The 114,857-nt window shown below is 70.9% G+C and carries 102 protein-coding genes, 1 tRNA gene and 1 pseudogene (2 of these 104 only partly in view); 64 read left to right on the top strand and 40 right to left on the bottom strand.

Annotation, left to right across the window (positions count from 1 at the left end):
• Positions 1–349, top strand: partial view of a cation diffusion facilitator family transporter gene (locus tag BLU20_RS05880; RefSeq protein ID WP_083371930.1) — the 3' end only. Its footprint begins 578 nt before the window's first position; only the last 349 of its 927 coding nucleotides appear in the window; its start codon lies off the left edge, out of view; its stop codon occupies positions 347–349.
• A gap of 92 nt (positions 350–441) precedes the next feature.
• Here BLU20_RS05880 and BLU20_RS05885 read toward each other — a convergent pair whose 3' ends face one another.
• From BLU20_RS05885 to BLU20_RS05895, 3 genes are all read right to left on the bottom strand, one after another.
• Positions 442–1,356, bottom strand: a complete 915-nt coding sequence (locus tag BLU20_RS05885; RefSeq protein ID WP_029253134.1) for a glycine betaine ABC transporter substrate-binding protein — start codon at positions 1,354–1,356, stop codon at positions 442–444.
• 68 nt (positions 1,357–1,424) lie between these two features.
• On the bottom strand, positions 1,425–2,309 hold the full coding sequence (locus tag BLU20_RS05890; protein ID WP_029253135.1) for an ABC transporter permease: 885 nt from the start codon (positions 2,307–2,309) through the stop codon (positions 1,425–1,427).
• The gene (locus tag BLU20_RS05895; RefSeq protein WP_083371931.1) at positions 2,306–3,568 is read right to left on the bottom strand and encodes a quaternary amine ABC transporter ATP-binding protein; all 1,263 of its coding nucleotides are present in this window, start codon (positions 3,566–3,568) and stop codon (positions 2,306–2,308) included. Before BLU20_RS05895 ends, BLU20_RS05890 begins: the two co-directional genes overlap by 4 nt.
• A 480-nt stretch (positions 3,569–4,048) precedes the next feature.
• On the opposite strand from BLU20_RS05895, the gene ahcY reads away from it, so the two are divergent.
• Positions 4,049–5,551: an adenosylhomocysteinase gene (gene ahcY, locus BLU20_RS05900; RefSeq protein WP_157270575.1), complete on the top strand. Its 1,503-nt coding sequence runs from the start codon at positions 4,049–4,051 to the stop codon at positions 5,549–5,551.
• Between the two features lie 18 nt (positions 5,552–5,569).
• Here the strand turns inward: ahcY and BLU20_RS05905 are convergent, their stop codons facing one another.
• Complete coding sequence (locus tag BLU20_RS05905) at positions 5,570–6,388, bottom strand: RDD family protein (protein WP_083371933.1); 819 nt, start codon at positions 6,386–6,388, stop codon at positions 5,570–5,572.
• A 76-nt stretch (positions 6,389–6,464) separates the two neighbouring features.
• Here BLU20_RS05905 and BLU20_RS05910 point away from each other — a divergent pair, with 76 nt between their 5' ends.
• Positions 6,465–7,454 (top strand): stage II sporulation protein M, encoded by a 990-nt coding sequence (locus BLU20_RS05910; protein ID WP_083371934.1) that lies wholly within the window; start codon positions 6,465–6,467, stop codon positions 7,452–7,454.
• A 54-nt stretch (positions 7,455–7,508) separates the two neighbouring features.
• Here BLU20_RS05910 and BLU20_RS14285 read toward each other — a convergent pair whose 3' ends face one another.
• The 6 genes from BLU20_RS14285 to BLU20_RS05935 all read right to left on the bottom strand — a co-directional run bounded on the left by BLU20_RS14285 (position 7,509) and on the right by BLU20_RS05935 (position 13,044).
• The gene (locus BLU20_RS14285) at positions 7,509–7,637 is read right to left on the bottom strand and encodes a hypothetical protein (RefSeq protein WP_269457229.1); all 129 of its coding nucleotides are present in this window, start codon (positions 7,635–7,637) and stop codon (positions 7,509–7,511) included.
• Positions 7,638–7,711: 74 nt separating this feature from the next.
• Positions 7,712–9,004, bottom strand: a complete 1,293-nt coding sequence (locus tag BLU20_RS05915; RefSeq protein ID WP_083371935.1) for a DUF58 domain-containing protein — start codon at positions 9,002–9,004, stop codon at positions 7,712–7,714.
• Positions 9,004–9,999: an AAA family ATPase gene (locus BLU20_RS05920; protein ID WP_456291052.1), complete on the bottom strand. Its 996-nt coding sequence runs from the start codon at positions 9,997–9,999 to the stop codon at positions 9,004–9,006. The genes BLU20_RS05915 and BLU20_RS05920 overlap by 1 nt, the downstream gene beginning before the upstream one ends.
• An 8-nt stretch (positions 10,000–10,007) precedes the next feature.
• Positions 10,008–11,189 (bottom strand): DUF4350 domain-containing protein, encoded by a 1,182-nt coding sequence (locus tag BLU20_RS05925; protein ID WP_083371937.1) that lies wholly within the window; start codon positions 11,187–11,189, stop codon positions 10,008–10,010.
• On the bottom strand, positions 11,186–11,851 hold the full coding sequence (locus BLU20_RS13925; protein WP_083371938.1) for a DUF4129 domain-containing protein: 666 nt from the start codon (positions 11,849–11,851) through the stop codon (positions 11,186–11,188). The genes BLU20_RS05925 and BLU20_RS13925 overlap by 4 nt, the downstream gene beginning before the upstream one ends.
• Entirely contained in the window at positions 11,848–13,044 is a 1,197-nt protein-coding gene (locus BLU20_RS05935; protein ID WP_083371939.1) for a glycerophosphoryl diester phosphodiesterase membrane domain-containing protein, read from the bottom strand. The genes BLU20_RS13925 and BLU20_RS05935 overlap by 4 nt, the downstream gene beginning before the upstream one ends.
• Before the next feature lie 170 nt (positions 13,045–13,214).
• On the opposite strand from BLU20_RS05935, the gene mtrA reads away from it, so the two are divergent.
• From mtrA to BLU20_RS14410, 8 genes and pseudogenes are all read left to right on the top strand, one after another.
• Positions 13,215–13,898, top strand: coding sequence for an MtrAB system response regulator MtrA (gene mtrA, locus BLU20_RS05940; RefSeq protein ID WP_029253145.1), 684 nt, complete (start codon positions 13,215–13,217; stop codon positions 13,896–13,898).
• Positions 13,895–15,649, top strand: a complete 1,755-nt coding sequence (gene mtrB, locus BLU20_RS05945; RefSeq protein ID WP_083371940.1) for an MtrAB system histidine kinase MtrB — start codon at positions 13,895–13,897, stop codon at positions 15,647–15,649. The genes mtrA and mtrB overlap by 4 nt, the downstream gene beginning before the upstream one ends.
• Positions 15,646–17,376: an LpqB family beta-propeller domain-containing protein gene (locus BLU20_RS05950; RefSeq protein WP_083371941.1), complete on the top strand. Its 1,731-nt coding sequence runs from the start codon at positions 15,646–15,648 to the stop codon at positions 17,374–17,376. The genes mtrB and BLU20_RS05950 overlap by 4 nt, the downstream gene beginning before the upstream one ends.
• Positions 17,373–18,131, top strand: coding sequence for a ComF family protein (locus BLU20_RS05955; RefSeq protein ID WP_083371942.1), 759 nt, complete (start codon positions 17,373–17,375; stop codon positions 18,129–18,131). Before BLU20_RS05950 ends, BLU20_RS05955 begins: the two co-directional genes overlap by 4 nt.
• A gap of 181 nt (positions 18,132–18,312) precedes the next feature.
• A complete protein-coding gene (hpf, locus tag BLU20_RS05960; protein WP_083371943.1) occupies positions 18,313–18,963 on the top strand; it encodes a ribosome hibernation-promoting factor, HPF/YfiA family in 651 nt (216 codons plus the stop codon).
• Between the two features lie 90 nt (positions 18,964–19,053).
• Entirely contained in the window at positions 19,054–20,325 is a 1,272-nt protein-coding gene (locus BLU20_RS05965) for a winged helix-turn-helix domain-containing protein (protein WP_083371944.1), read from the top strand.
• Between the two features lie 134 nt (positions 20,326–20,459).
• Positions 20,460–22,952, top strand: a pseudogene (gene secA / locus BLU20_RS05970) (preprotein translocase subunit SecA); the annotation flags it as partial.
• Positions 22,953–23,438 carry an SEC-C metal-binding domain-containing protein gene (locus BLU20_RS14410; protein WP_407946482.1) on the top strand — a complete coding sequence of 162 codons (486 nt, stop codon included), beginning with the start codon at positions 22,953–22,955 and terminating at the stop codon, positions 23,436–23,438.
• 21 nt (positions 23,439–23,459) lie between these two features.
• On the opposite strand, the gene BLU20_RS05975 is transcribed toward BLU20_RS14410, so the two are convergent.
• Positions 23,460–23,978: an Rv3235 family protein gene (locus tag BLU20_RS05975; protein ID WP_231959321.1), complete on the bottom strand. Its 519-nt coding sequence runs from the start codon at positions 23,976–23,978 to the stop codon at positions 23,460–23,462.
• A gap of 95 nt (positions 23,979–24,073) precedes the next feature.
• Positions 24,074–24,838, bottom strand: coding sequence for a LysM peptidoglycan-binding domain-containing protein (locus BLU20_RS05980; protein WP_083371947.1), 765 nt, complete (start codon positions 24,836–24,838; stop codon positions 24,074–24,076).
• A gap of 222 nt (positions 24,839–25,060) precedes the next feature.
• Here BLU20_RS05980 and BLU20_RS05985 point away from each other — a divergent pair, with 222 nt between their 5' ends.
• Entirely contained in the window at positions 25,061–25,603 is a 543-nt protein-coding gene (locus BLU20_RS05985) for a hypothetical protein (RefSeq protein ID WP_083371948.1), read from the top strand.
• Between the two features lie 22 nt (positions 25,604–25,625).
• Here the strand turns inward: BLU20_RS05985 and BLU20_RS05990 are convergent, their stop codons facing one another.
• Positions 25,626–25,841, bottom strand: a complete 216-nt coding sequence (locus BLU20_RS05990) for a helix-turn-helix domain-containing protein (protein ID WP_029253155.1) — start codon at positions 25,839–25,841, stop codon at positions 25,626–25,628.
• 118 nt (positions 25,842–25,959) lie between these two features.
• On the opposite strand from BLU20_RS05990, the gene BLU20_RS05995 reads away from it, so the two are divergent.
• Genes BLU20_RS05995 through BLU20_RS06005 form a run of 3 tightly spaced genes read left to right on the top strand, consistent with a single transcriptional unit; the run spans position 25,960 to position 28,470 of the window.
• Positions 25,960–26,607, top strand: coding sequence for a hypothetical protein (locus BLU20_RS05995; protein ID WP_083371949.1), 648 nt, complete (start codon positions 25,960–25,962; stop codon positions 26,605–26,607).
• Positions 26,604–27,947: an AAA family ATPase gene (locus tag BLU20_RS06000; RefSeq protein WP_197675423.1), complete on the top strand. Its 1,344-nt coding sequence runs from the start codon at positions 26,604–26,606 to the stop codon at positions 27,945–27,947. Before BLU20_RS05995 ends, BLU20_RS06000 begins: the two co-directional genes overlap by 4 nt.
• A gap of 4 nt (positions 27,948–27,951) precedes the next feature.
• Complete coding sequence (locus BLU20_RS06005) at positions 27,952–28,470, top strand: DUF6912 family protein (protein ID WP_083371951.1); 519 nt, start codon at positions 27,952–27,954, stop codon at positions 28,468–28,470.
• Positions 28,471–28,529: 59 nt separating this feature from the next.
• Here the strand turns inward: BLU20_RS06005 and hisN are convergent, their stop codons facing one another.
• The 5 genes from hisN to BLU20_RS06030 are packed head-to-tail and all read right to left on the bottom strand — an operon-like array spanning position 28,530 to position 32,833.
• Entirely contained in the window at positions 28,530–29,309 is a 780-nt protein-coding gene (gene hisN, locus BLU20_RS06010; protein ID WP_029253159.1) for a histidinol-phosphatase, read from the bottom strand.
• 3 nt (positions 29,310–29,312) lie between these two features.
• On the bottom strand, positions 29,313–30,347 hold the full coding sequence (gene rsgA / locus BLU20_RS06015) for a ribosome small subunit-dependent GTPase A (protein WP_083371952.1): 1,035 nt from the start codon (positions 30,345–30,347) through the stop codon (positions 29,313–29,315).
• The gene (gene aroA, locus BLU20_RS06020) at positions 30,347–31,660 is read right to left on the bottom strand and encodes a 3-phosphoshikimate 1-carboxyvinyltransferase (protein WP_083371953.1); all 1,314 of its coding nucleotides are present in this window, start codon (positions 31,658–31,660) and stop codon (positions 30,347–30,349) included. Before aroA ends, rsgA begins: the two co-directional genes overlap by 1 nt.
• A gap of 58 nt (positions 31,661–31,718) precedes the next feature.
• Positions 31,719–32,291: a DoxX family membrane protein gene (locus tag BLU20_RS06025; RefSeq protein ID WP_083371954.1), complete on the bottom strand. Its 573-nt coding sequence runs from the start codon at positions 32,289–32,291 to the stop codon at positions 31,719–31,721.
• Entirely contained in the window at positions 32,288–32,833 is a 546-nt protein-coding gene (locus BLU20_RS06030; RefSeq protein WP_029253163.1) for a ferritin, read from the bottom strand. The genes BLU20_RS06025 and BLU20_RS06030 overlap by 4 nt, the downstream gene beginning before the upstream one ends.
• A gap of 159 nt (positions 32,834–32,992) precedes the next feature.
• Between BLU20_RS06030 and BLU20_RS06035 the strand changes: the two genes are divergently transcribed.
• A complete protein-coding gene (locus BLU20_RS06035; RefSeq protein ID WP_052367061.1) occupies positions 32,993–33,724 on the top strand; it encodes a sigma-70 family RNA polymerase sigma factor in 732 nt (243 codons plus the stop codon).
• Positions 33,724–34,047: a mycothiol system anti-sigma-R factor gene (rsrA, locus tag BLU20_RS06040; RefSeq protein WP_029253165.1), complete on the top strand. Its 324-nt coding sequence runs from the start codon at positions 33,724–33,726 to the stop codon at positions 34,045–34,047. The genes BLU20_RS06035 and rsrA overlap by 1 nt, the downstream gene beginning before the upstream one ends.
• A 75-nt stretch (positions 34,048–34,122) precedes the next feature.
• On the opposite strand, the gene BLU20_RS14415 is transcribed toward rsrA, so the two are convergent.
• The 3 genes from BLU20_RS14415 to BLU20_RS06050 form a co-directional block, all read right to left on the bottom strand.
• Complete coding sequence (locus BLU20_RS14415) at positions 34,123–34,197, bottom strand: 50S ribosomal protein bL37 (RefSeq protein WP_407946483.1); 75 nt, start codon at positions 34,195–34,197, stop codon at positions 34,123–34,125.
• Positions 34,198–34,340: 143 nt separating this feature from the next.
• Positions 34,341–34,949, bottom strand: coding sequence for a GDSL-type esterase/lipase family protein (locus tag BLU20_RS06045; protein ID WP_029253166.1), 609 nt, complete (start codon positions 34,947–34,949; stop codon positions 34,341–34,343).
• A gap of 75 nt (positions 34,950–35,024) precedes the next feature.
• Entirely contained in the window at positions 35,025–35,936 is a 912-nt protein-coding gene (locus BLU20_RS06050; RefSeq protein WP_083371955.1) for an aldose 1-epimerase family protein, read from the bottom strand.
• A gap of 70 nt (positions 35,937–36,006) precedes the next feature.
• On the opposite strand from BLU20_RS06050, the gene BLU20_RS06055 reads away from it, so the two are divergent.
• The gene (locus BLU20_RS06055; protein ID WP_029253168.1) at positions 36,007–37,002 is read left to right on the top strand and encodes an aldo/keto reductase; all 996 of its coding nucleotides are present in this window, start codon (positions 36,007–36,009) and stop codon (positions 37,000–37,002) included.
• Positions 37,003–37,009: 7 nt separating this feature from the next.
• On the opposite strand, the gene BLU20_RS06060 is transcribed toward BLU20_RS06055, so the two are convergent.
• Positions 37,010–38,371: an arylsulfatase gene (locus tag BLU20_RS06060; protein ID WP_083371956.1), complete on the bottom strand. Its 1,362-nt coding sequence runs from the start codon at positions 38,369–38,371 to the stop codon at positions 37,010–37,012.
• A gap of 99 nt (positions 38,372–38,470) precedes the next feature.
• Between BLU20_RS06060 and BLU20_RS06065 the strand changes: the two genes are divergently transcribed.
• Entirely contained in the window at positions 38,471–39,349 is an 879-nt protein-coding gene (locus BLU20_RS06065; protein WP_083371957.1) for a bile acid:sodium symporter family protein, read from the top strand.
• Positions 39,350–39,465: 116 nt separating this feature from the next.
• Here the strand turns inward: BLU20_RS06065 and BLU20_RS06070 are convergent, their stop codons facing one another.
• From BLU20_RS06070 to BLU20_RS06080, 3 genes are all read right to left on the bottom strand, one after another.
• Positions 39,466–43,275 (bottom strand): multifunctional oxoglutarate decarboxylase/oxoglutarate dehydrogenase thiamine pyrophosphate-binding subunit/dihydrolipoyllysine-residue succinyltransferase subunit, encoded by a 3,810-nt coding sequence (locus BLU20_RS06070; RefSeq protein ID WP_083371958.1) that lies wholly within the window; start codon positions 43,273–43,275, stop codon positions 39,466–39,468.
• A gap of 257 nt (positions 43,276–43,532) precedes the next feature.
• Positions 43,533–44,660 carry a HAMP domain-containing sensor histidine kinase gene (locus tag BLU20_RS06075; RefSeq protein ID WP_083371959.1) on the bottom strand — a complete coding sequence of 376 codons (1,128 nt, stop codon included), beginning with the start codon at positions 44,658–44,660 and terminating at the stop codon, positions 43,533–43,535.
• Position 44,661: 1 nt separating this feature from the next.
• Positions 44,662–45,381 (bottom strand): response regulator transcription factor, encoded by a 720-nt coding sequence (locus tag BLU20_RS06080; RefSeq protein ID WP_029253173.1) that lies wholly within the window; start codon positions 45,379–45,381, stop codon positions 44,662–44,664.
• Between the two features lie 112 nt (positions 45,382–45,493).
• Here BLU20_RS06080 and BLU20_RS06085 point away from each other — a divergent pair, with 112 nt between their 5' ends.
• The 3 genes from BLU20_RS06085 (at position 45,494) to BLU20_RS06095 (ending at position 48,947) form a co-directional block, all read left to right on the top strand.
• Complete coding sequence (locus tag BLU20_RS06085; RefSeq protein ID WP_172829036.1) at positions 45,494–46,822, top strand: hemolysin family protein; 1,329 nt, start codon at positions 45,494–45,496, stop codon at positions 46,820–46,822.
• The gene (locus tag BLU20_RS06090) at positions 46,819–47,880 is read left to right on the top strand and encodes a hemolysin family protein (protein WP_083371960.1); all 1,062 of its coding nucleotides are present in this window, start codon (positions 46,819–46,821) and stop codon (positions 47,878–47,880) included. Before BLU20_RS06085 ends, BLU20_RS06090 begins: the two co-directional genes overlap by 4 nt.
• 203 nt (positions 47,881–48,083) lie before the next feature.
• Positions 48,084–48,947, top strand: coding sequence for a M15 family metallopeptidase (locus BLU20_RS06095; RefSeq protein ID WP_083371961.1), 864 nt, complete (start codon positions 48,084–48,086; stop codon positions 48,945–48,947).
• Here the strand turns inward: BLU20_RS06095 and BLU20_RS06100 are convergent.
• Complete coding sequence (locus BLU20_RS06100) at positions 48,944–49,588, bottom strand: CYTH domain-containing protein (RefSeq protein WP_083371962.1); 645 nt, start codon at positions 49,586–49,588, stop codon at positions 48,944–48,946. The genes BLU20_RS06095 and BLU20_RS06100 overlap by 4 nt on opposite strands.
• Before the next feature lie 79 nt (positions 49,589–49,667).
• A tRNA-Arg gene (locus BLU20_RS06105) sits at positions 49,668–49,740 on the bottom strand.
• Positions 49,741–49,826: 86 nt separating this feature from the next.
• Here BLU20_RS06105 and argS point away from each other — a divergent pair.
• From argS to nrdF, 28 genes are all read left to right on the top strand, one after another.
• On the top strand, positions 49,827–51,521 hold the full coding sequence (gene argS, locus BLU20_RS06110; RefSeq protein ID WP_083371963.1) for an arginine--tRNA ligase: 1,695 nt from the start codon (positions 49,827–49,829) through the stop codon (positions 51,519–51,521).
• A complete protein-coding gene (gene lysA, locus BLU20_RS06115; RefSeq protein ID WP_407946473.1) occupies positions 51,518–52,918 on the top strand; it encodes a diaminopimelate decarboxylase in 1,401 nt (466 codons plus the stop codon). Before argS ends, lysA begins: the two co-directional genes overlap by 4 nt.
• 121 nt (positions 52,919–53,039) lie before the next feature.
• Positions 53,040–54,362, top strand: a complete 1,323-nt coding sequence (locus tag BLU20_RS06120) for a homoserine dehydrogenase (protein ID WP_083372941.1) — start codon at positions 53,040–53,042, stop codon at positions 54,360–54,362.
• Positions 54,362–55,462 carry a threonine synthase gene (gene thrC, locus BLU20_RS06125; protein WP_083371964.1) on the top strand — a complete coding sequence of 367 codons (1,101 nt, stop codon included), beginning with the start codon at positions 54,362–54,364 and terminating at the stop codon, positions 55,460–55,462. Before BLU20_RS06120 ends, thrC begins: the two co-directional genes overlap by 1 nt.
• Before the next feature lie 11 nt (positions 55,463–55,473).
• Positions 55,474–56,418 (top strand): homoserine kinase, encoded by a 945-nt coding sequence (gene thrB, locus BLU20_RS06130; protein ID WP_083371965.1) that lies wholly within the window; start codon positions 55,474–55,476, stop codon positions 56,416–56,418.
• Positions 56,419–56,651: 233 nt separating this feature from the next.
• On the top strand, positions 56,652–58,655 hold the full coding sequence (rho, locus tag BLU20_RS06135) for a transcription termination factor Rho (protein WP_231959322.1): 2,004 nt from the start codon (positions 56,652–56,654) through the stop codon (positions 58,653–58,655).
• 124 nt (positions 58,656–58,779) lie between these two features.
• A complete protein-coding gene (gene rpmE, locus BLU20_RS06140; RefSeq protein WP_029253184.1) occupies positions 58,780–58,992 on the top strand; it encodes a 50S ribosomal protein L31 in 213 nt (70 codons plus the stop codon).
• A gap of 120 nt (positions 58,993–59,112) precedes the next feature.
• Positions 59,113–60,198, top strand: a complete 1,086-nt coding sequence (prfA, locus tag BLU20_RS06145; RefSeq protein ID WP_083371967.1) for a peptide chain release factor 1 — start codon at positions 59,113–59,115, stop codon at positions 60,196–60,198.
• On the top strand, positions 60,195–61,070 hold the full coding sequence (gene prmC, locus BLU20_RS06150) for a peptide chain release factor N(5)-glutamine methyltransferase (RefSeq protein WP_083371968.1): 876 nt from the start codon (positions 60,195–60,197) through the stop codon (positions 61,068–61,070). Before prfA ends, prmC begins: the two co-directional genes overlap by 4 nt.
• Before the next feature lie 5 nt (positions 61,071–61,075).
• Positions 61,076–61,732 carry an L-threonylcarbamoyladenylate synthase gene (locus tag BLU20_RS06155; protein ID WP_157270348.1) on the top strand — a complete coding sequence of 219 codons (657 nt, stop codon included), beginning with the start codon at positions 61,076–61,078 and terminating at the stop codon, positions 61,730–61,732.
• Positions 61,729–62,874, top strand: coding sequence for an MraY family glycosyltransferase (locus BLU20_RS06160; protein WP_052367029.1), 1,146 nt, complete (start codon positions 61,729–61,731; stop codon positions 62,872–62,874). Before BLU20_RS06155 ends, BLU20_RS06160 begins: the two co-directional genes overlap by 4 nt.
• Positions 62,871–63,350 (top strand): hypothetical protein, encoded by a 480-nt coding sequence (locus tag BLU20_RS06165; RefSeq protein ID WP_083371969.1) that lies wholly within the window; start codon positions 62,871–62,873, stop codon positions 63,348–63,350. The genes BLU20_RS06160 and BLU20_RS06165 overlap by 4 nt, the downstream gene beginning before the upstream one ends.
• Positions 63,351–63,472: 122 nt before the next feature.
• The gene (gene atpB / locus BLU20_RS06170) at positions 63,473–64,345 is read left to right on the top strand and encodes a F0F1 ATP synthase subunit A (RefSeq protein ID WP_231959323.1); all 873 of its coding nucleotides are present in this window, start codon (positions 63,473–63,475) and stop codon (positions 64,343–64,345) included.
• Between the two features lie 88 nt (positions 64,346–64,433).
• Positions 64,434–64,664: an ATP synthase F0 subunit C gene (locus tag BLU20_RS06175; protein ID WP_029253191.1), complete on the top strand. Its 231-nt coding sequence runs from the start codon at positions 64,434–64,436 to the stop codon at positions 64,662–64,664.
• On the top strand, positions 64,664–65,248 hold the full coding sequence (locus BLU20_RS06180; protein WP_043109811.1) for a F0F1 ATP synthase subunit B: 585 nt from the start codon (positions 64,664–64,666) through the stop codon (positions 65,246–65,248). Before BLU20_RS06175 ends, BLU20_RS06180 begins: the two co-directional genes overlap by 1 nt.
• A complete protein-coding gene (locus BLU20_RS06185) occupies positions 65,248–66,060 on the top strand; it encodes a F0F1 ATP synthase subunit delta (RefSeq protein WP_083371970.1) in 813 nt (270 codons plus the stop codon). The genes BLU20_RS06180 and BLU20_RS06185 overlap by 1 nt, the downstream gene beginning before the upstream one ends.
• A 74-nt stretch (positions 66,061–66,134) precedes the next feature.
• Positions 66,135–67,763, top strand: a complete 1,629-nt coding sequence (atpA, locus tag BLU20_RS06190) for a F0F1 ATP synthase subunit alpha (RefSeq protein ID WP_029253194.1) — start codon at positions 66,135–66,137, stop codon at positions 67,761–67,763.
• Positions 67,764–67,765: 2 nt separating this feature from the next.
• Entirely contained in the window at positions 67,766–68,659 is an 894-nt protein-coding gene (locus BLU20_RS06195; protein WP_029253195.1) for a F0F1 ATP synthase subunit gamma, read from the top strand.
• Between the two features lie 61 nt (positions 68,660–68,720).
• Positions 68,721–70,202 carry a F0F1 ATP synthase subunit beta gene (gene atpD, locus BLU20_RS06200; RefSeq protein ID WP_083371971.1) on the top strand — a complete coding sequence of 494 codons (1,482 nt, stop codon included), beginning with the start codon at positions 68,721–68,723 and terminating at the stop codon, positions 70,200–70,202.
• 76 nt (positions 70,203–70,278) lie between these two features.
• Complete coding sequence (locus BLU20_RS06205; protein ID WP_029253197.1) at positions 70,279–70,557, top strand: F0F1 ATP synthase subunit epsilon; 279 nt, start codon at positions 70,279–70,281, stop codon at positions 70,555–70,557.
• A 10-nt stretch (positions 70,558–70,567) separates the two neighbouring features.
• Positions 70,568–70,987, top strand: coding sequence for a DUF2550 domain-containing protein (locus BLU20_RS06210; RefSeq protein WP_083371972.1), 420 nt, complete (start codon positions 70,568–70,570; stop codon positions 70,985–70,987).
• 44 nt (positions 70,988–71,031) lie between these two features.
• On the top strand, positions 71,032–71,727 hold the full coding sequence (nucS, locus tag BLU20_RS06215) for an endonuclease NucS (protein WP_083371973.1): 696 nt from the start codon (positions 71,032–71,034) through the stop codon (positions 71,725–71,727).
• Positions 71,728–71,809: 82 nt separating this feature from the next.
• Positions 71,810–73,072 carry an N-acetylglucosamine-6-phosphate deacetylase gene (locus BLU20_RS06220; RefSeq protein WP_083371974.1) on the top strand — a complete coding sequence of 421 codons (1,263 nt, stop codon included), beginning with the start codon at positions 71,810–71,812 and terminating at the stop codon, positions 73,070–73,072.
• Between the two features lie 169 nt (positions 73,073–73,241).
• Positions 73,242–74,681, top strand: coding sequence for a GH1 family beta-glucosidase (locus BLU20_RS06225; protein ID WP_083371975.1), 1,440 nt, complete (start codon positions 73,242–73,244; stop codon positions 74,679–74,681).
• 467 nt (positions 74,682–75,148) lie between these two features.
• Positions 75,149–75,394: a glutaredoxin-like protein NrdH gene (nrdH, locus tag BLU20_RS06230; RefSeq protein ID WP_083371976.1), complete on the top strand. Its 246-nt coding sequence runs from the start codon at positions 75,149–75,151 to the stop codon at positions 75,392–75,394.
• Positions 75,395–75,429: 35 nt separating this feature from the next.
• Positions 75,430–75,861, top strand: a complete 432-nt coding sequence (gene nrdI, locus BLU20_RS06235) for a class Ib ribonucleoside-diphosphate reductase assembly flavoprotein NrdI (RefSeq protein ID WP_029253203.1) — start codon at positions 75,430–75,432, stop codon at positions 75,859–75,861.
• Positions 75,858–78,008, top strand: a complete 2,151-nt coding sequence (gene nrdE / locus BLU20_RS06240; RefSeq protein WP_083371977.1) for a class 1b ribonucleoside-diphosphate reductase subunit alpha — start codon at positions 75,858–75,860, stop codon at positions 78,006–78,008. Before nrdI ends, nrdE begins: the two co-directional genes overlap by 4 nt.
• Positions 78,009–78,069: 61 nt before the next feature.
• Positions 78,070–79,050 (top strand): class 1b ribonucleoside-diphosphate reductase subunit beta, encoded by a 981-nt coding sequence (nrdF, locus tag BLU20_RS06245; RefSeq protein WP_029253205.1) that lies wholly within the window; start codon positions 78,070–78,072, stop codon positions 79,048–79,050.
• 77 nt (positions 79,051–79,127) lie between these two features.
• Here nrdF and BLU20_RS06250 read toward each other — a convergent pair whose 3' ends face one another.
• From BLU20_RS06250 to BLU20_RS06260, 3 genes are all read right to left on the bottom strand, one after another.
• Entirely contained in the window at positions 79,128–79,634 is a 507-nt protein-coding gene (locus tag BLU20_RS06250; RefSeq protein ID WP_157270350.1) for a hypothetical protein, read from the bottom strand.
• A gap of 50 nt (positions 79,635–79,684) precedes the next feature.
• Entirely contained in the window at positions 79,685–80,179 is a 495-nt protein-coding gene (locus BLU20_RS06255; RefSeq protein ID WP_029253207.1) for a phosphoribosyltransferase, read from the bottom strand.
• A gap of 65 nt (positions 80,180–80,244) precedes the next feature.
• Positions 80,245–81,210: an FKBP-type peptidyl-prolyl cis-trans isomerase gene (locus BLU20_RS06260; protein WP_083371979.1), complete on the bottom strand. Its 966-nt coding sequence runs from the start codon at positions 81,208–81,210 to the stop codon at positions 80,245–80,247.
• A 114-nt stretch (positions 81,211–81,324) separates the two neighbouring features.
• Between BLU20_RS06260 and BLU20_RS06265 the strand changes: the two genes are divergently transcribed.
• The 3 genes from BLU20_RS06265 to BLU20_RS06275 are packed head-to-tail and all read left to right on the top strand — an operon-like array spanning position 81,325 to position 83,300.
• Positions 81,325–81,624 (top strand): hypothetical protein, encoded by a 300-nt coding sequence (locus tag BLU20_RS06265; RefSeq protein ID WP_083371980.1) that lies wholly within the window; start codon positions 81,325–81,327, stop codon positions 81,622–81,624.
• Positions 81,625–81,672: 48 nt separating this feature from the next.
• On the top strand, positions 81,673–82,473 hold the full coding sequence (locus BLU20_RS06270) for an alpha/beta hydrolase (RefSeq protein WP_083371981.1): 801 nt from the start codon (positions 81,673–81,675) through the stop codon (positions 82,471–82,473).
• Positions 82,474–82,490: 17 nt separating this feature from the next.
• Positions 82,491–83,300, top strand: a complete 810-nt coding sequence (locus tag BLU20_RS06275; RefSeq protein WP_083371982.1) for an alpha/beta fold hydrolase — start codon at positions 82,491–82,493, stop codon at positions 83,298–83,300.
• Here BLU20_RS06275 and BLU20_RS06280 read toward each other — a convergent pair.
• Positions 83,297–83,737, bottom strand: a complete 441-nt coding sequence (locus BLU20_RS06280) for a hypothetical protein (RefSeq protein WP_083371983.1) — start codon at positions 83,735–83,737, stop codon at positions 83,297–83,299. The genes BLU20_RS06275 and BLU20_RS06280 overlap by 4 nt on opposite strands.
• Positions 83,734–85,230, bottom strand: a complete 1,497-nt coding sequence (locus BLU20_RS06285; RefSeq protein WP_083371984.1) for a hypothetical protein — start codon at positions 85,228–85,230, stop codon at positions 83,734–83,736. The genes BLU20_RS06280 and BLU20_RS06285 overlap by 4 nt, the downstream gene beginning before the upstream one ends.
• A 238-nt stretch (positions 85,231–85,468) precedes the next feature.
• Between BLU20_RS06285 and BLU20_RS06290 the strand changes: the two genes are divergently transcribed.
• Genes BLU20_RS06290 through BLU20_RS06300 form a run of 3 tightly spaced genes read left to right on the top strand, consistent with a single transcriptional unit; the run spans position 85,469 to position 88,740 of the window.
• Entirely contained in the window at positions 85,469–86,752 is a 1,284-nt protein-coding gene (locus BLU20_RS06290) for a hypothetical protein (RefSeq protein WP_157270352.1), read from the top strand.
• Positions 86,749–87,753 (top strand): hypothetical protein, encoded by a 1,005-nt coding sequence (locus tag BLU20_RS06295; protein ID WP_083371986.1) that lies wholly within the window; start codon positions 86,749–86,751, stop codon positions 87,751–87,753. Before BLU20_RS06290 ends, BLU20_RS06295 begins: the two co-directional genes overlap by 4 nt.
• Positions 87,754–87,792: 39 nt before the next feature.
• A complete protein-coding gene (locus BLU20_RS06300; protein WP_083371987.1) occupies positions 87,793–88,740 on the top strand; it encodes a co-chaperone YbbN in 948 nt (315 codons plus the stop codon).
• 98 nt (positions 88,741–88,838) lie between these two features.
• Here BLU20_RS06300 and glgB read toward each other — a convergent pair whose 3' ends face one another.
• The 4 genes from glgB to BLU20_RS06320 are packed head-to-tail and all read right to left on the bottom strand — an operon-like array spanning position 88,839 to position 96,287.
• Positions 88,839–91,037, bottom strand: coding sequence for a 1,4-alpha-glucan branching protein GlgB (gene glgB, locus BLU20_RS06305; protein ID WP_083371988.1), 2,199 nt, complete (start codon positions 91,035–91,037; stop codon positions 88,839–88,841).
• 43 nt (positions 91,038–91,080) lie between these two features.
• The gene (locus BLU20_RS06310) at positions 91,081–92,502 is read right to left on the bottom strand and encodes a maltokinase N-terminal cap-like domain-containing protein (RefSeq protein ID WP_231959324.1); all 1,422 of its coding nucleotides are present in this window, start codon (positions 92,500–92,502) and stop codon (positions 91,081–91,083) included.
• A 30-nt stretch (positions 92,503–92,532) separates the two neighbouring features.
• Complete coding sequence (treS, locus tag BLU20_RS06315; RefSeq protein ID WP_083371989.1) at positions 92,533–94,269, bottom strand: maltose alpha-D-glucosyltransferase; 1,737 nt, start codon at positions 94,267–94,269, stop codon at positions 92,533–92,535.
• The gene (locus BLU20_RS06320; RefSeq protein WP_083371990.1) at positions 94,266–96,287 is read right to left on the bottom strand and encodes an alpha-1,4-glucan--maltose-1-phosphate maltosyltransferase; all 2,022 of its coding nucleotides are present in this window, start codon (positions 96,285–96,287) and stop codon (positions 94,266–94,268) included. The genes treS and BLU20_RS06320 overlap by 4 nt, the downstream gene beginning before the upstream one ends.
• A 136-nt stretch (positions 96,288–96,423) precedes the next feature.
• On the opposite strand from BLU20_RS06320, the gene glgP reads away from it, so the two are divergent.
• Positions 96,424–99,018: an alpha-glucan family phosphorylase gene (gene glgP / locus BLU20_RS06325; RefSeq protein ID WP_083371991.1), complete on the top strand. Its 2,595-nt coding sequence runs from the start codon at positions 96,424–96,426 to the stop codon at positions 99,016–99,018.
• 172 nt (positions 99,019–99,190) lie between these two features.
• On the top strand, positions 99,191–100,168 hold the full coding sequence (locus BLU20_RS06330; RefSeq protein WP_157270354.1) for a hypothetical protein: 978 nt from the start codon (positions 99,191–99,193) through the stop codon (positions 100,166–100,168).
• Between the two features lie 88 nt (positions 100,169–100,256).
• Here BLU20_RS06330 and BLU20_RS06335 read toward each other — a convergent pair whose 3' ends face one another.
• Positions 100,257–101,942, bottom strand: coding sequence for an FAD-binding dehydrogenase (locus BLU20_RS06335; RefSeq protein WP_083371993.1), 1,686 nt, complete (start codon positions 101,940–101,942; stop codon positions 100,257–100,259).
• Between the two features lie 33 nt (positions 101,943–101,975).
• Positions 101,976–104,237: a glycogen debranching protein GlgX gene (glgX, locus tag BLU20_RS06340; RefSeq protein ID WP_083371994.1), complete on the bottom strand. Its 2,262-nt coding sequence runs from the start codon at positions 104,235–104,237 to the stop codon at positions 101,976–101,978.
• A gap of 110 nt (positions 104,238–104,347) precedes the next feature.
• Between glgX and BLU20_RS06345 the strand changes: the two genes are divergently transcribed.
• Entirely contained in the window at positions 104,348–105,157 is an 810-nt protein-coding gene (locus BLU20_RS06345; RefSeq protein ID WP_083371995.1) for an electron transfer flavoprotein subunit beta/FixA family protein, read from the top strand.
• A gap of 9 nt (positions 105,158–105,166) precedes the next feature.
• A complete protein-coding gene (locus BLU20_RS06350) occupies positions 105,167–106,144 on the top strand; it encodes an electron transfer flavoprotein subunit alpha/FixB family protein (protein ID WP_083371996.1) in 978 nt (325 codons plus the stop codon).
• 48 nt (positions 106,145–106,192) lie between these two features.
• Here the strand turns inward: BLU20_RS06350 and BLU20_RS06355 are convergent, their stop codons facing one another.
• Complete coding sequence (locus BLU20_RS06355; RefSeq protein ID WP_083371997.1) at positions 106,193–107,308, bottom strand: phosphotransferase; 1,116 nt, start codon at positions 107,306–107,308, stop codon at positions 106,193–106,195.
• A gap of 112 nt (positions 107,309–107,420) precedes the next feature.
• On the opposite strand from BLU20_RS06355, the gene BLU20_RS06360 reads away from it, so the two are divergent.
• The 3 genes from BLU20_RS06360 to BLU20_RS06370 are packed head-to-tail and all read left to right on the top strand — an operon-like array spanning position 107,421 to position 110,862.
• The gene (locus BLU20_RS06360; protein WP_269457230.1) at positions 107,421–108,638 is read left to right on the top strand and encodes a cysteine desulfurase family protein; all 1,218 of its coding nucleotides are present in this window, start codon (positions 107,421–107,423) and stop codon (positions 108,636–108,638) included.
• Positions 108,638–109,840, top strand: coding sequence for a tRNA 2-thiouridine(34) synthase MnmA (gene mnmA, locus BLU20_RS06365; RefSeq protein WP_083371998.1), 1,203 nt, complete (start codon positions 108,638–108,640; stop codon positions 109,838–109,840). Before BLU20_RS06360 ends, mnmA begins: the two co-directional genes overlap by 1 nt.
• Positions 109,837–110,862: a uroporphyrinogen decarboxylase/cobalamine-independent methonine synthase family protein gene (locus BLU20_RS06370; protein WP_083371999.1), complete on the top strand. Its 1,026-nt coding sequence runs from the start codon at positions 109,837–109,839 to the stop codon at positions 110,860–110,862. Before mnmA ends, BLU20_RS06370 begins: the two co-directional genes overlap by 4 nt.
• 26 nt (positions 110,863–110,888) lie before the next feature.
• On the opposite strand, the gene BLU20_RS06375 is transcribed toward BLU20_RS06370, so the two are convergent.
• A complete protein-coding gene (locus BLU20_RS06375) occupies positions 110,889–112,970 on the bottom strand; it encodes a prolyl oligopeptidase family serine peptidase (protein WP_083372000.1) in 2,082 nt (693 codons plus the stop codon).
• Between the two features lie 156 nt (positions 112,971–113,126).
• Here BLU20_RS06375 and adhE point away from each other — a divergent pair, with 156 nt between their 5' ends.
• Positions 113,127–114,857, top strand: the 5' portion of a protein-coding gene (gene adhE / locus BLU20_RS06380) for a bifunctional acetaldehyde-CoA/alcohol dehydrogenase (protein WP_083372001.1). Its footprint extends 972 nt past the window's final position; the window shows 1,731 of its 2,703 coding nt (coding positions 1–1,731); the start codon lies at positions 113,127–113,129; its stop codon lies beyond the right edge, outside the window.

Raw genomic sequence — 114,857 nt, forward strand, 5'->3', positions numbered from 1 at the left:
CGCGGCCGGCACCGCGGGTATCGGTGTTCTCCTCGTCCTGATCGCGATCGTCCTCGCGATCGAGACCAAGTCGCTGCTCCTCGGAGAGTCCGCCACCAAGGCGCATGTCGCGGCCATCCGGGCCGCGCTCGTCGGACCGGGTGTGCCCTCGGTGATCCATCTCCGGACTCTTCATCTCGGTCCCGACGAGCTGCTTGTCGCCGCGAAGATCGAGATCGACACCCGGGAGAGTGCCACCGAGATCGCGGACGCCATCGACGAGGCCGAGGCGCGATGCCGAGCGGCCGTCCCGCTGACGCTCATGATCTACCTGGAGCCCGACCTGCGTGACGCACCCGCGACGTCGTAGGCGACGGGTACGACGACGGCCCGGCACCTCCGCGAGGGAGGTGCCGGGCCGTCGTGGTTGCTACGCCCGTACGGGGCGTGTCAACGGGAGGTTCAGCTGGTGACCGAGTCGACGAAGTCGGGGTTCTCCTCGAGCCATGCGTCGACGGCTGCCGCCTCGTCGCCCTCGTACGCCTCGTCGTTGAACATCATGTTCTCGAGGGAGAACAGCTGCTCGTCGGTGAGGGTGAAGTTCTCGAGCCAGCCCGAGAGCTCGGGGTAGCGGTCGGCGAAGTCCGTGGTGCCCCACATGTGGATCTCCTCGGCCTCGCCGAGCGCACCCTCCGGGTCCTCGAGGTCGCGGATCGGGAACTCGTCGTAGGCCCAGTGCGGGCGCCACAGCGTGACGGCGATGTTGTCGCCCTTCTCCGTCGCACCCTTGAGCTCTGCGAGCATCGCGGGGGTCGAGGAGATCGCGTAGTCCATGTCCTCCAGGCCGTAGGTCGGGATGACCTCGTCCTGGGTGATCGCGGTCAGGCCGGCGCCGGCCTCGATGCCCACGAGCTTGTTGTTGTACTCGTCGGCCATGCCGGCGAGGTCCTCGAGGGTCTGTGCGGGGGAGTCCTCGTTCACCGCGATGGTGAGCTTCGCCTGGTCGTACCAGACACCGAGGTCGGAGACGTCGTCGCCGTACTCCTCCAGGTAGGAGGCGTGGGTGTACGGCAGCCAGACGTCGAAGGTGACGTCGAAGTCGCCCCCGGCGAGGCCGGTGTAGACGACGCCGACGTCGGCGGTCTCGGTCTCGACGTCGTAGCCCTTCTCGTCCAGGATGCTGGCCCAGAGGTTCGAGACGGCGATGCCCTCGTCCCAGCCGGAGGGGATGCCGATCGAGATCTCGGTCTCGTCGCCCGACGTCGTCGAGTCGGCCGAGCTCTCGGAGTCGTCCGAGGCGCAGGCGCTCAGCGTCAGCGCGAGGGCTGCGGTGGTGCCGGCGATCGCCGTGGTGCGGCGGTGGGTACGGGTGAACATTGGTTGTCCTTCCTTTGGCGGAGAACCTCCGCCGGGGGTTGGGGGTCGTGCACAGTGAGGGGAGTCGCTCAGCGAGCTGCCTTGAGCGCCTTCGCCACGGGGGAGCGGTCCGCGAGACCGGAGGTCACGCGGTCGAGGAAGATCGCGAGGATCACCACGGAGAGGCCGGCCTCGAACCCGAGGGCGACGTCGACGCGCTGGAGGGCGGCGACGACGTCGTTCCCGAGCCCGCCGGCACCGACCATCCCAGAGATCACGACCATCGAGAGCGACAGCATGATCACCTGGTTGACGCCGGCCATGATGGTCGGCATCGCGAGCGGGATCTGGATCTGGCGGAGGATGCGGCCGTCCGTCGAGCCGAAGGCGCGGCCTGCCTCGACGACCTCGGAGTCGACCTGGCGGATTCCGAGCTCCGTGAAGCGGACGCCCGGTGCCAGGGCGAAGATGACGGTCGCCACGATGCCCGGCATGGGGCCGGTCAGGAAGATGACGACGGTCGGGATCAGGTAGACGAAGGCGGGCATCGTCTGCATGAAGTCGAGGATCGGTCGGAGGACCCGCGAGACGTGGTCGTTGCGTGCGGCCCAGATGCCGAGCGGGATGCCGATCAGGAGTGCGACCGCCGCGGAGAGCAGGACGAGCGCGAGGGAGTCCATCGCGTTCTCCCACTGGTCCATGCCGGCGATGATGATGAACCCGATCAGGACGCCGATCGCGAGCTTCGTGCCCTTCGCCCAGAAGGCGATCAGCGCGAGAACTACGGCGACGAGGATGAACGGCGGGCTGTTGAGCACGTAGTCCAGGCCGTCGTAGATACCCTCGAAGATCGTCTTGACGACGTCGAAGAAGGCGTCGAACGTGGCCGTGAGCCAGTCGATGAAGGACTCGATCCAGTCGCCGAAGGGCAGACGGGGGACGAACGTTCCGGTGTCAGATGCTGCGGCGATCATGCCGATGCCCCTTCCGTCGAGGTGTCGGTATCGACCGCGTCACCCGGGGCGACGGTGTCGGCGTCGGCCGTGAGCTCTTCGACGGCCTCGGACGGGGCCATGGCCTCGAGGAGCGTGACGCGGGGGATGACCCCCACGAGGCGGCCCTCGTCGTCCGTCACCGCCATCGGCAGCGCCGACTCGGTCGCGGGCGCGAAGAGCTCGGCGAGCGGCGTGTCCTGGTGGACCGAGGTGTAGTCGGCCTCCAGGTACTCGGCGACGGTCTCGGCGCCCTCCTTGACGGCGCGCACGGCGTTGTCGGAGGTGATGACGCCGCGCAGCACACGCTTGCGGTCGACGACGTACGACTTGGGGAGTGCGGCCTCGCGCAGCTCACGGGCGGCGACGCGCGGGCCCGCGCCGAGGGTGACCTTGATCTGCGGGGCCTGCATCATCGAGGCCGCGGTCAGCACACGGGTGCGGTCGACGTCGGCCACGAACTTGGCGACGTAGTCGTTGGCCGGGTCGGAGAGGATCTCCTCGGCCGAGCCGATCTGGACGATCTGGCCGTCGCGCATGACGGCGATCCGGTCGCCGAGGTGCATGGCCTCGTTGAGGTCGTGCGTGATGAAGATGATCGTCTTGCCGAGCTTGTCCTGGAGCTCGAGCAGCTGCTCCTGCATCTCGCGGCGGATCAGCGGGTCGAGGGCGGAGAACGCCTCGTCCATCAGGAGGATGTCCGTGTCGGCGGCGAGCGCGCGGGCGAGCCCGACGCGCTGGCGCATTCCGCCGGAGAGCTGCGACGGCAGCGAGTCCGCCCAGTCGGAGAGACCGACCATGTCGAGCGACTCCTGCGCGCGGCGCCGACGCTCCTCGCGCTCGACGCCCTGGATCTCCAGCGGGTAGGCCGCGTTGTCGATCACGGAGCGGTGGGGGAGCAGCGCGAAGTGCTGGAAGACCATGGAGACGCGCTCGCGTCGGATCTTGCGCAGCTTCGAGCCGTCGACGGCGGTGAGGTCGTCGTCGCCGAGGTAGACGTGCCCGGAGGTCGGCTCCCACAGGCCGTTGAGCATGCGGATCAGGGTGGACTTGCCCGAGCCCGACAGGCCCATGACGACGAAGATCTCGCCCTTGGCCACCTCGAAGGAGGCGTCGATGACGGCGGCCGTCCCGAGGCTCGCGACCTCGTCGCGGGTCTTGCCGGCCTTCAGGCGCTTCACGGCCTCGGCGGGCTTGCGGCCAAAGACCTTGTAGACGTTTTCGACGCGTACGGCTGTCATGTGGTGTTCTCCACGAGTCGTGCCACTGACGCACACTCCTCGTCGTCAGCACCGGGCTCGCGCACTGCGTCGTCCAGGACGAGATCCTGATGACGAGGAGTGCGGCGTCGACGCCGGCGTGGCCGAGGCAGGGCTCGTCGGGAGCCCGGCGGTCAAGCGATCGGCCTCTACCGTGCCTGAATCGGGACGATAGTTCCAGTGGCTACCCCCCATCTGGACGGGTGTCCGAGAGAATTTCGAGCGGCAGAAAGTGGCTCTGTCCTGCGAAGACACCCACATTCCGCATTGTTACTCGTTCGTAACTATCGCAGGGTCTGGCGGGCATGGAACTTGACGGTTCGACGGTCAGGACGTGACCTGGGCAACACCCGGGCCGAGCGGTGTGCCCCGAGTAGGCTGGAGCGAGAATCGACGTCGACCCACAACCCTCGGAGCAGCATGTCCACGACCACCCAGCACACCGCCCCCGAGTTCGCGGAGGTGGCGGGCCAGTACAAGGTCCGCGACCTCTCCCTCGCCGAGGCAGGACGGCATCAGATCCGTCTGGCGGAGCACGAGATGCCGGGCCTGATGTCCCTGCGCGAGGAGTACGGTGCGAGCCGACCTCTGTCCGGCGCACGGATCGCCGGCTCCCTGCACATGACCGTGCAGACGGCGGTGCTCATCGAGACCCTCGTCGCGCTCGGTGCCGAGGTGCGCTGGGCGAGCTGCAACATCTTCTCGACGCAGGACGAGGCGGCGGCCGCGGTCGTCGTCGGTCCGCACGGCACGCCCGAGGACCCTCAGGGTGTCCCCGTCTTCGCCTGGAAGGGCGAGTCGCTCACGGAGTACTGGGACTGCACCGAGCAGATCCTCGTCTGGCCCTCCGAGCAGGGGCCCAACCTGATTCTCGACGACGGCGGCGACGCGACGCTCCTCGTGCACCTCGGCCTGCAGTACGAGCGCCTCGGCGCCGTCCCCGCGGACACCCGGCCCGGTGAGCCCGAGCACGCGGAGGAGACGAACGTCGTCCGCGCCGTGCTGCGTCGCTCGCTCGACGCCGACCCGCTGCGGTGGACGACGATCGCGGAGCAGCTGCGCGGCGTGACGGAGGAGACGACGACGGGCGTGCACCGCCTGTACCAGCTCGCGGCCGAGGGGTCGCTCCTGTTCCCGGCCATCAACGTCAACGACTCGGTGACCAAGTCGAAGTTCGACAACAAGTACGGCATCCGACACTCGCTGCCGGACGGGATCAACCGTGCCACCGACGTCCTGATGGGCGGAAAGGTCGCGTTCGTCGCCGGGTACGGCGACGTCGGCAAGGGGGCCGCCGAGGCGTTCCGCGGCCAGGGTGCCCGGGTGGTCGTCTCCGAGGTCGACCCGATCTGCGCCCTGCAGGCGGCGATGGACGGCTTCCAGGTCGTCCGTATCGAGGACGTCCTCGACGAGGCCGACTTCTTCATCACCACCACGGGAAACCGCGACGTCGTCACGGCGGCGCACATGACGCGCATGAAGAACAAGGCCGTCGTCGGCAACATCGGGCACTTCGACAACGAGATCGACATGGCCGGTCTCGCCGAGGTCGGCGGCGTGCGCCGTACGGAGATCAAGCCGCAGGTGCACGAGTGGACGTTCCCGGCTGGCCCCGACGCCTCGGGCGCCGAGCGCGACGAGCGGTCGATCATCGTGCTGTCCGAGGGGCGCCTGCTGAACCTCGGGAACGCGACCGGACACCCCTCGTTCGTCATGAGCAACTCGTTCTCCAACCAGGTGATCGGGCAGATGGAGCTCTGGGAGGACGTGCAGCGCGTGGCCGACGGCGGCGAGGCTCGGTACGAGCGCGACGTGTACCGCCTTCCCAAGCACCTGGACGAGAAGGTCGCCCGTCTCCACCTCGACGCCCTGGGCGTTCGGCTCACCGAGCTGTCGACGTCGCAGGCCGAGTACCTCGGCGTGCCCGTGGACGGTCCGTACAAGCCGGAGCACTACCGCTACTGAGCGGAGCGGTCCCGGACGTCAGCCGACGTCCGGGACCTCGTGCGGCAGTCGGCGGACGCGGTCGACGCGGTGCTGCTGGAGCTCGCGGGCACGCGTGGACGCCTCGAGCTCGCGCTCGCGGCGGGTGGCGACGACGGCGGCGAGGAACTCCTCCGGCGGCGTGCCCGGCGGGGGGCCCGGTGCGACGAACGGCAGCGCGCGTCGTGCGAGGTCGTCCGCGAGACGGGCGCGGGAGAGCGGTGCGAGCCGTTCGGCGCGGCCCAGGAAGGTCCGCGCGGCGAGCGCGAGGTCGTCCGGAAGCTGGGCCACGTCCGCCGTCCGTGCCCACGGTGCGAGGAGCATCGGCATCGGAGCCGGCCCGTGATCCCGTGCGCCGGACCGGACGCGCACCACGTACGTACCGGCGAGGATGTCGCCGAGCCGCTTTCCCCGGTCGTTCGACAGCGATGCCACGATCGCGACCGACCCCGCCGTCAGCCAGAGCTCGCCGACACCCACGAGCGCGCGTGTGGCGGCATGGCGTGCACGGACCGGGCCCGCGTCGTCCCGGACCACCCGGATGCCGAGGAGCCACTTGCCCAGCGAGCGTCCGCGCGTCGCCGTCTCGACGATCACCGGGACGCCGACGGTGACAAGGGCGACGAGCGTCACCGCGAACGGGACCGCGTAGGCCGAGTCGAGCAGCGCAGCGAGGCTGTCGTCGGCGACGACCACGACGCCGATCAGCACGGCGACGACGACCGCGACGTCGATCAGTGTCGACATGGCCCGCACGACGAACGACGAGACGCGCATGTCCAGGACGACGCCCTCGCCGATGACCGTTCCGTCGCGCAAAGCTCCCCCTGACCGCGGCGTTGAACCGCTGTGGATGATCCGGTGAAAGCCTAGCGGTCTGTGGAACGATGCGGGCATGGATGTGGACGCCTACCGTGCGGTGCACGAGAGCGACTGGCAGCGGTTGTCGGTGCTCGTGCGACGCCGTCGGCTCGACGGGACCGAGGCCGACGAGCTGGTCCGCCTCTACCAGTCCACGGCGACCGACCTGTCCGTCCTGCGGACGCGCGCACCCGACCCCGTCCTGATCAGCGAGCTCTCGGTGCTGCTCGCCCGGTCGCGGTCGAAGCTCACGGGGTCGTCCGACAGTTCCTGGCGCGACGTGGTCCGACTCTTCGCCGTGACGATTCCCGCCGCGTTCTACCGCGTCCGCTGGTGGACGGTGGGCGTCATGGTCGTGTTCCTCGCCATCGCGGTCGCGGCCGGCTGGTGGATGGCCACGGCGCCCGGCGCCGTCGAGGTGATGGGTACGGCGTCACAGCGGGAGGACTACGTCCAGAACGCGTTCGCCGAGTACTACGACCCCGGGACGGACTTCGCGGTCACGGTCTGGACCAACAACGCCTGGATCGCCGCGCAGCTCGTGGGGCTCGGTATCACCGGGGTCTGGCCGGTCTTCGTCCTTGCCACGAACGCCGTGAGCGTGGGCGCGGCCGGAGGCCTCATGGCCTCGGAGGGCGAGCTGGACGTCTTCCTCGCCCTGATCCTCCCGCACGGGCTCATGGAGCTCACCGCGGTCTTCGTCGCCGGCGGCGCGGGCCTCCGCCTCTTCTGGACGGCCGTCGCTCCCGGGCCCAGGACGCGCGGTCGTGCCCTGGCGGAGGAGGGGCGGGCGACGATGATCGTCGCCCTCGGTCTCGTCTTCGTCCTCGGGATCTCGGGACTCGTCGAGGGGTTCGTCACCGGATCCGATCTCGCCTGGTGGCTCAAGATCGTCATCGGTGCGGTCGTCCTCGCCGCGTACTGGGTCTACACGCTCGTGCTCGGCGGCCGGGCCGCCGCTGCGGGCGAGACGGGCGACCTCAGTGCCGAGGAGGCCGGCGAGCTCGCGCCGACCGCGGGGTGAGACGTGCTGCGCGCGCCGTCCACGACGTCCGGGGCACCGACGCGGCGGAACCGCTCAGGTCAGGACGATCGCGATGAACGGGACGACGAACGTCAGGAGCATCGCACCGACGACGATCAGGGCGGTCCGGCGCTGACGATCGGCTCGGCGTTGCGCGTCGGGGCGGTGGTCGGGGTCGGTCAACGGTCCTCCAGGAGTCGGGGCCCCTATCGTCTCATCTGCGTCGCGGACGGCGGACGCCGACCGTGACTGAAGCGTCAGAGCCGCCCCGCCGCCTTTAGCGCGAGGTACCGGTCGCTCAGGGTCGGTGCGAGCGCGTCGGGGTCCGAGTCGACGACCTCCGCGCCCTGGAGTCGCAGCAGCTCGGCGATCCCGTCCCGCTCGAGTGTCACGCGCGCCGAGGCCGCTGCGTCGTACACGTCGTCCGACGTCCACGGTCGGCCGTCGTCGGGCCGTCCCAACGGCGGGTCGGCCACCGAGGCCACCACGACCTGGTGGCGTGCGGTCAGGCTCCCGACCACGGGCAGGAGCCCTGAGTGGGCGACGGCCGGGTCGATCGAGGTCAGGAGGACGACGAGCGAGCGCTGCGACACTCTGGCGCGGATCTCCGCGGCGATCGCCCGCCAGTCGGTCTCGACCAGTGCAGGTTCGATCGTCGACGTCGCCCGCGCGAGCGGTGAGAGGACGTCCTTGCCGGAGGCGCGGGTGACGGCGCTGCGCAGGTGCGTGTCGTAGGCGATGAAGTCGACCCGGTCCCCGGCCCGTCCCGCGAGAGTCCCGAGCAGGAGCGCGGCCTCGATCGACGCCTCGAGCCGGGGTCCCGCCCCGACGCGGGTGGCGGAGGACCTGCCGGTGTCGGCGACGACGACGACGCGTCGGTCGCGCTCGGGCCGCCACGTGCGCACGACGACGTCGGCTCGCCGCGCGGTCGCCCGCCAGTCGATCGACCGGACGTCGTCGCCCGGGACGTACTCGCGCAACGAGTCGAACTCGGTGCCCTGTCCGCGGACGTTGGTCGCCGTCCGGCCGTCGATCTCCCGCAGCCGCTGGACCCGGCTCGGCAGGTGGGTGCGTGCCGCGAACTCCGGGAGCACACGAACCTTCGCCGGGAGCTCGCGCGACTGCTGGCGCCCCGCAAGCCCGAGGGGGCCGAACGTCCGGACGGTGACGAGGTCGGCGATCCGCTCGCCCCGTCGGGTCGGGACCAGTGTCGTGGAGAACCGCCGCGTCTCGTGCGCGGGCAGGGCGAGCCGATGCCGGTCCTCGGTCGCGCCGGCCGACGGGGGCCACGCGTCCCGGACGACCCCGCGCACCCTGCGGTCGCCGGCGCTGACGGTCAGCGTGCAGCGAGTCGGTTCGCCGAGCCGCACCGCGCCGGGGACCGACCGGGAGACGGCAAGCGAACCGGGAGCCGCGGCAAGGAGTCCGTCCAGCGTGCAGAGCACCACCACGAGCAGCACCCACGCGAGGATCGTGAGGCCCGAAGGCGCGAGGACCAGCGGCACGACGCCCAGCGCCGTGAGCGCGGCCGCCCGGCCGGTGACCATCATCAGCGGGGGACGGGCACGGCGTTCAGCACCGTGTCGAGCACCGCCGAGGTCGTGACGCCCTCGAGCTCCGCCTCGGGACGCAGCTGGATGCGGTGCCGCAGGGTCGGGTGAGCGAGCGCCTTCACGTCGTCCGGCGTCACGAACGTGCGGCCGCACATCCACGCCCACGCACGCGCGGTGGCGAGCAGCGCCGTCGTGCCGCGGGGCGAGACCCCGAGAGCGACGGAGGGCGACTGGCGCGTCGCCGAGCAGACGTCGACGACATACCCGAGAACGGCCGGGTCGACGCTCACGGCGGCAACCTCGCCGCGTGCCCGCTCAAGGTCGGCGGGCGTCGCGACGGCGCGCACACCGGCCGCCGCGAGGTCGCGCGGGTCGAACCCCGCGGCGTGGCGGCCGAGCATCTCGACCTCGACCTCGCGCGACGGGAGCGGGAGGACGATCTTCAGCAGGAACCGGTCGAGCTGGGCCTCGGGGAGCGGGTACGTGCCCTCGTGCTCCACGGGGTTCTGCGTGGCGATCACGGCGAACGGCTCGGGCAGCGGACGGGGTGCGCCGTCCACCGAGACCTGGCGCTCCTCCATGGCCTCGAGGAGGGAGGCCTGCGTCTTCGGCGGCGTCCGGTTGATCTCGTCCGCGAGCATCAGGTTGGTGAAGACGGGACCCTCACGGAAGGAGAACTCGGCGGACCGCGTGTCGTAGACCAGGGAACCGGTGACGTCGCCCGGCATCAGGTCGGGCGTGAACTGGATCCGGGTGGTGCTCAGCTCCAGCGACGACGCCAGCGCCCGGACGAGGAGCGTCTTCGCCACACCCGGCACCCCCTCGACGAGGACGTGCCCGCGGCAGAGCAGGGCGATCAGCAGGGTGGTGACGGCGGAGTCGTTGCCGACGACCGCCTTGCCGACCTCGCCGCGGACGCGAGCGAGCGCCGCGTGCGCGTCTGCACCGACGTCGGACTTGGTCGTGGGAATCGGGCCGTTCGGGTCGGTCACGTCGTCGGTCACAGCGGGTGAACCTCGCTCTCCAGCGTGTCGAGGTGACGCGCGAGCTCAACGAGTCTCGCGTCGTCGGCGGGTGGGGGGCCGTACAGCAGGGCGGAGATCTCGTGGGTCGGGCGTCCACTGGCGGAGCTCACGGCGGCGACGACCGCCGCCGGGTCCGCCGACCGGGGCAGGCCGAGCCGGTCGGCAAGCCGTCGGGCCGTGGCAGCACGAAGTCCGGCGCCGGCATGGCCCCGAGCGCCGTGTCGGCGGTAGAGCCGCGCGCGCCCCCGCGTCGCCTCGGAGGACCGCACGACGACAGGGAGGGGCTCGGTCACGACCCGGCCGAGGTGTCGGCCCTGCCAGAGCCCGAGCACCACGACCGTCACCGCGCCCTGCAGGAGGACGAGGATCAGCCACGGTGGCAGGAGTCCGGGGCCGGGCTCGGCCTCGAGGGGGACGAGGGCGGGCACGAGCCACGTCACCTCGGGGCGCTCGCCGACGGCCCGGAGCGCGAGTGCCGCGTTGCCCGCCGTCGAGACGTGCTCGTTCGTGACGGCGCGAGCGTCCGCGAAGACGCGGACGGTCCGGTCCCCGTCGACCACCGCGTACGCCCCGGCACCGTCCTCGACGAAGCAGACGACGGCGCCGTCACCGGTCGAGGAGAGGTCGCCCGCCGAGCGCACCGAACCGGCGGCGACGGCGTCGGGGTCCTCGCAGCCGGGCGTCGTCCTGACCGAGGCGGGCGCACTGTAGTCCCGTGTGACGGCGCCGTCCGTCGCTGCGTCGAGGAGCGTCCGTGACGGGTCGAGCAGCACGAGGTCCGCCTCGGTGGAGACGAGCAGGTCGACCTGCTCCTCCTCCAGGTACGCCCCAGGAGCCACCACCAGGGTCGTCCCGGCCACGCCGGACTCTGCTGCGACGTCGACGGAACCGGTCTCGGTCACCGTCACGCCCTGGGCGCGAAGGACCTGGGCGAGCGCCCGTGTCCCGTCGGGCGTCGCGGTCTCCGTGGAGAACGGCGTCGTCGAGCTCGGGCGGGGGAGCAGGAGGAGGACGAGGACGAGACCGCCCACCAGACCGAGGGCAGTCAGCCAGGTCCGTGCCCGGCGCGCCCGGCGCGTACGCGAGGGCCGCGCACCCGGGGCCGTGTGGGGTGGTGCGTGGAGGGCCGACGGAAGCGTCGGCGTCGGCGTCGTCACGGAACGACCACCGTCTCGGGCGAGGAGGGCCGCACCGGTCGCGTGCGGGCGACCTCCTCGTCCAACGTCGACATCGCGGCGTAGTCCTCGGCGTCCGCGTACCGATGCCCGTAGAGGACGCCGTCGAATCGGTGGGCGCCCTCGACGAGCCCACGGCTGACGTCGGGGAGCGCAGGGGAGGCCTCGCGGGCGATCTCCTGAGCCGTGCGCCCGGCCCGTTCGTCGAGGATCGCCCGCTCCTCCAGGCTCCGGGCGATCGCGCGGAACCGTTCCGACGTGGCGAGGGCCCAGCGGCCGTCGTCCGCATGGCGCTGCGCGTCCGTGCGAATGTCCGCGGCGGTGCGCGGGTCGTCGTCGAGCACCGCGTCCGACGCATGGCGCTCCGCAGAGCCGAGGCGGATCCGGCCGCCCACGACGAACCCCACGATCAGGAGCAGGACGAGACCGACGGAGACGACGAGTGCGAGCGGGATACTGAACGTCGCGTCAGGGACGGTGAGCGAGCCGAGCCACAGGAGGAAGCGCTCCAGCAGGGACTCGCCGCCCTCCGAGTACTCGGACCGTGCCAGCTCGTCCGCGAGCCACTGCCGTGCGGTCTCGGCGTCCGGGTCGACCGGCACGTCCAGGACGGCGCCCAGGACGACGACGGACGAAACCGTCATCCCTCGCCCTTCGTCCGGCTCGCCGCCGCGGCGAGCTCGATGTCGAGCCCCTCGGTGCGCATGCGCACGTCGATGTAGAGCAGGGAGACGACGGCGGCCATGATCACGACGGTCAGGATGTTCGCGATCAACGAGCCGAACATGCTGGCCCCGACCATCAGGGTCAGCGACTCGGGAGCGACGAACGCGGCGATCAGCGAGAACGGCTGGACGACGAGGCTTGCGACGAGCCCGAGGATGATCTGCGTGAGCAGCGAGATGCCGAGCAGGCGCCAGAAGTGCCCGCGGGTCAGGCGCCAACCACGGGCGACGGCCTTGCCGAAGGTCTGTCCTTCGAGGACGATCGCCGCCGGGACGAGCAGCACCCGCGTCGAGAGCCACAGGAGTATGCCGACGTAGGCGACCAGCCCGACGATCCCGACGATCACGGCCAGCGCGATCGACACCTCGCTCGCGGCGATCGCGAGGGCCACGACCACGAAGACCAGCGTCCCGGCGACCACGATCGTCCCCGCCATGAGCGCGAGGGTCCACACCAGGAGCCGCCAGACACGCCCTCGGCTGCTCTCGCGCACCTCCTCGTAGGACGGCTTGCGGCCGAGGACCGCCTGGCTCACCGCCACGATCAGCAGGCCCGTCACCAGCGGGGTGACGAGCCAGATCACTGCTGACTGGGTGAGCTGGCCCACGAGGAGCAGCAGCGCGGACGCGTCGTCCGTCGCGGTGGCTCCCGCCTCGGCGAAGCCCGCGTCGAGATCCAACACCCAGCCGTTGACGTAGCCCGAGAGGTACCAGGTGACGAGGGCGGCGACGATCGTGGCCAGCGCCATGATCGCGCTGGAGACGCCGAGCATCACCTTGGGGTTCGCGCGCAGCGCCCCGAACGCGCCGTCGTAGATCTCGCCGAGCCGCAGCGGGCGCAGCGGGATGATGCCGGGCCTGGCGACGGCGGGCGGTGGGGTGTAGCCGGGAACCGGGGGGCCGTACTGCCCCTGGGGCTGTCCGTACCGGGGCGGCTGCTGGCCGTACTGCGGCACCTGGCCGGGGGTGGCGTACTGGCCGTACTGCGGGGCCGGACCCCATCCGGGCGGGGTTGGCGCGGCCGGCGGCACGGGCTGCGGCGTCGGGTCCGCGCTCTCCGGGGACGAGGTCTGGCCGTCGGCGGGGGGCGGGTTCTGGTCCGGCGTCGTCATGCGGTGGGTCTCCCGGGAAGGATGCTGATGGTGGCGGCGGCGTCACGTGCTGGTCGTGCGAGCCTAGTACGTCGGGGGCCGCCGCAGGCGTCGTGATCCACAGGCGACGCCGCCTCCACAGCGTGCCGCGCATCCCCCCGTCGCGAACCCTCGGATGGCAGTATGGACGCATGAAGCTTCGTGTGCTGGTCGTGGACGACGACACGGCCCTGTCAGAGATGATCGGGATCGTCCTGCGTTCCGAGGGGTTCGACCCGGTGTTCTGCGCCGACGGCGACCAGGCCCTCGAGACGTTCCGCAACAGCGAACCCGACCTCGTCCTGCTCGACCTGATGCTCCCCGGCAAGGACGGCACAGAGGTGTGCCGCCAGATCCGCGGCGAGTCCGGCGTGCCGATCATCATGCTGACGGCGAAGAGCGACACCGTCGACGTCGTCCTCGGGCTCGAGTCGGGAGCCGACGACTACGTCTCCAAGCCGTTCAAGCCGAAGGAGCTGGTCGCTCGCATCAAGGCACGACTGCGCCGCAGCGACGAGCCGGAGCCCGAGGTGCTCTCGATCGGCGACCTCGAGATCGACGTCCCCGGGCACCGGGTGAGCCGGGGCGGTGAGGCCATTGCCCTCACTCCGCTCGAGTTCGACCTCCTGGTCGCCCTGGCGCGCAAGCCCTGGCAGGTCTTCACCCGAGAGGTCCTTCTGGAGAAGGTCTGGGGCTACCGCCACGCCGCCGACACGCGACTCGTCAACGTCCACGTCCAGCGGCTGCGCTCGAAGATCGAGCACGACCCGGAGAACCCCGAGGTCGTGCAGACCGTTCGTGGCGTCGGCTACAAGGCCGGTGCGGCCCGCACGTGAGCACCGACGGCCCGTCGTCGTCGGGGCGGTCGTCACGGCGGCGGGCCTCGGACCTCGTCCGGTCCGTGGCGGAGCGGGCCCGTCTGGGCGGCGCCCGCGCGGTCTGGGTCTGGCGCTCGTCCCTCCAGCTGCGCGTCGTCAGCTCCGCGCTCGCGGTCGGCATCCTGACCGTCGCCGCGCTGGGCGCCTACATGTCGACCACGATTCGTGACGGGGTCTTCGACCAGCGCCTCGCCGAGGTCGACGACGAGTCGGCCCGCTCCACCGCACAGGCCCAGTCCCAGTTCGACGCCGCCCCGGCCACGTCCCCCGACAGCGTGCAGACGCTGCTCTACGACATGCTGTGGGTCATCCAGGCGTCGGGGTCGGGCAGCCGGCACGTGTTCCTCTGGAGCGAGGACGACCAGTCCGGGGTGATCGACGTCTCGACCGCGCCGCAGTACGACGACCTCGTCACCGAGGAGATGCGCGAGCGGACGGTCGAGACGGCCGACCCGGACTCGGCCGTCAACCAGGTCCTCCAGTCCGTCGCGATCCCTCTCGACCCCGCGGACCCGGACTCGGCGGTGGTGCCCGGCGTCGTCGTGGGGACCACGGTGAACGTGCCCGTGGAGGGGACGTTCGAGCTGTACTACCTGTACTCGTTCGAGCCCGAGCAGGAGACGCTCGACTTCATGCAGCGCTCCCTCTTCAGCGGCGCCGTCGTCCTCGTCGTCCTGCTGGGCGTGATCGCGTGGATGGTGACCCGACAGGCCGTCGACCCCGTGCGTCGGGCGGCGCGGGTGGCGGAAAGGCTCGCGGACGGGCTGCTCGACGAACGCCTGACCGTCCGGGGACACGACGAGATGGCGACGCTTGCGCGGTCGTTCAACGAGATGGCGCAGAGCCTCCAGGAGCAGATCAACCGGATGGAGGAGCTCTCGCTGCTGCAGCGGCGGTTCGTCTCGGACGTGTCCCACGAGCTGCGGACACCGCTGACCACGGTCCGGATGGCCAGCGAGGTCCTGTACGCGTCCCGTGACGACTTCGATCCCGCGGCCAAGCGGTCGGCCGAGCTGATGCAGACCCAGCTCGACCGGTTCGAGGAGCTTCTGGCGGACCTCCTGGAGATCAGCCGGTTCGACGCAGGGGCCGCGATGCTCGACGCCGAACGGCGCGACCTGCGCGACGTCGTCGACCGGGCGGTCGACAACGCCCAGACGCTCGCGGCGTCCAAGGGGGTGTGGCTCGCGGTCGACCTCGGCGACGAGCCGGCGTCCGCCGACATCGACCCGCGCCGGGTCGAGCGCGTCGTGCGCAACCTGCTGAACAACGCGATCGAGCACGCCGAGCAGGGACCGGTGGAGGTCCGGGTGGCCGCGGAGCCTCGCTCCGTGGCGGTGGTGGTGCGTGACTATGGTGTCGGGATGACGGTGCAGCAGGTCGACCGTGTCTTCGACCGCTTCTGGCGCGCCGACCCCGCGCGGGCCCGCACGACCGGGGGGACGGGGCTGGGCCTGGCGATCTCGCTGGAGGACGCACGCCTGCACGGCGGCTGGCTCGACGTCTGGGCGCGGCCGGACCAGGGCTCTGCGTTCCGCCTCACGCTGCCGCGTCGTGCCGGGATCGTGCTCGACGGGTCACCGCTGGAGCTCGTGCCGGCCACCGCGGACCGTCGTGACGACCCGCACCCGCCGTCCGGCGCGATCCGGATGGACGCCTCGGACCCCACCAGCCTGCCCGCGATGGCACCGGGACAGGAGGAGTCGTGACCGCCGGCATCCGCAGAGCCGTCGCCGCGATCGTGGCGGGGGCGCTCGCCGTCGTGCTCGCCGCCTGTGCCTCGATCCCGACGTCGGGCCCCGTGCTGGACGGCGACGCCGACGTCGCCTCCCCGAACCAGCTGTTCGTCAGTCCGGAGCGCGCGCGCGACGACGCGGACCCCGAACAGATCGTCCGCGGCTTCGTCAAGGCGCAGGCGGCCGGACCGGCCACGGGGACCTACGAGATCGCCCAGTCGTACCTGACCGACGACGCGACCGCCTGGGACCCGTCGACGCAGGTGCTCGTCTACACCGGGGAACCGCAGCTGACGGTCGAGATCGACGGTGACACGGCCACCGCCCGCGGGAGCCTCTCCGTCCTCGCGAGCGTCGACGACCGCGGCGTCTACACGGTGGAGCCGCCCGACGCGACGCGCGAGCTGAACTTCGACCTCACCCAGGACGCCGAGGGGCGGTGGCGCATCGACGCGCTCGAGAACGGGACGCTGATGGCCTCCATCAACTTCGAGCAGTCGTTCCAGGAGTCCGTCCTGTACTTCCCGACGCCGGACCGGACCTACTTCGTCCCCGACGTCCGGTGGCTGCCGAAGAGCTCGAGATGGCAGACCCTGGCCGTCACGGCGCTGCTCGCCGGTCCGGTCGAGTGGTTGCAGGACTCGGTCATCGACGTCGCCCCGCCCGGGACGGAGCTGGGAATCGCCTCGGTGCCGGTCGAGGACGGCGTGGCGACCGTCGACCTCACGAGCCCGATCAGCTCGGCATCGCCCGAGGACCGTGCCCTCCTGCTTGCCCAGATCGACGCCACGCTGGCGTCGTACCCGCGCACGCGCTCCTACGAGCCGATCCGGTCGGTCGAGCTCACCTCGGGGGGGACGCCGCTGCGGGTCGACCCGGAGCCGGCCCCGTCCGTGGCGAGCGTGATCGGGTCGCCCCTGGCCGTCGCCGAGGGCTCGCTCGTCGAGGTGTCGGGCACCAGGCTCGAGACGCTCGAGTCCGCGCCCTCGCTCGACGGCCTCGACCCGACCGCGTTCGCGCTCAGCGGTGACGTGTCGCGGGCCGCCGACGGGTCGGCCGTCGTCGTCCGCGACGGAGACGACCGGCTCGTGTCACTCCGGCAGGGTGCGGACGAGCGGACGGCGATCTGGACCGGCGACGACCTCGTCGCCCCGACCGTCGACCGGTTCTCCTGGGTGTGGACCGCCAACGGAAGCGGTCCGCCGTCCGTCGTCTCCCTCGACGGCGAGAGCACCGCAGACGTCACGGCGGGATGGCTGGACGACCGGACCGTCACCTCGATCGACGTCTCGGCCGACGGCGCCCGCGTCGTCGTCGTCTCGACGGGCAGCGGCGGCGTGCGGGTCCATGTCACCGGCGTGATCCGGGACGGCGACGGGGCCCCGACCGGGCTGGCCGAGCCGATCCGCGTGGGTGTCGCGCTCGTGGAGGCGACGGAGGCGGTCTGGTCCGACTCGTCGCAGCTCGCGGTGCTCGGGGCCTCCTCCGGTCAGGACAGCCCGGTCGTGCATCTCGTCGACGTCGGGGGAAACACCGAGTCGTTGTCCGAGGTCAGCGGTGCGGAGCACCTCGCGGCGGGCAACGGTGAGCAGAGCCTCCTCCTCGTCGACGCGGACGGCGACCTGTCCGGGCGCTCCACGCAGGGCACGAGCTGGCAGGCGCTCGCGGTCGACGTCGACCTGGTCGCCTACCCCGGATGACCCTGTCGGCGCTCGCTCGGCTCGTCGTCCCTGTCAGCTGTCCCGGGTGTGGACTCGAGGACGTCCGGTGGTGCGACCGGTGCCTGGCGCCGCTGCGTGCCGAGCTGAGTCCTCGTCACGACGTCGCGCGGATGGACCGCCTCGACGGTCGCCCGGTGCCCGTGTTGGCGGTGGCGGACTATGCGGGACCGGTCCGCGACGTCGTCGTCGCGTGGAAGGACCGGGCACGCGCAGACCTGAGCGATCCGCTGACCCGGTCGCTGCGCCGGGCGGTGGCGCTCGCGGCGGGCGAGCTCGCACCACCGGACCGGCCCCTCGTCGTCGTGCCGGTGCCGTCCTCTCGGGCGTCGACGCGCGCGCGTGGGTGGTCTCCCGTCGGGGACCTCGCCGACGCCGTGGCCGTCGGGCTCCGTCGGGCCGGGGTGCCGACGGCGACGTCGGACCTCTTGCACGTCGCAGGGCGGTCGACCGATCAGGTCGGCCTCGGTCTGCGCGCCCGCGCGACCAACCGGGCGACGTCGACGCGGGTGCGTGCCCACGCGGCGCGCCGGCTGCCGACCGGGCAGGAGTGTCTTCTCGTCGACGACGTCGTCACGACCGGAGCCACGCTCGCGACGTGCGTCGACGCGCTGCGCGAGCACGGGCTCCGGCCGCACGCGGCGATCGCCCTCGTCGCCACTCCTGCACCGGGGTTTCACGCGATCCCCTCGTCGCCGCGGAGCGTCGAGGTGTCGAGACACGACCCCGCGGGCTAGGGTGAGAACAGGACAGGGAGACCACCGGGTCGACCTGGCCGACGTTCCGATCGGACCGCCGTCGTGCGGATCGTGGGAGGTGATGAACGCGGCATCGGATGCCGTACGTTGACCAACCGGGCTACGGCCCGACATCGCTGCGGGACGCCAGGAGTGCTCCCGCGGAGTACCGGAGGTTCACATGGAAATCACCGTCGTCGGACGCCACACAGAGGTCCCCGAGCGCTTCCGCAGTCACGTCGAGGAGAAGCTGTCCAAGCTGGACGCCCTCGCCCCGACCGCGCAGCGCATCGACGTCGAGGTCACGCACGAGAGCAACCCCCGGATGGCAGAGATCAGCGAGCGGGTCGAGCTGACCGTCAGGGGCAAGGGCCCCGTGATCCGCGCCGAGGCATCCGCGGACGACCGGTTCGGCGCCCTGGACCTCGCCGTCGCGAAGTTGAGCGAGCGGCTCCGTCGAGCGCGGGACCGCCGCAAGGACCACCGGAAGAACGTCATCGACCCGCCCGTCGACGTGCGGCCGTTCGACCTTGAGCGCGACCTCCCGAAGCCCGAGGTCGAGCCGGTCCGCGCACCGAGCGAGCCCGGCGAGTCCGTCGAGACGACGCTCGGTGACTCGCCCGTCGTCATCCGGCAGAAGCTGCACACGGCCGAGGCGATGAGCGTCGACGACGCGTTGGACGAGATGGAGCTGGTCGGCCACGACTTCTTCCTCTTCATCGACGTCGAGACGTCCCGCCCGTCGGTCGCCTACCGGCGGCGCGGATGGAGCTACGGCGTCATCGCGCTGGACGCGACCTGCACCAGCAGCGAGTCGACCGTCACCGTCTGACCCTTCGCACCACCCCTCCCCGTCGGGTCCCGCACGTCGCGTGCGGGGCCCGACGTCGTTCTGTCGGGGGAGGGCGGCACCATGGAGGGCATGGACACGATGAGTCTCGCCCAGGCGCGCCGGACGGCGCTCGCGGCGCAAGGTCTGCACCGTCCGCGGCGCGTCCGTGCGGGGCAACCCACGATGCGGGACCTCCAGCGGGTCGTCGACACCGTCGGGCTGCTGCAGATCGACTCGGTCCAGGTTCTCGCCCGCGCGCACCTGATGCCGCTCTTCTCGCGCCTCGGGCCGTACGACACGGGCCTGCTCGAGCGGGCGAGCAGGCGCGCGCCACGGCGTGTCCTGGAGGCCTGGGCCCACGAGGCCTCGTACGTCACGCCCGAGGTGTACCGGCTGCTCGCGTGGCGTCGGGCACGGGTGGCCACCGACGCCTGGGGGTCCATCCGGAGCGTGGCGACGTCGCATCCCGAGGTCGTCCGGGTCGTCCGCGAGGTGATCGCCGCCCACGAGGGTCTGACAGCTGCCGAGGTGCACGAGCTGCTCCTCGCCGACGGCGTCGTGGAGGCCCGGCAGGGCGAGAACTGGGGATGGAACTGGTCGGTCGCCAAGCAGGCGCTCGAGTACCTCTTCTTCACCGGCGAGGTCGCTGCCGCGCGCAGGACCACGACGTTCGAGCGGGTCTACGACCTGGCGGACCGGGTCCTGCCGGCGAGCGCCCGCGGCGACGTCGACGACGACGAGGCCGTCCGCGGGCTGCTCGAGCTCGGTGCTCGCGCCCACGGGGTGGGGACCCTGCGGTGCTTCAAGGACTATGTCCGCCTGCGGGGGACGGTCGTGCGTACCGCGATGGAGGAGCTGGTCGACGGCGGCGTCCTGCGGCGGGTCGACGTGCACGGTTGGGACGAGGCGACCTACGTGCACGCGAGTGCGGTACGTCCGCGGTCCGCGGGCGCTGCCACGCTGCTCAGCCCGTTCGACCCGCTCGTCTTCGAGCGCACGCGCCTCGAACGGCTCTTCGGGCTCCGCTACCGACTCGAGATCTACGTGCCGGCCGCACAGCGGGTCCACGGCTACTACGTCCTGCCGTTCCTCGAGGGCGACCGCGTCACGGCTCGCGTCGACCTGAAGGCCGACCGGCGCGCAGGAGTTCTGCGTGTCGAGTCGGCGCACAGCGAGCCGTTCACCCGCACGACGACGGCTCTCGCCCTCGCCAGGGAGCTCCAGGTCCTCGCCGGCTGGCTCGGGCTGCCGGAGGTGCTGGTCTCCGGCCGGGGAGACCTCGCCGGGCCGCTGGGGAAGTCGCTCGAGGAGACGTTCGCGACCGGCGGAGATCCCCGGTCCGGCGGGGCTGACGGCGACTAGTTGTGCCCCGATGACGGGACGGCGTCGTGCCCAGGGGCAGTTGGGTCCTACGATGGTCGGTGGTGTGACGTCGGTGACGTCGTCCACCCGCTGCGCAGCCGGCCGGCCGCGGCGCGATCGACAGGGAGAACCAGTTGCCTTCCATCTTCGAGAAGGCCCTGCGCTTCGGCGAGGGTCGGATCCTGAAGAAGCTCCATGGTCTGGCCGACCAGGTCAACCGGCTCGAGCCGAGCTTCGAGGAGATGACCGACGAGGAGCTCCGGGAGGAGACCGACCGGTTCAAGCAGAGGATCGAGGGCGGTGAGTCGCTCGACTCCCTGCTGCCGGAGGCCTTCGCGACGGTTCGCGAGGCAGCCCGGCGCACGCTCGGGCAGCGACACTTCGACGTCCAGGTGATGGGCGGCGCCGCCCTGCACCTCGGGAACATCGCCGAGATGAAGACCGGTGAGGGCAAGACCCTCGTCGCGACCCTCCCTGCCTACCTCAACGCGCTGTCCGGCAAGGGCGTCCACGTCGTCACGGTCAACGACTACCTGGCGAAGTACCAGAGCGAGATCATGGGACGCGTCTTCCGCTTCCTCGGCCTCGAGACCGGGTGCATCGTCTCCGGGCAGACTCCCGCGGTCCGGCGCAAGCAGTACGCCGCCGACATCACCTACGGGACCAACAACGAGTTCGGCTTCGACTATCTGCGCGACAACATGGCGTGGTCCACGGACGACCTCGTGCAGCGCGGCCACAACTTCGCGATCGTCGACGAGGTCGACTCGATCCTCATCGACGAGGCGAGGACCCCGCTGATCATCTCCGGCCCGGCGTCCGGAGACACGAACCGGTGGTACGGCGAGTTCGCGCGCGTCATCCGGACGCTCGAGCTGGGCACGGACTACGAGGTCGACGAGAAGAAGCGCACCGTCGGCGTCCTCGAGCCCGGCATCGAGAAGATCGAGGACCACCTCGGGATCGACAACCTGTACGAGTCCCTCAACACCCCGCTCATCGGCTTCCTGAACAACGCCATCAAGGCCAAGGAGCTCTTCAAGCGCGACAAGGACTATGTCGTGATGAAGGGCGAGGTCATGATCGTTGACGAGCACACCGGTCGAATCCTGGCCGGCCGCCGGTACAACGAGGGGATGCACCAGGCGATCGAGGCCAAGGAAGGCGTCGAGATCAAGGCCGAGAACCAGACGCTCGCCACGATCACGCTGCAGAACTACTTCCGCCTGTACTCGACCCTCTCCGGCATGACCGGTACGGCCGACACCGAGGCCGCGGAGTTCCAGGGCACCTACTCCCTCGGCGTCGTCCCCATCCCGACGAACCGTCCGATGCAGCGCATCGACCAGAAGGACCTCGTCTACAAGAACGAGAACGGCAAGTTCGACGCCGTCGTCGCCGACATCGTCGAGCGCCACGCGGCCGGACAGCCCGTGCTCGTCGGCACGACCAGCGTCGAGAAGTCCGAGCTGTTGAGCTCGAAGCTCAAGCGTCAGGGCGTCCCGCACGAGGTCCTCAACGCGAAGCAGCACGAGCGCGAGGCGCCGATCGTCGCGCAGGCCGGACGCAAGGGTTCCGTCACCGTGGCCACGAACATGGCCGGGCGTGGTACGGACATCATGCTCGGTGGAAACGCCGAGTTCATGGCCGTCGCAGCCCTCGCTGAGCGGGGCCTCGACCCGCAGGAGACGCCGGAGGAGTATGAGGCCGCCTGGCCGCAGGCACTCGCCGACGCCGAGGCGGCGGGACGTGCGGAGCACGACGAGGTCAAGGAGCTCGGCGGGCTCTACGTCCTGGGGACGGAGCGTCACGAGTCCCGACGGATCGACAACCAGCTGCGCGGCCGGTCCGGACGTCAGGGTGACCCGGGGGAGTCTCGGTTCTACCTGTCGATGGAGGACGACCTGATGCGCCTGTTCAACTCGGGTCTCGCCGAGTCGATGATGCACCGCGCCGGGTTCCCGGACGACGTCCCGCTCGAGTCCAAGATGGTCTCGCGCGGTATCGCGAGCGCCCAGGGCCAGGTGGAGTCGCGCAACTTCGAGATCCGCAAGAACGTCCTCAAGTACGACGACGTCCTCTCCCGTCAGCGCACGGTCATCTACGACGAGCGACGCCGTGTCCTGGACGGCGAGGACCTGCAGGAGCAGGTCCAGCACTTCCTGACGGACGTCATCACGGCCTACGTCACCGCGGCGACCGCCTCGGGCAGCGCTGACGAGTGGGACTTCGACGAGCTCTGGACGGCCCTGCGAGCGGTCTACCCGGTCCAGATCACCGTCGACGAGCTCTTCGAGCAGGCCGGCTCTCGCGTGCTCGTCACGCGGGAGATGCTGCTCGAGGAGGTCCTCTCTGACGCCCGAGTGGCCTACGAGGACCGCACGCAGTCCCTGGGCGAGGCCAACATGCGCCAGCTGGAGCGTCGCGTGGTGCTCTCCGTCCTCGACCGCAAGTGGCGCGAGCACCTCTACGAGATGGACTACCTCAAGGAGGGCATCGGGCTGCGCGCGATGGCCCAGCGCGACCCCCTGGTCGAGTACCAGCGCGAGGGATTCCAACTCTTCAACGCGATGACCGAGGCCATCAAGGAAGAGTCGGTCGCGTACCTGTTCAACCTCGAGGTGAAGGTGCAGCCGTCCGGCGGTGCGCCGATCGACGCGGCGTCGGCGGCGGCAGCAGCACGTGCGGGTGCCGCGCAGGGCATCACGCCGTCGGCGTCGCCGGCCGTCGAGGTCACGCCGGCTCCGGTCTCCGAGGTCGCAGAGGCGTCGTCCGCAGAGTCGGTCGAGGAGCCCACCGCGGATCCCGGACCGGTCGTCGACGACACGCCGGCCGCCGCACCGCGGGCCGAGTCCGGTGGCGGGGACACCCTCATCGCTGAGGGGCTCGACGGACCGGCACGTCCGATACCGCTGTCGTACTCGGCGCCGGACGAGGACGGGTCAGGGAAGGCCGTCGTCTCGAGCTCGCGCCGTGCGCGTCGCGAGCTGCACGGCGAGGCGGCCAGTGCCGAGAGCGACGGGCGCACGTTCCCCGGGACCCCGCGCAACGCCCAGTGCCCCTGCGGGTCGGGCAAGAAGTACAAGGTCTGCCACGGGCAGAACGAGCAGTGACGGACACCGCGCTCGGGATCGTCAACCGATCTCGAGCGCGGTCACGCGCCACGCGCCACGCCGTGCCTCGACACGGATCGCTGCAGCGCGCACTCGTTCGCCGTCTTTGACCACCACGGCGGCTTCGGCGACGTTCGCGCCGATCCGAACCGTCCTGGCGCGAAGGACGGTGAGCGGTAGACCGCACGGGGCCGCCGCCTCGGCCGCCCGTCTGAGCACGGCCGCACGGCGTCCGAGCGCCTCGTAGATCTCCGGCTCGACCCAACGGATCAGCTGGGCGAGAGGGCGTCCGCCATTGAGCACCTCGAGCGATGCCCGGACGATGGCGACGCAGATGCCGGTCGGGTCGCCGAGCGTGTCGGACCCTGTCGGCGCCGCGTCGAGCGGGCGAGGTGGGCGGTGCGGCGACGGGCGGACGTGGCTCGGGTCCAGGACCGGTGGTCGTCCCAACGGGGCCGCGCGCCGTCGTCGACCGGCGGGCTGTCCGGGTACTGCGGTCACGCGGGGGGCTGCCGGCTGGGGTGTGGCGAGGCTTCTCACGTCGCTGCTCCTTCGCTGCGAAAACTGCTGAATGGGGGTGCGGATCCGTCCGCCGTGCTCCTGGCTGGGCGGAGTGGTGCGGGGGAGTGCGTCTGCTAGCCGGGGGGCCTGAGCTCCATCCCGGGAAGGATCAGGTTCGGGTTCGAGCCGATCGTCGCGCTGTTGGCGGTGATCCAGCGCTCCGTCGCCGCGGCGATCTCGGCGTTCGAGGCTCCCGGGCCCAGATCATTCGCCGCGATGGACCAGAGCGAGTCGCCCCGGAGGACCACGACCGCGGTCGAGCGACGGTCGTCCCTGGCCTGGACGGGAGCAGGGTGGCTCACCACTGTGGCGCGCGGGGCGGGCGCCGGTTCGGCGGCGGGTGCGTCCGACCGGGTGGAGTGCCAGGTGGGATCGACAGCCTCGGGGACGGTGTGTGACTCACGGTCATTCGGTGAAGCCGAGGAGGTCCATCCGACGTCGAGGGGTGTGGCCACCGCGGTGACGCTCACGCTCGTCGACGTCGCGGGGTCTGCACCGCTCCCCGCCGCTGTGTCGGTCGCCAGGGCCCCCGCGCCCGGAAGGACGAGTCCGGCGCTGACGGTCGCCGTGATCCCGATCCGGGTCAGTCGTCGTACCACCGCGGGGGCGATGCGTGCGACGAGCCGCTCGCCGGCGCGCCACTGTGTGCCGGCACCGCGTGCGACGAGGCAGAGGCAGGCGAGGAGGCCGCTGAGTAGGAGCCAGGACGCCGTGGCCGCACCTAGCATGCAGACCGCGATCTCGACGACGTCCTCGATGTCGAGAGGTGTGCGCTTCACGACCGCGAGGCCGTGGCGCACGAGCAGGACAGCCGACGCGGCGCTGGCCAGAGTGAGCACGGAAAGAACCAGTGCGCTTCTTGCTGGTTTGTGACGCTGATGATGCTCAGCCACTCTCGCCCCCTGCGATTGGTGCCGGATTGTGTTTGTTGATGCACGGTGGTGCTTGATGTCGTTTGTTCGGTCTCGATACAAGCGTTCGCGGTTAGGTATGTCCATAGGCGTCCTGACATGTGGACCACATTGCGGACATTTTCAACCATTCGCCTAGCGTGACGTGTCATGCGCTGGGACCGGCTCGTCGACGACCTCGAGGCACAGTTCGATGCGGAGGCGCGGGCCGGGCTCGCAGGTCAGACGGCCGAGCTCACGCGGGCGGAGCAGGCGGCGGTCGTCCTCGCGGACCGGCTGCGGGCAACCCGCGACCCGGTGTCCGTGGTGCTGGGCGACGGCTCCGTCGTGACCGGTCGCGTGGCACACGTCGGCGCGGACTGGGTGGTCGTCCGCCCGGAGCCGGGTCGCGACAGCGGTGACGAGCTCGTGCCGATCTCCGCGATCGACGTCGTCGAGGGGGTGGGCGTGCGGACGCGCGCGGACGAGCGGATGCCCCGGCTGACGTCGGTCCTGCGTGCGTTGCAGCGCGACAGGGTGCTGCTGACGATACGGACGCGGGCCGCGAGCACCACCGGTCGTCTCGCACGAGTCGGGCGAGACCATCTTGACGTCGTCGAGGAGCGGGACCGGTTCACCGGTCGGCCGCGAACCCGCGTCGTGAGGATCGACGCACTCCTCGTGCTCCGCGAGTCGGACCCGCACCCCTTCTGACGGGTGTGCCCCGAGGTCGGCGCTATCCGTCCAGGTCGCCCGTCGCGATCTTGCTCCGGGTGCGGTGGTAGAGCTCCTGGATGTATGACTCCAGCTCGCTCACCTCGATGCGCCACTGGCCGCGACCGCCGACCTGGATCGCCGGGAGCTCGCCGCTCCGGACGAGGTGGTACGCAGCACTCGGCGAGATGTTGAGCTCTTCGGTCACGTCGGTGAGCGTCAAGAATCGCCGGGTCATGGCTGAGAGTTTGGCACGGCTGGTCCGACGGTCGGGCCCGTCGTCCACAGGCGTCTGACGCGAGCTATCCGAAAACGGCAGGATATGTCCCGACCGAGACACCGACCCATGGAGCACCATGACGACCACCGCGGAACGCCCCACAGCCGTCGCACCACGACTGCGCCGTCCCGGGTGGCGGGATCCCCGCCTGCTCGTCGGCATCCTGCTGGTCGCGCTGTCCGTCCTCGCGGGGTCGTGGGCCGTGTCGAGCGCAGGTGAGACGGTTCCGGTCTACGCGGCGTCGCGCGTGCTCACCGCAGGCGACTCGGTCGACGTCGACCAGCTCCGGGTGGAGGACGTCCGGCTCGGCGCGGACCAGCTCGACCTGTACGTCCGTGCTGACGGCGACGAGGTCGTCGACACCATCGCGATCCGGACCGTCGGGGCGGGTGAGCTACTGCCGAGCTCGGCGCTCGGAGACGCCGGCGCGGTCGACGTGCGACCGGTCGCGCTCACGGTCACCGATGCGTTGAGCGACCGGGTGGTCGTGGGCGCGCCGGTGGACGTCTGGTTCGTCCCGGAGGGCGACGAGGGCGGTGCAGAGCCGCGGGTGCTCGTGGAGGGCGCCGTCGTCGACGCCGTGGACGACGGCGGCGGCGCGTTCGTGGTGGGTGGTGCCACCACCCTGCACGTCCTGGTTCCCGGTGACGTGCTCGACGAGACTCTCGCCGCCCTGGCGACCGACGGCGTGGTCTCCGTCGTACCGGTCGGAGGATCGCGGTGACAGCACCGATCACCGTCCTGTGCATGCTGCGCGGCCGGGCCGAGTCTGCCGTCGTCGAGGCGATCGCCGAACCGTCCTCCGGTGCGGCCGTCACCCGGAGGTGTGCCGACCGTGCCGAGCTGATGGCCGCCGCGGTCGCGGGCGCCGGTGAGGTGGCGCTGGTTCCGGCGGGGCCGGGTGGACTCGATCGCGAGAGTGTCGCGGCGCTCCACGACGTCGGGGTCCGTGTGGTCGCCGCCGCCGAGTCCGGGGCAGCCGCCGACGCGGCCCGGGCGACCGGCGTCGACGTCGTCTGCGACGCTTCTCCGGCGGCGTCCGTCGTCGACGCGATCCGGCGCGCGTCGCTGAACGAGGCCCCGGGCCGTACCGAGCCGGGGCCGCGCGCGCAGGTCCCTGCCCGTCGTGGCGCCGTGATCGCCGTGTGGGGGCCGACCGGGGCCCCGGGCCGGACGACCGTCGCCGTCAACCTGGCTGCCGAGCTCGCCGAGCCGCCGTCGCGGCGCCGTCGGCGTGGTGTCGTCACGGTCTCGTCGTCCTCGATGGTCGTCGACGCGGACACCTACGGCGGGTCGGTGGCTCAGCACCTCGGACTGCTCGAGGAGTCTCCAGGCCTCGTCAAGGCTGCACGCCTGGCGGGTCGTGGCGCACTCGATCGGACGGCGCTGGGCGAGATCGTCCTCCAGGTCCGGCCGCGGATGCACGTCCTGACGGGTATCGCCCGTCCGCAACGGTGGCCCGAGCTGCCCGGTCCGTCGCTCGACGCGGTCTGGGACGTCGCGCGCGGACTGGTCGACAACGTGGTGATCGACTGCGGTTTCGGGATCGAGCACGACGAGGAGCTCACCTACGACACGCGGGCTCCGCAGCGGAACGCGGCGACGATCAGTGCACTGCGGGCCGCTGACGTCGTCGTGGTCACCGGCTCCGGGGAGCCGGTCGGGGTCCAGCGTCTCGTCCGCGCGCTCGACGACCTGACGGAGTCGGGGTTCGGGATGACGGCTGCACGAGTCGTGGTCGCGAACCGGGTGCGCTCCTCGGTCAGCGGCCAGGGGGCGGAGGCGGCGGTGCAGGGTCTTCTCGCACGGTTCGCGGGGGCCGACGACGTTCTCGTCCTGCCGGAGGACCGGCCGGCCCTGGACCGGGCCATGCTGGAGGGTCGGGTCCTGCTGGAGGCTGCGCCGAACGCACCGGCGCGCAAGGCGATGTCTACGCTCGCAGCTCGCGTGCGGTCGCTCGCCATCGCACGGTCCGGCACCGGGGTCCACGCGGCGGCCGCGACCGCCGGAGCAGATGCCCCCGACTGGACGGACGTCGCCGCGGCGCCGATGCTGGCAGACTGAGACCATGCGCCTCTACGTTCCGACGACCCTCGACGAGCTGCTCGACGCGGCCTCCGCACCGCTGTGGACCATCGAGCCCCGCGCGGCGCACGCCGTGACCGCTCCGCTGCAGGAGTCCGAGCCCGACGAGGACCTGGAGGGATGGGAGTTCGTCGCGGCACTCGAGGCGGCCGACGACTCTCTGGCGCTCATCGCCGGGCTGGGGGACGTGCCCCGCCAGCGAGTCGTCGTCACCGTCGAGGTGCCGGACGAGGCCGTCCGCGTGATCGGAGTGGTCCCGACCGACGACACGCCCGACGACGCGCCGGCACCGAGCGCGGTCGAGATCGTGCAGACGGTCCCCGAGGTGGAGATCGTCTGCGCCCACGTCGACGAGCCGGGCGCGTCCGTCGACGTCGAGGCCGTCATCGCGGCGGTCGACACGGACGACGACGAGGCGCTGGCCCGGGCGTTGGACCGGCTCGGTGAACGCGGTCTGCTCTGGTACGACCGCAGCGAGCTCGCGGACATCCCGCAGGAGTAGGTGCGGAGGCGCCGATCGCCGTCGATCAGCGGCTGACACCCTGAGGATCAGCCTCAGCCTCAGCCGAGGCGCTCGAGAACCGCGTCGTGCAGCAGGCCGTTGGTCGCCACGGCGTTCCCCCCGAAAGGCCCGGGGGTTCCGTCGAGGCTCGTGAACCGACCTCCCGCCTCGGTGACGATCGGGACGAGTGCCGCCATGTCGTAGAGCTCGAGCTCGGGCTCGGTGGCGATGTCGACCGCACCTTCGGCGACGAGCATGTAGGACCAGAAGTCCCCGTAGGCGCGGGTGCGCCAGCAGTCGCGCGTCAGGTCGACGAGCGCATCGAGCTTGCCCGCCTCCTCCCATCCGCCGAGGCTGGCGTACGAGAGCGACGCGTCGCCGAGCTCCTTGACCCCCGAGACCTGGATCCGGGTGGCCTTCGGGAGCGAACGTCCGGTCCATGCACCGGATCCTTGCGCGGCCCACCAGCGCCGGCCGAGCGCGGGTGCCGAGACGAGTCCGACCACGGGCTCGCCCTCGTCGACGAGAGCGATGAGTGTCGCCCAGACCGGGACGCCGCGGACGAAGTTCTTGGTGCCGTCGATGGGGTCGACGACCCACCGTCGCGAGCCGTGACCCGCGGACCCGAACTCCTCACCGAGGATCGAGTCGCGCCCGCGTGCCCGCGACAGGGTCGAGCGGATCATCTCCTCGGCAGCCCGGTCCGCGTCGGTGACAGGCGTGTTGTCCGGCTTGGTCTCGACGCTGAGATCGAGAGCCTTGAACCGCGCCAACGTGTGCGAGTCGACCTGGTCGGCGATCACATGGGCGAGGCGGAGGTCGTCGTCGTACGAGGGCATGCCTCACACCGTAGCGGTGCGAGCCGCCATGAGGCGGCGGAACGAGGCGACACGCACGGACCGATTCTCCCTTTCGTCCGGTGGGGCGGCGTCCACCCAGGCGTCGAGCGCGCAGTCGACCGCCTCGACGGCGTGGGTGCATCCCCGGGGGCAGTCGACGGACACGTCCGCGAGGTCGTCGAAGGCGGCGAGCACCCGGTCGGGCTCCACGTGAGCGAGGCCGAAGGAGCGGATGCCGGGCGTGTCGACGACCCAGCCGGCGCCGTCGGGCAGTCGCAGTGCCACGGCGGAGGTCGAGGTGTGCCGGCCTCGGCCGGTGACGTCGTTGACGTGGCCGGTGGCACGCGTCGAGTCGGGGACGAGGGCGTTGACGAGCGTCGACTTGCCGACGCCCGAGTGCCCGACCAGCACGGAGATCTTCCCGTCGAGCTGGTCCCGCACCGGTCCGAGCGGTCCGATAGACCTGTCGTGGTCGTCCATGCTCGTGACGATGACGGTCACACCGAGCGGCTCGTACTTCTCACGGAGGGGCGCGGGGTCGGCGAGGTCGGCCTTGGTCAGGCAGAGAGTCACCGACATCCCGGCGTCGTATGCTGCGACGACGGCGCGGTCGATCATCCCCTCCCGCGGTTCGGGGCGGGCGAGCGCCGTGACGATCATCAGCTGGTGGGCGTTGGCGACGACGATCCGCTCGTAGGGGTCGGTGTCGTCGGCGGTCCGCCGCAGGACGGTGTCGCGCTCCTGGATGCGGACGATCCTCGCGAGGGATCCGTCGTCCCCGCTCGTGTCTCCGACGAGATCCACCCGGTCGCCGCAGACGACGCGGTCGCGGCGCAGCTCCCTGGCGCGCATCGCGACGACCACACGCTCGTCCGGCGTCCCCTCGTCGACGAGGGCTGTGTAGCGACCCCGGTCGACCCCGGTGACGAACCCGGTGCGCGCGTCGGCGTGCTCCGGGCGGATCTTCGTGCGCGGGCGTGACCCACGCTTGTTGGGACGCTCGCGGAAGTCCGACTCGTCGCGCAGTCGGGGAGCCATCAGCGGCTGCCGAGCATGTCGACCCACATCTGCGGAAAGTCCGGCAGGGTCTTCGCCGTGGTCGCGACGTTCTCGACCTCGACGCCGGGAACGCGCAGACCCAGGATCGCGGCGGAGGTCGCCATCCGGTGGTCGTGGTAGGTGCGGAAGGTCCCGCCGTGCAGCGCAGCCGGTTCGACGACGAGCCCGTCCTCGGTCTGCGTGCACCGCCCCCCGAGTCCGTTGATCTCGTTCTCGAGCGCCGCGAGGCGGTCCGTCTCGTGACCGCGGAGGTGCGAGATCCCACGGAGGTGGCTCGGGGAGTCGGCGAGCGCGGCGAGGGCGGCGATGTTGGGCGCGAGCTCGCCCACGGCGTGCAGGTCCGCGTCGATGCCGTGGACGGTGCCCGTACCGGTGACCGTGAGCACACCGCCCTCGAGCGACGCCGTTGCTCCCATCCGGGTCAGGATCTCGGGGAGCTGTGCACCGGGCTGGGTGCTCGACGTCGGCCAGCCCGGGATCCTCACGGTCCCGCCGACGACCAGGGCGGCAGCAAGGAACGGCGCCGCGTTGGAGAGGTCCGGCTCGACCCGGACGTCGCGCGCGGTGATCGGCCCGGGCTCGACCCGCCACTCGTCGTCGGAGACGGTGACCGCGACACCGGCCGCCCGCAGGGTCTCGACGGTCATGTCGATGTGGGGTCGGCTCGGAAGGGTGTCACCCACGTGACGAAGAGTGAGGCCGTCGTCGAACCGTGCACCGGCCAGCAGCAGCCCGGAGACGAACTGGCTGGAGCCCGAGGCGTCGACGTCGACGGATCCGCCGGTGACGTGCCCGGTCCCGGCGACGGTGAACGGCAGCAGTCCGCGTCCGTCGTCGTCGATGCCGACCTCCAGCCCGCGGAGCGCGTCCAGCACAGGACCCATCGGTCGAACCCGGGCGCCCTCGTCGCCGTCGAGGTGCACGGCGCCGTCGGCGAGCGCCGCGATCGGCGGGACGAACCGCATGACGGTCCCGGCGAGGCCGCAGTCGATGCTCACGTCGCCGTGCAGCCGACCCGGCCGTACGTGCAGCGTGCTGGGCTCGTCGCCCTCGGTGATCTCGATCCCGAGCGCGCGCAGGGCCGCGATCATGAGGTCGGCGTCGCGGCTCCGCAGGGCACCGCGCAGGACGCCGGGCCCGTCGGCCAGCGCGGCGAGGACCAGGAGCCTGTTGGTCAGCGACTTGGAGCCGGGCACCTCGACGGTCGCGTCCACCGCCCGAGCGGTGGACGGGGCCGCCCACAGCGGAGTGTCGGCGGCGAGGTGGTCCGTCTGCACGGGCTGCGAAGTCATGCCGCCAATCTAGTGGATGGTCGCCGAGACCCTCGGCCGGGCCCGTCGGGACGGACGGTCAGACGCCCGTGGCGTGCACGGCCTTCTTGGCGCGGCGGGCCGCGCGGCGGCCCGAGTCCTTGACGGAGTCCGTCGCCGCGTGCACGGCCATCTGGGCGTCCTTTCCGGCGAGCTCGGCGGAGGTCGAGAGGTCCTTGCGAGCCTGCGCGATCCGCCACTGCACACCCGGGCGCCCCTCGTAGTCGGCCCCGGCGATCAGCGCGGCGCCGATGGCGCCGACCGCACGGACGAACTCCGGGGTGCGCTCCGACCGTGGCCGAGGCCCGTTCGACAGCGGTTCGTTCACGACCGCGAGGGGGAGGTTCAGCGCCGCGAGCGCGAGGGCGGAGGTGCGGGGGACCACGCCGAGCGCGAGGGTGGTCCCGGCGAGCGCCACCGCGGCGCCGTGCGCCCGGACAACGAGCGTGAGCTGCTTGTCCGTGAGCTCGGTGTCGGTCGCCACGCGGGAGCCGACCAGGTCGGTGCCTGCGCGGGCGGCGGCCAGGTGCTCCTGAGGCCGGGTGACCGCGTGGACGCCGTTGTAGACGAACCAGCTCGCGAGCATCGGTCGTGCGATGCGGCGCAGGATCACAGTGCACCTCCGGCTGCTGCGGGTGCGTCGGCCGACTCGCCGCCGTCACCGATGGTCTCGCGGGCCACGAAGTTCTCGAGGTCGAAGAGGTTGCCGCCGGCTCGCTCTGCGACGGCCAGCAGCGTGGTCGCCGAGGCGACCTCCTCGACCTGCTCCTTGAGGAACCAGAGCATGAACTGCTCGCCGAGGGCGTCGCCCTCCTCGCGCGCCGCGCGGAAGATCGCCTCGATCTGGGTGGTCACCTCGCGCTCCTGGGCGAGGGCGAGCGCGATCGGCTCGGTCACCGAGCCGAAGTCGTTGCGCACGGCCGACGTGCCGGGGATGACCGCGGGGATGTCCCGGTCGAGCATGTGCTGCACGATCATCATCGCGTGGTTGCGCTCCTCGAGCGCCTGGCGGTAGTAGTGCGCCGCGAGCTGGGGCAGGTCGTTGGCGTCGAACCAGACGGCGATCGCCACGTACTGCTGGTGGGCGTCGAGCTCGTGCCCGACCTGCTCCCGGAGGAGCGTGACGTACCGCGAGGTGTTCTCAGGGGTGCTCATGCCCCCACGGTAGCGACGCCGTCCGGCACTCACATCCTGGCGCGCCCACGGAATATGCACGGATGCCCTGCCGTTAGACCCGACGTGAGACAGACGACGAAGAACCCAGCGCGGCGGCCGCCGGCCCTCGTCGACCCGAACGCGGATCCGGCGGTCGTCGTGACGCTGCCCGCACGCCGGGGCGCCTCGGAGCACGCCCGGCCCGTCCTCGGGCTAGGCTCGTTGCTGATGACGGACGACGACCGCCCTGAGGGCGCTACGCAGATCGAGCTCGGCGACGACCCGAACCGGGCACCCGAGGCGGAGGACGCCGCGGCGCGTGCCGTGCGATTCGAGCGTGACGCCATGCAGTACGTCGACCAGCTCTACTCGGCGGCGATGCGGATGACCCGCAACCCGACCGACGCGGAGGACCTGGTGCAGGAGACCTACACCAAGGCGTTCGCGGCGTTCCACCAGTACAAGCCGCACACGAACCTCAAGGCGTGGCTCTACCGCATCCTGACGAACACGTTCATCAACACGTATCGCAAGAAGCAGCGCGAGCCGCAGAAGTCCCAGGCGGACGAGATCGAGGACTGGCAGATCGCCCGCGCCGCGTCGCACACCTCGCAGGGCCTGCGCTCGGCGGAGGCCGAGGCGCTCGACGGGCTCCCGGACTCCGACGTCAAGCGCGCGCTCCAGGAGCTCGCCGAGGACCGACGGATGGTCGTCTACTACGCCGACGTCGAGGGGTTCCCGTACAAGGAGATCGCCGAGATCATGGGCACGCCGATCGGCACCGTGATGTCCCGGCTGCACCGCGGGCGTCGCCAGCTGCGCGAGCTGCTCGCCGACTACGCCGTCGAGCGCGGACTGGTGAGTCCGAAGGAATCCGGAGGAGAGCTGTGATGGACAAGACCGAGCGTCGGGTCGGGGGCGACGACATCCGCGTCGTCACGCCGATCCCTCATGCCACGGGCAGCGAGTCGGACTGCGAGCACGCGATCGGGCACCTGTACGAGTTCCTCGACTCGGAGATGACGGCCGACGACGAGGCGAGGATGCGCGCTCACATGGCGCACTGCGCCCCGTGCCTGGCCGAGCTCAGCGCGGAGGAGCTCGTCAAGAGCCTCGTCCGCCGCTCGTGCAGCGAGCAGGCCCCGGAGAGCCTGCACCTGAGGATCCGGGCTCAGCTGTCGGTCACGACGACGTACGTGGTCGACGAGGGCTGACCGAGCCGCGAACGACGAAGGGTCCGGACCAGACGGTCCGGACCCTTCGTCGTTCGCCGCGCAGCGGCGGATGCCTCAGGCGTTGGGGCGCTTGCCGTGGTTGGCGGCGTTCCCGCGACGGCTGCGACGCTTGCGTCCACGCTTGCTCATGTCGTTCTCCTTCAGGGATCGTTCCGCGGCGACATTCACCGCGGACAGGGCGACCCCATCATGCATGTCTGGGATCTGATCACCCTATGGTCCCACATCTGTCCGCGGTCGTGTCACGCAGGCCGGGTACGGGGCGGGATCGCTCAGCTCGGGGTGTCCTCGGGGAGGCCGAGCCACTCGTGCCATCCGGTGTGCAGGACGAGCCACGCCATCAGCCCGTAGCCCGCCTGGCCCGGGTGGAGGTTGCCGTTCTGCGCGAGGTCGGCGTGCCACTGCTCGTGCGAGGCCAGGGGGGTGAACGTGTCGACGTACGGCACGCGACGCCGTGCTGCGACGTCACCGTACGCGCTGCTGAGCTCGGCGAGCCGGTCCGCGTCCTCGGACAGACCCGGGGGCGGCCCGACGACGAAGGCCGGGATCCGACGAGAGTCGGCCACGTCGAGGATGTTGGCGAGGTTGAGTCGCGAACGCGCCACGGAGAGGACAGAGCTGGCGTCGTGCCGACCCAGGGCGACGACGAGACGGTTGTCGGTCTCGGCCTCGGGGCCGAACCGGGGCGCGCACTCGACCTCCCAGCGCTGGCTGAGTCCGGTGGTCGTCTCTCCCGGGACGGCGAGCGGGAACGACATGGCGGTGCCCTCGAACCGGGTCCGTGCCATGACCCGCCCGGTCCACCCCAGGCCCTTGGGGTCGCCGACGCCGACGCTCAGCTCGTCGCCGACGACGCAGATCCGTAGTTCCTGTCCACCCACGTGTTCTCCTCCGTCGCTCCGGCCATATTCTCCGCCATCGCGTCGACTCGCGCGCGCAGGGCGCGCGGACCACCGTCAGTGGGGCGTGATTCCCCACGTCGAGACGTGGGACTCGCCGGGCGCGAGCCGGACGAGGAGGTCGCCGGTGCGGAAGGCGTCGGCGATGCAGCTCATCGGTTCGACGGCGACTCCCGTGCGGCTCCACGGGTCGCCGACGTGGTCGCCGGTGCAGACCTGCCACGCCTGAGCCCATGCGGCGGCCCAGACGGTCGCGCCGGAGCCGTCGGGCCGCGTCAGCACTGCGCGCGAGCGACCCGTCGAGTCCCTCGCCGGGTCCAACCAGGCGTCGTCGAGGTCGAGGTCGGCCAGCACACGGGGTGTGCGCAGGTCGAAGTCTCCCGCGACCGGCTCGGACCCGGTCGGGAGCAGCCGCTCGTCCACCGTGACGTGCGTGGCGGCGTCGAGCAGCAGGGTGCATTCGTCGAGGTCCGCGCCCTGCGGCGAGAGCCACGGGTGGAACCCGGACCCGTACGGCAGGTCACCCGTCCCCGTGTTCGTCGCGAGGAGCTCGACGGTCAGTCCGTCGTCGGCCAGCGTGTAGGAGATCTGCGCGCTCAGCCCGAAGGGGTAGCCCGGCTGCGGGGCGAGGTCGAGCGCCAGGGTGACCGACGACGTCGTGTGCTCGGCCACGGACCACCGCACCCAGCACGCGAGCCCGTGCAACGCCGTCGTCCGGGTGGTCTCGTTCACGGGAGCCTGGTGCCGCTCGCCGTCGAACTCGTACGTGCCGTCGCCCAACCGGTTCGGCCAGGGGAGCAGGACCGCGCCGTGCGAGGCCGGCGCCAGCTCGGTCTCGGCGAAGGGCACGACGACGTCCGCACCCGCCGAGGTGTAGCTGCGTAACGCGGCGCCGACCTCGGTCACGACGGCGTGCTGGTCCCCGAAGGAGATCGGGAGCTGGAGGCCTGACGGCAGGAAGACGGTCACGACTGAGTACGGTAGCGCGCCGTCACGTCGTATCGTGCATATGAGCAGTCATCAAACAAAGGAGCGCGTGATGGAACACCACAACCTCGGACGAACCGGACGCGCCGTCTCCGTCGTCGGACTCGGCACCTGGCAGCTGGGTGCCGACTGGGGCGACGTGAGCGAGCAGGACGCCCGCGCCGTTCTCGACGCGTCGGCCGAGGAGGGTGTCACGTTCTTCGACACCGCGGACGTCTACGGCGACGGACGCAGCGAGAAGATCATCGGCGGATGGCTCGCCGACCACCCCGGGACGGCGACGGTGGCGACCAAGATGGGCCGCCGGGTGGACCAGGAGCCCGAGAACTACACGCTGGCGAACTTCCGGGCCTGGACCGACCGCTCGCGGACGAACCTCGGGGTCGACCGGCTCGACCTCGTGCAGCTGCACTGCCCCCCGAGCGCCACGATCGAGAGCGACGCGACCTACGACGCCCTGGACACCCTGCGCGACGAGGGGGCGATCGCCGCCTACGGCGTCAGCGTCGAGACCGTCGACCAGGCGCTCGCGGCGATCGCGCGGCCCGGGGTCGCGAGCGTGCAGATCATCGTCAACGCGTTCAGGCTCAAGCCGCTCGAGGAGGTGCTGCCCGCAGCCTCCGCCGCCGGGGTGGGCATCATCGCGCGCGTGCCCCTGGCCTCGGGCCTGCTGTCCGGCAAGTACACCCGGGAGACGACCTTCGCCGAGAACGACCACCGCACGTTCAACCGGGACGGCCAGGCGTTCGACGTGGGGGAGACGTTCTCGGGCGTGCCCTTCGACGAGGGCGTCGAGGCCGCCGTCGAGTTCACCGCGCTGGTGCAGGACACCGTGGGCGACCGCCTGAGCCCCGCGCAGGCCGCGATCATGTGGCTCTGGCAGCAGCCAGGTGTCTCCACGGTGATCCCGGGGGCGCGGGACGTCGACCAGGCCCGCGCGAACGCGACCGCCGGTCGTGGGGACGTGGTGCTCGGCGCCGGCTTCACGCGCGGCGTCCGGGACATCTACGATCGCCGCATCCGCGCGGCTGTCCACGACCGGTGGTAGCGCTGCGTCAGCGCCTCGCGCTCGCCGGCACGTAGTCGACCGGGGCACCCTTCGGCACCGCGTCGCCCTCCAGGGACTCTTGGTACTCCTTGGCGATCTTGCCGAAGACCTTGTAGAGCACCCAGCTGTGGACCTCGCTGTAGTTGTACGGGGTGTCCTCGTCCGGGTTCACGGTCAGGTTGTAGATGTGCGGCGTCGCGAGCTGCTCGATCGGTGCCGTGCCGTCGACCACGCGGTGCGTCAGCACCTTGAAGTTGCGCCACCGCAGACCGACCTGGAGCTGGTCGAAGAACATCAGGAAGTGCTCGCGGTTCGACTCCTCCTGCCGGCCGGTGAGGAACGCCGACTGGTCCACCCCGTCGAGGACGCGGTCCTCGGGGACGAGGTCTTCCGCCTCGAGGAGCGAGAGCAGCGTGGGGAACCAGTCGACGACGTGCATCATCTCGTCGGTCGCACCCGTGCGCAGGTGGTCGGGCCAGCTCACCACGCAGGCCGTGCGGTTGTTGCCCTCGTAGGTCGAGAAGTAGCCGCCCTTCCAGGTGCCCTCGGCGCTGCGGTTGTTCGGTGCGTGGAAGGTCGTGTCGCGCCCGTTGTCGCCCGCGAAGACGATAATCGTGTCGTCGCGGATACCGAGCTCGTCGAGATGGTCGAGAAGCGTGCCGAAGTCCGCGTCCAGCATTTGCATGCAATCGGCGACCTGGCCGCCGTCCGAGCTCCCGATGAACTCTTTCCGGGGAAGTGTCGGGAAATGCATGTTCGAGTGGTTGAAGTAGAGGAAGAACGGCTCATCGGCGTCGACCGAGTCGGTCATCCACTGCTTTCCCCTCTCGAGGAAGTCGAGGTCGATGTCGCGCCGGACCTCGCGGTCCAGGACCTTGACCTTGCGCATCTGGCCGGGCGCCTCCGACTCGATGACGTAGGACGGCTCGAGGTCCGTCGCCCGGAAGAACTTGTCGTCGGGCCACATGGCCTCGTCCCAGGTGCCCTCGATGCCGTACCAGTAGTCGAACCCGTGGTCGGTCGCGTAGCGGCCCGGTTCGGCGCCGCAGTGCCATTTTCCGAGGATCGCGTTCCGGTATCCCAGCGTCTTGAGCTGGCTCGCCACCGTGACCTCCCACCCCACGAGCCCGCTGCCGGGCAGTGCCGACGTGCAGCCGGTCCTCGTCGAGTGGCGTCCCGTCATCAGGGCCGAGCGGGTGGGCGTGCACTGGGCCTCGACGTTGTAGTTGGTCAGCCGCAGGCCGGTCTCGGCGAACGCGTCGACGCGCGGGGTCCGGGCGCCGATCCCGACCCCGCCGCCGTAGCAGCTGATGTCACCCGTGCTGATGTTGTCGACATGGAAATAGAGAACATTTGGGCGCTTTGCCATGGCGAAAATCCCTCGTTCGTGCGGTCGACCCTCACGATCGCCCGTCGTTCGCTACTGTAACGACAAATGCCGAGGTGCGAGAGTTGACGAGGGAGAGATATGGACGTCATCGCAGGTCTGTTCAATATCGTTCTGACGATCTTTATCGTCACCACGATGCTCACGGCAGGTTTCAACACGACGTTCGAGCAGCTGCGCGCAGCGCTGTCCAAGACCAGTCTGGTGGTTCTCGTGCTGCTCGTGGCCTTCGTCCTCCGACCTCTGGTCGGCTGGGGTGTGGCCGAGGTGTTCGCACTGGCGGTCCCGGCCTACGTGGCGATGGTCCTGCTGTGGAGCTGTCCGGGCGCCCCCTTCGGCGCAAAGCTGGTGATGACCGCGAAGGCGGACGTCCAGACCGGTGCCGTGTTCCAGGTGATGATGGCGGCGATCGGCTCGCTCACGTTCGCGCCGACGGCGAACCTGATCATCGGGGCGGCGGACCTGGGGGACGACGTCTCGCTCCCGGTGGGACAGCTCATCCTCACCGTGGCACTGCTGCAGCTCCTGCCGTTCGTCATCGGCGTGCTCACCCGCCACTGGACCCCGGACCAGGCTGCGGAGTTCGGAGCCTTCACCGGCAAGGTCTCGAGCCAGACGTTCCTCGTCGTGCTCGCCGGCGCACTCCTGGGCAGCTGGGACGCCGTCGTCGACCTCTTCGGGACCGGAGTCGTTCTCGCGGCGATCGTCGCATCCGTGGTCATGATCGCCCTCGGCTGGTTCCTGTCGTCGGGATCGCGGGAGACCCGGTGGTCCACCGCACTGATCGAGCCGTGCAGCAACTCCGGGCCTGCCTTCGCCGCGGTGGCGATCGCGTTCGACAACGACCCGGAGATCCTCGGGGCGATCACCGCGATCCTGCTGTTCCAGATCGTGGTCGGTCTGCCGGTCTCGTCGTTCGTCGGGCGCAAGGAGGCGAGACTCGCACAGTCCGCGGCGTAGTCCGCGCCACGTCGTCGGCGCCCGCCCCGGACGCCGAGGCGGGCGACGTTCCCACGAACGCCGACGGGGCCCGGCCGAGTGTTCTCGGCCGGGCCCCGTTCAGGTGGTGACGCGCGTCAGCGGGCGAAGGCCTGCTCGATCAGCACCGCCTGCTGGGCCTGGTGCTTCTTCGCCGTCCCCGCGGCCGTCGACGCGGAGGCGGGACGCGAGACGACCTGCACCTGCGGGAGGTCGTCCGGGAGGCTGATGTGGATGAACGACCACGGCCCCTGGTTCTGGGGCTCGTCCTGCACCCAGACCACGTTCTCCGTGCCGAACTTCTCGATCTCGGCGCGGATGGCGTCGACGTCGAGCGGGTAGAGCTGCTCGAGCCGGACGATCGCGGTCTTGTCGTCCTTGCGCTTGGTGCGCTCCGCGAGCAGGTCGTAGTAGACACGGCCCGAGCAGAGGAGGACCCTGTCCACATTCGCGGGCGTGACGCCGTCGTCCGTGATGACCGGCCGGAAGGTTCCCGACGTGAAGTCGTCGACCTGGGACGCGGCGGCCTTGAGACGCAGGAGCTGCTTCGGCGTGAAGACCACGAGCGGGCGACGTGGCCGGTCGTACGCCTGCCGGCGGAGCAGGTGGAAGTACGACGCCGGGGTCGACGGCTGCGCGACGATCATGTTGTCCTGCGCCGCCAGCTGGAGGAAGCGCTCGATCCGGGCCGACGAGTGGTCCGGGCCCTGGCCCTCGTAGCCGTGCGGCAGGAGCATGACGACCGAGGAGTTCTGACGCCACTTCTGCTCGGCGGAGGAGATGAACTCGTCGATGACGGTCTGCGCCCCGTTGACGAAGTCACCGAACTGCGCCTCCCACAGGACGAGGGCGTCGGGTCGCTCGACCGAGTAGCCGTACTCGAAGCCGAGGGCGGCGTACTCGCTCAGCGACGAGTCGTAGACCCAGAACTTGGCCTGGTCGCCGGACAGGTACAGGAGCGGGGTCCACTCGGCGCCGGTCTCACGGTCGTGCAGCACCGAGTGGCGCTGGACGAAGGTCCCGCGGCGCGAGTCCTGGCCGGCGAGCCGGACCGGCGTGCCCTCCATGAGGAGCGAGCCGAACGCGACGAGCTCGCCGAAGCCCCAGTCGATGTTGCCGTCCGACGACATCTTGTGCCGCTTCTCGAGCAGCTGTGCCAGCTTCGGGTGCACCGTGAAGCCCTCGGGGGGCGCCGCGTGCACCGCACCGACGCGCTCGAGCACGCTCGGGTGCACGGCGGTCTGCCAGCCGACCATCGTGCCGGCGTCCTCGCGCTGCGACTCGGGGCGTTCGAGGCCGGCGATCGGCTCGGACTTGGCGGGCGGGGTGTATCCACCCTCCTTCGTCTCCGAGAAGACACGCTCGAGCTGTGCCTGGTAGTCCTTGAGGACCGCCTCGGCCTCCTCGACGGTGATGTCGCCGCGGGCGACGAGGTTCTCGGTGTAGATCTTGCGGACCGAGCGCTTGGCCTCGATGAGGTTGTACATCAGCGGCTGGGTCATCGACGGGTCGTCGCCCTCGTTGTGGCCACGGCGGCGGTAGCAGATCATGTCGATGATCACGTCGGTGTCGAACTGCTCGCGGAACGCGAATGCCAGCTCGGCGACGCGGACGCACGCCTCTGGGTCGTCCCCGTTCACGTGGAAGATCGGCACCTGGTAGCCCTTGGCCACGTCCGTCGAGTACGTCGTCGACCGTGCCGAGGACGGGCCGGTGGTGAACCCGACTTGGTTGTTGATGATGACGTGGATCGTCCCGCCGGTGCGGTAGCCGCGCAGCTGCGCGAGGTTCAGGACCTCGGGCACGACGCCCTGGCCGGCGAACGCCGCGTCACCGTGGATCAGGATCGGCAGGACGGAGAACCCGTCGCCGCCGAGGTCGATCTTGTCCTGCTTCGCCCGCACGATCCCCTCGAGCACGGGGTCGACGGCCTCGAGGTGCGACGGGTTCGCGGCGAGGTAGACCTGGGTCTGCGCGCCGGACTCGGCGGTGAAGGTGCCCTCGGTGCCGAGGTGGTACTTGACGTCGCCCGACCCCTGGACGCTCTTCGGGTCGAGGTTGCCCTCGAACTCCGCGAAGATCTGGGCGTAACTCTTCCCGGCGATGTTGGCCAGGACGTTGAGTCGTCCACGGTGCGCCATGCCGATGCATGCCTCGTCCAGCCCGCTCTCGGCAGCCTTGGACAGCACCGCGTCGAGGAGCGGGATGACGGACTCGCCGCCCTCGAGCGAGAAGCGCTTCTGCCCGACGAACTTCGTCTGCAGGAACGTCTCGAACGCCTCGGCGGAGTTGAGCTTGCGCAGGACGCGGAGCTGGTCCTCGCGCGGCGTCCGCGCGTAGCCGGACTCGAGCCGCTCCTGCAGCCACCGGCGCTGCTCGCGGTCGGCGAGGTGCATGTACTCCGTGCCGATCGAGCGGCAGTAGGAGTCGCGCAGCAGCCCGAGGATGTCGCGCAGGGAGTCCGTGGCCTTCCCGCCGAACCCTGCCGTCGGGAACCGGCGCTCGAGGTCCCAGAGGGTCAGCCCGTGGTTCTGGATGTCCAGGTCGGGGTGCTTGCGCTGACGGTAGGTCAGCGGGTCCGTGTCGGCCATCAGGTGGCCGCGCGAGCGGTAGGAGTGGATCAGCTCGGCGATGCGGGCGGGCTTGGCGGCCTCGACCTCGGCGTCGACGGTGTTGTCCCGGACCCAGCGCACCGGCTCGTAGGGGATGCGCAGCGCGGTGAAGACCCGGTCGTAGAAGCCGTCGAGCCCGACGAGCTTGTTGCCGATGATCTTCAGGAACTCGCCGGACTGGGCGCCCTGGATGATGCGATGGTCGTAGGTCGACGTGATCGTCAGGACCTTCGAGATCGCGAGCCGGGAGAGGCGCTCGATCGAGGCGCCCGCGAACTCGGCGGGGTAGTCCATCGCGCCGACACCGATGATGGTGCCCTGCCCGGGCATCAGGCGTGGCACCGAGTGCACCGTGCCGATCCCGCCGGGGTTGGTGAGCGAGATCGTCGTGCCCTGGAAGTCCGCGACGGTCAGCTTCGACCCGCGAGCCTTGCGCACGAGATCCTCGTACGCCGTCCAGAACTGCGCGAAGTCGAGAGTCTCGGCCTTCTTGATGCTCGGGACGAGCAGCTGGCGCGAGCCGTCCGGCTTGGCCAGGTCGATCGCGAGCCCGAACCCGACGTGGGCCGGCTGGTTGACCGCGGGCTTGCCGTCGAGCTGGGTGTAGGACGCGTTCATGACCGGCATCTCGGCCAGCGCCTCGACGAGCGCGTACCCGATCAGGTGGGTGAACGAGATCTTCCCGCCACGACCGCGGGCGAGGTGGTTGTTGATGACGATGCGGTTGTCGACCATGAGCTTGGCCGGGATCGCGCGCACCGACGTGGCGGTCGGGACCTCGAGGCTCTGCTCCATGTTCGTCACGACGCGGGCGGCGGGGCCGCGCAGCTTGGTGACGTCGTCGCTGAGGTCCTCGTCCGGTGTCGTCGAGCGCGAACGCGCGGACTGCGCGTACGGCGCGGTCGCGGGCTGTGCGGTGGCGACCGGGCGTGACTCCGTCACGGCGTGCACGGCGGCGTTGACCTCGGGGTCCGCTGGTACGGCCGGTGCCGCTGGCGTCTGCGCGGCCTCGGCGGCGGCCGACCCGTCCCGGACGGCCTGCGGTGCCTGCTTGGCGTCCGAGTCGCTGGTTGCCGCGTCGTCCTGTGACGACTGGACCGAGGTCCCGTTCACCGCTGCTCCCTTGCCTTCGGGGCGCTCCGTCGGCCGATAGTCCGCGAAGAAGTCCCACCACGCGGGGTCGACCGCGTTCTTATCCTTGAGGTACTGCTCATAGAGCTCGTCGACCAGCCATTCGTTCGCTCCGAACACGGAGCCGACGCTGCTGATCGACTCTGACTCAGCCTTCGGGGACACGCGAAAATCGCCCACCTTCACCACGGGTCGAACGGGTTAAACCTGACGGTGCCCGGCTCAGAGCCGGGACCCTCCCAGCCTAGGCCCTCGTCAGGCCCTGGCCATCCGCGCGGTGGCTGCGATCCGGGCGTCGCGGGCGCATGCCAAGAGCGGGTAACGGAGGTGTGGCGACTCGATAGAGAGCGATCCCCGATCGGTCACTCCGGTGCCATGGCCGGGTATGGCGGCCGCCATGACGTAAAGGACTGTGACGAAGGTCACAACTGCGGTTCTCTCGTGTCGCCCCCGTCGGGGTGGGCAGGGAGGCCTGCCGCTGGGCGGTGCGCCGGCAGCGTGACCCGCATGGTCGCACCGTCGCTGCTGTCCGCGACCTCGACCTGCCCACCGTGCAGGTCGACCGCCCACCGCACGATCGCGAGGCCGATCCCGGTCCCGCCGCTCGCGCGACCGGGGCGGGGCATCTGGTTCGTCCCGCTGACGAACCGGTCGAAGATCCGCTCGCGGTCCGCCTCCGCGATGCCCGGGCCCTGGTCGATGACCTCGATGACGACGACGTCGCCCTCCGCGGTCTGGTCCGCATAGCCCTCGAGGCGGATCTCGCCGTCCTGGGGGGAGTGGCGGATCGCGTTGTGGACGAGGTTCGTGACGACCTGGCGCAGTCGCTCGCGGTCCGCGTCCACGACGAGGTCCTCCGGCGAGACGTCGACCACGTACCGAAGGTCCTTGCCGGCCTCGGTCATCGAGAGCGAGCTGGCGCTGTCCTCGAGGAAGTCGCCGACCAGGACCGGGGAGATGTTGAGCTCGGCCGCGCCGGCCTCGATCCGGGAGAGGTCGAGCAGGTACGAGACGAGCCGCGTGAGCCGCTCGGTCTGGTCGAGCGCGCCCTGGAGCGTGGCCGGCGTCGGTTCCGTGACGCCGTCGACGAGGTTCTCGAGCTGGGCCTGGAGTGCGGCGACCGGGGTGCGCAGCTCGTGCGAGACGTTCGCGATCAGCTCCCGTCGTACCCGGTCGGAGGACGCGAGGTCGTCGGCCATCATGTTGAAGGCGACGGCGAGCTGGCCGACCTCGTCGTGGCTGGTCGCGTGAACCTCGCGCGAGTAGTCCCCGGCGGCCATCGCCTGGGCGGCGGTCGTCATCTCACGAAGCGGCGACGTCATTCCGCGCGAGAGCAGTCCGGTCAGGAGCAGCGAGACGCCGATGGCCAGGGGGAGCGTCCGGGAGGGGCCCAGGTCGTTGCGCAGGCCGATCCAGGTGATGAAGACCCCGAGCAGCACCGATGCCGCCACGACGACGCCGAGCTTGACCTTGATCGACCCGAACCGGTCGAGCGGTCGGACGTCGGGCAGGGTGTGACGGCGGGCGCCGGGCGTCCCGTTGGCGGGCACGTCAGGCCGGAGGCTCGAACGCGTAGCCGACTCCGTGGACCGTACGGATCAGGTCTGCACCGAGCTTGCGGCGCAGGGCCTTGATGTGCGAGTCGACGGTCCGTGTGCCGGACGCGTCGGCCCAGTCCCAGACCTCGGCCAGCAGGCGTTCGCGCGTGAGCACGGTCTTGGGCGAGCTGGCCAGCATCACCAGCAGCTCGAACTCCGTCGGTGTCAGGTGCACCTCGTCCCCGGCGCGGAACACGCGGCGCTGGGCGCGGTCGATCGTGACGTCGCCGATCACCAGGGGCGGCTCGTCGGTCGGGTCCGAGGCCGCCTGCGACGTGCGTTCGACGCGACGCAGGAGCGCCTTGATCCTCGCCACGAGCTCGCGCATCGAGAACGGCTTCGTCATGTAGTCGTCCGCCCCGACGCCGAGGCCGATCAGCATGTCGGTCTCGTCGTCGCGCGCGGTGAGCATGAGGATCGGCACCGGGTGCTGCGCGTGCACGCGCCGCGTGACCTCGAGACCGTCGATCCCGGGGAGCATGACGTCCAGGATCATCGCGTCAGGATGCAGCCGCAGCGCGGCCTCGACACCGGAGAGTCCGTCGTTCGCGACCTCGACCCGCCAGCCCTCGGCGGTCAGGCGTTGCGCGATGGCTGAGGCGATCGTCGGTTCGTCCTCGACGACGAGCAGTGTGGCCGGCTTGCTGGCCTGGCTCCCAGTGGTGTCTGACATGGAAACTAGAGTGGCACAACAGTGCGGGGAGCGCGTGGAGGACGACGCGTGCGTCGACCGATACGATCTCTCCCATCATGAAACGAAAGTACCGAGATCTCCGGAGCACCTCGTGCTGACCGAATGGCTGATGGTCGCGCTCGGGGTGCTCTTGACCGCCGGGACCGCCGTGTTCGTCGCGAGCGAGTTCTCCCTCGTCACCCTCGACCCCGCCGTCGTCGACGCCGACGGTGCCAACGGTGGCGGCCCCGACCGCCGCGACCGATCCGTCCGCGCAGGGCTCAAGCACCTGTCCACGGAGCTGTCCTCCGCGCAGGTCGGCATCACGATCACGACGATCCTGCTCGGCTACACGGCCCAGCCGGCGCTCACCGCCCTCGTCTCCGGGCCGCTGGAGAGCACGGCGCTGAGCGTCGGTGTCGGCAGCGTCCTCGCGGGCGTGATCGCTCTCATCCTGGTCAACGCCTTCTCGATGCTCTTCGGCGAGCTGATCCCGAAGAACTTCGCGCTCTCGACGCCCTACGCCACGGCTCGGGTCGCGGTACCGGCGCAGCGCCAGTTCACCAAGGTCTTCCGGCCGTTGATCGGGGTGCTCAACGGCTCGGCGAACGCACTCCTGCGACGCGTGGGCGTCGAACCGCGGGAGGAGCTTTCGGGCGCCCGGTCCGCGACCGAGCTGGCGGCGCTCGTGCGCCGGTCGGCGGAGGAGGGGACGCTCGACGTGTCGGTCGCCACGCTCCTGACCAACACGATCGACCTCGACGAGCTGACCGCCGTGGACGTGATGACCGACCGCATGCGGATGGTCGTGATGACGCGCGACGACACGGCTGCCGACGTCGTGGCCGCCGCCCGACGGACGGGCCACTCGCGCTTCCCGGTGATCGGGGAGGACCGCGACGACGTCGTCGGGCTCGTGCACCTGCGTCGTGCCGTCGCCGTGCCCTACGAGCGTCGCGACGACGTCCCGGCGGCCGCGCTGATGGTCGACGCGCCGCGGGTCCCGGACACCGTCGGCGTCGGCCCGCTCCTCGTCGAGCTCCGAGGCTTCGGTCTGCAGATGGCCGTGGTGGTCGACGAGTACGGGGGGACGGCGGGCGTGGTCACTCTCGAGGACGTCGTCGAAGAGCTTGTCGGCGACGTCGCCGACGAGCACGACGCACGGCGCTCCGGCGTCGTCCGTGCGACCGACGGGACCTGGATCGTCCCCGGGGTCCTGCGCCCCGACGAGCTGAAGGAGACGACCCGAGTCGTGGTACCCGACGAGAACGCCTACGAGACGCTGGGCGGTCTCGTCATGGAGAGGCTCGGACGCGTGCCGCGGGTCGGCGACGAGGTCGACGAGGCCGGAGTGCTCCTGCGGGTCGAGGCGATGGACGGGCGACGGGTCGAGAGACTGCGCGTCACCCCCGCACCGGTGCCTGAGGAGGACGGATCATGAGCACCGGTGTCGCGATCACGATCGGGATCCTCCTGCTGGCGGGCAACGCCTTCTTCGTCGGTGCCGAGTTCGCGGTCCTCTCCGCACGCCGTGCCTCGATCGAGCCCTTGGCCGCCGCCGGCAGCCGCCGGGCGAAGACCGTTCTGTGGGCCATGGAGCACGTGTCGTTGATGCTGGCCTGCGCCCAGCTCGGCGTCACGGTCTGCTCGACCGGTCTCGGCATCGTGGCGGAGCCCGCTCTCGCACATGTGATCGAGAAGCCGCTCGCGGCGATCGGGGTCGGTGAGGCCTGGGTGCACCCGATCGCGTTCGTCCTCGCGCTGGGCATCGTCGTCTACCTGCACGTGGTGCTCGGCGAGATGGTCCCGAAGAACCTCGCCGTCGCCTCGCCCGAGAAGGCCGTGCTCTGGTTCGGCCCGCCGCTCGTGATGATCGGCCGCGTCGTCGCGCCGATCATCGTCGCGCTGAACTGGGTCGCGAACCACGTGGTCCGGCTGGCCGGCGTCGAGCCGAAGGACGAGGTCGCCTCCACGTTCACCGCGGAGGAGGTCCAATCGATCGTGCAGCACTCGCGGGACGAGGGCGTCCTCCAGGACCAGCAGGGTCTTCTCGCGGGGGCGATCGAGTTCTCCGAGCGGACCGCGGCCGACGTCATGGTCCCCGTGGACGAGCTCGTCCGGGTCGCGGAGGGGTGCACCCCCGCGGATGTCGAGCGCATGGTCGCCAGGACGGGCTACTCGCGATTCCCGGTCGAGGACGCGCGCGGCGAGATCGTCGGATATCTGCACGTCAAGGACGTCCTGTACGCGGTCGACGACGCACGGCTGGCCCCGATCCCGGGATGGCGCGTCCGCGCGCTGGCCACCTCGACGCCGGACGCCGAGGTCGAGGACACGCTCCGTGCGATGCAGCGCTCCGGTGCCCACCTGGCCCGGGTCGACGCGGTCGGCGGGGTCCAGGGCGTGGTGTTCCTGGAGGACATCCTCGAGGAGCTCGTCGGCGAGGTTCGCGACGCGATGCAGCGCGGTCGTCACGGGTCGTCCGGATCTCGGCAGTGACCCGGTGGTGACCGCATTTCGAGACGTCGCGGGCGCCTGACGCACCGTTGAACAAGGTGTGACGCAGGTCTCTGGCGCGGTTCGTCGGCGGCCTGTGGACGAGACTTGGCTTCCCCGTGGCTATTGGTTAGTGTTCCCGCCAGATGGGCCCGCAGGGTCGCCAACGAGGTCGAGAGCGACACCGTCGCGAGGGGAGGTGAGGCGTGACCGCCAACGTGGACTCACGGACCGCACTTCCCACCCGACGCGAGCTGCGTGAGGCGCAGGGAGCGACCCGTTCTCGGAGGGCGCCGGCCTCGCAGGCCACCCCCGCAGCACCGGCACGTCGCTCGACGGAGCCTTCGCGGTCCCGGACCGCACAGCGTGCTCCGCTCTCGCAGAACCACCGGTGGGCGTCACGGGCCGTCGTGCTCTCGACGCTCGCCGCCGCGACCATCGCCATGCCGCTCACGAGCGGGAACGCGGAGGGCTCCGCGAGCGCCGCACCGTTCAGCGGCGATCGAGGACCGAGCACGCTCGACGTCGTCAAGGCGGGGTCGTCGTCCGCCGGGACCTCGCAGTTCGTGGCTGCCGCGCCCCGTTCGGCGTCGACCAGCGCGAGCCGTTCGGTCGAGCGCGAGATCCTCCCCGGGTGCGACGCCGACGTCCGGCCGGCGGGGACCAACGGGAACCTCAGCGATCACGGCCTCTGCGACCTCTGGGACGACGGTGACCGGCTCCGGTCGGACGCGGCCGTGGCGCTCGCCGCGATGAACGAGGCGTTCACGGCAAAGTTCGGGCGGAACATCTGTCTCGTCGCGAGCTACCGGACGTTGAGCGAGCAGTACACGCTCGCCTACACGCGCGCCGGCTTCGCCGCGCGTCCGGGGACGTCGATGCACGGCTGGGGGCTCGCGATCGACCTCTGCGGCGAGGAGACCTCGAACAGCGAGATCTACGGCTGGATCAGGGAGAACTCGGAGACCTACGGCTGGGAGAACCCGGACTGGGCCCAGGCCGGCGGGTCGGGGGCGTACGAGCCGTGGCACTTCGAGTTCGCCGCCGGCGTCGCGGAGATGGGCGGCTAGCTACTCCCGTCGCGGAGCGTGGAGTTCTCGCCGAAGTCCTGGCGGTACTGAGGTCCGTCGGCGTCGAGCTGCCGCAGATGGTCGGCGGCCCAGGACGCGTAGGGGCGACAGGCGAGCGACTCGTTGCCGAACCGGACGTCGTCGGTGATCTCGGTGGTGCAGAACTGCGGGATCTCGAGGTCGGTCACGGGACCCGAGCGCTCGCACTCGGCGATCACCAGCGGGTGGTTCGCGCCGCCGAACTCGTCGACGACCCACCCGTCCTCGCCGAGCCAGACGGCGTAGCGGTTCTTGACGATCCGGCGGCCCCCGCGGCGCACCATCTCGAGGCCGACGAGGACGTCGAGCTCGCGCTCCGCCTCGTACCGGGTGCCGCCGGCGGTCGGCCCCTTGGCGGTGAGGGTGCAGAAGTCGATGGCCTCCGCGTGCTCGGCCAGGACCTCGAGCGGGTCCGACGTGCCGTCGAGGACCGCTCCCGTGGAGGTCGCCTGGACGCGGACGCGGAGCGCGTAGCCCTCGTCGGCAAGGAAGTAGCTCTGGACGACGAGGGAGGGGGTGACGTCGGCGACGAGGTCGCGGGGCACGTGCCGGAGGAGGAATCTGCGCTCGAACTCGAAGTCGCCGTACCCGGTGTCCGTCACGCTGGCTCCTCGCGCTCGGGAGCCGGCCCGGCCGGTGCCGGCTCGGTGTGCGGTGCTCTGCACGATGCTGTGCTGCGGGTGCCCTCGATAGGATTCGAACCTACGACCTTCCGCTCCGGAGGCGGACGCTCTATCCACTGAGCTACGAGGGCCTGCGTCCCGGGGGACGCGATGGATGACGATACCAGTTCTTGGAGGTCGCCCATGACCACGGGCGCGGGACCGATACGATTTGCAGGTGACACCTGACGAGCTCTCCCGCGCCCTCGGCGCCGCCCTGCATGCTGCCGTCGCCGACGGTTCCCTCGACCTCCCCGCCGACGCGGTGCCCGACACGGTGCACGTCGAGCGACCTCGTCAGCGTGAGCACGGCGACTGGGCGACGAACGTCGCGCTCCAGCTCGGCAAGAAGGCGGGGACGACGCCACGTGCCCTCGCCGAGGACCTGGCCCGTCGACTGGTCGAGACCGAGGGGGTCAGGTCGGCCGACGTCGCGGGCCCCGGCTTCTTGAACATCACCCTGGACGCCGCGGCCGCGGGCGAGCTCGCCCGCACGATCGTCACGGCCGGGTCGTCCTACGGCCGCGGCGACGCCGAGGCGGGCAAGCGGGTGAACCTCGAGTTCGTCTCCGCGAACCCGACGGGCCCCATCCACATCGGCGGCGTCCGCTGGGCCGCCGTCGGGGACTCGTTGGCGCGCGTGCTCGAGGCGTCGGGCGCCGACGTGACGCGGGAGTACTACTTCAACGACCACGGTGCGCAGATCGACCGCTTCGCCCGATCGCTCCTGGCCCGCGCCAAGGGGGAGGAGGCCCCGGAGGACGGGTACGGCGGCCAGTACATCTCCGACATCGCCGATGCCGTGATCGCCGACTGCGTCGCGGCGGGCGACCCCGACCCGCGGACGCTCGACGACGCCGCGGCGCAGGAGGTCTTCCGGTCGCGCGGGGTCGACCGCATGTTCGGTGAGATCAAGGCGTCCCTGCACGACTTCGGTGTCGACTTCGACGTCTACTTCCACGAGGACCACCTGCACGAGACGGGCGCGGTCGACCGCGCCGTCGCGCGGCTGCGTGAGGCCGGCCACGTCTACGAGGCCGACGGCGCGACCTGGCTGCGCACCACCGAGTTCGGGGACGACAAGGACCGGGTGATCATCAAGTCCGACGGTGACGCCGCGTACATCGCGGGCGACATCGCGTACTACCTCGACAAGCGCGAGCGCGGCGCCGACGACGTCATCATCATGCTGGGGGCCGACCACCACGGGTACGTCGCCCGCATGATGGCCGTCTGCGCGGCCTTCGGCGACACCCCCGAGAAGAACCTGCAGATCCTCATCGGGCAGATGGTGAACCTCGTCAAGGACGGGGACGCCGTGCGGATGTCGAAGCGCGCCGGCACGGTCGTGACGCTCGAGGACCTGGTGGAGGCCGTCGGGGTCGACGCCGCGCGGTACTCGCTGGCCCGCTCCTCGGTGGACTCGAGCATCGACCTCGACCTCGACCTGCTCGCGCGGTCCACCAACGAGAACCCCGTCTACTACGTCCAGTACGCCCACGCCCGGACCGTCAACGTGGCGCGCAACGCCGCGTCGCACGGGGTGGCCCGCCTCACCGACGACGGCGCCGAGGCGTTCGACCCGGCGCTGCTGGACCAGCCGACCGAGGCCGCCCTGCTCGGGCGCCTGACCGAGTTCCCCCGGATCGTCGCGCAGGCGGCGGAGCTGCGCGAGCCGCACCGTGTCGCCCGCTACCTGGAGGCCCTCGCAGGCGACTATCACAAGTGGTACGGCGAGTGCCGCGTGACCCCGCTCGGCGAGGAGCCCGTCACCGACACGCACCGGACCCGGCTGTGGCTCAACGACGCGACGCGCCAGGTGCTCGCGAACGGCCTCGGCCTGCTCGGCGTCAGCGCCCCGGAGCGCATGTGAGCGCGCTCGGCGGGACCCCGGTCCTGCGGGAGACCGCGCCCGGCCACGTGTGGCCGGTCGGGACGAGCCTGACCGACGACGGCGCGCTCGTGCTCGGGGGCGCCGACGTCCGCGAGATCGCCCAGGTGCACGGCACTCCCTGCTTCGTCCTCGACGAGCTCACGTTCAGACGGCGAGCGCGCATGTTCGTCGGCGCGTTCGAGCAGGCGTTCGGCGCGATCGGCAGCGGTGTCGACGTCTACTACGCCGGAAAGTCGTTCCTGTCCGTCGCCGTCGCCCGGTGGGCCCGCGAGGAAGGGCTGCGTGTCGACACGTGCACGGGCGGCGAGCTCGCCGTCGCGCTGCGTGCCGACGTCCCCGGCGCGGAGATCGGTCTGCACGGCAACAACAAGTCCGACGACGAGATCGCCCGGGCGATCGAGGCGCGGGTCGGCCGCATCGTCCTCGACTCGCCGGCCGAGATCGAGCGGGTGGCGCGTCTCGCCGCGATCGCCGGGCGCGACGAGACGGACCCGGTCCCCGTCATGGTGCGCGTGACGACCGGCATCCACGCCGGTGGCCACGAGTTCATCTCGACGGCCCACGAGGACCAGAAGTTCGGCGTCCCGCTCGCGGGCGGCGCGGCGCTCGCGACGCTCGAGGCGGTGCTCGCGCACCCGGCGCTCGAGCTGCTGGGCGCCCACAGCCACATCGGCTCGCAGATCCAGGACGCGGCCGCGTTCGAGGCCGCCGCACGGGCGATGCTCGGACTGCGCGCCGACCTCGCACGGTCGAGCGGGGTCCTGGTGCCCGAGCTCGACCTCGGCGGCGGCTACGGCATCGCGTACACGCCTGAGGACGTGCCGATCGACGTCGACGGGGTGGCCCGGGCGCTCGCCGCCACGGTGCGCGACGCGTGCGCCGAGCTCGGGACGAGCGTCCCGCGCATCTCCATCGAACCCGGTCGTTCGATCGTCGGTCCTGCCGGCGTCACGCTCTACTCCGTGGGTGTCGTCAAGGCGGTCACGGTCGGTGGCGCGTCCGACGACGAGACCGCCGTCCGGACGTACGTCTCGGTGGACGGGGGCATGAGCGACAACATCCGGCCGGCCCTCTACGGCGCGCGCTACCTCGGTCGTCTCGCCAACCGCCCGGGCGACGACGCCTCGTTGCGCGCGCGCGTCGTCGGCAAGCACTGCGAGAGCGGCGACATCGTGCTCCCCGACGTCGAGCTGCCGACCGACGTGACCCCGGGCGACCTGATCGCGGTTCCGGCGACGGGCGCCTACGGGCGGTCGATGGCGAGCAACTACAACCACGTCCTCCGGCCGCCCGTCATCGGCGTGAAGGACGGCGAGCTGCGTGTGCTCGTTCGCCGCGAGACGGAGGACGACCTGCTCGCGCTCGACCTCGGCTGACGCCAGACCTCGCGCGGGTGACCACGGTTCGGGCAGAATCTGGACGCGGTGGGGGCGAGCACTATCCTGGGTGCGCGGTGACCGCCGTCCGACGCCAACCCTGATCGAGAGCTGGTACTTCGTGTCTTCCCCCTCGTCCACCGACCGCCGTCCACTGCGCGTGGCCCTGCTCGGCTGCGGGGTCGTGGGGTCGCAGGTAGCGCGGATGCTGACCGAGCATGCCGCGGACCTGGCGGCTCGCGCCGGCGCGCCCCTCGAGCTCGTCGGTGTGGCCGTCCGTGACGTGTCCGTCCCGCGCGAGGGCGTCGACCCGGCGCTGCTCACGACGGACGCGGGGCCGCTCGTCGACGCCGCCGACATCGTCGTCGAGGTGATGGGCGGGGACGAGCCCGCGCGCGGGCTGATGCTCCGCGCGATCGCCGGCGGCGCTGCCGTCGTCACGGCGAACAAGGCGCTCCTCGCGTCGGACGGTCCGGCGCTCTACGCCGCCGCCGACGAGGCCGGTGTCGACATCTACTTCGAGGCCGCCGTCGCCGGCGCGATCCCGATCGTGCGGCCCGTGCGGGAGTCTCTCGCGGGGGACTACGTGCGCAAGGTGCTCGGGATCGTCAACGGGACCACGAACTACGTCCTCGACCAGATGTCGACGACGGGCCTGGGCCTCGACGAGGCTGTCGCGCAGGCCCAGCAGCTGGGGTACGCGGAGGCCGACCCGACCGCTGACGTCGGCGGGCACGACGCCGCGGCGAAGGCCGCCATCCTTGCCAGCCTCGCCTTCCACACCCGGGTGACGCTCGACGACGTCGCGTGCGAGGGAATCACGTCGATCACGGCCGACGACGTGGCCTGGGCGGCGAAGACGGGCCACGTCGTCAAGCTCCTGGCGATCGCCGAACGAACCCCCGACGGGGTCTCGGCCCGCGTGCACCCGGCGCTCGTGCCCGCCGACCACCCGCTGGCCGGTGTGCGCGGCGCGTTCAACGCGGTGTTCGTCGAGGCCGAGGCCGCCGGCGACCTCATGTTTTACGGCCAGGGGGCGGGGGGCGCGCCGACGGCGTCGGCGGTCCTCGGCGACGTCGTCTCCGCCGCGCGGCATCGTGTCCTCGGGGGCAAGGGCCCCGAGGAGTCGACCTATGCCGCCCTTCCCGTCGTCCCGGCGTCGTCGGCGATCACGCGCTACCAGGTCCGCCTGCTCGTGGTCGACCGTCCCGGGGTCCTGGCACAGGTCGCGCACCTGCTCGCCGACCAGGGTGTCTCCATCGAGGCCGTGCGGCAGGCGCCGTCGGATCGTCCGGCCGGCGTCGACGAGCCGAGCGGGCTCGCCCACCTGATCATCACCACCCACACGGCGACGGAGGCTGCCCTCGCGGGGACGGTCGAGGCTGTCGCCGCGCTGGATCCCGTCCGGGAGATCACGTCCGTCCTGAGAGTCGAGGGAGCCTGATGGCCCACCAGTGGCGCGGCGTCATCGCCGAGTACGCCGATCGTCTGCCCGCGCACCTGCTCGAGCGCACCGTCACGCTCGGCGAGGGCGGGACACCGCTCGTCGAGGCGCCGGTGCTCTCCGGGCGGACCGGTGCTCGCGTGTTCCTCAAGGTCGAGGGGATGAATCCCACCGCGTCGTTCAAGGACCGTGGCATGACGGCCGCGATGTCGGCGGCAGCCGCGCGCGGGGCGGAGGCGGTCGTCTGTGCCTCCACCGGCAACACCTCCGCGTCGGCGGCGGCGTACGCGACGCGCGCCGGGATGGTTTGTGCGGTGCTCGTGCCCGACGGCAAGATCGCCATGGGCAAGCTCAGTCAGGCGATCGCGCACGGGGCCAGGCTGCTCCAGGTCGACGGGAACTTCGACGACTGTCTGGTCGCCGCGCGCAAGCTGGCCGACAGCTACGCCGTCGAGCTCGTGAACTCGGTGAACCCGGACCGGATCGAGGGGCAGAAGACCGCTGCGTTCGAGATCGTCGACGCGCTGGGCGACGCCCCCGACATCCACGTCCTACCGGTCGGCAACGCCGGCAACATCACGGCGTACTGGAAGGGCTTCCGCGAGTACGCGGGGCAGGGTGACCCGGGCGCTCCCGGTGCGGACCTGCCGGCGGTCGCGACGCGGACACCCGCGATGTGGGGCTTCCAGGCCGCCGGTGCGGCACCGATCGTGCTCGGGCACCCGGTGACGGAGCCCGAGACCGTCGCGACGGCCATCCGGATCGGCAACCCGGCGTCCTGGGCGCAGGCGGAGGCCGCGCGCGACGAGTCCGGCGGTGTCATCGAGTCGGTGACGGACGAGCAGATCCTCGCGGCGCACCGTGTCCTGTCCGCCGAGGCGGGCGTGTTCGTCGAGCCGGGATCGGCCGCGAGCGTCGCCGGTCTCCTCTCGCGTGCCGAGCGTGGGCTCGTGCCCGCCGGGGCGACGGTCACCGTGACCGTCACCGGCCACGGGCTGAAGGACCCGCAGTGGGCCCTGCGCACCCTGGACGGCGCGGACGTCGAGCCGACCCGCGTCGGGGCCGACGTCGTGTCCATCGCCGACGCGCTCGGGCTCTGACGGAGGACAGCATGCGGCTCGGTTCCGACCACGTACGCGTCAGGGTCCCGGCGACGAGCGCGAACCTCGGCCCGGGGTTCGACGCGCTCGGGCTCGCCCTCGGGATCTACGACGACCTCGAGGTGCGGGCGATCGCCCGGCCGGAGGTCGTCGTCGAGGTCGAGGGCGAGGGGGCCGGCGAGGTTCCGACCGACGAGACGCACCTCGTCGTCCGTGCGCTCCAGGCCGCGGTCGAGGTCGCCGGTGCGCCCCTGACGGGCCTGCACGTGCGCTGCGTCAACCGCATCCCGCACGGCCGCGGACTGGGGTCGTCGGCGGCCGCCGTCGTCGCGGGGATCACCGCGGCACGAGCGCTCGTCGAGGACCCGGACGTCCTCTCGGACGAGGTGACGCTCGAGCTGGCCACGGAGTTCGAGGGGCACCCCGACAACGCTGCCCCCGCCGTCCTGGGTGGTGCCACGGTCGCGTGGCGCGCCGCGCGAGGGCCCCGGGCGATCCCGCTCGCGGTGCATGCCGACGTCGTCCCGACCGTCGTGGTGCCGACGCACCGTCTCGCCACCTCGCGTGCACGGGGGGTCCTGCCGGCTCAGGTCCCGCACGCGGACGCCGCGCTGAACGCGGGGCGTGCCGCGCTGCTCACCGCAGCGCTCTCCGTGCGGCCCGACCTCCTGCTCGAGGCGACCGAGGACCGACTCCACCAGCAGTATCGGGCCGAGGTCATGTCTGCGTCGTACGAGCTGGTCCGGGGCCTGCGCGACGCTGGGCACGCGGCGACCATCTCGGGCGCCGGGCCGACGGTGCTGATCCTCGCGACGGCGTCGGACGGCGCCAGGATCGCCCATGACCTGCGAGAACTCGTCGACGAGCGGACCTGGCGGGTGCTGACCCCCGGGATCGACCATGGGGGAGTGCACGCGACGCGCGTCACACGACGGGGTTCCGCCGTCTCGCAGTGATAGCATGAGCGAAGTTGTCGACCATCTCGTGGTCTACCGAGCCCGAATCTCGGGACATCTGCGCTCGGCGTGGAGCGTCTTCCGCGGGCCGACAGCTTCCGCCCGCACCGCCTTGCCTGATCATGGCTCGTGATGCGCGGCTCGACACACCACCCCGGCCGTCCAGCGCCGGGCGACCACCCACCGCCCCGCCGTGTCATCGGTCGGGCGTACCCGAGGGGGAAGGGTCCTTCGTGACAGACACCACCGAAACGGCCGCGCCGACCGGCGGCAGCCAGAACTCCCGCGCGCTGGGGTCCCTCCGCATCCCCGAGCTGCAGGCCATCGCGTCGCAGATGGGCGTGAAGGGGACCTCCAAGATGCGCAAGAGCGACCTGGTCGCCGCCATCTCCTCGCACGGCGGCTCCTCGCACGGCGGCTCCTCGCCGAGCGCTCCGAAGCGCGCACCGAGGTCGGCACCCACGGCGGCTCCTGCCGTGGGTGCCGAGACGGGCGGCGCGCCGGACGCGGACGCACCGCAGAAGCGCTCCCGTGCGCCGCGCGGCGACGCCGCGAGCGCCGTGGCCGCAGCGCTCTCCGAGACGACCGGTGCCCGTGCCGGCGCCGTGGACGAGCGCGTCTCGAAGTCCGACGACCGCGCCCAGCGTGCCGCCCAGGCGGCCCGCTCGGTCGAGGGGGTCGGCGACGAGGGATCGCGTCGCAAGACGGCAAAGGACGACCGGGACGGCTCGCGTGCCAAGGGTGACGCGCAGAAGTCGGAGAAGTCGAAGAACGACGCGGCGCGCACCGACAGGCAGCACGGTGGCGACGCGGGCCGCGGGCAGGACCAGAAGGCCGACGGCGGTCAGCAGGGCGGCAGCCAGAGCTCCCGTCAGGGAGAGCGCCAGAACGATCGCCAGGGAGACCGTCAGGGCGACGGGCGCAACCAGGACGAGGGCCGGGGGAGCCGTCGGCGCCGCGGTCGTGACCGTGGTCGCGACCGCAAGCGGAGCCGTCCCCGTGGCCCGGGCGCGGACATCGCCAGTCTCGACGAGGTCGAGCTGCAGGAGGACGACGTCCTGCTGCCCGTCGCGGGAATCCTCGACATCATGGACAACTACGCGTTCGTCCGGACCTCGGGCTACCTGCCGGGCAACAGCGACGTCTACGTCTCGCTCGGCCAGGTGAAGAAGTCGGGCCTGCGGCGCGGTGACGCGGTGACCGGTGCGGTCCGCCAGCCCCGTGACGGTGAGACCCCGAGCCAGGGCAACTCGCGGATCAACAAGTTCAACGCGTTGGTACGCCTCGACACGATCAACGGCATGCCCCCGGAGCAGGCGCGCCAGCGCGCCGACTTCGGCAAGCTCACGCCGCTGTACCCGCAGGAGCGTCTGCGCCTCGAGAACACCGAGGCCACGCGTCTGACCCCGCGCATCATCGACATCGTCGCGCCGATCGGCAAGGGGCAGCGCGGTCTCATCGTGGCTCCGCCGAAGGCGGGCAAGACGATCATCATGCAGCAGATCGCCAATGCGATCACGACCAACAACCCTGAGGTCCATCTCATGGTCGTCCTGGTCGACGAGCGGCCTGAAGAGGTCACCGACATGGAGCGGACCGTCAAGGGCGAGGTCATCGCCTCGACCTTCGACCGTCCTGCGTCGGACCACACGATCGTCGCCGAGCTGGCGATCGAGCGGGCGAAGCGTCTGGTCGAGCTGGGCCAGGACGTCGTCGTGCTGCTCGACTCGTTGACGCGTCTGTCGCGCGCCTACAACCTGGCGGCACCGGCGTCGGGCCGGATCCTCTCGGGTGGTGTCGACGCCTCGGCGCTCTACCCGCCCAAGCGGTTCTTCGGCGCGGCCCGGAACATCGAGAACGGCGGGTCCCTGACGATCCTGGCCTCGGCGCTGGTCGAGACGGGGTCGAAGATGGACGAGGTCATCTTCGAGGAGTTCAAGGGGACCGGGAACATGGAGCTGCGGCTCTCCCGCAACCTCGCGGACAAGCGGATCTTCCCCGCCGTGGACGTCAACGCCTCCGGCACGCGGCGTGAAGAGGTCCTCCTCAGCCGCGACGAGCTCGGCATCGTCTACAAGCTGCGTCGCGTCATGGGCGCGCTCGACCAGCAGCAGGCCATCGAGCTGCTCCTGGGCAAGCTCAAGGACACCAGCTCGAACGTCGAGTTCCTGCTGCAGGTCCAGAAGACCACCCCGGCGAACTTCGCCGACGGCGACCAGCCGGGTCGCACGGTCTGACCGGTCCGCGCAGGGGACGGGATGATTCCCGGCCCCCGCGCGGTTCTGGCACAATGTAACCGGCTTCCGGTTCACGGCTGCGGCATTCGCAGGCGACCCGGGGCATCCACACAAGGAGAGATTCGTGAAGGCTGACATCCACCCCGAGTACGTGGTGACCGAGGTGTCCTGCACCTGTGGCAACACCTTCGTCACGCGCAGCACCGAGACGTCCGGCAAGATCAACGCCGACGTCTGCAGCGAGTGCCACCCGTTCTACACGGGCAAGCAGAAGATCCTCGACACCGGTGGCCGTGTGGCACGGTTCGAGGCGCGCTACGGCAAGCGCAACAAGTAGTTCTCCCGACGACGCCGGCGGCGTCGGCCGCGACAACCTCTCTAGGGGCAGTCTGCAGGCCGCGCCGTCGGCGTCGTCTTTGTCTGACCACCCACCGATAGCTCTCGAAGGGCACGCCCCGTGACCGAGCAGTTTGCCGCCGTCCACCCGATGCTGGCCGAGCACGCCGAGATCGAGCAGCAGCTCGCCGACCCGTCGGTGCACGCCGACGCCGGGCGGGCCCGGTCCCTGGGCCGCCGGTACGCCGAGCTCAACCAGGTCGTCGGTGCCTACCGCGCATGGCGCGAGGCCACCGACGACGCCGAGGCGGCCGAGGAGCTCGCCGCAGAGGACGAGGCGTTCGCCGCCGAGCTGCCCGGGCTGCAGGAGGCCGCCGCGGCCGCGTCCGAGCGCCTGCGTCGTGTCCTCGTGCCGCGTGACCCGGACGACGGGCGAGACATCATCCTCGAGATCAAGGCCGGCGAGGGCGGCGCCGAGTCGGCGCTCTTCGCGGGGGACCTCCTGCGGATGTACCTGAGATACGCGGAACGGCGGGGCTGGTCGACGGAGATCATCGAGTCGACGGATGCCGAGCTCGGAGGCGTCAAGGACGTCCAGGTCGCGGTGAAGTCCCGCGGGAACGTGGCGCCCGAGGACGGTGCGTGGGCGAACCTCAAGTACGAGGGCGGGGTGCACCGTGTCCAGCGGGTGCCGGTCACGGAGTCACAGGGACGGATCCACACCTCGGCCGTCGGAGTGCTCGTGTTCCCGGAGGTCGAGGACGTCACCGAGGTCGAGATCGACCAGAACGACCTGCGGATCGACGTGTACCGCTCCTCGGGTCCCGGCGGGCAGTCGGTGAACACCACCGACTCCGCGGTACGCATCACCCACGTCCCGACGGGGATCGTCGTCTCGATGCAGAACGAGAAGTCGCAGCTGCAGAACAGGGAGCAGGCGATGCGCGTCCTCCGCGCCCGGCTCCTCGCGGCGCAGCAGGAGGCCGCGGCCTCCGAGGCTGCCGACATCCGCCGGTCGCAGGTCCGGACGGTCGACCGCTCCGAGCGGATCCGCACCTACAACTACCCCGAGAACCGGATCGCCGACCACCGGACGGGCTACAAGGCGTACAACCTGGACCACGTGCTCGACGGAGATCTCGAGCCGGTCGTCCGGTCGGCGATCGAGGCGGACGAGGCCGCTCGGCTCGCAGGCGCGGGCTCATGACGGGCGCGGACGTACTCGTCCGCGACGCCGTCGACCGCTTCGACCGTGCCGGGATCGCGTCGCCGCGTGCGGACGCCGAGCTGCTGCTCGCCTTCCTCCTCGACGTGCCGCGGTCCGAGGTGGTGCGCCGCGTGCTGCTCTGCAGCGAGGTGCCCGAGGAGCTCCGGGGCCGGTGGGACGCGCTCGTCGTGCGCCGTGCCGCGCGTGTGCCGCTGCAGCACCTGACGGGACGGGCGGCCTTCCGGCACGTCGATCTCGAGGTGGGTGCCGGCGTCTTCGTGCCCCGACCGGAGACGGAGGTCGTCGCCGGCGAGGCGATCGACGCCGCCCTGCGGGTCAACGGCCGTGCAGAGGTCGTCGTCGTCGACCTCTGCGCGGGCTCGGGTGCGATCGCCCTCGCCGTGGCCGACGAGGTTCCCTCCGCCAGTGTTCACGCGGTCGAGCTCGACCAGGAGGCGTACGGGTTCGCGCGACGCAACGTCGCTGCGCAGGGCGACTCCGTCCGGCTCGTCCGCGGTGACGCACGGACCGCGTTCGCCGACCTGGACGGCAGGGTCGACGTCGTCGTCTCCAACCCGCCGTACGTCCCGTCCGACGCCGTCCCCAAGGATCCCGAGGTGGCCCGGCACGACCCAGGTGTCGCGTTGTACGGGCTCGGTGCGGACGGCTTCGAGGTCCCGCGGGGGATCACCGCCGCGGCAGCCAGGCTGCTGCGGCCCGGGGGAGTGTTCGTGATGGAGCACGCAGAGGTGCAGGCCGACCTCGCGCGGCGGACGGCTGCCGACGCCGGACTCGTCGACGTCCGGACGCTCGACGACCTCACGGGCCGCCCGCGCGCTGTCGTGGCACGACAGCCGGACGTGAAAGACTGACGCGCGTGGTGAAACTGCACGATGCACGCTCGGAGAACTCCTGGGGCCCTGCGATCGACGAGGCGGTCAACGCGCTCGGACGTGGTGGCCTCGTCGTCCTGCCCACGGACACGGTCTACGGGATCGGCGCCGACGCCTTCGACGCGGACGCCGTCGCCGCCCTCCTTGCCGCCAAGGGCCGAGGACGGCAGATGCCGCCGCCCGTCCTCGTGCCGGACGCCCGGACGCTCGACGGCCTGGCCGTCGACGTCCCCCCCGGTGTCCGCGACCTGGTCGAGGCGTTCTGGCCCGGCGGACTGACGATCATCTGCCGCGCCCAGCCCTCGCTCGCGTGGGACCTCGGGGAGACGCAGGGAACGGTCGCACTGCGGATGCCCGACCACCCGGCCGCGCTCGCACTGCTGCGCCGCACCGGGCCGCTGGCCGTCTCGAGCGCCAACCGTACGGGCAGCCCTGCCGCCTCGACCGCCGCGGACGCGGCCGAACAGCTCGGCGACGCGGTCGCGGTCTACCTCGACGGCGGGCAGGCCCCCGGCGGCGTGGCCTCCACCATCGTGGACGCGACGGCACCCACCCTGCGGATCGTCCGGCAGGGGGCCGTCGGCCGGGAGCAGCTCGAGGCCGTCACGGAGATCGAACCACCGGTGGAGGCCGGCCCGTGAGGGTCTACCTCCTCATCATGCTGGTGGCGGCCACCGCCACCTTCCTGCTGACCCCGTTCTCCCGGTGGGTCGCGCTGCGCAGCGGCGCGATGACGGCAGTGCGTGAGCGCGACGTCCACACGGTCCCCACGCCACGACTCGGCGGCCTGGGCATGACGCTCGGGTTCGCGATCGCCGTGATCTTCGCGAGCACGATGCCCTTTCTCGACGGCGTCTTCGCGGAGCGGCAGGCCTGGGCGGTGGTCGGTGGCGCGCTGCTGGTGTGCGCGCTCGGGATCGCGGACGACATCTGGGACCTCGACTGGATGGCCAAGCTCGCCGGGCAGGCGCTCGCCGCCTGCTTCATGGCCCTCGGGGGGGTCCAGCTGATCACCCTGCCGATCGGCGGACTGACGATGACGTCGCCCGCCGTCTCCCTCTTCGTCACGGTCCTCGTCGTCGTGATCGCGATGAACGCGGTGAACTTCGTGGACGGTCTCGACGGCCTCGCCGCCGGGATGATCGCGATCGGCGGCTCCGCGTTCTTCCTCTACACCTACCTCCTGACCGTGCAGTCGAGCGCCTCGGACTACTCCGACCTCGCGACGCTGATCATGGCTGCGCTCGTCGGGATCTGCGTCGGGTTCCTGCCCCACAACTTCCACCGCGCGCGGATCTTCATGGGCGACTCCGGGTCGATGGTGCTCGGGCTCATCATCGCCGCCGCGGGCATCGTCGTGACCGGCAACATCGACCCGGCCGTCCCGAGCGCCGCGGCGTTCCCGGCGTTCATCCCGCTCCTCCTGCCGGTCGCGGTGCTCCTGCTGCCCCTCCTGGACATGACGATGGCGGTCCTGCGTCGTCTCGCCCAGGGGCACAGCCCGTTCCACCCTGACCGTCTCCACCTGCACCACCGCATGCTCGCCCTCGGGCACTCGCACCGGCGGGCGGTGCTGATCCTCTACGTGTGGACGGCCGTGTTCGCCTTCGGGACCGCGGCGCTCGTGGTGTGGCCCTGGCGGTGGGTGCTGCTCGGCACCGCCGTCGCCGCCGTCGGGGCGCTCGTGGTCACGCTCGGCCCGCTCCGCACCCGTGGCCGATTCCTCGACGACGCCCCTGAAGTCCCTGCACCCTCGCCCAGCACAGCCGGAGATCACCGATGAACACGACCCCAGCGCCCTCGTCCGGGGCCTCCGCCCCGAGCTCTGCCCGCCGCGTCTTCCGGGCAGCACTCCGCGACGTCCTCGTCATGCTCGCCGGCCTTACCGTGCTCGGAGTCGCGGTGGGAGCCCTCGTCGCGGGGCTCCCCGGGGTCTGGGGTGCGCTGCTCGGCGTCGGTGTCGCGGTGATCTTCTCGGTGACGACCGTCTGGACGATGTATCGGACGGCGGACTCGACGCCGACCACGATGGCGGCGGTCGTGATGGGCGGGTGGCTCGTCAAGATGGTGCTGGTCGTCGTCGCGCTCGTCGCACTGCGACAGGCCGACTTCTACGACAAGTACGTGTTCGCGGTCGTGCTGCTGGTCGGGGCGGTCGCCTCGGCGTACGTCGACTACCGCGCCGTCGAGCGCGGCCGTGTGCCCTACGTGGAGCCCTCGGAGGGTGACGGGACAACCGGAACGACGGGCGCGAGCTGATGCCGGCCGGCGCCCCGCACCCGTGGTCCCCGGACCACGGGACGCAGATTCCGGGTGCGCGTTCATTTTCACAAGAACGATGCGTTAGGCTTACCCCGAATCCATGACGGCAAGGTCCATCGGTGTGCCCCCTCAAGAGTGGTACGCCAGACCCAGACCCCTGGGAGTCCCCCCTGTTTACGCTTGCGGCCCCCCTGACCGTCGTCGCGTCCGCTGAGGGCGAAGGCGGCGGCTTCCACGCCCCGTCGATTACCGACTTCTTCCCGCCCGCGATCTTCTTCGAGGGCACGATCTTCGAGTTCAACCGGGTCATGCTGATCCGGGTCATCATGACGATCGTGCTGCTCGCGATCTTCGTCATCGCCGCGCGGCGCGCCAAGCTCGTCCCCGGACGGTTCCAGAACGCGATCGAGATGATCCTCGACTTCGTCCGGATCAACATCGTCGGCGAGATCATGGGTGAGGAGCGCGGGCGTCGCTACGTCCCGATGATCACGGTGATCTTCCTGACCGTGCTCACGTTCAACATCTCGGGCGTGATCCCGTTCATGAACCTCGCGGGAACGGCGCTGATCGGGCTCCCGGTCATGCTGGCGCTCTGGGTCTTCGTGACCTACTGGGTCGCGGGAATCCGGAAGCACGGTTTCGGCGGGTACCTCAAGGCCAACCTGTTCCCCCCGGGTGTGCCGAAGCCGATCTACGTCATCGTGGCGCCGATCGAGCTCCTGCAGATCCTCATCATCCGGCCCGCGTCGCTCGCGATCCGACTCATGGCGAACATGGTCGCCGGGCACATCATGCTCGTGCTCTGCTTCTCGGCCACCAGCTACTTCTTGTTCGAGGCTGCTCCGGCGCTGAAGGCCTTCGGCGTCCTCACGTTCGCCGGCGGCTTCGCCTTCACACTCTTCGAGCTCCTCGTCGCCGCACTGCAGGCGTACATCTTCGGCCTCCTGGCCTCGGTGTACATCAACCTGTCGCTCGACGAAGAACACTGACACAGGGGCCTCGACGAGGCCCTCGCACCCCCGCTGAAAACACGAGACGACAGACCGCCCGGTCTGTCGCCCAACGGAAGGAACGATCGTGGACGTCACCACTCTCGCTGAGGTCACCGGCAACATCGGGACTGTGGGCTACGGCCTCGCAGCAATCGGCCCGGGCATCGGCCTCGGCATCCTCATCGGCAAGACGATCGAGGGTATGGCTCGTCAGCCCGAGGCTGCCGGTCAGCTTCGCGCGACGATGTTCCTCGGCGTCGCGTTCGTCGAGCTCCTCGCGCTGCTCGGCATCGTCGCCGGCTTCCTCTTCGTCTGATGCCGACGGTGCACAGCGCCGTTCTCGCGGCGGAGGACTCCGCAGTCGAAGGTATCGATCTGCTGATCCCAGCGTGGTACGACATCATCTGGTCGTCCGTCGTGCTGGTCATCATCGCGATCGTCTTCTACAAGTACATCCTGCCGAAGTTCCAGGCGGTACTCGACGAGCGGACCGAGAAGATCGAGGGCGGGCTCGCCCAGGCAGAGACGGCCCAGGCCGAGGCCGCTGCGGCGCTGGAGGAGTACCACCAGCAGCTGCAGGAGGCTCGGACCGAGGCCGCGAAGATTCGCGAGGAGGCACGGGCTGAGGGCTCGGCCATCGTCGCGGAACTGCGCACCAAGGCTCAGGACGACGCCACGCGCATCCTCGAGACGGCTCACCGCCAGGTCGAGGCCGAGCGCCAGCAGGCGTCGATCTCGCTCCGCGCGGACGTCGGATCGCTCGCCACGGAGCTCGCGTCCAAGATCGTCGGGGAGTCTCTGGAGGACCACGCGCGTCAGTCGCGTGTCGTCGACCGTTTCCTCGCCGACCTCGAGTCGGAGAACACGGCAGGCGTCGGCAGCAACGGTCAGGAGGGCTGATGCGCGGGACGAGCGGAGCATCGCTGGAGCAGGCACGGGAGCTTTTCGAGCCGATCCTGCGGGACGCGGGCGCCGAGGCGCTCGAGCTCGGACGGCAGCTCTACACGGTCGTCGGCGCGCTCGACGGTTCCGCGACGCTCCGTCGGTCCCTCACTGACCCCTCGCGTTCCGGCGAGGACAAGGCGGCGCTCGTCGCCGGTGTCCTCGGCGGCTTCGACGGTCGCGTCGTCGACCTCGTCTCCGGTCTGGCGCGTTCGCGCTGGTCCGAGGCGGTCGACCTGGCGAACGCTCTCGAGCGGCTGGCGGTGGACGCGGTTCTCGCGTCGGCCGAGTCGCGCGGTGCGCTCGAGACCGTCGAGGACGAGCTGTTCACGCTCGGTCGCGGTCTGGACGGCTCTCGCGAGGCACGGCAGGCCCTGTCCGACGACAGCGTCGCGCCGGATCGTCGTGTCGCCCTCGTCGCCGAGGTGCTGCACGGCACCGCGGACGAGGCGACGGCCTTCCTCGCAGAGCAGGGCACGCGTGCCCTGCGCGGTCGCCGCTACCCGCAGGTGCTGCGCTGGCTCGGAGAGGTCGCGGCTGAACGTCGCGGCCGGCTCGTCGCCAGCGTGACCGCGGCGGTCCCGTTGACCACGGAGCAGCAGGAACGGATTTCGGCCGCACTGGAGAGCGCGTACGGTCGCGCCGTCCAGATCAATGTGTCCATCGATCCGGAGGTCCTCGGCGGCCTCCGGGTTCAGGTCGGTGCCGATGTCATCGATTCGACGATCGTCGCCCGCCTTGCCGACGCACGCCGTCGGCTCGCCGGCTGACCAGGGCATTGGCTCCGGCCGGTGCACGACCATGAACTTCGACCGCGAGAAGCGGCCACGACAGGAGATAGAGAATGGCTGAGCTGACGATCCGGCCGGAGGAGATCCGGTCCGCGCTGGACAGCTTCGTAAAGTCTTACGAGCCGGAAGGTGCCGTTGCAGAAGAGGTGGGCCGTGTCGCCATGGCCGCCGACGGCATTGCCCAGGTTGAGGGCCTTCCGGGCGCTATGGCGAACGAGCTGCTCAAGTTCGAGGACGGGACTCTCGGCCTCGCACTGAACCTCGACGTACGCCAGATCGGTGTCGTCATCCTCGGTGAGTTCACCGGTATCGAGGAGGGGCAGGAGGTTCGCCGGACGGGCGAGGTCCTCTCGGTCCCCGTCGGTGACAACTACCTCGGCCGTGTGGTCGACCCGCTCGGCGACCCGATCGACGGGCTCGGCGAGATCGAGGCGGAGGGGCGTCGCGCCCTCGAGCTCCAGGCGCCCGGCGTCATGGACCGCAAGTCGGTCGACGAGCCGCTGCAGACCGGCATCAAGGCGATCGACTCGATGATCCCCGTCGGCCGTGGCCAGCGTCAGCTCATCATCGGTGACCGCCAGACCGGCAAGACGGCGATCGCGATCGACACGATCATCAACCAGAAGGCCAACTGGGACTCGGGCGACCCCGACAAGCAGGTTCGCTGCATCTACGTCGCCGTGGGCCAGAAGGGCTCGACCATCGCCTCGGTGCGTGGAGCGCTCGAAGAGGCCGGCGCGCTGGAGTACACGACGATCGTCGCTGCTCCGGCCTCCGACCCGGCGGGCTTCAAGTACCTCGCCCCGTACACCGGTTCGGCCATCGGGCAGCACTGGATGTACGCCGGCAAGCACGTCCTGGTCATCTTCGACGACCTGTCGAAGCAGGCCGACGCGTACCGTGCCGTGTCGCTGCTCCTCCGTCGCCCGCCGGGCCGCGAGGCCTACCCCGGTGACGTCTTCTACCTGCACTCCCGCCTGCTCGAGCGTTGTGCAAAGCTGTCGGACGCGCTGGGCGGCGGTTCGATGACGGGTCTGCCGATCATCGAGACGAAGGCCAACGACGTCTCGGCGTTCATCCCGACCAACGTCATCTCGATCACGGACGGTCAGATCTTCTTGCAGTCCGACCTCTTCAACGCCGACCAGCGTCCTGCGGTCGACGTGGGTATCTCGGTCTCGCGTGTCGGTGGTGCCGCACAGGTCAAGGCCATGAAGAAGGTCTCGGGAACGCTCAAGCTCGAGCTCGCGCAGTTCCGGTCGCTTGAGGCGTTCGCGATGTTCGCCTCGGACCTGGACGCGTCCTCGCGTGGTCAGCTGGCACGTGGTGCCGTGCTGATGGAGCTCCTCAAGCAGGGGCAGTACACGCCGTACCCCGTCGAGGACCAGGTCGTCTCGATCTGGGCCGGCACCAACGGCCACCTGGACGACGTGCCTGTCGAGGACGTGCGCCGGTTCGAGTCGGAGTACCTCGACCACCTGCGCCGGTCGACCAGCGTCCTGACGGACATCGCGAGCACCGGAAAGCTCGAGGACTCGACCACGGAGGCGCTCGTCGCGTCGATCGACGAGTTCCGCCAGGGCTTCCTGAAGGCTGACGGCTCACCTCTGATCGGTGGAGACGCCGACGATGAGTCGGTCCAGGTCGAGCAGGAGCAGATCGTTCGCCAGAAGAAGGCCTGACGATGGCCGGGGCACAACGCGTCTACAAGCAGCGGATCAAGTCGACGCAGTCGCTGAAGAAGATGTTCCGTGCGCAGGAGTTGATCGCCGCGTCTCGGATCGGCAAGGCTCGTGAGCGGACGGCTGCGGCCGAACCGTACGCGACGGCGATCACCACGGCCGTCTCGGCCGTGGCGACGCACACGTCGGACTCCCACCCGCTGACGTCGGAGCGGACGGACACCCAGCGGGTCGCCGTCCTCGTCGTGGCCTCGGACCGTGGAATGGCCGGCGCCTACTCGGCGTCGATCATCCGCGAGGCCGAGCGTCTGATCGCTCGTCTCCAGGAGGCAGGCAAGGAGGTCTCTCTGTACGTCGCAGGCCGACGTGCGGAGTCCTACTTCCGGTTCCGTGGGCGTGAGCTCGCCGGGACGTGGACGGAGGGTTCCGACTCACCGTCGTCCGAGACGGCCGGGGAGATCTCGTCGACGCTCCTCAACGCCTTCCTCGCTCCGGCGGAGGAGGGCGGCGTCGCCGAGATGCACGTCGTGTACACGCAGTTCGTCAGCATGGTGTCGCAGGTTCCGCGCGTCGTCCGGATGCTTCCTCTGGAGGTCGTCGAGGGCGTCGTCGAGCCGGGAGACGACGACGTGCTGCCGCTCTACGACTTCGAACCGTCGGCGGAGTCCGTCCTCGACGCGCTCCTGCCGCGCTACGTCCGGAGCAGGATCTTCTCGTTCCTCCTCGAGGCCGCCGCGTCGGAGCTCGCCGCACGTCAGCGGGCGATGCACACGGCCGTCGACAACGCGGAGGACCTGGTGCGCAACTACACGCGCCTTGCCAACCAGGCTCGACAGAGCGAGATCACCCAGGAGATCTCCGAGATCGTCTCGGGCGCGGACGCGCTCGCATCATGACCACCCAGACAAGCATCGAACGTGCCGGAGTCATCTCCGGCCCTGTGAAGCGAGGCCAGAAATGACCGCCACCACCGCGGAAGCCCAGGTCGAGCACACGAGCGGCCCCGGAACGGGCCGTGTCGCACGTGTGATCGGCCCTGTCGTCGACATCGAGTTCCCCGAGGACGCGATTCCCGACATCTACAACGCACTGACCGTCGAGATCGACCTGTCGGGCGAGGGTGCGGACGCAGCGCCGTTCACCCTCAAGCTCGAGGTCGCCCAGCACCTGGGTGACTCGCTCGTGCGTGCGATCGCTCTGAAGCCGACCGACGGACTCGTCCGCGGCGCCGTCGTCACCGACACCGGTGAGCAGATCACCGTGCCGGTCGGCGACGTCACGCGCGGCCACGTCTTCGACGTCACGGGGGAGGTGCTGAACCTCAAGGAGGGCGAGAAGCTCGAGATCGAAGAGCGTTGGCCCATCCACCGCAAGCCGCCGGCATTCGACCAGCTCGAGTCGAAGACGCAGATGTTCGAGACCGGCATCAAGGTCATCGACCTGCTGACGCCCTACGTCCAGGGTGGAAAGATCGGCCTCTTCGGTGGTGCGGGCGTCGGCAAGACGGTCCTCATCCAGGAGATGATCCAGCGCGTCGCCCAGAACCACGGCGGTGTCTCCGTGTTCGCCGGTGTCGGGGAGCGTACCCGTGAGGGCAACGACCTCATCGTCGAGATGGAGGAGGCAGGTGTCTTCGACAAGACGGCCCTCGTCTTCGGCCAGATGGACGAGCCGCCGGGCACGCGTCTTCGCGTCGCTCTCTCGGCACTGACGATGGCGGAGTACTTCCGCGACGTGAAGAAGCAGGACGTCCTGCTCTTCATCGATAACATCTTCCGCTTCACGCAGGCGGGCTCCGAGGTGTCGACGCTGCTCGGGCGCATGCCGTCCGCGGTGGGCTACCAGCCGAACCTCGCCGACGAGATGGGTCTCCTCCAGGAGCGCATCACGTCGACGCGTGGTCACTCGATCACCTCCCTGCAGGCGATCTACGTGCCGGCCGACGACTACACCGACCCCGCGCCGGCGACGACGTTCGCCCACCTCGACGCGACCACCGAGCTCTCCCGTGAGATCGCGTCGAAGGGCCTCTACCCGGCCGTCGACCCGCTCACGTCGAGCTCGCGCATCCTCGACCCGCGGTACGTGGGCCAGGCGCACTACGAGACCGCGACCCGCGTGAAGTCGATCCTGCAGCGCAACAAGGAGCTGCAGGACATCATCGCGATCCTCGGTGTCGACGAGCTGTCGGAGGAGGACAAGACGGTCGTGGCGCGTGCACGCCGCATCCAGCAGTTCCTCTCGCAGAACACCTACATGGCCGAGAAGTTCACCGGTGTCGTCGGCTCGACGGTTCCGCTCTCGGAGACCATCGAGGCGTTCACGAAGATCGCGGACGGCGAGTTCGACCACATCGCCGAGCAGGCGTTCTACAACATCGGTGGCCTCGAGGACCTCGAGCGCAACTGGGCCAAGATCCAGAAGGAGTACGGGAACTGATCCCGACGGTGCCCACGCGCATGCCGCGTGGGCACCGTAGTCCCATCCTCTCGAGTCCAGGAACAAGGAGTTCGCTGTGGCACATCTGAACGTCGACATCGTCGCCACCGACCGCAAGATCTGGTCCGGCGTCGCGCGGGGCGTCACCGCGCCCGCCTCCGAGGGTGAGGTCGGCATCCGTGTCGGTCACGCACCGCTCCTGGCCAGCCTGCGTGCGGGTCGCGTCGTCATCACGCCGGTCGAGGGTGCACCGGTGTCGGGCACGGTGACCGGCGGATTTCTCTCCGTCGACGCGGACCAGGTGACGATCGTGGCCGACCAGGTCGAGGTCCACCGCGGCGAGAAGGTTCGCTGAGGTCCACCTGATGACGGGCCTCGCGTGGATCGGTGTCGGGATCGCCTGTGCGGTGATCCTGCTGCTCGTCCTCGCGGTGGTCCGTCTTCGTGGTCTTAACCACCGGGTCGGCTCGTTCTCCTGCGCCGTGCAGATGGGCGTCGCCGCCGGTGGGCGCCCCCGCGCAGGGGTGGCCGTCTACGGTGCCGGTCGCATCGACTGGTGGCGGTGCTGGTCGGTCTCGTTCCGCCCGGGCAGGTCATGGCGGCGCGACGAGATCGTCATCCGTGGACGCGAGCTCGTCGATGCGTCCGACCCCGCGAGCGACTACCGTGTCACCTGCTCCTGCCGCGGCGAGGAGCTCGAACTTTTCATGGCCCCGGACGCGTACACCGGGTTCGCCTCCTGGATGGAGGCGGCCCCGCCCAGCCTCCGGGGCGTCGTCGTCTAGGTCCCCGGCGCTGCAGCGGTCGGGACGAATCGTCAGGAGCGTCCGTGCGTCTCGTCGTCGCTGAGTGTTCTGCCCGCTATTCCGGCCGTCTGACGGCCCATCTCCCGCTCGCGACACGGCTCCTCGTCGTCAAGGCCGACGGCTCGGTGCTGCTGCACTCTGACGGCGGGTCCTACAAGCCGCTGAACTGGATGAGTCCGCCCTGCACCATGTCCGTGGGCGAGCCAGACGACGAGGCGCGGTCTCGCGGTGTCGTCGAGGTCTGGACGGTCCAGCACCGCAAGAGCGACGATCGGCTCGAGATCGAGCTGCACGCCACCCATCACGACTCCGCGCACGACCTCGGCGTCGACCCCGGCCTGATCAAAGACGGCGTGGAGGCTCATCTGCAGGAGATGCTCGCCGCGCAGATCGAACTTCTCGGCGACGGGCACACGCTCGTCCGTCGCGAGTACATGACGGCGATCGGACCGGTCGACATCCTCGCCAAGGACGGCGAGGGTGGATCGGTCGCGGTGGAGATCAAGCGACGAGGCGACATCGACGGGGTCGAGCAGCTGACCCGCTACCTCGAGCTGATGAACCGGGACCCGCTGCTCGCTCCCGTGCGCGGTGTCTTTGCCGCCCAGGAGATCAAGCCCCAGGCACGCGTCCTGGCCACCGATCGCGGAATCTCCTGCCTGGTCCTGGACTATGACGCGATGCGCGGGGTCGACGACGTGGACTCGCGCCTCTTCTGAGTGTCCAGTCCGGGCCACGTGATGTGATCACACCGCGGGACGGGTTAGTGCGGAGTGCGTGCGAAGTGGGCACAATGGGGGCATGACCTCGCACACCGCGCCCGCTGACTCGCCCGTCGCCCTGCACGCCGTCCGTGGACGGGTCGTCACCCCGGTCGCGGTGATCGACGACGGGGTCGTCGTGAGCGCCGACGGTCTCCTCGTCTTCGTCGGGAGCCACGACGAGGCGGTCTCGTCCGGGTACTCCGCCGTGATGCCCGAGGCCCCGGTCGAGGGTACGACCGTTCTTCCGGGTCTTGTGGACCTCCACGACCACGGCGGCGGAGGCGCGAGCTTCCCGGACGCGACGTCGGTCGACGAGGCGCGGGTCGCCAGCAGCGAGCACCTGCGACACGGGACCACGAGTCTCGTCGCCTCGCTCGTGACCGCGGACCGCGACACCCTTCTCCAGCGGGTCGCGAACCTCGCGGACCTCGCCGACGCGGGGGACGTCGTCGGGATCCACCTCGAGGGGCCGTTCCTGTCCGAGGTGCGCTGTGGCGCGCAGAACCCGCACGACATGCTCGACGGTGACGCCGAGCTCGTGCGGGCGATCGCCGCGGCCGGTCGCGGGTATGTCCGGACGATGACCGTCGCACCGGAGGTCCCCGGCGTCGACGGCACCGGCGGAGCGATCGAGGCGCTGGTGGACAGTGGTGTGCTGCCGTCGGTCGGGCACACCGACGCGACCACGGAGCAGACGGAGGAGGCGATCCGGACCGCACTCGCCGCGATCGCACGGTCCCCCCTCGCCGAGGCAGGGTGCCGCCCGACGGCGACACACCTCTTCAACGGCATGCGTCCGCTCCACCACCGTGCGCCGGGCCCGATCGCCGCCTGCCTCGCCGCGGCCGCTCGCGGGGAGCTGGTCGTGGAGCTGATCAGCGACGGGACGCATGTCGCGCACGGTACCGCGCGCAGCGTGTTCGACATGGTGGGGTCGGACAACATCGTCCTGGTCACCGATGCGATGGCTGCTGCCGGCATGGCGGACGGGACGTACGAGCTCGGGCCGATGGCGGTGACGGTCGCCGACGGCGTCGCGCGTCTGGCCGACGGCGGCTCGATCGCCGGTGGCACCTACCACCTGCTCGACGTCGTGCGAGAGACGGTCGCGGGCGCCGGGGTTCCTCTCGTCGACGCGGTGCGATCGGCCTCGACCACCCCGGCAGGTGTGATCGGGCGAGCGGACATCGGCGCGCTCGAGGTCGGACGTCGCGCGGACATCGTCGTGACCGACGCCGATCTGCATCCGGTGCGGGTTCTGCGCAACGGTGTCGACGTGCTGGACGTGCCGACCGCCTGATCCCGGGGCGCCCGCCTCGTGCGCACCGGTCGATCGCGTGTCCAGGCCTCGGTGGAGGTGGGCCGGGGTCGACCGTGTGTCCGCCCGCCGGTAGGATCGAATCGATTCGTGGAAACGCTCCCACGCCTGACCTCGGGAGCCTTCCGACCTTCGACGACGAGGACCAGCCATGAGTGAAACGACCCGCACGTTCCCCGACTCCTTCGTCTGGGGGTCGGCCACGGCGTCGTACCAGATCGAGGGGGCGGCCGACGAGGGCGGCCGTGGGCCGTCCATCTGGGACACCTTCTCGCACACGCCCGGCAAGACCCTGAACGGGGACACCGGTGACGTCGCGGACGACCACTACCACCGCTGGGCCGAGGACGTGCAGCACATCGTCGACCTCGGGCTCGACGCGTACCGCCTCTCGATCGCGTGGCCCCGCGTCCAGCCCGGCGGGACCGGTGAATTCAACCCCGAGGGCATCGCCTTCTACTCGACGTTGATCGCCGCGCTCGTGGATGCGGGGGTCAAGCCGGTCGTGACGCTCTACCACTGGGACCTGCCGCAGGAGCTCGAGGACCGCGGGGGTTGGGCGAACCGCGAGACGGCCTTCGCCTTCGCCGCGTACGCGCGCCGCATGGCCGAGGAGCTCGGTGACCGTGTCGACGTCTGGACGACGCTCAACGAGCCCTGGTGCGCCGCGTACCTCGGGTACGGCTCGGGTGTGCACGCCCCGGGACGCACGGAGCCGGTCGCGGCTCTCGAGGCGGTCCACCACCTCAACCTGGCTCATGGACTCGCCTGCCGGGAGATCCGCGACGTGCTGGGGCAGCAGGCCCGGCTCTCGGTGACGCTGAACCTGCACGTCATCCGCCCCGAGGACCCCTCCTCGGCGGAGGACCAGGACGCGGTGCGCCGGATCGACGCGCTGGCGAACCGCGCGTTCCTCGCCCCGATGCTGGACGGCGTCTACCCGGCCGACCTCTTCGCCGACACGGCGCACGTCACGGACTGGAGCTTCGTCGCCGACGGCGACCTCGCCCTGATCAACCAGCCCCTCGACGTCCTGGGAGTCAACTACTACTCGACCGTCAAGGTCCGCCGGTACCGGGGTGACGGGGAACGTTCCGAGAACGACGGCCACGGCGCGGCCGAGGCGAGCCCGTGGATCGGTGTCGACGACGTCGAGTTCGTGGAGCAGCCCGGGCCGACGACGGCGATGGGCTGGAACATCGAGCCCGGCGGGCTGACCGAGCTCCTCGAGTCGGTCGCGGCCACCTACCCGGACCAGCCGATGATGGTCACGGAGAACGGTGCGGCCTTCGAGGACGAGGTCTCCGCCGACGGGCGTGTCCACGACCCGCGGCGGGTGGCCTACCTGCACGACCACGTCGAGGCCGTGGGGCGTGCCCTCGATGCGGGAGTCGACGTCCGGGGCTACTTCGCCTGGTCGCTCCTGGACAACTTCGAGTGGTCGTTCGGGTACGACCGCCGGTTCGGGATCATCCGTGTGGACTACACGACGCAGGAGCGCACCTGGAAGGACTCCGCGCACTGGTATCGCACGCTCTGCACGACGCATGTCCTGCCCGCGGTCTCGGCGGTGGACCCGTCGGCGAGGTGACCACCGGTCACCACGGCCGGACGGGTGATATTTCTCGCCCTTCGTGGGACGCGAGGTTGCGTCCCGCCTCCGGGTGGGTGTCCAACCGGTCCTGACGTCGTCGCACACACCCTGGGGACAGCTCTGTCCCCAGGGTGTGGACGAGCGGCCCGTTCCTCGCGGAATCCCCGACCTCGACGCCCCGAAGCCCGGTGGACAACCCGGTGGAGGACCGGCTGTCGGTGGCTCGTGGCAGTCTGAATCCTGCATCACGGGTGCAGATCCGGCGCGTTCGTGGTACACCCAAAACTGTGACCGAGACACGACATGTAGTGGCCGAGCAAGAGTCGACACACTAGGTATAGTGGTTACACACGCACGGAGCTGGGAAGCGCCGGCGGGTCACACAGACGTAGTTTCACCGGTGTTCTTCCAGGTCAACGGCCTTCAGGACCCGGTCGCCCACACCCGGAGATGAGGAGACGCTGATGAGTGTCACGGTCTACAGCAAGCCAGCATGCGTCCAGTGCGACGCGACATACCGAGCTCTCGACAAGAAGGGCGTGTCGTACGACGTCGTCGACATCAGCCAGGACGCCGAGGCGCTCGAGCTGGTCCGCGGCCTGGGCTACATGCAGGCGCCGGTCGTCATCGCGGGCGACACCCACTGGTCGGGTTTCCGCCCCGACCAGATCAGCGCACTCGCGTCGAAGGTCTCTGACGTCGTCGCCTGAGCACTGCCGCGTGCGGCAGTGAGTGGAGGTGGGGCATGAGTGCCCTGGTGTACTTCTCCAGCGTGTCGGACAACACGCACCGGTTCGTCCAACGCCTTGGTCTGCGCGAGAGCGGGACCGCGGTGCATCGCATCCCGCTGCGGCGTGGTGACGAGCCTCTGACGGTCGACGAGCCCTACGTGCTCGTCGTGCCGACGTACGGCGGCGGCAACGAGGGCGGCGCCGTGCCTCGGCAGGTCATCCAGTTCCTGAACGACAAGCACAACCGATCGTTGATCCGTGGCGTCATCGCCGCGGGCAACACCAACTTTGGTCAGGCGTACTGCAGAGCCGGCGACGTCGTCGCGGCCAAGTGCGGGGTTCCGTACCTGTACGCCTTCGAACTGCTCGGGACAAACGAGGACGTCATGCGCGTCCGCGATGGATTGGGACGATTTTGGCAGCAACAGTCACGGATTCCGGCATGAGTGCCGACGCCGCACCGACGGTGAACCTTGCAACCTCCGAGCTCGACTATCACGCGCTCAACGCGATGCTGAACCTGTACGGCCCGGACGGCGGCATCCAGTTCGACATGGACCGCCAGGCCGCGCACCAGTACTTCCGGCAGCACGTCAACCAGAACACCGTGTTCTTCCACGACCTCGACGAGAAGCTCGACTATCTCGTGGAGAACGAGTACTACGAGGCCGAGGTCCTGGAGAAGTACGACCGCGAGTTCGTCAAGACGCTCTTCCAGTTCGCGTACGGCAAGAAGTTCCGCTTCGAGACGTTCCTCGGCGCGTTCAAGTACTACACCAGCTACACGCTCAAGACCTTTGACGGCAAGCGCTACCTCGAGCGCTTCGAGGACCGTGTCTGCATGGTCGCGCTCACGCTCGCCGACGGCGACCAGCAGTTCGCTCTCGACGTCGTCGAGGAGATCATCGCCGGCCGGTTCCAGCCGGCCACCCCGACCTTCCTCAACGCCGGCAAGAAGCAGCGCGGCGAGCCCGTCTCCTGCTTCCTGCTGCGCATCGAGGACAACATGGAGTCGATCGCGCGCGGCATCAACTCGGCGCTGCAGCTCTCGAAGCGGGGCGGGGGAGTGGCGCTGCTGCTCAGCAACGTGCGCGAGCACGGGGCCCCGATCAAGAAGATCGAGAACCAGTCGTCCGGCGTCATCCCCGTGATGAAGCTGCTCGAGGACTCGTTCTCCTACGCCAACCAGCTGGGTGCGCGGCAGGGTGCGGGCGCGGTGTACCTCAACGCTCACCACCCGGACATCATGCGGTTCCTCGACACCAAGCGCGAGAACGCCGACGAGAAGATCCGCATCAAGACGCTGTCGCTCGGCGTCGTGATCCCGGACGTCACGTTCGAGCTCGCCAAGAAGAACGAGGACATGTACCTGTTCTCGCCGTACGACGTCGAGCGCGTCTACGGCGTGCCGTTCGCCGACATCTCGGTCACCGAGAAGTACGACGAGATGGTCGACGACGGTCGGATCCGCAAGACGAAGATCAACGCGCGCAAGTTCTTCCAGACGCTCGCCGAGCTGCAGTTCGAGTCGGGCTACCCGTACATCATGTACGAGGACACGGTGAACCGGGCCAACCCGATCGCGGGCAAGGTCACGCACTCGAACCTCTGCTCGGAGATCCTCCAGGTCTCCACGCCGTCGACCTACAAGGACGACCTCTCCTACGACCACATCGGTCGCGACATCTCGTGCAACCTCGGCTCGCTCAACATCGCCAAGGCGATGGACTCGCCGGACCTCGCCAAGACGATCGACGTGTCGATCCGGGCGCTGACCGCCGTCTCGGACCAGACGAGCATCGACTCGGTGCCGTCGATCCGACGTGCGAACGACAACGGGCACGCGATCGGCCTGGGGCAGATGAACCTCCACGGGTTCCTCGCCCGCGAGCGGGTGCACTACGGCTCCGACGAGGGCATCGACTTCACGAACATCTACTTCTACACGGTCGCGTACCACGCGGTGGCGGCCTCGAACCGCCTCGCGATCGCGCGGGGACAGAAGTTCTACCGGTTCGAGGAGTCGACGTACGCGACGGGCGAGTACTTCGACAAGTACACCGAGCAGGAGTGGGTGCCCCAGAGCGAGCGCGTCCGCGAGATCTTCGCGGACTCGGGCGTCCACATCCCGACGCAGGACGACTGGCGCGAGCTGAAGGCCTCGGTCCAGGAGCACGGTCTGTACAACCAGAACCTGCAGGCCGTCCCGCCGACGGGGTCGATCTCGTACATCAACAACTCGACGAGCTCGATCCACCCCGTCGCGTCCAAGATCGAGATCCGCAAGGAGGGCAAGATCGGGCGGGTCTACTACCCGGCGCCCTACCTGACGAACGACAACATCGAGTACTACGACGACGCGTACGAGATCGGCTGGAAGAAGATCATCGACACGTACGCCGCGGCGACGCAGCACGTCGACCAGGGTCTGAGCCTCACGCTGTTCTTCAAGGACACGGCGACGACGCGCGAGGTCAACCAGGCGCAGATCTACGCGTGGCGCCAGGGCATCAAGACCCTGTACTACATCCGCGTGCGTCAGCAGGCGCTCGAGGGCACCGAGGTGGAGAACTGCGTCAGCTGCATGCTCTGACCAGCGCGCCCACGTGCCGAGCCGGCACCGTCGTCCGTACCGCACTTGAGAGAAGGATTCGATGTCTCCCACCGGGAAGCTGAAGCTGATCGATCGCGTCTCCGCGATCAACTGGAACCGCCTGCAGGACGAGAAGGACCTCGAGGTCTGGGACCGTCTGGTCGGTAACTTCTGGGTACCGGAGAAGGTCCCGGTGTCCAACGACATCCCGTCGTGGCACACCCTGACCGACGAGGAGCGCACGGTCACGATGCGCGTCTTCACCGGCCTGACCCTGCTCGACACGATCCAGGGGACGGTCGGCGCCGTGAGCCTCATCCCGGACGCGATCACACCTCACGAGGAGGCCGTCTACACGAACATCGCGTTCATGGAGTCGGTGCACGCCAAGAGCTACTCCTCGATCTTCTCGACCCTCTGCTCGACGGAGGAGATCGACGAGGCGTTCCGCTGGTCGGAGGAGAACGAGAACCTCCAGCGCAAGGCCGAGATCGTCATGGAGTACTACAAGGGTGACGACCCCCTCAAGCGCAAGGTCGCGAGCACCCTGCTCGAGTCGTTCCTCTTCTACTCCGGCTTCTACATGCCGATGTACTGGTCGAGCCGGGCGAAGCTGACGAACACGGCGGACGTGATCCGGCTGATCATCCGCGACGAGGCCGTCCACGGGTACTACATCGGGTACAAGTTCCAGAAGGGCCTGGAAAAGCTCTCGCAGGAGCGCCAGGACGAGATCAAGGCGTACACCTTCGACCTCCTCTTCGAGCTCTACGAGAACGAGGTGCAGTACACCGAGGACCTCTACGACGGCATCGGCCTGACCGAGGACGTCAAGAAGTTCCTGCGCTACAACGCGAACAAGGCGTTGATGAACCTCGGCTACGAGGCGCTCTTCCCCAAGGACGAGGCCGACGTGAACCCGGCGATCCTCGCGGCGCTCAGCCCGAACGCGGACGAGAACCACGACTTCTTCTCGGGGTCCGGCTCGTCCTACGTCATCGGCAAGGCCGTCGGTACCGAGGACGACGACTGGGAGTTCTAGTCGCACACCGCTGACGGACGAAGGCCCCGGTTCTCACGAGAGAACCGGGGCCTTCGTCATGCCGTACGGAGGAGCGGTCAGGCGACCTCGCCGCCGAGCCCGGGCTGGACGGTGTCGATCGCGTCCTGGGGGCCGACGACGGTCCAGTTGGGGCCGACGAGCACGGTGTCGTCACCCTCGTAGGCGGCGGTCGTGGTGTCCTTGTCCTCCTGCGCACGGTAGAGGCTCAGCGTGACGTCACCGCAGGTGCCCTGCTGCCAGGTGGTCTCGGGCAGGTCGGTCGCCTCGGTGAAGTCGTCGCACTCCAGACCGGCCTCGACGGCAGCGTCCTTGAATTCGCCGATCGTGCGGTACTCCGTGTCCGCGATCAGGGGCGCCGACTCGGTGGCGGTCGTCGTCTCGTCCGCGGCCGCGTCCGTGGCGTCGTCGGTGGCACAGCCTGCGAGGACGAGGCCGACGGCGGCGGCAGCGATGGCGGTGCGGGCGGGGGTGATGCGCATGGGGATGGGCTCCGTCGCGTCGAGGTGGCCCGGGGTGTCCGGGGAGGGTCTCGCGTCGACGACGGTGGCAACGCTGACATCCACGATACGCAGCACGCCGTGCGCGCCGAAATCGCGGCGCTGTGCTCTTCGCCTCAGTCGGCGGGTCGTGCCCGCGCGCCGGGGACGGGGGGTTCGGCGGACCAGGGGAACGTGATCCACAGGTCGGTCTCGCGCCACGAGAAGTCCGGCCGGACGATGGAGTGGGGCTTGGTGTAGATGACCGCACTACGCACCTCGGCGCCGTGCTCGGTGATCGTGCGCATCACCAGATCCAGCGTGCGGCCCGAGTCCGCGACGTCGTCCACCACGAGCACCCGTGAGTTCCGCAGATCGGTGGCGTCCATCGACGGCGCGAGCATGACGGGGTCCGGCAGCGTCTCACCGACGTCCGTGTAGAACTCGACGTTCATGGTGCCGACCCCCTTGGTGCCCAGCGCATAGGCCATCGCACCCCCGGGGACGAGCCCGCCGCGAGCGATGGCGACGACGACGTCGGGGACGAACCCGCCGGCCACCACCTGCTCGGCGAGCTCGCGCACCGCGGCGCCGAAGGTCGGCCAGGTCAGGACTTCGCGCTCAGCACTCATACCCCGACACTACGACGGCGGGGCCCGACCTGTGTGGTCGAGCCCCGCCGTCGAGTCGAGCTGGATCAGTAGGCGTCGAGGATGTCGACGACGAAGATCAGCGTCTCGTCCTGCAGCTCGTTGCCGTCGACGGCGCCGTAGGCCTGGGCCGGCGGGATGACCAGAAGAACCTGGCTGCCGACCGTCTGGCCGGACAGGCCCTCGGTCCACCCCTCGATGACACCGGTCAGTGCGAAGTCGGCAGGCTCGCCGCGCTCCCACGAGGAGTCGAAGGTCTCTCCGTCGAGGGTCCAGCCCGTGTAGTGCGCGGTGATGGACTGGTCGGCGGAGACCTCGGGCCCGTCGCCCTTGATGAGCGTCTGGACGACCATCTCGTCGGGGGCCTCGTATCCGTCCGGGATCTCGATGCTGGGGGAGCCGTCGTCGCCGAGGGTCACGGTCGGCAGGCCGTCCTCCGGCGTCACCGCCTCACCCTCGGCACGCTCGAGGCCGGAGGGCTCCGTCCCGGAGGAGAGCTCGATGACGCTGAGCGCCGTCGTGGCGTTGCCGTCGGCGTCCTGGCTCTGGTTCGCGAACGAGACGCGCGAGCCGACCGGGGTGCCGATGAACGTGTCGTTCAGGAGCTCGTAGGCGGGGTCGCCGAGGGTGAACGTCTCGGCGGTCTGGCCCTCGTCCCACGTGCCCTGGACGCGCTCGCCGCCCGTGCCGTCGTACAGGACGTAGTCCATCGTGACGCGCATGCCCTCCTCGAGCGGCTCACCGTCGCCCTCGACGGACACGACCGCCGTCGGGCCGGAGACCTCGAGGGGGGCGTCGAAGGTGACCTCGGGCTCGGAGCCGACGTCGCCCGAGACCTCGACGGCCTCCAGAGTCTTGACGTCGTCCTCGTTGGCGTTGACGAGGGAGTCGGTGCTCGCGCTCTCGGTCGCTGTGGCGTCGCCGTCGGCGTCGCCGTCGGACGAGCAGCCGCTCAGCACGAGCGCGGATCCGACGGCGAGTGCGGCCAGGCCGCGCATGGTGCGGTTCTTCACGGGAGTCCTTCGGAGTCGGGGAACGGCCCGATGGTCCAGCGTCGGTGCCGCGATGAGCCCACTGTAGCGCCGTGTGCTGGGCATTCGCTGAGTGGACCGTGGCACGATGGACCGATGCCGTCGTCACGCCGCTCACGTCGTCGCCCGTGGGGTGCAGAACACGTTCCCGTCGACCTCGACCGGGCGACCGGCGGGCGCCGGACGGAGTCCGGCCACGACGGCGAGTGGACCGTCCAACGCGTGCGCGGCTCCGAGAAGACCTACGTCTGTCCAGGATGCCGACAGGACGTCGCTCCGGGGACGGCGCACGTCGTCGCCTGGGCCAACGACTCGATGTTCGGGGCGGAGGCGGCGCTCGCCGACCGGCGCCACTGGCACACCGCCTGCTGGCAGGCGCGTGCGCGCCGCCGATAGCCGCATCCGACGGGCCGCGGCCCCGCACGGCCGCATAGGATCGTGGTGATGAGCGACGACGACGTGACCACGATCCGATCCTTGACCGTGCTCCCCGCGCGCCGCGAGGAGATCGAGCTCGACACGGCCGACGGGCTGCGCCTCGTCGGGGAGCTCGCGCTCCCTGCCGAGCGCGAACCGGTCGCGACGCTCGTGACGCTGCACCCGCTCCCGACGCACGGCGGCTACATGGACTCGCACGTGTACCGCAAGGCCGCCTGGCGGCTGCCGGCGCTGGCCGACCTCGCCGTCCTCCGCTTCAACACCCGCGGGACCTCGTCCCCGCGCGGGACCAGCGAGGGGGAGTTCGACGGCGGCGAGGCCGAACGGTTCGACGTCACCGCCGCGATCGAGTACGCCGAGTTTTACGACCTTCCCCGGCGCTGGCTCGTCGGCTGGTCCTTCGGCACCGAGCTGGCGCTCATGCACGGGACGGACCCGTCCGTCGAGGGCGCGATCCTCCTCTCGCCACCGTTGCACCGGGCCACCGACGCGGATCTCGACCGGTGGGCGGAGTTCGGCAAGCCTCTCGTCGTCCTCGTGCCCGAGCTGGACGACTACCTCCGTCCCGAGGAGGCCCGGCGTCGTTTCGCACGCGTGCCGCAGGCCGAGATCATCGCCGTTGAGGGGGCCAAGCATCTCTGGGTGGGTGAGCCGTCGGTCCGCCGCGTCCTCGACGAGATCGTGGCGCGCGTGGCCCCGGAGGTGGGCACACCCCTGCCGACCACGTGGTCCGGGGCGCAGGTGGACGCTGCCGACTCCGACACCGAGACCACGGACCAGGCCGGCTACGACGCGTCACGGCGTTGACACGGAAGGAGAGGATCATGACCGAACGACTCGCGGAGGGCCTTCCCCCGCTGGAGATCCGCACGCTGCGCCAGGGGCACGGACAGCCTGTGCTGCTGCTCCACGCGTTCCCGGTCGACCACCGGATGTGGTCGCCCGTCGCCCAGCTCTTCCCGACGGGGCAGACCGTGCTGGCGATCGACTCCTACGGTGCGGGGCACGACGCCCTCTGGCCGGAGACCCCCTCGCTGGACCTCGCGGCGGACGCGGTCGTCTCGGCCCTGCACCGCGCGGGCTTCGACCGTGCGGTCGTCGCCGGGTTGTCGATGGGTGGATATCTCGCCCTGGCGATCGCCGACCGACACCCGGACGTCGTGGCCGGGCTCGGCCTGCTCGACACGAAGTCGACGGCCGACACGCCTGAGGCGCTGGCGAACCGCGCACGGTCGGCCGAGGCGATGTTCGCCGAACGGTCGGTGAACCCCGTCCTGGGAATGGCGGCGTCGCTGCCGTCGCCCGAGAGCATCCGCAAGGACCCGGGGCTGACGTCGCGCGTCGAGGAGCTCATCCTCCGGCAGCAGCCCGAGGGCCTCGCGTGGTGCCAGCGGGCCATGGCCGCGCGGCCAGACCGCACGGGCGTCGTCACCGTTGCGCCGGGCCCCGTGCTCGTCCTCGTCGGGAGCGAGGACAGGACGACTCCGGTCTCGGCGTCCGAGCACATGGTGGTCGCCCGGCGCGACGCCGAGCTGGTCGTCCTCCCGGACGTCGGGCATCTCTCCGCGCTGGAGGCCCCCCAGGCCGTCACGGACGCGCTGGTCGGCCTGATCGAGCGCAGCAGTCCGGTCTAGCCGTTCGGCTCTGGCGGCGACACCTGGTTGAGGACGAGCGCGAGCGCGTCGGTGATGTCGATGGACTCGCCGTCGCGCCCCCCTGCGCCCAGGACCCGGGGCGGGTCGGACGGTTCGGGGGACACCCCACGAAGCCGCGCCGTCAGCCCGCCGGGGGCCGACAGGACGTAGAAGAGTCCGTCGGTCCCGACGGCGACGGACCGGTTCTTGCGGAGGTACCAGCCGCGCAGAGGCGTGCGATAGGTCGACCTGCCGTCGTAGCCGCGCGCTCGGAGCGGCTCCGGCTCAAGACCGCGACGGCCGGCCTCGGCCACGAACTCGGCGATCGCCCGGGCGGCGATCGCCGAGTCCGCCCGCCGTAGCTCGTCCATCGCGCGCGCCTTCTCCTGCGCGGCGTCACGGCGCCGTTCCCGCCAGACGGCGGGGTCGTCGCTCACTTCGTGTCGCCGGTGCTCTCGTCCGTGCTCACGTCGCCCTGGGACGGGGCGGTCTCGTCCGTCGCCGGGCGCTCGGTGACGGTCTCGGCCGTCGCAGACGCGCCGGTGGCGGGCGCGTCGTCCCCGGTGGCGTCGGGCGCCGGGACCGGCTCGTCGCTCGAGACCGGCTTCGCAGCTCTGGCGCTCTGCTTCTTCTTCGCGCCCGCACTGCCGGACTTGTCCTCGGCACGCAGCGCGCCGGCACGGGCCTGCTGCGCGGGCGTCCCGGACGTCGACGCGTTGTTGGCGAGGAGCGACCGAAGCTCGCCCATGTAGGCGTTGATCGAGTCGTTCTGACGCGTCAGGTCCTCGAGCTGGCGCTGTGCGCTCGAACGCTGGGCGTCGGACTCGGCGTTCGCGTCGGAGACGGTCTGCTCCGCGAACTCCCGAGCCTCGGTGATCACCCGGTCCGCCGTCGTCCGGGCCTCCTCAAGCTGCTGTCGCACGTACTCGTCGGACTCGCGCTGAACCTTCTCGGCCTGCTCGAGCGCGATCGCGACACGCTTCTCGGCGTCGGCCGCGTGCTTCTCGGCGGTCGCGACGTGCTCGTCCGTCTTCTGCTTGGCGTCGGCGTGACGCTGCGCAACCTCCTGCTCGGCCTCCTCGCGGCGTCGGGAGATGTCGAGCTGCGCGGCCGCGAGCTCGGTCCGGGCCTGCTCTCGCAGACCGTCGATCTCCTTGAACCCCGACGCGGAGAGTTCCTCCGCATCGCGACGGGCGTCGGTCAGGACACGCTCCGCCTCCCGGCGAGCCTGTTCGAGGAGGCCCTCGGCCTCGGCGTGGGCGGCGTCTCGCTGTGCCTTGGTCTCCGACTCTGCGCGACGGCGCATCTCCACGGTCTCCTGCTCCGCGGCCACGCGCTCCTCGGTGATCTCGCGCTCGGCGGAGGCTCGCAACGTGCCGAGCTCGCGCTCGAGGCCGGTGCGGCGCTCACTCTCCTCCGTGCTCAGCGCGGTCTGGATCCGCGTCGCCTCGCGCTCGGCACTGCCGAGGAGCTCCTCGGCCCGGCGCTGGGCGGCAGTCAGCGTCGACTGTGCCTCGGACGCGGAGGTCGTCCGGATCTCCTCGGCCTCGCGGCGCGCCGAGGCGAGCAGCTCGGCGACCTCGGTCTCGGCCCGGGACCGGACCTGTCCGGCCGAGAGCTTGGCGCGGGCCATGATGTCGACCGCCTGCGAGTTGGCCTGCGTCAGGATGTCTGCCGACTGCTCCTCGGCCGAGCGCAGGAGCTGCTCGATCCGGGCGCCGAGGCCGGCGTACGACGGCTTGTCGGCCTCACGGACGGTGCGCTGGGCGTCGGCGAGCTCGGCGCCGAGCTGCATCTGCCGCTGGTCGAGCGCTTCGACCCGTTGGCGCGCGTCGGCAAGCGACTTCTCGAGCTTGGCGACCTGGTTGTCCACCTGGACGCGGTCGTAGCCACGCATCGTGATGGGGAAGAGCGAGCGCTCGTCGGACACCTGGAGAACCTCCGGAGTTTTCGGGCCACGTAGCGGATCTCTCGTGGAGTTGCCGCAGGTGACGTTGGAAGTCTTCAGCGTATCGGGTGGGGCCGTTCCCAGACACCCAAACGATGGCGGAGAACTTCCTCACGCGGCCCCACGGGGTCGCCGACCGTCGTTCGGCCCTATCCTGGGGGAGTCGGACACGAAGGGAACTCGGGTGCTGCGAAAGATCATTGGTGTAGGCCTCATCGTCTTGGGCCTCGTCGCCGCCGGGCTGGGAACAGCGTCGGCGACGGTGTGGCGCCAGAGCGACACGGTCGTCGCGTCCACGAGCGCCGGGGAGGGCGAGACCATGCTCGTCACGGACCCCGGGGTCCTCGACATGGTCGGCGACAGCGTCACGATCAAGGCCACGGCGCCCGGGGATCAGCCCGTCGTCCTGGCGGTCGGGCGTGACGTCGACGTCGACGGCTGGGTCGGCGACGACCCCTACGTCCGTGTCACGGGGATGTCGAACATGTCGACCCTGTCCGCCGACCTCGTCGCCGCACCGACGGAGGAACCGGCCGAGGACGCGACCGAGGAGCCCACGGACGGTGCCGAGACCGAGGAGGAGCCCGTCGTCGGGCCCGACCCCTCGGGTTCGGACATGTGGGTGGCCGTGTCCGAGGGAGAGGGCGAGGCGACGCTTCGCTGGACCGACCAGCCCGGCCGGTGGAGCCTGATCGCCGCCGGCGTCGGTGAGGGTGCGCAAGCCCCGTCGCTCGAGCTCACCTGGCCCCGCGAGACCTCCACGCCGTGGCTCTGGCCCGGTGTGATCGTCGGCGCCGTGCTCGTCCTGCTCGGCATCCTGGTCCTCGTGCTCCGCCGCAAGCGTCGCCGTCCCGCGAAGTCCCGACGTGCGGTCGCGCGCTCGGCAGACGGCTCGGGCGCCTCGGGCGCCGCCCTGGGTGATCCGGACGACGGCGGGGCTGCCGGCCCCGATCGCCCCACGCCCGCCACAGAGGTCGACGCGGCCGAGACCGCGCAGTTCCCGGCCGTCGCGGACGTGCCCGCCGACGACGCGCCCGCCGCCCCGGTCGTGATGACCCGGCGAGAGATGCGTGAGCGGGCGGCTCGTGAGCAGGCGGCGCGGGACAGCGCCGCCGGTGACGAGACGGAGACCCCCGCGATCACGACGCCGAAGAACAAGGGGCGCCTGCGACGGAAGAGCCGGCGCGAGACCCTGCCGAAGAAAGCCGCCGCCGCACCGACCGCGTCCTCCGCGCCGTTCCCGGCGGCACCGGAACCCGGTGCCACCCCGCCGCCGTTCCCCGACGAGTTCACGTCGGCCCTGACGGGGGCCGACACGGATGTGCCCACTCCGCCGAGCTCCCCGGTCGACGGTTCCGACGACGGCAGCGCACCGGGATGGCCCGGTTCGGCGATCGCCGACGAGAGCAGCAGGCCTGCCCCGCGAAGCTCCACGGCTGACGCGTGGCGGCGCACATGGGGATTCGACACGAACAACGACGACACCGACGGAGGAGAACGATGACGCCGCAGGGACGCCGACGGACCGCGGCACTGGCCGTCGTCACGGCCATCGTGCTCGCCGGGTGCGCCGAGTCGATTCCCGTGCCGCAGCCCGAGGACGCCCCGGACCAGCCCGGCCCGGCGCTCACGGTGCAGCAGGAGCAGGAGGTCAAGGCCTCGATCGCGGACGTGCTCACGACCGCGACCGAGGAGCAGGACTCCGACCTTCTCGAGACACGGGTCAGCGGGCCCGCCGACGCGATGCGCACGGCGGAGCTCAAGGCGGCCAAGGCTGCCGACGACCCGGAGCTCGTCACGGCGCTGCCCACGGAGACCCAGCAGGACATCATCCCGGCCTCGGACGAGTGGCCGCGCGTCGGCATGTCGATCACCGTCGCAGCCGAGGACGCGCAGTCGCCGCGACTGATCGTCACCGAGCAGGCCGACGCCCGCTCGAACTATTCCCTGTGGGCCTGGGTCCGGCTCTTCCCGGACACGACGTTGCCGGCCTTCGCCGCGGCTGAGGTCGGGTCCCCGGTCCTCGCGGCCGACACCGAGTCGCTGCTGATCTCTCCGGCCGACGCCGTCACGCAGTACGCCGACGTCCTGAATCTCGGCGGCGACTCCGAGTTCGCCGACACGTTCGGCGACGACCCCTACCGCTCCCGCGTGGAGAGCACCTCCGAGGTCCAGTCCGAGGCCATGCAGGGCATCGAGGGGACCTACACGAACACCTTCTCGGTGATCGAGGACCAGACGCCACGCACGATGGGAACGGCAGACGGCGGTGCCGTGGTCGTCGGCGCCGTGAAGTCCGTGGAGAAGTTCGAGGGACCGGACGGCTCGACGATCAGCCCGCCCCAGACCGACACCGCCGAGGCGCTGTTCGGTGACGCCGACGCCTCCGAGACGTTGAACATCACCTCGCTCACGACGGTCGCGATCTACGTGCCGCCGGCAGGGTCCGAGGAGTCGGTCCAGGTGCTCGGCGCGGAGAACGTCACGACGAAGGTGGCTCCGTAGCACGGCGTCGGGCGGGCTCCGGCCCCTAGACTGGGTGGCATGAGTGATGTGAACCCCCAGTCCTCTTTTGACGTGCGTGGAGCGGTCGACCTGGCGGCTCTGGCTCGCCCGCAGTCCCCGCCGCCCGGCCAGCCGGGAGGCGCCCCGGCCCCGGGGGGATACGTCGTCGACGTGACGGCGGCCTCCTTCGAGGAGATCGTCCAGGGTTCGACGCAGTACCCCGTGGTCGTCCTGCTCTGGCTGCCGACCGACGAGGCGAACGCGAAGGTTGCCGCAGATCTCGGCACGCTCGCCGACGACTACGCGGGGCGTTTCCTCCTGGCCCGCGTCGACGCCCAGGCCGAGCAGCAGATCGCCGCCGCGTTCCAGGTCGAGGGCGTTCCCACGGTCGTCCTGCTCCTCAACGGGCAGCCGTTCCCCCTCTTCCAGGGCGGCGCAGAGCTGGAGCAGATGCGCCAGGTCTTCGACGAGATCCTCCAGCAGGCCGAGGCGAACGGGATCGTCGGACGGGCCCCGCTCCAGGGCGAGGCCCCTCAGACCGCGGAGGAGTCGGAGCCCGAGCAGGAGCCCGAGCTGCCCCCGCTCCACCAGGAGGCGTACGACGCGATCGAGCGCGACGACTTCGAGGCCGCGGCCGCCGCGTTCACCAAGGCATCGAAGCAGGACCCGAAGGACGAGCTCGCAGTGGCCGGGCTCGCGCAGGTCGGCCTGCTCAGCCGGACCCGCGGGAAGGACCTCGCGCAGGTCCGCAAGGCCGCCGCGGACGCACCGGCCGACGTCGACGCCCAGCTCGACGTGGCGGACATGGACATGCTCGGGGGAAAGGTGGAGGACGCGCTCGGAAGGCTTCTCGAGCTTCTGCCAGGCCTCGACGCCGACGCCAAGGAAAAGATCCGCGTCCGGCTCCTCGACTACTTCCAGGTGGTCGGCACGCAGGACCCGCGGGTCGCGAAGGCACGCCAGCAGCTCGCGATCTCCTTGTACTGACGGAAGGGTCGGCGAGTCGGGCCGACACAGCACGAAGGGGCCCGCGCATCGGCGCGGGCCCCTTCGTGCTGTGTCGCCCTACGCCGGCCGGCCTCAGGTCATGACGTCCGGACGTGCTCGAGGTACAGCACGCCGAGTGGCGGAACGGTCACGGAGGCCGAGAACCGCCGGCCACCGTGGGGCCGCGCCTCGGCCGTCACGGCACCGAGGTTGCCGACGCCGGAGCCGCCGTACGCCTCGGAGTCGGTGTTGACGACCTCGTTCCACGTCCCGCCCTGGGGGAGCGGCAGGCGGTAGTTCTCGTGCGGGCTGCCGGAGAAGTTCACGACGACGGCAACGTCGGCGCCGTCGCCGTCCCGGCGCACGTAGGCGAGCAGGTTGCGGTCGGCGTCGTCGGAGACGAGCCACTCGAACCCTGCGGGATCTGCGTCGAGGTCCCAGAGTGCCGGTGTGCGGCGGTAGATCGCGTTCAGGTCGCGGACCAGCTGCTGGATCCCCGCGTGCCCGGGCGACCCGAGAGCTGCCCAGTCGAGACCCGCACCCTCGCTCCACTCGCTCGTCTGCCCGAACTCGCCGCCCATGAACAGCAGCTGCTTGCCGGGGTGCGACCACTGATAGGCGAGGAGGGTGCGAAGGTTGGCGCGCTTCTGCCAGTCGTCGCCGGGCATCTTGCCGTAGAGAGATCCTTTGCCGTGGACGACCTCGTCGTGGCTGAGCGGCAGGACGAACTGTTCGGAGTACGCGTACACCAGCGAGAACGTGACCTCCTGGTGGTGGTAGCGGCGGTTGACCGGGTCCTTGGCGAGGTAGCGCAGGGTGTCGTTCATCCAGCCCATGTTCCACTTGAGCCCGAACCCCAGGCCGCCGGCGTCGGTCGGTCTGGTCACGCCGGGCCAGGCCGTGGACTCCTCGGCGATCATCATGATGCCGGGCACCCGCCGGTACGCCGTGGCGTTCGCCTCCTGGAGGAAGGCGATGGCCTCGAGGTTCTCGCGGCCGCCGTGGATGTTGGGGTGCCACTGTCCGGGGTTGCGGGAGTAGTCGAGGTACAGCATCGACGCGACGGCGTCGACACGAAGGCCGTCGAGGTGGAACTCCTCGAGCCAGTACGTGGCGTTCGCGACGAGGAAGTTGCGAACCTCGGGGCGGCCGAAGTCGAAGACGTACGTCCCCCAGTCGGGCTGCTCGCCGCGCAGCGGGTCGGCGTGCTCGTAGAGCGGTGTCCCGTCGAACCGGGCCAGGGCCCACGAGTCCTTGGGAAAGTGCGCAGGAACCCAGTCAAGGATGACACCGATCCCGGCCTGGTGGAGGCGGTCGACGAGGTGACGGAAGTCGTCGGGGGACCCGAACCGCGACGTCGGCGCGTAGTACCCGGTGACCTGGTACCCCCACGACCCGCCGAACGGATGCTCTGCCACGGGCATGAGCTCCACGTGCGTGAACCCCTGCTCGACGACGTACTCGGTGAGCTGGTCGGCCAGCTCCCGGTAGCCGAGACCGGGACGCCAGGACCCGAGGTGGACCTCGTAGGTGCTGATCGGGCCCTGGTGCGGGTCACGCCGTGCCCGGTCCGACAACCAGTGGTCGTCGCCCCAGACGTAGGTCGAGTCCACGACGACGCTGGCCGTCGCCGGAGGAACCTCGGCGGACTTGGCCAGCGGGTCCGCCTTCTGCACCCAGGAGCCGTCGTGCGTCCAGATCTCGAACTTGTAGGTGGACCCCGCGCCGACGTCGGGCACGAAGAGCTCCCAGATGCCGCTGCCGCCCAGCGAGCGCATCGCGTGCCCGACGCCGCTCCACCCGTTGAACTCGCCGACGACCCGGACGGCCCGGGCGTTCGGTGCCCAGACCGCGAACGACGTCCCGACGACGTCGCCCAGCACGCCGGGGTAGTGCCGCACGTTGGCGCCGAGCACCGTCCAGAGCTGCTCGTGACGTCCCTCGCGGACCAGGTGCTCGTCGACCTCGCCGACCGTGGGGAGGAACCGGTAGGGGTCGTCCGCCGTGTGCACCGTCTCGTCGTACCGGGCGCGGATCCGGTAGTCCGGGACCTGCCCGTCGGCCGTCGGCACCGTGACCGTCCAGACGCCCTCGTGGACGTGCTCCGCCGGGTGCTCGGCGTCGCGGGTGATCAGCGTGACCTCGTCGGCCAGGGGGCGGCGGACGCGCACCACGGTGGTGCGTCCGTCGGCGTCCGGGTGCGGGCCGAGGATCGAGTGCGGGGAGTGGTGGCGACCCTGCGCGACGACGGAGAGCAGCTCGGGCGACAGGGTTTCAGGCTGCAGTTCGGGCGTCATGGGTTCACTGTTCCATGCCCGGCGCGCGCATGCATCGAGGCGCCTAGATCTCGTTCCTCAGGAGACGGTCGACGGCCTCGAGCGGGATCCACGTCCACGTGGGGCGGTTCGTCGACTCGTAGACGACCTCGTAGAGGGCCTTGTCGAGCACGAGCGCGCGCACGAGGGTCTCGGCCGCGTCCTCGTGCTCGTCGGGGAACCGTGCCTCGCGACGGTACGCCGCCAGGAACGCGGTCCGGGCGTCGACCACCCACCGAGGGTCCTGGGCCCCGCCGACCGCGGCGGCGTAGTCGAACGACCGGAGGACGCCCGCGACGTCGCGCATCACCAGGTCGGCACGCGTCCGTTCCGCGACCGGGCGCAGGGGCTCACCCTCGAAGTCGAGGACCTTCCACCCGAGCTCGCGAGAGTTCAGCGCCTGCCCGAGGTGGAGGTCGCCGTGGACGTGCTGCAGGACGGGGCGCTGCGAGGTCGCTGCGAGCCGGCGCTCGGCGTCGTCGTAGAACGCCGCGACGTCGGCCGCCGTGCGAGCCAGGAGAGGGGCCCGCTGCGCCGCCTCGGTCGCGCGGCGTCGGAGGTCGGTGAACAGCCAGTCCACGTCGAGCGGTTCCCCGACGGGGAGGACGTCGCGCAGCGCGGCGTGCATCCGGGCGACCTGCTCGCCGAGGTCGGCAGCGAGATCGGCGAAGGACTCGCCCTGACGTGCGTAGGAGCACGCGAGGTCGAACCCGTCGCGCGCGCTGCCGATCAGCTCCGCGACGATGACGAGGTGCGCGAGGTCGGCACCGGCGCTCGGCGTGTCGTCGTCCTCCCACGTCCCGGTCAACCACGCGAGCGGTCGGGGGACGCCGCGCCAGCCGCCGTGGGCCAACGCACGCGGGAGGGTGACGTCGGGGTTGGGACCGATCGCGACCGCACGCATGACCTTGAACATGACGCCGCCGGCGACGTCCGGCAGACGGACCGAGCTGTTGGACTGCTCGACGCGCAGAAGCCTGCCGGAGGCGAGGGCCTGCGTCGAGAGCTCACCCGGGTCGACGTCCCAGGTGCTCGTCTCCAGAGACGCGAGCCAGAACGCGGGGTGCGCGGCGCCGTCGTGCACCCGCAGGAGCGTGCCGTCCTCACCGCGGACGACGCCGATCACGGCCGCGTCCTCCGGCTCGTCCGTCACGACCGACCCGTCCACCCGCTCGAGCACGACGGGCACGTGGATCACCAGGTCGACGCCGTCGCCGACCAGGCGCAGGAGGTGCGACTGCGTCACCAGGCCCGGCGGGGACGGGAGAGCGTAGGAGACCCACGGGAGGGTCTCGACCGCGACGTCCTTGACCGGGAACCACCGCCGTCGAGGCAGCCAGGCGTCGAGCAGGTCGAGCAGGTCCGCCGACGGTGGCGCGCAGCGATCCTCGACCGCGAGCACGTGGCCGTCTCGTCCGACCCTGTCGATCCCTGACTCGTCTGCCACGTCGTCCTCCGTCGGTGTGCTCGGGCGTGCCTAGCCGGCGGAAGCCTCCCCGACCGTGAGCCAGTAGAAGTCCCGCGACCCCAAGGTCATCACGACTGTGCCGTCCTCGCCCACGGGAGGGAACGACGCCCCGCCGAACACGTCCGTCAACGAGGCCCCCGAGCATGCGGCGAGCTGGAGGCGCGCCGAGCGTGCGGTCGCCGAGAGGTTGAACACGCACAGCAGCGTCTCCTCCGGCGTCCTGCGCAGGAACGCGAGCACGGCCGGGTCGTCGCACTCGACGGCCTCGAACGTGCCGGTCCCGAACCCGGGGTGCTGCCGCCGTACGGCGAGCATCCCGTGGACCCAGTGCAGCAGCGACGTCGGCTGTGCGAGCTGCACCTCGACGTTGGTGTGCTGGTAGTGGTGCACCAACGACTGCACGAGCGGGAGGTGCAGCTTGCCCGGGTCCGCCGTAGAGAACCCGGCGTTGCGGTCCGGGGTCCACTGCATCGGCGTGCGGACCGAGTCCCGGTCCGGCAGCCAGATGTTGTCGCCCATGCCGATCTCGTCGCCGTAGTACAGGCACGGGCTGCCCGGCAGTGACAGGAGCAGGGCGTGGGCCAGGTGGATCTCCGCGCGGGAGTTGTCGAGCAGCGGTGCCAGACGACGCCGGATCCCCACGTTGGCCCGCATCCGCGGGTCGGGGGCGAACCAGCCGTACATCGTGGCGCGCTCCTCCGTCGAGACCATCTCGAGCGTCAGCTCGTCGTGGTTGCGCAGGAAGGTCGACCACTGCGCTCCCGCCGGGATCTCGGGGGTGTCGGCGAGGATGTCGACGATCGGCGCGGCGCGCTCGTCCTTGATCGAGTAGTAGATCCGCGGCATTACGGGGAAGTGGAAGCACATGTGGCACTCGGGGTCGTCGTCGGTCCCGAAGTAGTCGACGACCTCGTTCGGCCACTGGTTCGCCTCGGCGAGCATGATCCGGCCCGGGAACTCCGTGTCCACCATCTGCCGTACCCGGCGCAGGAACTCGTGCGTGCGCGGGAGGTTCTCGCAGTTGGTCCCCTCCTCCTCGAAGAGGTACGGCACGGCGTCGAGCCGGAACCCGTCGACCCCCGCCTGCAGCCAGAACCGTGCGACGTCGAGCATGGAGTCGACGACGCGGGGGTTCTCGAAGTTCAGGTCGGGCTGGTGCGAGAAGAACCGGTGCCAGAAGTACTGGCGGCGCACCGGGTCGAACGTCCAGTTCGACGTCTCCGTGTCCACGAAGATGATGCGCGCGTCACCGTACTTCTCGTTGTCGTCGCTCCACACGTAGTAGTCGCCGTACGGGCCCTCGGGGTCTGCGCGAGAGGCCTGGAACCACGGGTGCTGGTCGCTCGTGTGGTTCATCACCAGGTCGATGACGATCCGGATCCCGCGCGCGTGCGCCTCCGCGATCAGCTCGGTGAACTCGGCCATGCTCCCGTACTGCGACGCGATCGCGGTGTAGTCCGCGACGTCGTACCCGCCGTCGCGCAACGGCGACGGGTAGAACGGGGGGAGCCAGAGGCAGTCGATGCCGAGCCACTGCAGGTAGTCGAGTCGGTCGACGAGCCCGCGCAGGTCGCCGTGACCGGCGTCGCCCGAGTCGGAGAACGACCGCAGCATCACCTCGTAGAAGACGGCGGTCTTGTACCACGTCGGGTCGTCCTGGAGACCTTCGTGATCCTTGCCGGGCGGCGTCGGCTGGCGGCGTGGGGGCAGGGCCCCGAACGGAGCCGGCTGTGCTGCGATGCTCATGCCTCCACCTCGATCACGTGGGCGACCTGCACGGTCGGTTCGAGTCGTACGTACGGTCGCGGACCCCACCCGTAGGTCGCCCCCGACAACAGGTCGTGCGCGACGAACGTGGGTGTGGCCCCGTCGCCCGTGGGTGCGAGCCCGAGTGCCGCGACGTCGAGGTCGACGACCGCCTCCTGGGTGTTCCAGGGGTCGAGGTTCACCACCACGATCATCGTCTCCGGACGCCCGGTCGGGGAGTGCTCCGCGTCGAGGTGGCGGGAGAAGGCGACCACCTGGTCGTTCGACGTCGCGTGGACCGTCAGGTTGCGCAGGTTCTGGAACGCGGGGTGCGCGCGACGGATCTCGTTGAGGCGGGTGACGAGGGTCGCGACGCCGATCTCCTCCGCCCGCGCCCAGTCGCGCGGCTTGAACTCGTACTTCTCGTTGTCGATCTGCTCCTCGACACCGGGCCGCGGCACGTTCTCCACCAGCTCGTACCCGGCGTACATGCCCCACGTCGGAGAGCCGAGTGCGGCCAGCACGGCGCGGACGCAGAAGCCGGCCACCCCGCCGTGCTGAAGGTACGGCGGGAGGATGTCGTGCGTCGTCGGCCAGAAGCTCGGGCGCATCACGGACCCGAGGGCACCGGAGGTCGTGGCCAGGTACTCCTCGACCTCCTCCTTCGTGTTCCGCCACGTGAAGTACGTGTACGACTGGTGGAACCCGATCGCGGCGAGCGTGCGCATCATCGCGGGCTTCGTGAACGCCTCCGACAGGAAGATCACGCCCGGGTCCGAGGTGCGGACCTCGGCCAGCAGGCGTTCCCAGAAGCTCAGCGGCTTGGTGTGCGGGTTGTCCACGCGGAACGCGGTCACACCGCGGCTGATCCACACACGCACGACCCGCAGGATCTCGGCGTAGATGCCCTCCGGGTCGTTGTCGAAGTTCAGCGGGTAGATGTCCTGGTACTTCTTCGGCGGGTTCTCGGCGTACGCGATCGAGCCGTCGGCACGCGTCGTGAACCACTCCGGGTGCTCCGCGACCCAGGGGTGGTCGGGCGAGCACTGCAGCGCCAGGTCGATCGCCACCTCCATGTCCAGACCACGCGCCCGTCGGACGAACTCGCGGAAGCTGCGCTCCGACCCCAGCTCCGGATGGATTGCGTCGTGCCCGCCGTCGGGCGACCCGATCGCGTACGGCGAGCCGGGGTCGCCCGGCTGCGCGGCGAGGGAGTTGTTCCGTCCCTTGCGGTGGGTCGTGCCGATCGGGTGGATCGGCGTCAGGTAGACGACGTCGAAACCCATCGCCGCGATCGCGGGCAGGCGACGGGCCGCGCTCGTGAACGTCCCCGACCGCCACGTGCCGTCCCGGAGCTGTCGTGCACCCTCCGAGCGAGGGAACATCTCGTACCAGGCACCGGATACGGCGAGGGGACGGTCGACACGCAGCGGGTAGTCGGCGGACGGCGAGACGGCGTCGCGCAGCGGGGTGCGCTCCAGCGCCCGGCGGACCTCGGGGGAGGTCGCGGCCGCGAGCCGCGCCCGGGCCGGACGTCCACGGTCGGCGAGAGCGACCGCGGCGTCACGGAGCGTGACGGCGTCGGCGCGAGAGTGCTCCAGCGCCGTGATGCGGCCGAAGAGGAGGACGCCCTCGGCGAGCATGAGGTCGACGTCCACGCCGGCGTCGATCTTCACCGTCGCGTCGTGCGCCCACGTGGCGTACGGGTCCGACCAGCCCTCGACCCGGAACGTCCAGTCCCCCTCACGGTCTGGCGAGACCAGCGCGCGGAAACGGTCGAGGCCCGGTGCGACGTCGACCATCGTCGCCCGCGCGTGCACCCGACCGTCGGGGTCGGTCAGCACGGCGGTCGCGGAGACGGCGTCGTGCCCCTCGCGGAAGACCGTCGCCTCGACGGGGACGACCTCGCCCGGCGTGGACTTCGCCGGCCAGCGGCCGGACTCGACGGTCGGAGCCACGTCGAGCACGGGGATGCGGCCGATCGGTGCGGTCAGGACACTGGGCGAGGTGGACGTCACGGACCCAACCTAACGAGCCGGAGGCCCTCGACGCACGACGGCGCCGCGTGGCGCGCGCGAGTGTTCACACGATCGTCGCACCGCCGTCGCCCGATCCCTGGGCCACCCGACCGATTGATGCGTAGAGTCGGTTGACGTGAGAGCTATCCGTCGATTCACCGTCCGAACGCTGCTGCCCCGCGAGATCGCCGACCTGGACGACCTGGCGCACGACCTCCGCTGGTCGTGGCACGAGCCGTCGCGCAGGATCTTCGCCGACCTCGACCCCGAGCTGTGGCGCGAGGTCCACGGTGACCCCGTCGCGCTCCTCGGCGCGCTCGGTGCGGAGCGTCTGGCGGCGCTCGCGGCCGACCAGGGCTTCGTCGAGCGCGTGCGAGAGGCCGTGCGGGACCTGCGCGACTATCACGAGCGCGACCGCTGGTACCAGCACCGCGCGGAGGAGCTCGCCGGGTCGCCGACGCCGCTGCCGCGCGCGATCGCGTACTTCTCGCCGGAGTTCGGCATCACGTCGGTCCTGCCCCAGTACTCGGGCGGCCTCGGAATCCTCGCCGGCGACCACCTCAAGTCCGCGAGCGACCTCGGCGTGCCGATCGTCGGCGTCGGTCTCCTCTACGGCTCCGGGTACTTCAAGCAGTCCCTGACCCGCGACGGCTGGCAGGCCGAGACCTACCCCGTCCTCGACCCCGACGGGCTCCCGCTGAGCGTCCTTCGCGAGGAGGACGGCAGCCCGGCCGTCGTGACCGTCGGGCTGCCCGGGGGCCGTGCGCTGCACGCGCACGTCCGCGTCGCCACCGTCGGGCGGGTCCCGCTCCTCCTGCTCGACGCCAACGTCCCGGAGAACGACGACGCCGCGCGCAAGGTCACCGACCGGCTCTACGGCGGAGGCGGCGAGCACCGGCTGCAGCAGGAGCTCCTGCTGGGCGTCGGCGGCGTCCGCGCGCTCCGGCTCTGGTCGCGTCTGACGGGCGCGCCTGCGCCGGAGGTCTACCACACCAACGAGGGACACGCGGGGTTCCTCGGTGTCGAGCGGATCCGCGAGCTCGTCGAGTCGGGGCTCACCTACGACGAGGCGCTCGAGTCCGTGCGTGCCGGCACCGTCTTCACCACGCACACGCCCGTCCCCGCCGGGATCGACCGGTTCGGCCGCGACCTGATCGGCACCTACTTCGGGGGCGAGTGCGCTCTGCCGGGCGTGCCCGTGGAGCAGGTGCTCGCGCTGGGCGCCGAGGACTACGACGGCGGTGACCCGACGGTCTTCAACATGGCCGTGATGGGGCTGCGCCTCGGCGGCCGCGCCAACGGTGTCTCGCTCCTGCACGGCGAGGTCTCGCGCGGGATGTTCAACGGGCTCTGGCCCGGGTTCGACGCCCGGGAGGTGCCGATCACCTCGGTCACCAACGGCGTCCACTCGCCGACCTGGGTCGCGTCGGAGATCCTCGACCTGCAGCGTGACCGGCTCGGCATCGACCCGGTCGCGTCTCCCTCCGCCTCGTTCGACGGGTGGCTCGGCGACGGGGTCGGCGACGAGGAGCTGTGGGCGTTGCGACACACCCTGCGCTCGCGGCTCGTCGAGGAGGGCCGACGTCGGGTCCGCAAGTCCTGGCGCGACCGCGGGGCCAGCCCCGCCGAGCTCGGGTGGGTCGACGACGTCCTCTCGCCCGACGTCCTCACGATCGGGTTCGCGCGTCGGGTGCCGACCTACAAGCGGCTGACGCTGATGCTGCGCGACCCCGAGCGTCTGCGCACGCTGCTGACCGACCCGGAGCGGCCCGTGCAGCTGGTCGTCGCCGGCAAGTCGCACCCTGCCGACGACCAGGGCAAGCGCCTGATCCAGCAGCTCGTGCGGTTCGCCGACGAGCACGACGTGCGTCACCGCATCGTCTTCCTGCCCAACTACGACATCGCGATGGCGCAGGACCTCTACCCGGGATGCGACGTCTGGCTCAACAACCCACTGCGCCCGTTGGAGGCCTCGGGGACGTCCGGCATGAAGTCCTCGCTCAACGGCGGCCTCAACCTCTCCATCCTCGACGGGTGGTGGGACGAGTGGTTCGACGGCGAGAACGGCTGGGCGATCCCCACGGCCGACGGGGTCGACGACCCCGACCACCGCGACGACCTCGAGGCCGCCGCGTTGTACGACCTGATCGAGCAGCAGGTCGCGCCCCGTTTCTACGACCGGGACGAGCGCGGTGTCCCCGTGCGGTGGCTGCAGATGATCCGTCACACCCTGGCCTCGCTCGGCCCGAAGGTGCAGGCCACCCGCATGGTCGCCGAGTACGCCGAGCGCCTGTACGCCCCGGCGGCCGCGGCAGGACGCGCGCTGGACGCCGACCGGTTCTCCGGTGCGCGCGAGCTGGCCGACTGGAAGGGGCGTGTGCGGTCGGGGTGGGACCGCGTGCGCGTCGACCACGTCGAGTCCGGCGGGCTCGGCGAGGTGCCGCAGGTCGGCGACGAACTGTCGGTGCGAGCCTTCGTCTCGCTCGGCGACCTCGGGCCGGACGACGTCGAGGTGCAGGTCGTGCACGGCGCCGTGGGGGAGGACGACTACATCGAGGAGTTCACCACGACCCCGCTGGCACTCGCCGAGACCTTCGAGGCGGGACGGTGCTCCTTCGGCGGCGCCGTGCGGCTGGAGGCCTCCGGGCCGTTCGGCTACACCGTGCGCGTGGTGCCTCGGCACACCGGGCTTCCGTCGTCCGCCGACATGGGGCTCGTGGCGAACGCCTGACCGCTGACCTCTGCCCCCTGGCCTCCGCCCCCTTGCGCCGAGGTCGACCCGTGCACGCGAGGTAGTGCCTGCCAGGGTCGACCTCGCGCGCAGGGGTCGACGTCGGCGGGGCGATATCCACAGATTCCGGCGGCGCGAGCCACGGTGCGGTCGGGCCCGGCAGGCTCGGACCATGGAGACCTTCCCACGTCCGAGCCGGGCGGCCGGTTCCGCGGACCCCCGAGTGTTGGCTCCGCGCACTCTCCCGACGTCGGAGTCCTACGATCCGGTCGAGCGCGGTGAACAGCTTCGACGGGTGCGCTCGGGGTCGCTCGTCCGGGTACGGCGTGGCGTCTACGTCCACGCCGAGACCGGCCCTTCCGACGGGCCCGCACGCGCACGGCAGCAGCATCTGCTGCGTCAGGTGCGCGGAGTGACCGAGCGGTTCACCACGCCGTACTGGTTCAGCCACGAGACCGCCGCGCTCCTCTGGGGCTGCTGGACCTGGCGGCTGGGGACCGAGATCCACCTGACGCAACTCGGACGCCCGAAGGTTCGCCCCGAGGCGGACCCGTCCACCCGCCGGCACTGGACGGCACTCGACCCGCGGGACCGGGCGACGTCGGACGGGGTTCCGCTGACGAGCCTCGAGCGCACGGTCGTCGACTGTGCGAGGACGCTGCGCCCGGCGCAGGCGCTCGTCATTGCCGACTCCGCACTGCGGATCGGCGCCGACCCGCGCGGCATCGCGCGATGTCTCGACGCGGCCCGTGGGCGCCGCGGGGTGCGTCGCGCGCGTCAGACCCTCGAGATGGCCGACGCCGCGTCGGAGTCGCCCGGGGAGACGGTCGTGCGGTGGATGCTGCACGACGCCGGTCTGCCGGCGATGACGCACGGCGTCGAGGTCACGACGCGACGCGGACTCTTCCGCCTGGACCTGGCCGACGTCGCCGCGAAGGTCGCGATCGAGTTCGACGGCGCCGTCAAGTACGGCGGTGCGTTCGGAGACGGCGCGTCGAAGCTCTGGGCGGAGAAGCAGCGTCACGACGCGCTCACGGAGCAGGGGTGGACGGTCATCCACGTGACCTGGGACGAACTCGGCGACACCGCGGGCCTGGCCGGTCGCGTGCGAACGGCGCGTGCGGCGGTGCGTCGAGAACCGAGAACCTGACGAGGTCGACCCGTGCGCGCGACGTCGACCCTGGCAGGCACTACCTCGCGCGCACGGGTCGACCTCGGCGGAACCGCCCGGGACGGGATCAGGACAGTGCGGCCGCCACCGCGCGCCCCGCCACCCGGCCGGAGTGCAGACACCCGCCCAGGAACGTGCCCTCCAGCGCACGGTGCCCGTGGACGCCGCCACCCCCGAAGCCCGCCGCCTCGCCCGCGGCCCACAGCCCAGGCAGCACCTCGCCCGCCGACGTCAGCACCCGCGCACGGTCGTCGGTGTGCAGGCCTCCGAGCGTCTTGCGTGTCAGCACCGAGAGTCGGACGGCGAGCAGGGGCCCGTCCTTGGGGTCCGTGAGAGCCCGGGGCGGGGCGACCCGCATGAGGCGGTCGACGCTGAACCGGCGCGCCGCCGCGACCGCCGTGACCTGGGGGTCCTTGCCGAGCCCGGACGTGACCTGCGCGTCCCGGGCCGTGACGAGCGCTGCGAGCGCCGCAGGGTCGACGACGCCGCGGGACCCGGGTGTGGCGTCGGTCAGGGCGTTCATGCCCGCGGCCAGTGAGGCGACGTCGTCGGCGAAGACGAACTCGTCGGACTCCGTGGCGAACCGGGCCACGGGTCCGGTCGCGCCGGGGAGCACGCGGTCGGCGAGCAGACGTAGGTCCCGTCCGGTGAGGTCGGGGTTCTGCTCGGAGCCGGAGAGTGCGAACTCGGTCTCCATGATCGCGCGGTTGAGCACGAACCAGGAGTGGTCGTCGCCGCGTGCGGTGATGTGCTCGAGCGCCCCGAGGGCGTCGAAGCCCGGGAACAGCGGTGCGGGCAGACGGCCGCCGTCGGCGTCGACCCAGAGCGAGGACGGGCCCGGCAGGATGCGGATCCCGTGGTTCGACCAGACGGGGGAGTGGTTCGCGATCCCCTCGGGGTAGTGCCACATCCGGTCCTCGTGGACGAGCGCCCCGCCTGCCGCCGACGCCACGCCGAGGAACTCACCGTCGGTCGAGTCGGGGACTCCGGAGAGCATCCGGGCCGGCAGCGTCCCGGAGCTCGCGGGCCATCGTTCCCGGACGAGGTCGTGGTTCGCGCCGATGCCGCCGCTCGCGACCACGACGGCCTGGGCGGAGATCTCGACCTGATCGACGACGTCCCGCGCGCTACGGACGCCGCGTTCGGCCGGGCTCGGGGCGAGCACGTCCGCACGCACACCGGTGACCGCGCCGTCGGTGGTGACGAGCTCTGTCGCGCGGTGCCGGAACCGCATGTCGACGAGTCCGGCCGCGCGCGCGTCGAGCAGACGGCGGACGAACGGCTCGAGCAGGCCCGGCCCGGTGCCCCACGTGACGTGGAACCGCGGCACGGTGTTGCCGTGCCCGCCGGCCGGGTACCCGCCGCGCTCCGCCCACTGCACGAGCGGGAACCAGCGGACGCCGAGGCCGTGCAGCCAGGGGCGCATCTCTGTCGCGGCGAAGTCCACGAACCGCTCGGCCCACGCGTAGCCCCACCGGTCCGGCCCGTGCCCGTCCGCGGCGCCGGGGGCGAACCGTGCCGAGCCGAGCCAGTCGGCGAGCGCCAGGTCCGCGGAGTCGCGCACGCCGAGCCGACGCTGCTCCGGGGTGTCGACGAGGAAGAGCCCGCCGAACGACCACCACGCCTGTCCGCCGAGCGCGGCGGGTGGCTCCTGGTCGAGCAGGGTCACGTGGTGCCCGGAGGCTGTCAGCTCTGCCGCCGTGACGAGGCCGGAGAGGCCCGCGCCGATGACGACGACGTCGGTGTCGGTCATGCACGCGAGCGTAGTGCGTGCCCGACGACGGCGTCAGACCGAGATCCACACCTGCAGGCTCAACGGCTCGAGCACGGACTCGTCCCCGGGTGCGGCGGTGTTCGCGTCGGGTCCGACGGGGGCGTCGTCGGGACGTTCCCAGGCGGAGTCCCAGGCGAGCTCCCACGCGGCGGGCCGGGGGCCGTCGACGCCGTCGGGCAGCTCGACGTCGGTCAGCGTCACCCGGGCCGCGTCGAGGGACCCGTTGAGCACGACGAGCACGTCGTGGGCCTCGTCCTGCGGTCCTGTCCGCAGCATCTGCACGACGCGCGTGCCGGGGTCGTCCCAGTCGTCGGGCTGCATCGCGGCGCCGTCCGCGCGGTGCCACGACAGGTCGTCGACGGAGGTGCGGAGCCGGTGGCGGGGTCGTCCCAGGAAGAACGCGTCGGCGCGCAGTGCCCGGTGGGAGCTGCGCAGCGTGAGCAGGTGCTGCACGGTGGCGCGCAGGTCGTCGACGGGGTCCGAGGTCGACCAGTCCATCCAGGAGATCTCGTTGTCCTGGCAGTAAGCGTTGTTGTTCCCTCGCTGCGTACGACCCCGCTCGTCGCCGGCGGTGATCATGGGCGTCCCGGCGGAGAGGATCAGCGTGGCGAGGAGGTTGCGGACGGACCGGCGGCGCAGCGGTGCGATCTCCCCGCCGAGGTCGTCGCCGTCCTCGAGCTCCTTGCGCCGTCCTTCGATGCCGTGGTTCCACGAGCGGTTGTCGTCGGAGCCGTCGCGCCCGTCCTCGCCGTTGGCCTCGTTGTGCTTGTGGTCGTAGGCGACGAGGTCGGCGAGGGTGAAGCCGTCGTGCGCGGTGACGAGGTTGATCGAGGCGACGGGTCCGCGGACGAGCGGAGGTTCGCCACCGCCGAAGAGGTCCTGGGATCCCGCGAGGCGAGTGGCGAGCTCGCGGACGCCGTCTCCCTGGCGGCCGTGCGAGAGCGCGGCGGCGTCGGCGAGCCAGAACTGGCGAACGGCGTCGCGGTAGCGGTCGTTCCACTCGGCGAACGGGGGAGGGAAGCCGCCCGTGTTCCACCCGCCGAGGCCGACGTCCCAGGGCTCGGCGATCAGCTTGAGGCCCGAGATCACGGGGTCGGTCTGCATCGCGACGAGAAGTGGGTGGCGCGGGTCGAACCCGTCGGTCTGGCGCGCGGTGCTGACGGCCAGGTCGAACCGGAAGCCGTCCACCCCGATCTCGCTCGCCCAGTACCGCAGCGAGTCGAGGACGAGCTGGACGACGCGCGAGCGTCGGGTGTCGACGGTGTTCCCGGTGCCCGTCACGTCGTCGTACACGCCGTCGGGGCCGCGCCGGTAGTAGAGAGAGTCGTCGAGCCCCCGGAAGCTCAGGTGCGGTCCGCCGTCGCCGGCCTCTCCGGTGTGGTTGTAGACGACGTCGAGGATCACCTCGATCCCCGCCTCGTGCAGCAGGTGCACCATGCCGCGGATCTCGTCGACGACGGCGCCCGCTCCCGCCTCCTGCGCTGCGCGCGTGGCGTACGGGGCGTGCGGGGCGAAGTAGCCCAGGGTGGCGTAGCCCCAGTAGTTGGTCAGGTCCTTGGCCAGCAGGTGCGGCTCGTCGACGAACGCGTGGACGGGCAGGAGCTCGACGGTCGTGACACCGAGGGACCGGAGGTAGTCGATCATGACCGGGTGCGCGAGGCCGGCGTACGTGCCGCGCAGGTGCTCCGGGATCCCCGGGTGGTTCTGCGTTAGGCCGCGGACGTGCGCCTCATAGACGACGGTCGAGGACCACGGGACGTGGGGCCGCACGATCTCGGGGTGCTGCGGGGCGACGACCACCGAGCGGGGCACGTGGGGCGCGGAGTCGCGCTCGTCGGCGGGACCGTACGGGTCGCCCTGAACACCCTGGTCGTGCGCGTCGCCCGTCATCTCCTGGCCGTAGGCGGCGCTGTCGTGGTCGAAACGGCCGACGATCGCGCGGGCGTACGGGTCGACGAGCAGCTTGGCGGGGTTGTGGCGGTGGCCCTCCTGGGGTGCCCAGCGGCCGTAGGTGCGGAAGCCGTAGTGCTGTCCTGCCTCGACGTCCGGGACGTGCCCGTGCCAGATGCCGTAGGTCGGCCCGTCGAGCCGGATCCGGCGCTGCTCGGCACCGCGTGGGCCGGGCTCGTGCAGGCAGAGCTCGACGGCGTCGGCGTAGGGCGCGGCGACGGCGACGTCGACACCGTCGCCCGCCAGGTGCACGCCGAGGGGCGGGACGTGCCCGTGGCGGTCGGTCGGCTGCACCGTGGGTCGGTGCGCGGGTGGTTGAGTCACCCGCCCATTGTCGCTGCTCGTCGGTGGCTCGCGCGACGGACCGGGACGATCCGCGCGTCTCGGGGCGATAGGCTGGCCGCGTCCCGTGCCCGAGGAGGAAAGAAGCCCCCATGCGCATCGTCGTTCCCGTCAAGTACGTTCCGGACATCCAGTCGGACCGGGCGTTCGAGGACTGTCGTCTGGTCCGTGACCCGTCCGAGGGGACGCTCAACGAGCTGGACGAGCACGCGGTCGAGGCGGCGCTGTCGATCATCGAGTCGCTCGACGACGACGCGCGCGCGGCCAGCGACGTCGTCGTGGTCACCATGGCCGGCCCGGACGCGGACGCGGCCGTGCGCAAGACCTTCCAGATGGGGGTCGACCGCGGGGTCCGGATCTCGGACGAGGGGCTCGAGGGATCCGACTACGCCGGGACCGCGCGGACGCTCGCCGCCGCGGTCCGCCGTCTCGGCGACGAGACTCCCGTGGACCTCGTGATCACCGGGATGGCCGCGCTCGACGGTCTCGGCTCCGTGGTGCCGGTCTATCTGGCGGCCGAGCTGGGACTGCCCCAGCTGACCAACGCGTCCGAGCTCGACGTGGACACGGCCGCCCGCACCGCCCGCGTGACGCGCGACCTGGGCCACGTGCACGAGGTGCTGGAGGCTCCGCTGCCCGCGGTCGTCTCCGTCAGCGACCACGTGAACCAGCCCCGGTACCCAAACTTCAAGCTCATCATGGCGGCACGCAAGAAGCCGGTCGAGGAGTGGTCGCTGGCCGACCTCGACGTCGCCGCCGAGACCGTCGGGGAGAGCGGCGCGCGCACCCGCACCTCACGTGCCGAGCCGCGCCCGCCGCGCCCCGAGGCGGAGATCGTCGTCGACAAGGGCGAGGGCGGGACGGCGCTCGCCGACTTCCTCATCCGCAACGAGCTCGTCTGAGAGGCCATCGTGACCAACCGCACCGTTCTCGTCCTGCTCGACACTCCGGCCACGGCGTTGCGCTCGCCGGCCCTGGAGATCCTCACGCTCGCGCGGTCGCTCGGCCGGGTCGAGGCCGTCGTCACCGAGGCGCCGTCGGTCCAGACGCTCGCCCAGCTCGGGAGCCACGGCGTCGAGCTCGTCCGCCAGGCGGAGCTGCCGCCCACGCTCGGTGAGTCTGCGCACCTGTCCACCACGGTCGCGCAGGTGCTCGCTGCCGCGGTTCGTGCCGCGGACGCCGACGCCGTGCTGCTCACCTCGAACTTCGTCACCAAGGAGATCGCGGCGCGCGTGGCGCACGACCTCGACGCCGGGCTGGTCGTCGACGCCGCCACGCTCGTCGAGGGGCCGGACGGGCGTCTCGTGGCGGGCAAGCGGGTCCTCGCCGGGTCGTGGGACACGGAGTGCGAGATCACGACGGACGTGTCCGTCGTGACCGTGCGCTCGAACGCCGTCGTGCCGACGACCGTCGACCAGCCGGTCGAGACCACCGTCGAGGGGTTCGCCGTCGACGTGGCGGCCGGCGCCGTCACGGTCGTCGAGCGGACCGTGTCGGAGATCGACGACGCCGGTCGTCCGGAGCTGGCCGAGGCAGGGTCCGTGGTCGTCGGCGGCCGCGGCACCGACGGGGACTTCGGTCCCGTCGAGGAGTTCGCGTCGAGCATCGGCGCTGCGGTCGGGGCCACCCGCGACGTCGTCTTCGAGGGGTGGTTCGACCAGTTCGTCGGGCAGACCGGCGTGACCGTCACACCGCGCCTCTACGTCGGGGCCGGCGTGTCGGGCGCGCCGCACCACCGCGGGGGCATGCAGGCCTCGCAGGTCGTGGTGGCCGTCAACAACGACCCCGAGTGCCCGTTGTTCGAGATCGCCGACTTCGCCGTCGTCGGCGACCTCGCGGACGTCCTGCCGCAGGCGGCCGCCGCGATCCGCGCGCACAAGGAGTCCTGACCCCGACCGGGGAACCCGGTGGCGGGCCGTGACGCGGCCCGCCACCGGTCAGTCGATGAGCTGTTCGAGCCAGGAGAGCGCGGCCACGGCCTGAGCGCGCTGGAACTCGCGCAGGTGCGGGATCGAGACGGGCGCCGGCTGCAGCGCCGAGTGCAGGAAGTAGCCCGTGATCCCGGCCACGACCGAGCGCAGGTCCCGCTCGTGGACCGTGCCGCCGAGGGGATGCGCCTCGAAGACGCGCGCGAGCTCGTGCCCCATCATCTCGCGCTCGCGGGCGCTCGAGCGGATGTCGACGCCCTTGAGCTCTGCCGCCACGCCCTGCATGCCCACGCTCGGCAGGAACAGCGCGAGGTCCAGCCACGCCGCCCCGCGCGACGCGTACGGCCAGTCGAGCAGCTGGACACCGGCGTCGGCGACGACGATGTTGTCGGCGCGCAGGTCGCCGTGGACGATCGACTCGCCCTCGCACGCGATCAGGACGCCCTTCTCCAGCTCGGCCAGCTCGTCGAGCCGCTCGGGGACCCAGGAGCCGAACACGGAGAGGCCGGGGTTCGGCTCGGCGACGAGCTGTGCCCAGCCGGTGCACTGTGCCGCCAGGTCGGGCCCGGTGGGTCGTAGTCCGAGGTCACGCGCTCCCGGCACCCGGGCCAGGTCGTCGATGGCGGCGAGCACGCGGGCGAGCGCGTACCGCGACCACGGCGTGATCGGGTGGCGCCCCTCGGCCACCTCGAACGCCAGGACGACCCACTCGTCGTCCAGGGCCCACAGGAACCGGGGTGAAGGGACCTCGTCGGGGATCCGCACGGCTGTCTCGCCCTCGGCGCGGTGGAGGTCCGCCGTATAGGGCTCCGTGGCCTCCGAGGCGGCCTTGACGAACACGCGCCGGCCGTCGGCGAGCGTCAGCACCGAGGCCAGACCCGGGCTGAATCCGGTGGTCGACGACGCCTCGTCGACGACGGGGGAGCCGTTCATCGCGTCGATCTCGTCCCGCAGCTCCGAGGGAAGGTCGAGCCACTTGATGCGGTTCGCGCCGCTCTGCGGCGGTCCTCCCGCCGCGTGGAGTTCCGCGGGTCCGGCGGGCGAGGTGGTGTGCGGGTCCGGAACGGCCGCACCAGGAGGCGAGACGAACGGGATCGGGGTCGTCGTCGGGACAGCGTCGGTCATCGGGGCCGGTTCTCGAGTAGATGGTCACGGGCGGCAAGCTGCTTCGGTCAACCTACTGCCGGAGGGCGGTGTGCGCGAGGAGGATTGCGGGCGGTTCGTAGACTGGTCTGTCGTGGAACCTTCGACCTACCTCGATCACGCCGCGACGACCCCCATGTCGCCGGCGGCCGTCGACGTGTACACGCGGGCTCTCGCCCGGACGGGCAACGCGTCGTCGCTGCACACGTCGGGCCGCGACGCGCGGCGTGCCGTCGAGGAGTCGAGGGAGGCGATCGCCTCCGCCCTCGGCGCCCGGCCGAGCGACGTCGTCTTCACGGCCGGCGGGACGGAGGCGGACAACCTCGCGATCAAGGGCACGTTCTGGGCACGGCGGAGCGCGGACCCGGCACGACGGCGCATCCTCGTCTCCGCCGTGGAGCACCACGCCGTCCTGGATCCCGCGTTCTGGATGGCCGAGCACTCCGGTGCGGAGATCGTGCTCCTGCCGGTGGACGGCGACGGTCGCCTGGACGTCGAGGCCCTGCGCGCCGAGCTCGCGGCACACGCCCCGGAGATCGCCGTCGTCTCGGTGATGTGGGCGAACAACGAGGTCGGCACGCTGCAGCCCGTGGACGAGGTCGTGCAGGCGGCGAGGCCGTACGGGATCCCCGTGCACACCGACGCCGTGCAGGCCGTCGGGCAGGTTCCCGTGGACTTCGGTACGAGCGGCGTGGACGCGATGACGGTGACCGCGCACAAGATCGGCGGTCCCGTGGGCGTCGGTGCCCTCCTCGCCTCGCGGCGGCTCGCACTCACCCCGGTCGTCCACGGCGGTGGCCAGGAGCGCGGCGTGCGGTCGGGCACCGTGGACACGGCCGCGGTCCAGGCCTTCGCGACCGCGGTGACCGAGTCGGTCGCCGACCAGGAGCGCGAGGCCCGACGCCTGGCCGCTCTGCGAGACCGGCTCGTCTCCGGCGTGCGGGCCGGTGTGCCGGACGCGACGCTGCGCGGTCCGGCCGTCGACTCGGGACTGCGCCTGCCGGCGAACGCCCACTTCACGTTCCCGGGGTGCGAGGGGGACTCGCTGCTGTACCTGCTCGACTCCGCCGGGGTCGAGGCGTCGACGGGCTCCGCCTGTCAGGCGGGAGTCCCGCAGCCGTCGCACGTCCTCCTCGCGACGGGCGTGCCCGAGGACGACGCGCGCGGGGCCTTGCGGTTCTCGCTCGGGGCCACCACGACCGACACAGATATCGACCGACTGCTGACCGTCCTGCCGGACGTCGTCGACCGGGCCCGGGCCGCCGGCCTGACGAGCACGCGGCGGACGGCGACCGGGGGAGGAGCCCGCTGATGCGAGTACTGGCTGCAATGTCCGGAGGGGTGGACTCCGCCGTCGCGGCGGCGCTCGCCGTCGAGGCGGGGCACGACGTCGTCGGCGTCCACATGGCGCTCTCGCGCAACCGCGACCAGTTCCGGACGGGGTCGCGCGGGTGCTGCTCGATCGAGGACGCCGGTGACGCGCGGCGGGCGGCGGACGTGCTGGGTATCCCGTACTACGTGTGGGACCTGTCCGAGCGCTTCGAGGAGACGGTGATCGCGGACTTCGTCAGCGAGTACGAGGCGGGACGGACCCCGAACCCGTGCGTGCGGTGCAACGAGCACATCAAGTTCGAGGCGTTGCTCGACAAGGCCACGGCGCTCGGGTTCGACGCCGTGGCGACGGGTCACTACGCGCAGGTCCTCCGGCGCGAGGTCCCCGACCTGCGCACGGGCGCCGAGCCGGGCGCGGTGCGGACGGTGACCGAGCTGCACCGTTCGCCGAACGAGCAGAAGGACCAGTCGTACGTGCTCGCCGTGATGGGCAGCGACAGGCTGGAGCGATCGATGTTCCCGCTCGGCGGCTTCGCGTCCAAGGACGAGGTGCGTGCCGAGGCCGAGCGTCGCGGACTGTCGGTCTCGAACAAGCCCGACTCGTACGACATCTGCTTCGTCGCCGACGGCAACACCCAGGGATTCCTGCGGGAGCGTCTGGGGTCCCGTCCGGGGGAGATCGTCGACGCGGAGGGCACCGTGCTCGGTGAGCACGACGGCGCGTACTCGTACACGGTGGGCCAGCGCAAGGGGCTGGGGATCGATGCCCCGGCCGCCGACGGCCGGCCCCGGTACGTGCTCGACGTGAACACGACCACCAACCAGGTGGTCGTCGGTGCCGCGGAACTGCTGAGCGTGGACACGATCGTCGGAGGAGAGGTCTCGTGGCTCGCGCCCGACGTGCTGGACGACGCTGACGAGGACGGCTGGGTCGCCGTCGAGGCGCAGGTACGTGCTCACGGGGAGCCCGTGGCCGCGCGTGCGCGGATCACCGGGTCCGACGTGCTCGAGGACCCCGAGGCGCTGCCGGGCACGGTGCTGACCGTCGAGCTCGTGGGGGCAACCCTGCGCGGTGTCGCAGCGGGGCAGTCGCTTGTCGTCTACCGCGGCACCCGCGTGCTCGGGCAGGCGACGGTGACCTCCTCCGCGCGCACGTCCGCGGGCCGGCGGGCCGCGTCGTGACGACCGTCGCGGCCCGGGGGCCGCGCCCCGGTCTCGAACCCCTCGAGGCGCATCTGGTGCTCTGGGGCGACCTCGCGGAGGTGCCCACGGGCGTCGACGCGGCTCCCGCGCTGGTACAGCTGCCCACGCGCGGTCCCGGGGCGGACGCCGTCGGGCGCACCGGCGCGTTGCTCGAGGACCTCTCCGTCGAGATCGGCCCGCACGGGTGGAAGCTGGCCGACCGCCCGGGCGGCGACGAGCGGCATGCCCGCGCGCTGCTGCGGGACGACGTCGAGGCGCTGAGCATCGCGGCCTCCGGGTATGCCGGGTCGCTCGTCCTCTCGGCCCGTGGCCCGTGGACGCAGTCGGCGGAGCTGTACCTCGCACGGGGCGACCGTGTTCTCGGCGACCGGGGGGCGCGCGCGGACCTTGCCGGTTCCCTGGCCGTCGGGCTGGGCGACCACGTCGCCGACGTCAGACGACTGGTGCCCGGCGCGGACGTCGTCGTGCACCTGGACGAGCCGCTCCTGGCCCAGGTGGGTGCCGGGGTCCTCCCGACCTTCAGCGGGTACTCCCGGATCCGCGCCGTACCCGGCCCGGAGGTCGTGGAGGGCCTGCGCACGGTGGTCGACGCGGTCCATGCGGCGGGGGCACGCGTCGTCGTGCACGGTGGGGCCTCCTGGAGCGTGGTCGGGCCGATCGTCCTCGCCGGTGCCGACGCGCTCGGCCTGGACCTCGTGCCGGGCCGTTGGGACGAGCGGCTCTGGGAGCAGGTCGCGACCGCCGCCGAGCGTGGGGTGGCGCTGTGGGCGGCACTGCCTCCCGCGCAGGTCTCCCAGTGCTCCGGGCCGGACGTCGTCGCGCTCGCCGACGCGGTGGCGGTGCCGTGGCGGCGGGTCGGGCTCCCGGTCGTGGGGCTCGACGGCGTCACGCTCGTCGAGTCGGGCGACGTGGTCGCCCGCGGGTCCCTCGACCAGGCCCGTGCCGTCACGGGGAACCTCGGCCGGGCGGCGGCCGTCCTCGCGGAGCGCGCCTCCGCCTGAGCCGGACGGTCCGTCGGGCTGGAGCTCTAGTCGTCCGTCGCGGCGAGGTGGTCCCACAGGTACTCGTACTGGACGGCGGCCATGAACGCGGCCTGGCTGTTGTCGGCGGCGCCGCCGTGACCGCCCTCGACGTTCTCGTAGTAGGTGACGTCCTTGCCGGCGTCGAGCATCATCGCGGCCATCTTGCGTGCGTGCGCGGGGTGGACGCGGTCGTCCTTCGTCGACGTCGTGAACAGGACCGGGGGGTAGGTCCGGTCCCGGTCGAACCGGTGGTAGGGCGAGAAGTCCTGCAGGAACTCCCAGTCCGCCGGGACGTCGGGGTCGCCGTACTCGGCGATCCAGGACGCGCCGGCGAGCAGGTGCGAGTACCGCTTCATGTCGAGCAGCGGGACGGCGATCGCGAGCGCGCCGAAGAGGTCGGGGTGGCGCGTGAGCATGTTGCCGACCAGGAGGCCGCCGTTGGACCCGCCCCGGGCGCCGAGGTGCGGTGCGCTCGTGATCCGACGGGCTGCGAGATCGCGCGCGACGGCCGCGAAGTCGTCGAACGCGCGGTGCCTGTTCTCGCGCAGCGCCGCCTGGTGCCAGCCGGGCCCGTACTCGCCGCCACCGCGGATGTTGGCGACGACGTGGACGCCGCCGCGCGAGAGCCAGGCCCGACCGACGGTCCCCGAGTACGCAGGCAGCTGGGAGATCTCGAAGCCGCCGTACCCGGAGAGGAGCGTGGGCGCGGTGCCGTCGAGCACGAGGTCTCTCGGACGGACGACGAAGTAGGGCACGCGGGTGCCGTCGTCCGACGTCGCGAAGTGCTGCTCGCTGAGGAGCCCGTCGGTCTCGAAGTAGGCCGGGCTCTGCTTGAGCGGTTCGGGAGCGGAGGCGCCGCCGGGTCCGACGGCGGCCGTCGCCAGGGTCGAGGGCGTGAGGAAGTCGGTGGTGACGAGCCAGACGTCGTCGCTCTCCTCGCGGTCCACCGCCCGGGCGGAGACCGTGCCGAGCGCGGGCAGGGCGTCGAACGGCGCGCGCGTCCACGGCGTGCCGGCGGCCGCGTCCGGCGGGGGCGGGGTCAGGACCTCCAGGCGGTCCTTGACGTCGTCGAGCGTCGTGAGGACGAGGTGGTGGCGCGTCCACGTCGCCCCGGCCAGCGACGTCGTCGGGCCCGGGGTGAACAGTGCGGTCAGCTCGCGACCGCCGTCGAGGAAGGTCTCGAGGTCGACGTCGAGCAGCGACCCTGCCGGGAACGTCCTGCCCCCGACGGTCCAGTCCTCGCGCAGGTCGATCACCAGCCACTCGCGGTGGAAGCCGACCTCGGCCGACGGGGGGACGTCGATCATGGTCAGGTCGCCGTCGCGCAGCAGGTAGGTCTCGGACGTGTAGAACGTGCGGGCCCGGTGGACGACGTCCCGTTCGAAGCCGGGCGTGCGGGAGTGTCCGGCACCCACCGAGAGGTCGTCCTCGTCGCCGGCGTAGACGAGCTCGGCCTCGGCGAACGGCGTGCCCCGCGTCCAGCGCACGACGGTCCGGGGGTAGCCGGACGTCGTCGTCGTGCCGGGTCCGCGGTCGGTGGCTGCGAAGACGTGGTCCTCGTCGATCCAGCCCAACGACCCCTTGGCCTGCTCGCGGACGAACCCGCCCTCGTCGGCCGGTACGAACCGGAGGTCGACGAGGTCGAACTCGCGGGTGACGTCGGCGTCGGACCCGCCGGGGGAGAGCGCGACCAGGGCGCGAGCGCAGTCGGGGCGCAGGATGCTCGCGCCGTGCCACACCCAGCTGGTGCCCTCCGCCTCGCTGAGCGCGTCGAGGTCGAGCACGGTCTCCCAGTCGGGGTGTTCCGTGCGGTACGAGTCCAGCGTGGTGCGGCGCCACAGTCCGCGGGGGTGGGCCGCGTCGCGCCAGAAGTTGTAGTAGAGGTCGCCGATCTTCGACACCCCAGGGATCTTGTCGTCCGAGTCGAGCACCTCGCGGACGGCGCGCTCCGTCTCGCGGAACCGCGACGTCGAGGCGACGTCCGTCGTCGTGACCCGGTTGCGCGCGGCGACCCAGTCGAGGGCCGCGGGCCCGTCCACCTCCTCGAGCCACGCGTAAGGGTCGGGGGACGAGGCGTCGAGGGGCATGGCACCACCCTATGTGGGGCGATGTGATCGACGTGACAGCCCGGAAGGGTGCCATTCTCGTGTCGCTCGTGAAAGTATTCACATAGCGAAGCGGCTGGCCCCACGAGCCGTTCGTCCGGACGGCGGGCCGCCGCCGCGTAGGAGGGGAACCGACAGATGGCCGCACGTAGCAAGACACCCGAGACCGTCGCCGGGACGGAGATCGACGTCCTCGTCGCGAACGGGCTCAAGGCGCTCGCCGACTACGGCTCGTTCACGCAGGAGCAGATCGACCACATCGTCACCAAGGCGTCGATCGCCGCACTGCACGAGCACGGGTCGCTCGCGCTCCAGGCCGTCGCCGAGACCCGGCGCGGAGTCTTCGAGGACAAGGCGACCAAGAACATCTTCGCCTGCGAGCACGTGCCCCACTCCATGGCGAACCTCAAGACCGTCGGCGTCATCGGCCGCGACGAGGTCAACGGCATCGTCGAGATCGCGGAGCCCGTCGGGGTCGTCGCGGGCATCACGCCGGTCACGAACCCCACCTCGACGGCGATCTTCAAGGCGCTGATCGCCCTCAAGACCCGGAACCCGATCGTCTTCGCCTTCCACCCGGCCGCCCAGGAGTGCTCGGTCGCCGCCGCGCGTGTCGTCCGCGACGCCGCCGTCGCCGCCGGAGCTCCGGTGGACTGCATCCAGTGGGTCGAGCACCCCTCGATCGACGCCACGGGCGCGCTGATGAACCACGACGGCGTCTCGCTCATCCTCGCGACCGGCGGCAACGCGATGGTCCGTGCCGCGTACTCGGCCGGCAAGCCGGCGCTCGGCGTCGGCGCGGGCAACGTCCCGGCCTGGGTCGAGCGGACCGCCGACGTCGGCCGGGCCGTGCACGACCTCGTGATCTCGAAGTCGTTCGACAACGGCATGGTCTGCGCCTCCGAGCAGGCCGCGATCCTGGACGACGCGATCTACGACGAGGCGATGGCCGGGTTCGCGCGCCTGCACGCCTACCGGACCACCGCCGCCGAGAAGGCGCTCCTCGAGAAGTTCATCTTCGGCGTCGAGGCCACCGGCTCCAACTGCGGCGACGCCAAGCTCAACGCGTCGGTCGTCGGGCAGTCCGCCGAGTGGATCGCCGCCCAGGCCGGGTTCTCCGTCCCCGAGGGGACGTCGCTGCTGCTGGCCGAGATCGACGGCGTCGGCCCGCAGGAGCCGCTGTCGCGCGAAAAGCTGGCGCCGGTGCTCGCGGTGCTGCGCTCGCACTCCCGCGAGGAGGGCATCACCCTGGCCGAGCAGATGGTCGAGTTCGACGGACTGGGTCACTCCGCGGCCATCCACACGAGCGACCAGGAGCTCGTCGAGGAGTTCGGCCACCGCGTCAAGGCCGTCCGCGTGCTGTGGAACCAGCCGTCGGCGCTCGGCGGCATCGGCGACATCTACAACGCCCTGATCCCGTCGCTGACGCTCGGCTGCGGCTCGTACGGACGCAACTCCGTCTCCAACAACGTCTCGGCGGTGAACCTCATCAACGTCAAGCGCGTCGCGCGCCGCAACAACAACATGCAGTGGTTCAAGGTCCCCGGCAAGACCTACTTCGAGCCGAACTCGATCAAGTACCTCTCGGACATGCGCGACGTCCACAAGGTCACGATCGTCACCGACGCGGTGATGACCCAGATCGGCGTCGTCGACAAGGTGCTCCGGCAGCTGGCCGCACGGTCCGAGAAGGTGTCGATCCAGATCATCGACGACATCGAGCCGGAGCCGACGGTCGGGACGGTCACCAAGGGCGCCGAGGCCATGCGCCACTTCCAGCCCGACACGATCGTGGCCGTCGGTGGCGGGTCGCCCATGGACGCCGCCAAGGTCATGTGGCTGCTCTACGAGCACCCCGAGATCGACTTC

This window comes from Paraoerskovia marina (assembly GCF_900105445.1).
GTDB classification, from domain to species: domain Bacteria; phylum Actinomycetota; class Actinomycetes; order Actinomycetales; family Cellulomonadaceae; genus Paraoerskovia; species Paraoerskovia marina.

What these genes read in the sequence shown, in the direction of transcription:
- BLU20_RS05885 (WP_029253134.1), bottom strand. Translation starts at nt 1,356, where the DNA reads ATGTTCACCCGTACCCACCGCCGCACCACGGCGATCGCCGGCACCACC.
- BLU20_RS05890 (WP_029253135.1), bottom strand. Translation starts at nt 2,309, where the DNA reads ATGATCGCCGCAGCATCTGACACCGGAACGTTCGTCCCCCGTCTGCCC.
- BLU20_RS05895 (WP_083371931.1), bottom strand. Translation starts at nt 3,568, where the DNA reads ATGACAGCCGTACGCGTCGAAAACGTCTACAAGGTCTTTGGCCGCAAG.
- BLU20_RS05910 (WP_083371934.1), top strand. Translation starts at nt 6,465, where the DNA reads ATGGATGTGGACGCCTACCGTGCGGTGCACGAGAGCGACTGGCAGCGG.
- BLU20_RS05915 (WP_083371935.1), bottom strand. Translation starts at nt 9,004, where the DNA reads ATGATGGTCACCGGCCGGGCGGCCGCGCTCACGGCGCTGGGCGTCGTG.
- BLU20_RS13925 (WP_083371938.1), bottom strand. Translation starts at nt 11,851, where the DNA reads ATGACGGTTTCGTCCGTCGTCGTCCTGGGCGCCGTCCTGGACGTGCCG.
- BLU20_RS05935 (WP_083371939.1), bottom strand. Translation starts at nt 13,044, where the DNA reads ATGACGACGCCGGACCAGAACCCGCCCCCCGCCGACGGCCAGACCTCG.
- mtrA (WP_029253145.1), top strand. Translation starts at nt 13,215, where the DNA reads ATGAAGCTTCGTGTGCTGGTCGTGGACGACGACACGGCCCTGTCAGAG.
- BLU20_RS05955 (WP_083371942.1), top strand. Translation starts at nt 17,373, where the DNA reads ATGACCCTGTCGGCGCTCGCTCGGCTCGTCGTCCCTGTCAGCTGTCCC.
- hpf (WP_083371943.1), top strand. Translation starts at nt 18,313, where the DNA reads ATGGAAATCACCGTCGTCGGACGCCACACAGAGGTCCCCGAGCGCTTC.
- BLU20_RS05965 (WP_083371944.1), top strand. Translation starts at nt 19,054, where the DNA reads ATGGACACGATGAGTCTCGCCCAGGCGCGCCGGACGGCGCTCGCGGCG.
- BLU20_RS05985 (WP_083371948.1), top strand. Translation starts at nt 25,061, where the DNA reads ATGCGCTGGGACCGGCTCGTCGACGACCTCGAGGCACAGTTCGATGCG.
- BLU20_RS05990 (WP_029253155.1), bottom strand. Translation starts at nt 25,841, where the DNA reads ATGACCCGGCGATTCTTGACGCTCACCGACGTGACCGAAGAGCTCAAC.
- BLU20_RS05995 (WP_083371949.1), top strand. Translation starts at nt 25,960, where the DNA reads ATGACGACCACCGCGGAACGCCCCACAGCCGTCGCACCACGACTGCGC.
- BLU20_RS06005 (WP_083371951.1), top strand. Translation starts at nt 27,952, where the DNA reads ATGCGCCTCTACGTTCCGACGACCCTCGACGAGCTGCTCGACGCGGCC.
- hisN (WP_029253159.1), bottom strand. Translation starts at nt 29,309, where the DNA reads ATGCCCTCGTACGACGACGACCTCCGCCTCGCCCATGTGATCGCCGAC.
- rsgA (WP_083371952.1), bottom strand. Translation starts at nt 30,347, where the DNA reads ATGGCTCCCCGACTGCGCGACGAGTCGGACTTCCGCGAGCGTCCCAAC.
- aroA (WP_083371953.1), bottom strand. Translation starts at nt 31,660, where the DNA reads ATGACTTCGCAGCCCGTGCAGACGGACCACCTCGCCGCCGACACTCCG.
- BLU20_RS06030 (WP_029253163.1), bottom strand. Translation starts at nt 32,833, where the DNA reads ATGAGCACCCCTGAGAACACCTCGCGGTACGTCACGCTCCTCCGGGAG.
- rsrA (WP_029253165.1), top strand. Translation starts at nt 33,724, where the DNA reads ATGGACAAGACCGAGCGTCGGGTCGGGGGCGACGACATCCGCGTCGTC.
- BLU20_RS06055 (WP_029253168.1), top strand. Translation starts at nt 36,007, where the DNA reads ATGGAACACCACAACCTCGGACGAACCGGACGCGCCGTCTCCGTCGTC.
- BLU20_RS06060 (WP_083371956.1), bottom strand. Translation starts at nt 38,371, where the DNA reads ATGGCAAAGCGCCCAAATGTTCTCTATTTCCATGTCGACAACATCAGC.
- BLU20_RS06065 (WP_083371957.1), top strand. Translation starts at nt 38,471, where the DNA reads ATGGACGTCATCGCAGGTCTGTTCAATATCGTTCTGACGATCTTTATC.
- BLU20_RS06080 (WP_029253173.1), bottom strand. Translation starts at nt 45,381, where the DNA reads ATGTCAGACACCACTGGGAGCCAGGCCAGCAAGCCGGCCACACTGCTC.
- BLU20_RS06090 (WP_083371960.1), top strand. Translation starts at nt 46,819, where the DNA reads ATGAGCACCGGTGTCGCGATCACGATCGGGATCCTCCTGCTGGCGGGC.
- thrC (WP_083371964.1), top strand. Translation starts at nt 54,362, where the DNA reads ATGGCCCACCAGTGGCGCGGCGTCATCGCCGAGTACGCCGATCGTCTG.
- thrB (WP_083371965.1), top strand. Translation starts at nt 55,474, where the DNA reads ATGCGGCTCGGTTCCGACCACGTACGCGTCAGGGTCCCGGCGACGAGC.
- prmC (WP_083371968.1), top strand. Translation starts at nt 60,195, where the DNA reads ATGACGGGCGCGGACGTACTCGTCCGCGACGCCGTCGACCGCTTCGAC.
- BLU20_RS06165 (WP_083371969.1), top strand. Translation starts at nt 62,871, where the DNA reads ATGAACACGACCCCAGCGCCCTCGTCCGGGGCCTCCGCCCCGAGCTCT.
- BLU20_RS06180 (WP_043109811.1), top strand. Translation starts at nt 64,664, where the DNA reads ATGCCGACGGTGCACAGCGCCGTTCTCGCGGCGGAGGACTCCGCAGTC.
- BLU20_RS06185 (WP_083371970.1), top strand. Translation starts at nt 65,248, where the DNA reads ATGCGCGGGACGAGCGGAGCATCGCTGGAGCAGGCACGGGAGCTTTTC.
- atpA (WP_029253194.1), top strand. Translation starts at nt 66,135, where the DNA reads ATGGCTGAGCTGACGATCCGGCCGGAGGAGATCCGGTCCGCGCTGGAC.
- BLU20_RS06195 (WP_029253195.1), top strand. Translation starts at nt 67,766, where the DNA reads ATGGCCGGGGCACAACGCGTCTACAAGCAGCGGATCAAGTCGACGCAG.
- atpD (WP_083371971.1), top strand. Translation starts at nt 68,721, where the DNA reads ATGACCGCCACCACCGCGGAAGCCCAGGTCGAGCACACGAGCGGCCCC.
- BLU20_RS06210 (WP_083371972.1), top strand. Translation starts at nt 70,568, where the DNA reads ATGACGGGCCTCGCGTGGATCGGTGTCGGGATCGCCTGTGCGGTGATC.
- BLU20_RS06220 (WP_083371974.1), top strand. Translation starts at nt 71,810, where the DNA reads ATGACCTCGCACACCGCGCCCGCTGACTCGCCCGTCGCCCTGCACGCC.
- BLU20_RS06225 (WP_083371975.1), top strand. Translation starts at nt 73,242, where the DNA reads ATGAGTGAAACGACCCGCACGTTCCCCGACTCCTTCGTCTGGGGGTCG.
- nrdH (WP_083371976.1), top strand. Translation starts at nt 75,149, where the DNA reads ATGAGTGTCACGGTCTACAGCAAGCCAGCATGCGTCCAGTGCGACGCG.
- nrdI (WP_029253203.1), top strand. Translation starts at nt 75,430, where the DNA reads ATGAGTGCCCTGGTGTACTTCTCCAGCGTGTCGGACAACACGCACCGG.
- nrdE (WP_083371977.1), top strand. Translation starts at nt 75,858, where the DNA reads ATGAGTGCCGACGCCGCACCGACGGTGAACCTTGCAACCTCCGAGCTC.
- nrdF (WP_029253205.1), top strand. Translation starts at nt 78,070, where the DNA reads ATGTCTCCCACCGGGAAGCTGAAGCTGATCGATCGCGTCTCCGCGATC.
- BLU20_RS06255 (WP_029253207.1), bottom strand. Translation starts at nt 80,179, where the DNA reads ATGAGTGCTGAGCGCGAAGTCCTGACCTGGCCGACCTTCGGCGCCGCG.
- BLU20_RS06265 (WP_083371980.1), top strand. Translation starts at nt 81,325, where the DNA reads ATGCCGTCGTCACGCCGCTCACGTCGTCGCCCGTGGGGTGCAGAACAC.
- BLU20_RS06270 (WP_083371981.1), top strand. Translation starts at nt 81,673, where the DNA reads ATGAGCGACGACGACGTGACCACGATCCGATCCTTGACCGTGCTCCCC.
- BLU20_RS06275 (WP_083371982.1), top strand. Translation starts at nt 82,491, where the DNA reads ATGACCGAACGACTCGCGGAGGGCCTTCCCCCGCTGGAGATCCGCACG.
- BLU20_RS06295 (WP_083371986.1), top strand. Translation starts at nt 86,749, where the DNA reads ATGACGCCGCAGGGACGCCGACGGACCGCGGCACTGGCCGTCGTCACG.
- BLU20_RS06300 (WP_083371987.1), top strand. Translation starts at nt 87,793, where the DNA reads ATGAGTGATGTGAACCCCCAGTCCTCTTTTGACGTGCGTGGAGCGGTC.
- glgB (WP_083371988.1), bottom strand. Translation starts at nt 91,037, where the DNA reads ATGACGCCCGAACTGCAGCCTGAAACCCTGTCGCCCGAGCTGCTCTCC.
- treS (WP_083371989.1), bottom strand. Translation starts at nt 94,269, where the DNA reads ATGAGCATCGCAGCACAGCCGGCTCCGTTCGGGGCCCTGCCCCCACGC.
- BLU20_RS06330 (WP_157270354.1), top strand. Translation starts at nt 99,191, where the DNA reads ATGGAGACCTTCCCACGTCCGAGCCGGGCGGCCGGTTCCGCGGACCCC.
- BLU20_RS06335 (WP_083371993.1), bottom strand. Translation starts at nt 101,942, where the DNA reads ATGACCGACACCGACGTCGTCGTCATCGGCGCGGGCCTCTCCGGCCTC.
- BLU20_RS06345 (WP_083371995.1), top strand. Translation starts at nt 104,348, where the DNA reads ATGCGCATCGTCGTTCCCGTCAAGTACGTTCCGGACATCCAGTCGGAC.
- BLU20_RS06355 (WP_083371997.1), bottom strand. Translation starts at nt 107,308, where the DNA reads ATGACCGACGCTGTCCCGACGACGACCCCGATCCCGTTCGTCTCGCCT.
- mnmA (WP_083371998.1), top strand. Translation starts at nt 108,638, where the DNA reads ATGCGAGTACTGGCTGCAATGTCCGGAGGGGTGGACTCCGCCGTCGCG.
- BLU20_RS06375 (WP_083372000.1), bottom strand. Translation starts at nt 112,970, where the DNA reads ATGCCCCTCGACGCCTCGTCCCCCGACCCTTACGCGTGGCTCGAGGAG.